The sequence below is a fragment of the Bradyrhizobium sp. WSM4874 genome (genome assembly GCF_055811835.1).
Window position 1 is genome coordinate 1 of the sequence record NZ_JBVVPR010000011.1, and the last position, 112,451, is coordinate 112,451.

General features: G+C 63.9%; 108 protein-coding genes and 3 pseudogenes (1 of these 111 running past the window's edge). 87 read left to right on the plus strand and 24 right to left on the minus strand.

The genetic code is table 11. The features are described from left to right. The first annotated feature begins 410 nt into the window (after positions 1-410). Both treZ and AC0L3P_RS13760 read left to right on the plus strand, forming a co-directional pair. Positions 411-2,222 carry a malto-oligosyltrehalose trehalohydrolase gene (gene treZ / locus AC0L3P_RS13755; RefSeq protein ID WP_473302312.1) on the plus strand — a complete coding sequence of 604 codons (1,812 nt, stop codon included), beginning with the start codon at positions 411-413 and terminating at the stop codon, positions 2,220-2,222. Positions 2,223-2,285: 63 nt separating this feature from the next. Beyond that, positions 2,286-3,143 carry an SDR family oxidoreductase gene (locus AC0L3P_RS13760; protein ID WP_354204949.1) on the plus strand — a complete coding sequence of 286 codons (858 nt, stop codon included), beginning with the start codon at positions 2,286-2,288 and terminating at the stop codon, positions 3,141-3,143. A gap of 88 nt (positions 3,144-3,231) precedes the next feature. Here AC0L3P_RS13760 and AC0L3P_RS13765 read toward each other — a convergent pair whose 3' ends face one another. Then, on the minus strand, positions 3,232-3,747 hold the full coding sequence (locus AC0L3P_RS13765) for a YciE/YciF ferroxidase family protein (RefSeq protein WP_354204951.1): 516 nt from the start codon (positions 3,745-3,747) through the stop codon (positions 3,232-3,234). A gap of 85 nt (positions 3,748-3,832) precedes the next feature. On the opposite strand from AC0L3P_RS13765, the gene AC0L3P_RS13770 reads away from it, so the two are divergent. From AC0L3P_RS13770 to AC0L3P_RS13785, 4 genes are all read left to right on the plus strand, one after another. Then, a complete protein-coding gene (locus tag AC0L3P_RS13770; RefSeq protein WP_275169405.1) occupies positions 3,833-4,027 on the plus strand; it encodes a hypothetical protein in 195 nt (64 codons plus the stop codon). Positions 4,028-4,067: 40 nt separating this feature from the next. Then, positions 4,068-4,331, plus strand: coding sequence for a hypothetical protein (locus tag AC0L3P_RS13775; RefSeq protein WP_473302241.1), 264 nt, complete (start codon positions 4,068-4,070; stop codon positions 4,329-4,331). Beyond that, the gene (locus AC0L3P_RS13780) at positions 4,331-4,519 is read left to right on the plus strand and encodes a hypothetical protein (RefSeq protein WP_473302242.1); all 189 of its coding nucleotides are present in this window, start codon (positions 4,331-4,333) and stop codon (positions 4,517-4,519) included. The genes AC0L3P_RS13775 and AC0L3P_RS13780 overlap by 1 nt, the downstream gene beginning before the upstream one ends. Positions 4,520-4,666: 147 nt before the next feature. Continuing rightward, positions 4,667-4,852, plus strand: a complete 186-nt coding sequence (locus tag AC0L3P_RS13785; protein WP_275169403.1) for a hypothetical protein — start codon at positions 4,667-4,669, stop codon at positions 4,850-4,852. Positions 4,853-4,899: 47 nt separating this feature from the next. Here AC0L3P_RS13785 and AC0L3P_RS13790 read toward each other — a convergent pair whose 3' ends face one another. Continuing rightward, positions 4,900-6,687: a peptide ABC transporter substrate-binding protein gene (locus AC0L3P_RS13790; RefSeq protein WP_354204956.1), complete on the minus strand. Its 1,788-nt coding sequence runs from the start codon at positions 6,685-6,687 to the stop codon at positions 4,900-4,902. Between the two features lie 391 nt (positions 6,688-7,078). Between AC0L3P_RS13790 and AC0L3P_RS13795 the strand changes: the two genes are divergently transcribed. The 9 genes from AC0L3P_RS13795 to AC0L3P_RS13835 all read left to right on the plus strand — a co-directional run bounded on the left by AC0L3P_RS13795 (position 7,079) and on the right by AC0L3P_RS13835 (position 16,183). Next, on the plus strand, positions 7,079-7,873 hold the full coding sequence (locus tag AC0L3P_RS13795; protein WP_473302243.1) for a MetQ/NlpA family ABC transporter substrate-binding protein: 795 nt from the start codon (positions 7,079-7,081) through the stop codon (positions 7,871-7,873). Positions 7,874-8,009: 136 nt separating this feature from the next. Continuing rightward, the gene (locus tag AC0L3P_RS13800; RefSeq protein ID WP_473302244.1) at positions 8,010-9,044 is read left to right on the plus strand and encodes a putative FMN-dependent luciferase-like monooxygenase; all 1,035 of its coding nucleotides are present in this window, start codon (positions 8,010-8,012) and stop codon (positions 9,042-9,044) included. 47 nt (positions 9,045-9,091) lie between these two features. After that, entirely contained in the window at positions 9,092-9,718 is a 627-nt protein-coding gene (locus AC0L3P_RS13805) for a CMD domain protein (RefSeq protein WP_473302245.1), read from the plus strand. Positions 9,719-9,730: 12 nt separating this feature from the next. Next, positions 9,731-10,315 (plus strand): alkylhydroperoxidase domain protein, encoded by a 585-nt coding sequence (locus AC0L3P_RS13810; protein ID WP_473302246.1) that lies wholly within the window; start codon positions 9,731-9,733, stop codon positions 10,313-10,315. Positions 10,316-10,375: 60 nt separating this feature from the next. Continuing rightward, entirely contained in the window at positions 10,376-11,533 is a 1,158-nt protein-coding gene (locus AC0L3P_RS13815; RefSeq protein WP_275169398.1) for an ABC transporter substrate-binding protein, read from the plus strand. Positions 11,534-11,546: 13 nt separating this feature from the next. Beyond that, complete coding sequence (locus AC0L3P_RS13820; RefSeq protein WP_473302247.1) at positions 11,547-13,370, plus strand: ABC transporter permease; 1,824 nt, start codon at positions 11,547-11,549, stop codon at positions 13,368-13,370. After that, the gene (locus AC0L3P_RS13825; RefSeq protein ID WP_473302248.1) at positions 13,370-14,203 is read left to right on the plus strand and encodes an ABC transporter ATP-binding protein; all 834 of its coding nucleotides are present in this window, start codon (positions 13,370-13,372) and stop codon (positions 14,201-14,203) included. Before AC0L3P_RS13820 ends, AC0L3P_RS13825 begins: the two co-directional genes overlap by 1 nt. Next, the gene (locus tag AC0L3P_RS13830; RefSeq protein WP_473302249.1) at positions 14,200-14,940 is read left to right on the plus strand and encodes an ABC transporter ATP-binding protein; all 741 of its coding nucleotides are present in this window, start codon (positions 14,200-14,202) and stop codon (positions 14,938-14,940) included. Before AC0L3P_RS13825 ends, AC0L3P_RS13830 begins: the two co-directional genes overlap by 4 nt. Before the next feature lie 166 nt (positions 14,941-15,106). Beyond that, positions 15,107-16,183, plus strand: coding sequence for a HoxN/HupN/NixA family nickel/cobalt transporter (locus AC0L3P_RS13835; RefSeq protein WP_473302250.1), 1,077 nt, complete (start codon positions 15,107-15,109; stop codon positions 16,181-16,183). A gap of 16 nt (positions 16,184-16,199) precedes the next feature. On the opposite strand, the gene AC0L3P_RS13840 is transcribed toward AC0L3P_RS13835, so the two are convergent. From AC0L3P_RS13840 to AC0L3P_RS13850, 3 genes are all read right to left on the minus strand, one after another. After that, positions 16,200-17,711, minus strand: a complete 1,512-nt coding sequence (locus AC0L3P_RS13840) for a helicase HerA domain-containing protein (protein WP_473302251.1) — start codon at positions 17,709-17,711, stop codon at positions 16,200-16,202. A 102-nt stretch (positions 17,712-17,813) separates the two neighbouring features. After that, positions 17,814-18,632, minus strand: a complete 819-nt coding sequence (locus AC0L3P_RS13845; protein WP_473302313.1) for a CxxCxxCC domain-containing protein — start codon at positions 18,630-18,632, stop codon at positions 17,814-17,816. Positions 18,633-19,152: 520 nt separating this feature from the next. After that, a complete protein-coding gene (locus AC0L3P_RS13850; RefSeq protein ID WP_473302252.1) occupies positions 19,153-20,217 on the minus strand; it encodes a ketopantoate reductase family protein in 1,065 nt (354 codons plus the stop codon). Positions 20,218-21,208: 991 nt separating this feature from the next. On the opposite strand from AC0L3P_RS13850, the gene AC0L3P_RS13855 reads away from it, so the two are divergent. Next, entirely contained in the window at positions 21,209-22,291 is a 1,083-nt protein-coding gene (locus tag AC0L3P_RS13855; RefSeq protein WP_473302253.1) for an alpha/beta hydrolase family protein, read from the plus strand. A gap of 38 nt (positions 22,292-22,329) precedes the next feature. Here AC0L3P_RS13855 and AC0L3P_RS13860 read toward each other — a convergent pair whose 3' ends face one another. Continuing rightward, positions 22,330-22,809 (minus strand): MarR family winged helix-turn-helix transcriptional regulator, encoded by a 480-nt coding sequence (locus AC0L3P_RS13860; protein ID WP_275169389.1) that lies wholly within the window; start codon positions 22,807-22,809, stop codon positions 22,330-22,332. Between the two features lie 492 nt (positions 22,810-23,301). Between AC0L3P_RS13860 and AC0L3P_RS13865 the strand changes: the two are divergent. Beyond that, a pseudogene (locus tag AC0L3P_RS13865) lies at positions 23,302-24,893 on the plus strand (porin). 1,206 nt (positions 24,894-26,099) lie between these two features. Here the strand turns inward: AC0L3P_RS13865 and AC0L3P_RS13870 are convergent. The 4 genes from AC0L3P_RS13870 to AC0L3P_RS13885 all read right to left on the minus strand — a co-directional run bounded on the left by AC0L3P_RS13870 (position 26,100) and on the right by AC0L3P_RS13885 (position 30,469). Then, positions 26,100-26,735: a MarR family winged helix-turn-helix transcriptional regulator gene (locus tag AC0L3P_RS13870; protein ID WP_275169387.1), complete on the minus strand. Its 636-nt coding sequence runs from the start codon at positions 26,733-26,735 to the stop codon at positions 26,100-26,102. 851 nt (positions 26,736-27,586) lie between these two features. After that, a complete protein-coding gene (gene fliI, locus AC0L3P_RS13875) occupies positions 27,587-28,912 on the minus strand; it encodes a flagellar protein export ATPase FliI (RefSeq protein ID WP_473302254.1) in 1,326 nt (441 codons plus the stop codon). 36 nt (positions 28,913-28,948) lie between these two features. Beyond that, the gene (flgF, locus tag AC0L3P_RS13880; protein ID WP_007595915.1) at positions 28,949-29,677 is read right to left on the minus strand and encodes a flagellar basal-body rod protein FlgF; all 729 of its coding nucleotides are present in this window, start codon (positions 29,675-29,677) and stop codon (positions 28,949-28,951) included. A 3-nt stretch (positions 29,678-29,680) separates the two neighbouring features. Further along, a complete protein-coding gene (locus AC0L3P_RS13885; protein WP_473302255.1) occupies positions 29,681-30,469 on the minus strand; it encodes a DUF1217 domain-containing protein in 789 nt (262 codons plus the stop codon). A 142-nt stretch (positions 30,470-30,611) separates the two neighbouring features. Here AC0L3P_RS13885 and motA point away from each other — a divergent pair, with 142 nt between their 5' ends. From motA to AC0L3P_RS14070, 37 genes are all read left to right on the plus strand, one after another. Continuing rightward, positions 30,612-31,511, plus strand: coding sequence for a flagellar motor stator protein MotA (gene motA, locus AC0L3P_RS13890; RefSeq protein WP_007613972.1), 900 nt, complete (start codon positions 30,612-30,614; stop codon positions 31,509-31,511). Then, the gene (locus tag AC0L3P_RS13895) at positions 31,508-32,446 is read left to right on the plus strand and encodes a flagellar motor switch protein FliM (RefSeq protein ID WP_245446762.1); all 939 of its coding nucleotides are present in this window, start codon (positions 31,508-31,510) and stop codon (positions 32,444-32,446) included. The genes motA and AC0L3P_RS13895 overlap by 4 nt, the downstream gene beginning before the upstream one ends. Beyond that, on the plus strand, positions 32,427-32,741 hold the full coding sequence (locus AC0L3P_RS13900; protein WP_018453958.1) for a hypothetical protein: 315 nt from the start codon (positions 32,427-32,429) through the stop codon (positions 32,739-32,741). The genes AC0L3P_RS13895 and AC0L3P_RS13900 overlap by 20 nt, the downstream gene beginning before the upstream one ends. 76 nt (positions 32,742-32,817) lie before the next feature. After that, positions 32,818-33,198, plus strand: a complete 381-nt coding sequence (fliN, locus tag AC0L3P_RS13905; RefSeq protein WP_007595899.1) for a flagellar motor switch protein FliN — start codon at positions 32,818-32,820, stop codon at positions 33,196-33,198. Positions 33,199-33,200: 2 nt separating this feature from the next. Next, on the plus strand, positions 33,201-34,241 hold the full coding sequence (locus AC0L3P_RS13910) for a flagellar motor switch protein FliG (protein WP_007595897.1): 1,041 nt from the start codon (positions 33,201-33,203) through the stop codon (positions 34,239-34,241). A 13-nt stretch (positions 34,242-34,254) separates the two neighbouring features. Continuing rightward, the gene (gene flhB / locus AC0L3P_RS13915) at positions 34,255-35,340 is read left to right on the plus strand and encodes a flagellar biosynthesis protein FlhB (protein ID WP_473302256.1); all 1,086 of its coding nucleotides are present in this window, start codon (positions 34,255-34,257) and stop codon (positions 35,338-35,340) included. 85 nt (positions 35,341-35,425) lie between these two features. After that, complete coding sequence (gene flgB, locus AC0L3P_RS13920; RefSeq protein WP_354060123.1) at positions 35,426-35,806, plus strand: flagellar basal body rod protein FlgB; 381 nt, start codon at positions 35,426-35,428, stop codon at positions 35,804-35,806. Positions 35,807-35,817: 11 nt separating this feature from the next. After that, positions 35,818-36,234, plus strand: coding sequence for a flagellar basal body rod protein FlgC (gene flgC / locus AC0L3P_RS13925; RefSeq protein WP_211399645.1), 417 nt, complete (start codon positions 35,818-35,820; stop codon positions 36,232-36,234). 2 nt (positions 36,235-36,236) lie between these two features. After that, positions 36,237-36,566, plus strand: coding sequence for a flagellar hook-basal body complex protein FliE (gene fliE / locus AC0L3P_RS13930; RefSeq protein WP_473302257.1), 330 nt, complete (start codon positions 36,237-36,239; stop codon positions 36,564-36,566). Between the two features lie 15 nt (positions 36,567-36,581). Further along, the gene (gene flgG / locus AC0L3P_RS13935; protein WP_473302258.1) at positions 36,582-37,370 is read left to right on the plus strand and encodes a flagellar basal-body rod protein FlgG; all 789 of its coding nucleotides are present in this window, start codon (positions 36,582-36,584) and stop codon (positions 37,368-37,370) included. A gap of 13 nt (positions 37,371-37,383) precedes the next feature. Continuing rightward, entirely contained in the window at positions 37,384-37,860 is a 477-nt protein-coding gene (flgA, locus tag AC0L3P_RS13940; RefSeq protein ID WP_354060128.1) for a flagellar basal body P-ring formation chaperone FlgA, read from the plus strand. Beyond that, complete coding sequence (flgI, locus tag AC0L3P_RS13945) at positions 37,857-38,987, plus strand: flagellar basal body P-ring protein FlgI (RefSeq protein WP_473302259.1); 1,131 nt, start codon at positions 37,857-37,859, stop codon at positions 38,985-38,987. The genes flgA and flgI overlap by 4 nt, the downstream gene beginning before the upstream one ends. A gap of 64 nt (positions 38,988-39,051) precedes the next feature. Then, entirely contained in the window at positions 39,052-39,810 is a 759-nt protein-coding gene (locus tag AC0L3P_RS13950; protein WP_473302260.1) for a MotE family protein, read from the plus strand. Continuing rightward, complete coding sequence (gene flgH, locus AC0L3P_RS13955) at positions 39,811-40,506, plus strand: flagellar basal body L-ring protein FlgH (protein ID WP_275169377.1); 696 nt, start codon at positions 39,811-39,813, stop codon at positions 40,504-40,506. Positions 40,507-40,548: 42 nt separating this feature from the next. Next, positions 40,549-40,992 (plus strand): flagellar basal body-associated FliL family protein, encoded by a 444-nt coding sequence (locus AC0L3P_RS13960; RefSeq protein WP_473302261.1) that lies wholly within the window; start codon positions 40,549-40,551, stop codon positions 40,990-40,992. Continuing rightward, a complete protein-coding gene (fliP, locus tag AC0L3P_RS13965; RefSeq protein WP_473302262.1) occupies positions 40,989-41,729 on the plus strand; it encodes a flagellar type III secretion system pore protein FliP in 741 nt (246 codons plus the stop codon). Before AC0L3P_RS13960 ends, fliP begins: the two co-directional genes overlap by 4 nt. 264 nt (positions 41,730-41,993) lie before the next feature. Continuing rightward, the gene (locus AC0L3P_RS13970) at positions 41,994-42,902 is read left to right on the plus strand and encodes a flagellin N-terminal helical domain-containing protein (RefSeq protein WP_275169375.1); all 909 of its coding nucleotides are present in this window, start codon (positions 41,994-41,996) and stop codon (positions 42,900-42,902) included. A 269-nt stretch (positions 42,903-43,171) separates the two neighbouring features. Then, positions 43,172-44,083 (plus strand): flagellin N-terminal helical domain-containing protein, encoded by a 912-nt coding sequence (locus AC0L3P_RS13975; protein ID WP_275169374.1) that lies wholly within the window; start codon positions 43,172-43,174, stop codon positions 44,081-44,083. 304 nt (positions 44,084-44,387) lie between these two features. After that, complete coding sequence (fliF, locus tag AC0L3P_RS13980) at positions 44,388-46,019, plus strand: flagellar basal-body MS-ring/collar protein FliF (protein ID WP_354060138.1); 1,632 nt, start codon at positions 44,388-44,390, stop codon at positions 46,017-46,019. Continuing rightward, positions 46,016-46,735, plus strand: a complete 720-nt coding sequence (locus tag AC0L3P_RS13985) for a hypothetical protein (RefSeq protein WP_473302263.1) — start codon at positions 46,016-46,018, stop codon at positions 46,733-46,735. Before fliF ends, AC0L3P_RS13985 begins: the two co-directional genes overlap by 4 nt. A 6-nt stretch (positions 46,736-46,741) precedes the next feature. After that, positions 46,742-48,079 (plus strand): MotB family protein, encoded by a 1,338-nt coding sequence (locus tag AC0L3P_RS13990; RefSeq protein ID WP_473302264.1) that lies wholly within the window; start codon positions 46,742-46,744, stop codon positions 48,077-48,079. Then, entirely contained in the window at positions 48,076-49,257 is a 1,182-nt protein-coding gene (locus tag AC0L3P_RS13995; protein WP_473302265.1) for a chemotaxis protein, read from the plus strand. Before AC0L3P_RS13990 ends, AC0L3P_RS13995 begins: the two co-directional genes overlap by 4 nt. Further along, positions 49,254-50,597, plus strand: coding sequence for a flagellar hook-length control protein FliK (gene fliK / locus AC0L3P_RS14000; protein ID WP_473302266.1), 1,344 nt, complete (start codon positions 49,254-49,256; stop codon positions 50,595-50,597). The genes AC0L3P_RS13995 and fliK overlap by 4 nt, the downstream gene beginning before the upstream one ends. Beyond that, a complete protein-coding gene (locus AC0L3P_RS14005) occupies positions 50,548-51,129 on the plus strand; it encodes a transglycosylase SLT domain-containing protein (RefSeq protein ID WP_473302267.1) in 582 nt (193 codons plus the stop codon). Before fliK ends, AC0L3P_RS14005 begins: the two co-directional genes overlap by 50 nt. 95 nt (positions 51,130-51,224) lie before the next feature. Continuing rightward, complete coding sequence (locus tag AC0L3P_RS14010) at positions 51,225-52,451, plus strand: flagellar hook protein FlgE (RefSeq protein ID WP_473302268.1); 1,227 nt, start codon at positions 51,225-51,227, stop codon at positions 52,449-52,451. 34 nt (positions 52,452-52,485) lie between these two features. Beyond that, entirely contained in the window at positions 52,486-53,961 is a 1,476-nt protein-coding gene (flgK, locus tag AC0L3P_RS14015) for a flagellar hook-associated protein FlgK (RefSeq protein WP_275169366.1), read from the plus strand. A gap of 3 nt (positions 53,962-53,964) precedes the next feature. After that, on the plus strand, positions 53,965-55,011 hold the full coding sequence (locus AC0L3P_RS14020) for a flagellar hook-associated family protein (RefSeq protein ID WP_473302269.1): 1,047 nt from the start codon (positions 53,965-53,967) through the stop codon (positions 55,009-55,011). Between the two features lie 67 nt (positions 55,012-55,078). After that, positions 55,079-55,423, plus strand: a complete 345-nt coding sequence (gene flaF / locus AC0L3P_RS14025; protein ID WP_473302270.1) for a flagellar biosynthesis regulator FlaF — start codon at positions 55,079-55,081, stop codon at positions 55,421-55,423. After that, positions 55,423-55,833 carry a flagellar biosynthesis repressor FlbT gene (flbT, locus tag AC0L3P_RS14030; RefSeq protein WP_275169363.1) on the plus strand — a complete coding sequence of 137 codons (411 nt, stop codon included), beginning with the start codon at positions 55,423-55,425 and terminating at the stop codon, positions 55,831-55,833. The genes flaF and flbT overlap by 1 nt, the downstream gene beginning before the upstream one ends. A gap of 14 nt (positions 55,834-55,847) precedes the next feature. After that, positions 55,848-56,270, plus strand: a complete 423-nt coding sequence (gene flgD, locus AC0L3P_RS14035; RefSeq protein WP_473302271.1) for a flagellar hook assembly protein FlgD — start codon at positions 55,848-55,850, stop codon at positions 56,268-56,270. After that, positions 56,267-56,533 carry a flagellar biosynthesis protein FliQ gene (fliQ, locus tag AC0L3P_RS14040; protein ID WP_018453982.1) on the plus strand — a complete coding sequence of 89 codons (267 nt, stop codon included), beginning with the start codon at positions 56,267-56,269 and terminating at the stop codon, positions 56,531-56,533. Before flgD ends, fliQ begins: the two co-directional genes overlap by 4 nt. Positions 56,534-56,625: 92 nt before the next feature. Next, positions 56,626-58,707, plus strand: coding sequence for a flagellar biosynthesis protein FlhA (gene flhA / locus AC0L3P_RS14045; protein ID WP_275169361.1), 2,082 nt, complete (start codon positions 56,626-56,628; stop codon positions 58,705-58,707). Continuing rightward, a complete protein-coding gene (gene fliR / locus AC0L3P_RS14050; protein WP_275169360.1) occupies positions 58,704-59,456 on the plus strand; it encodes a flagellar biosynthesis protein FliR in 753 nt (250 codons plus the stop codon). Before flhA ends, fliR begins: the two co-directional genes overlap by 4 nt. A gap of 6 nt (positions 59,457-59,462) precedes the next feature. Continuing rightward, complete coding sequence (locus AC0L3P_RS14055; protein ID WP_275169359.1) at positions 59,463-59,882, plus strand: hypothetical protein; 420 nt, start codon at positions 59,463-59,465, stop codon at positions 59,880-59,882. Continuing rightward, entirely contained in the window at positions 59,879-60,364 is a 486-nt protein-coding gene (locus AC0L3P_RS14060; RefSeq protein WP_275169358.1) for a rod-binding protein, read from the plus strand. The genes AC0L3P_RS14055 and AC0L3P_RS14060 overlap by 4 nt, the downstream gene beginning before the upstream one ends. A gap of 42 nt (positions 60,365-60,406) precedes the next feature. Next, on the plus strand, positions 60,407-60,919 hold the full coding sequence (locus tag AC0L3P_RS14065; protein WP_473302272.1) for a flagellar biosynthesis protein FlgN: 513 nt from the start codon (positions 60,407-60,409) through the stop codon (positions 60,917-60,919). Further along, positions 60,916-61,374: a hypothetical protein gene (locus AC0L3P_RS14070; RefSeq protein ID WP_007613914.1), complete on the plus strand. Its 459-nt coding sequence runs from the start codon at positions 60,916-60,918 to the stop codon at positions 61,372-61,374. Before AC0L3P_RS14065 ends, AC0L3P_RS14070 begins: the two co-directional genes overlap by 4 nt. 175 nt (positions 61,375-61,549) lie before the next feature. On the opposite strand, the gene AC0L3P_RS14075 is transcribed toward AC0L3P_RS14070, so the two are convergent. Then, a complete protein-coding gene (locus tag AC0L3P_RS14075) occupies positions 61,550-62,320 on the minus strand; it encodes a response regulator transcription factor (RefSeq protein WP_473302273.1) in 771 nt (256 codons plus the stop codon). Positions 62,321-63,139: 819 nt separating this feature from the next. On the opposite strand from AC0L3P_RS14075, the gene AC0L3P_RS14080 reads away from it, so the two are divergent. After that, positions 63,140-64,138: a hypothetical protein gene (locus AC0L3P_RS14080; protein ID WP_275169355.1), complete on the plus strand. Its 999-nt coding sequence runs from the start codon at positions 63,140-63,142 to the stop codon at positions 64,136-64,138. Positions 64,139-64,152: 14 nt separating this feature from the next. Here AC0L3P_RS14080 and AC0L3P_RS14085 read toward each other — a convergent pair whose 3' ends face one another. Beyond that, complete coding sequence (locus tag AC0L3P_RS14085) at positions 64,153-64,731, minus strand: MarR family winged helix-turn-helix transcriptional regulator (RefSeq protein WP_275169354.1); 579 nt, start codon at positions 64,729-64,731, stop codon at positions 64,153-64,155. 424 nt (positions 64,732-65,155) lie between these two features. Here AC0L3P_RS14085 and AC0L3P_RS14090 point away from each other — a divergent pair. Together AC0L3P_RS14090 and AC0L3P_RS14095 are read left to right on the plus strand one after the other, a co-directional pair. After that, positions 65,156-65,528 (plus strand): annotated as a pseudogene (locus tag AC0L3P_RS14090) (MFS transporter); the annotation flags it as partial. A 139-nt stretch (positions 65,529-65,667) separates the two neighbouring features. Next, complete coding sequence (locus AC0L3P_RS14095) at positions 65,668-66,555, plus strand: dienelactone hydrolase family protein (RefSeq protein ID WP_275169353.1); 888 nt, start codon at positions 65,668-65,670, stop codon at positions 66,553-66,555. Between the two features lie 57 nt (positions 66,556-66,612). On the opposite strand, the gene AC0L3P_RS14100 is transcribed toward AC0L3P_RS14095, so the two are convergent. Together AC0L3P_RS14100 and AC0L3P_RS14105 are read right to left on the minus strand one after the other, a co-directional pair. Continuing rightward, positions 66,613-67,875, minus strand: a complete 1,263-nt coding sequence (locus tag AC0L3P_RS14100; protein ID WP_275169352.1) for a serine hydrolase domain-containing protein — start codon at positions 67,873-67,875, stop codon at positions 66,613-66,615. Between the two features lie 120 nt (positions 67,876-67,995). Continuing rightward, on the minus strand, positions 67,996-68,847 hold the full coding sequence (locus tag AC0L3P_RS14105) for an SDR family oxidoreductase (RefSeq protein WP_473302274.1): 852 nt from the start codon (positions 68,845-68,847) through the stop codon (positions 67,996-67,998). A 145-nt stretch (positions 68,848-68,992) separates the two neighbouring features. On the opposite strand from AC0L3P_RS14105, the gene AC0L3P_RS14110 reads away from it, so the two are divergent. After that, positions 68,993-69,709 carry an HAD family hydrolase gene (locus AC0L3P_RS14110; protein WP_275169350.1) on the plus strand — a complete coding sequence of 239 codons (717 nt, stop codon included), beginning with the start codon at positions 68,993-68,995 and terminating at the stop codon, positions 69,707-69,709. A 67-nt stretch (positions 69,710-69,776) separates the two neighbouring features. Here the strand turns inward: AC0L3P_RS14110 and AC0L3P_RS14115 are convergent, their stop codons facing one another. Next, the gene (locus AC0L3P_RS14115; protein WP_275169691.1) at positions 69,777-70,184 is read right to left on the minus strand and encodes a nuclear transport factor 2 family protein; all 408 of its coding nucleotides are present in this window, start codon (positions 70,182-70,184) and stop codon (positions 69,777-69,779) included. A gap of 100 nt (positions 70,185-70,284) precedes the next feature. Beyond that, positions 70,285-71,767: pseudogene (locus tag AC0L3P_RS14120) on the minus strand (mannitol dehydrogenase family protein). A gap of 146 nt (positions 71,768-71,913) precedes the next feature. Here AC0L3P_RS14120 and AC0L3P_RS14125 point away from each other — a divergent pair. From AC0L3P_RS14125 to uxuA, 6 genes are all read left to right on the plus strand, one after another. Beyond that, positions 71,914-72,726 carry a FadR/GntR family transcriptional regulator gene (locus AC0L3P_RS14125; protein ID WP_354060180.1) on the plus strand — a complete coding sequence of 271 codons (813 nt, stop codon included), beginning with the start codon at positions 71,914-71,916 and terminating at the stop codon, positions 72,724-72,726. Positions 72,727-72,813: 87 nt separating this feature from the next. After that, positions 72,814-73,773: a sialic acid TRAP transporter substrate-binding protein SiaP gene (locus tag AC0L3P_RS14130; protein ID WP_473302314.1), complete on the plus strand. Its 960-nt coding sequence runs from the start codon at positions 72,814-72,816 to the stop codon at positions 73,771-73,773. Positions 73,774-73,877: 104 nt separating this feature from the next. Beyond that, complete coding sequence (locus tag AC0L3P_RS14135) at positions 73,878-74,456, plus strand: TRAP transporter small permease (RefSeq protein ID WP_027570511.1); 579 nt, start codon at positions 73,878-73,880, stop codon at positions 74,454-74,456. Between the two features lie 4 nt (positions 74,457-74,460). After that, a complete protein-coding gene (locus tag AC0L3P_RS14140; RefSeq protein ID WP_473302275.1) occupies positions 74,461-75,867 on the plus strand; it encodes a TRAP transporter large permease in 1,407 nt (468 codons plus the stop codon). Beyond that, on the plus strand, positions 75,864-76,913 hold the full coding sequence (locus AC0L3P_RS14145; protein ID WP_275169346.1) for an L-idonate 5-dehydrogenase: 1,050 nt from the start codon (positions 75,864-75,866) through the stop codon (positions 76,911-76,913). The genes AC0L3P_RS14140 and AC0L3P_RS14145 overlap by 4 nt, the downstream gene beginning before the upstream one ends. Positions 76,914-76,928: 15 nt before the next feature. Then, the gene (gene uxuA, locus AC0L3P_RS14150) at positions 76,929-78,119 is read left to right on the plus strand and encodes a mannonate dehydratase (RefSeq protein ID WP_473302276.1); all 1,191 of its coding nucleotides are present in this window, start codon (positions 76,929-76,931) and stop codon (positions 78,117-78,119) included. On the opposite strand, the gene AC0L3P_RS14155 is transcribed toward uxuA, so the two are convergent. Then, positions 78,113-79,051 carry a LysR family transcriptional regulator gene (locus AC0L3P_RS14155; RefSeq protein ID WP_354205012.1) on the minus strand — a complete coding sequence of 313 codons (939 nt, stop codon included), beginning with the start codon at positions 79,049-79,051 and terminating at the stop codon, positions 78,113-78,115. The genes uxuA and AC0L3P_RS14155 overlap by 7 nt on opposite strands. 211 nt (positions 79,052-79,262) lie before the next feature. Between AC0L3P_RS14155 and AC0L3P_RS14160 the strand changes: the two genes are divergently transcribed. From AC0L3P_RS14160 to AC0L3P_RS14215, 12 genes are all read left to right on the plus strand, one after another. After that, complete coding sequence (locus AC0L3P_RS14160; RefSeq protein ID WP_275169343.1) at positions 79,263-80,345, plus strand: ABC transporter ATP-binding protein; 1,083 nt, start codon at positions 79,263-79,265, stop codon at positions 80,343-80,345. Between the two features lie 36 nt (positions 80,346-80,381). Next, a complete protein-coding gene (locus AC0L3P_RS14165; protein ID WP_018454007.1) occupies positions 80,382-81,098 on the plus strand; it encodes an HAD family hydrolase in 717 nt (238 codons plus the stop codon). 15 nt (positions 81,099-81,113) lie between these two features. Continuing rightward, positions 81,114-82,421 (plus strand): NAD(P)/FAD-dependent oxidoreductase, encoded by a 1,308-nt coding sequence (locus AC0L3P_RS14170; RefSeq protein ID WP_275169342.1) that lies wholly within the window; start codon positions 81,114-81,116, stop codon positions 82,419-82,421. 27 nt (positions 82,422-82,448) lie between these two features. After that, positions 82,449-83,504, plus strand: a complete 1,056-nt coding sequence (locus AC0L3P_RS14175) for an ABC transporter substrate-binding protein (protein ID WP_473302277.1) — start codon at positions 82,449-82,451, stop codon at positions 83,502-83,504. A 73-nt stretch (positions 83,505-83,577) separates the two neighbouring features. Beyond that, positions 83,578-84,390, plus strand: coding sequence for an ABC transporter permease (locus AC0L3P_RS14180; protein WP_275169340.1), 813 nt, complete (start codon positions 83,578-83,580; stop codon positions 84,388-84,390). Further along, on the plus strand, positions 84,387-85,172 hold the full coding sequence (locus tag AC0L3P_RS14185) for an ABC transporter permease (RefSeq protein WP_275169339.1): 786 nt from the start codon (positions 84,387-84,389) through the stop codon (positions 85,170-85,172). The genes AC0L3P_RS14180 and AC0L3P_RS14185 overlap by 4 nt, the downstream gene beginning before the upstream one ends. A 199-nt stretch (positions 85,173-85,371) precedes the next feature. Next, positions 85,372-87,033 carry a thiamine pyrophosphate-binding protein gene (locus AC0L3P_RS14190; RefSeq protein ID WP_275169338.1) on the plus strand — a complete coding sequence of 554 codons (1,662 nt, stop codon included), beginning with the start codon at positions 85,372-85,374 and terminating at the stop codon, positions 87,031-87,033. A gap of 3 nt (positions 87,034-87,036) precedes the next feature. After that, positions 87,037-88,302 carry an NAD(P)/FAD-dependent oxidoreductase gene (locus AC0L3P_RS14195; protein WP_354205019.1) on the plus strand — a complete coding sequence of 422 codons (1,266 nt, stop codon included), beginning with the start codon at positions 87,037-87,039 and terminating at the stop codon, positions 88,300-88,302. A gap of 9 nt (positions 88,303-88,311) precedes the next feature. Further along, positions 88,312-89,055, plus strand: coding sequence for an aspartate/glutamate racemase family protein (locus AC0L3P_RS14200; protein WP_275169336.1), 744 nt, complete (start codon positions 88,312-88,314; stop codon positions 89,053-89,055). Positions 89,056-89,378: 323 nt separating this feature from the next. Next, positions 89,379-89,918: a thiamine pyrophosphate-binding protein gene (locus AC0L3P_RS14205; protein ID WP_275169318.1), complete on the plus strand. Its 540-nt coding sequence runs from the start codon at positions 89,379-89,381 to the stop codon at positions 89,916-89,918. Next, positions 89,918-90,508, plus strand: coding sequence for a thiamine pyrophosphate-dependent enzyme (locus AC0L3P_RS14210; RefSeq protein ID WP_275169317.1), 591 nt, complete (start codon positions 89,918-89,920; stop codon positions 90,506-90,508). The genes AC0L3P_RS14205 and AC0L3P_RS14210 overlap by 1 nt, the downstream gene beginning before the upstream one ends. Positions 90,509-90,566: 58 nt before the next feature. After that, the gene (locus AC0L3P_RS14215; protein ID WP_275169316.1) at positions 90,567-91,349 is read left to right on the plus strand and encodes an SDR family NAD(P)-dependent oxidoreductase; all 783 of its coding nucleotides are present in this window, start codon (positions 90,567-90,569) and stop codon (positions 91,347-91,349) included. A gap of 145 nt (positions 91,350-91,494) precedes the next feature. Here the strand turns inward: AC0L3P_RS14215 and AC0L3P_RS14220 are convergent, their stop codons facing one another. From AC0L3P_RS14220 to AC0L3P_RS14230, 3 genes are read right to left on the minus strand one after another with little or no spacing between them, the layout of a single operon-like run. Next, a complete protein-coding gene (locus AC0L3P_RS14220) occupies positions 91,495-92,289 on the minus strand; it encodes an IclR family transcriptional regulator (RefSeq protein WP_275169315.1) in 795 nt (264 codons plus the stop codon). A 23-nt stretch (positions 92,290-92,312) separates the two neighbouring features. Beyond that, positions 92,313-94,046 (minus strand): FAD-dependent oxidoreductase, encoded by a 1,734-nt coding sequence (locus AC0L3P_RS14225; protein ID WP_275169314.1) that lies wholly within the window; start codon positions 94,044-94,046, stop codon positions 92,313-92,315. 7 nt (positions 94,047-94,053) lie between these two features. After that, positions 94,054-95,268: an ABC transporter substrate-binding protein gene (locus tag AC0L3P_RS14230; RefSeq protein ID WP_275169313.1), complete on the minus strand. Its 1,215-nt coding sequence runs from the start codon at positions 95,266-95,268 to the stop codon at positions 94,054-94,056. A gap of 348 nt (positions 95,269-95,616) precedes the next feature. Between AC0L3P_RS14230 and AC0L3P_RS14235 the strand changes: the two genes are divergently transcribed. Beyond that, on the plus strand, positions 95,617-96,918 hold the full coding sequence (locus tag AC0L3P_RS14235) for an MFS transporter (protein ID WP_275169312.1): 1,302 nt from the start codon (positions 95,617-95,619) through the stop codon (positions 96,916-96,918). A gap of 6 nt (positions 96,919-96,924) precedes the next feature. Here the strand turns inward: AC0L3P_RS14235 and AC0L3P_RS14240 are convergent, their stop codons facing one another. Next, positions 96,925-98,448, minus strand: coding sequence for a glycosyl hydrolase family 79 N-terminal domain-containing protein (locus AC0L3P_RS14240; protein WP_473302278.1), 1,524 nt, complete (start codon positions 98,446-98,448; stop codon positions 96,925-96,927). Between the two features lie 212 nt (positions 98,449-98,660). On the opposite strand from AC0L3P_RS14240, the gene AC0L3P_RS14245 reads away from it, so the two are divergent. Genes AC0L3P_RS14245 through AC0L3P_RS14280 form a run of 8 tightly spaced genes read left to right on the plus strand, consistent with a single transcriptional unit; the run spans position 98,661 to position 108,217 of the window. Beyond that, positions 98,661-100,010: an ABC transporter substrate-binding protein gene (locus AC0L3P_RS14245; protein ID WP_275169310.1), complete on the plus strand. Its 1,350-nt coding sequence runs from the start codon at positions 98,661-98,663 to the stop codon at positions 100,008-100,010. A 40-nt stretch (positions 100,011-100,050) separates the two neighbouring features. Next, entirely contained in the window at positions 100,051-100,983 is a 933-nt protein-coding gene (locus AC0L3P_RS14250) for an ABC transporter permease (protein WP_275169309.1), read from the plus strand. Further along, positions 100,980-101,885, plus strand: a complete 906-nt coding sequence (locus AC0L3P_RS14255) for an ABC transporter permease (protein WP_275169308.1) — start codon at positions 100,980-100,982, stop codon at positions 101,883-101,885. The genes AC0L3P_RS14250 and AC0L3P_RS14255 overlap by 4 nt, the downstream gene beginning before the upstream one ends. Before the next feature lie 8 nt (positions 101,886-101,893). Further along, positions 101,894-103,000, plus strand: coding sequence for an ABC transporter ATP-binding protein (locus AC0L3P_RS14260; RefSeq protein WP_275169307.1), 1,107 nt, complete (start codon positions 101,894-101,896; stop codon positions 102,998-103,000). 21 nt (positions 103,001-103,021) lie between these two features. Further along, positions 103,022-103,513 carry a (2Fe-2S)-binding protein gene (locus AC0L3P_RS14265; RefSeq protein WP_275169306.1) on the plus strand — a complete coding sequence of 164 codons (492 nt, stop codon included), beginning with the start codon at positions 103,022-103,024 and terminating at the stop codon, positions 103,511-103,513. 2 nt (positions 103,514-103,515) lie between these two features. Continuing rightward, a complete protein-coding gene (locus tag AC0L3P_RS14270) occupies positions 103,516-105,903 on the plus strand; it encodes a xanthine dehydrogenase family protein molybdopterin-binding subunit (RefSeq protein WP_275169305.1) in 2,388 nt (795 codons plus the stop codon). A gap of 11 nt (positions 105,904-105,914) precedes the next feature. Beyond that, entirely contained in the window at positions 105,915-106,712 is a 798-nt protein-coding gene (locus AC0L3P_RS14275; protein ID WP_275169304.1) for an FAD binding domain-containing protein, read from the plus strand. A gap of 17 nt (positions 106,713-106,729) precedes the next feature. After that, positions 106,730-108,217 carry an amidase gene (locus AC0L3P_RS14280; RefSeq protein WP_275169303.1) on the plus strand — a complete coding sequence of 496 codons (1,488 nt, stop codon included), beginning with the start codon at positions 106,730-106,732 and terminating at the stop codon, positions 108,215-108,217. 3 nt (positions 108,218-108,220) lie between these two features. Here AC0L3P_RS14280 and AC0L3P_RS14285 read toward each other — a convergent pair whose 3' ends face one another. Next, the gene (locus tag AC0L3P_RS14285; protein ID WP_027519799.1) at positions 108,221-109,120 is read right to left on the minus strand and encodes a LysR substrate-binding domain-containing protein; all 900 of its coding nucleotides are present in this window, start codon (positions 109,118-109,120) and stop codon (positions 108,221-108,223) included. A gap of 198 nt (positions 109,121-109,318) precedes the next feature. Here AC0L3P_RS14285 and AC0L3P_RS14290 point away from each other — a divergent pair, with 198 nt between their 5' ends. After that, positions 109,319-110,116, plus strand: coding sequence for a fumarylacetoacetate hydrolase family protein (locus tag AC0L3P_RS14290; RefSeq protein ID WP_275169302.1), 798 nt, complete (start codon positions 109,319-109,321; stop codon positions 110,114-110,116). A 191-nt stretch (positions 110,117-110,307) separates the two neighbouring features. Here AC0L3P_RS14290 and AC0L3P_RS14295 read toward each other — a convergent pair whose 3' ends face one another. Together AC0L3P_RS14295 and AC0L3P_RS14300 are read right to left on the minus strand one after the other, a co-directional pair. After that, positions 110,308-111,159: an HpcH/HpaI aldolase/citrate lyase family protein gene (locus AC0L3P_RS14295; protein ID WP_275169301.1), complete on the minus strand. Its 852-nt coding sequence runs from the start codon at positions 111,157-111,159 to the stop codon at positions 110,308-110,310. Further along, on the minus strand, positions 111,159-111,611 hold the full coding sequence (locus AC0L3P_RS14300; protein WP_473302279.1) for a MaoC family dehydratase: 453 nt from the start codon (positions 111,609-111,611) through the stop codon (positions 111,159-111,161). The genes AC0L3P_RS14295 and AC0L3P_RS14300 overlap by 1 nt, the downstream gene beginning before the upstream one ends. A 229-nt stretch (positions 111,612-111,840) precedes the next feature. On the opposite strand from AC0L3P_RS14300, the gene AC0L3P_RS14305 reads away from it, so the two are divergent. Next, positions 111,841-112,451, plus strand: the 5' portion of a protein-coding gene (locus AC0L3P_RS14305; RefSeq protein ID WP_473302280.1) for an acyl-CoA dehydrogenase family protein. The gene runs 556 nt beyond the window's last position; only the first 611 of its 1,167 coding nucleotides appear in the window; the start codon lies at positions 111,841-111,843; its stop codon lies off the right edge, out of view.

Below are 112,451 nucleotides of genomic sequence, written 5' to 3' on the forward strand. Positions count from 1 at the left end.
GCCGCACGCCGGGATAAAATCTCAAACGCCCATCAGCAGGCTCGGTCTGACCGTGGACAACCTCTTGAGGCTCCACAGCTAGGCCCCCCGGCCCAAGGGACAACATCGGCCTCTGCCAACCATCTTCGAAATTCCAATTGCGCTTCCCCAACGGAGCGCAAATCCTGAATTCCGCACCGCAACAAACGTTCCTAACTTTCGCCACCGATCAGACTTTTTTCGTCCTCGGTCCAAAAGTGCACATAGAGCGTGTGCGCCGGGTGCGGCGCTCGCCTGAGGAACGAATGCCCGCATCTCGGCTTCATTCGTCCTGAGCATGCTTAAGCGATCGTAAAATCGAGCCTCGCGAAGCGTGTCGTCACTTCCAGCCATGCAGGTAAAGGCGGCCAGGTTTGAGTCACAGATTGGGAATGGCCGGGCAGGCGCGACACCACGGTCCTCGATGCCTCGATCACGGGGTCTGCTTCAATCTCTGGGCGCCGACGGCGCGCTCGGTCGAATTGCTCGAAGCCGGCCAGCCGCCCCGCCCGATGACGCGAGACGACGACGGCTGGTACCAGTGGTTGAGCCCCACCGCGCGCGTCGGCACGCGCTATCAGTTCAGGATCAACGAAGATCTGGTCGTTCCCGATCCCGCCTCGTTCTTCCAGCCCGACGACGTCGGGGCGCCGAGCGAGGTGGTCGACACCGCGGCGTTCCGGGATCCGGTGCTCTATCCCGGCCGCCCCTGGGCGGAGGCCGTGATCTACGAGCTGCATGTCGGCACCTTCAGCGAGGAAGGCAGCTATGCCGGCATCGAGAAGAAGCTGCCCTATCTGCGCCATCTCGGCATCACCGCGATCGAGCTGATGCCACTCAATGACGTCCCCGGCCGGCACAATTGGGGCTATGACGGCGTGCTGCTGAATGCGCCAAATGCACGCTACGGCAGGCCGGAAGACCTCAAGCGGCTGTTACGCGCGGCGCATGCCCTCGACATCATGGTCTATCTCGATGTCGTCTATAACCATTTCGGGCCGCAGCTGAACTATCTGCACCTCTATGCAGAGAGCTTCTTCACCGCGCGCCACAGCACCGGCTGGGGGCCTGCGGTCAACCTCGAGGGACACGACGGCGCGTTCGTGCGCGAGTTCCTGATCGAGAACGCGTTGATGTGGCTGCGCGACTATGGCTTCGACGGCTTGCGGCTCGACGCGGTCCATGCCCTGAAGGACGATTCCGAACGCCATTTCCTGGTCGAGCTTGCCGAGACGGTTCGCCGTCAGCTGCCGGGCCGGCGCGTGCATCTGATGCTGGAGAACGAGGCCAATCAGGCCCGCCTGCTCGACCGAGCGCAAGGACCAACCCGGCTCTATGATGCGCAATGGGGCGATGATTTTCACAACGCGCTCCACGTCCTGTTGACGGGCGAGGACGAAGGCTATTATCGCGCCTTCGCCGACAGGCCGCTCGAACATCTCGCGCGAGCGCTCATTGAGGGCTTTGCCTATCAGGGCGAAGTCTTTCCGCTGCATGACGCACCGCGCGGCGAGCCGAGCGCGCATCTGCCGCCCGAGGCCACCATCTTCTTCGCCCAGAACCACGACCAGATCGGCAACCGCGCGTTGGGGGAGCGGCTTTCAAGACTGGTCGGTGCGGAGAAACTGGATCAGGCCATGGCGCTGGTTCTCTTGAATCCGCATATTCCGATGTTGTTCATGGGTGAGGAAGCCGCGGCCGAGACGCCGTTCCTGTTCTTCGCGGATTGGTCGGGCGAAGCGGCCGAGCTGACGCGGGAAGGGCGGCGCAAGGAGTTTTCTCACTTCAAGGCATTCTCGACGCCTGACATGCGCGCCAGGATTCCGGATCCGTGCGATGAAAAGACCTTCGAGGCATCGAAGCTCGACTGGACCGGCATCGATCGCTCTCCCGCCAGCGCCAGGTTTCGCGGCCTGACAGCCCAATTGCTGAAGATACGGCGCGAGAAGATCGTGCCGCTGATCAAACGGGGTTTCGTGTCGGCTGATTGCAAGTTGCTGGGGGAGGACCAGCGCAAGGGCGGCCTGGATGCCCGTTGGCGGACGGAGAAGGGAGACATCTTGCAGATTGTTACCAATTTCGCCGACCGCGAACTGCCCATGCCGGCACTGGTTGCGGGCGAGAGCCTATGGCGATTGGGTGCCGGCGACGCGCCAGCCCTATTGCCGAACGACATCATCGTGCGGCTTGGCCAGGAGGCGTGATGGAACGGCGAGGAACGCTTCCGAAAGCTTTCCGTTAGCGGAGCAAATCTCTGGAGCCGCTTCATGACCGAATATCCAAAGCCGCCTTATCCTCCGCAACAGCAACCGATGCCCGGTTCGACGCGCGCGATGAATCCGCGACCGGATCACGGCGAGGAGAGTTATAAAGGCGCCGGGCGCCTGGCCGGAAAGAAAGCGATTATCACCGGAGGCGACAGCGGCATCGGCCGCGCGGTCGCGATCGCCTATGCCCGGGAAGGCGCGGACATCGTCGTCGCCTATTTGAACGAGGACGAGGATGCCGCCGAGGTCAAGGCGCTGGTGGAGCGCGAGGGACGCAAGGTCGTCCTGATCCCCGGTGACATCCGCAATCCCGATCATTGCCGCGCGATCGTCGCCCGCACCGTCCAGGCGTTCGGCGCAATAGACATCCTCGTCAATAACGCGGCCCATCAGGACACGTTCAAGGAGATCGCTGATATCAGCGACGAGGAATGGCAGCGGACGTTCGAGACCAACATCCACGCCATGTTCTATCTCACCAAGGCTGCGGTGCCCCACATGCGCCCGGGAGCGGCGATCATCAACACCGCGTCGGTGAACTCCGACATGCCGAATCCGACCCTGCTCGCCTATGCGACGACCAAGGGCGCCATTCAGAATTTCACCGGCGGGCTCGCCCAGATGCTGGCGGCGAAGGGCATTCGGGTCAATGCGGTCGCCCCGGGGCCGATCTGGACGCCGCTGATTCCGTCGACCATGCCGGAGGACAAGGTCAAGAATTTTGGCAAGCAGGTGCCGATGCAGCGGGCCGGCCAGCCGGCCGAGCTCGCGACCGCCTATGTCATGCTCGCCGATCCGCTCTCGAGCTACACATCGGGAGCAACCCTGGCGGTCACCGGCGGGAAGCCGTTCATCTGACCGAACGTGCAACGAGAACGTGGCAGCTCCGCGAGCGGGGCCGCCACGTCCAGTACTTCACCAGCACGTCTTAACTGGCACGTCTCGATCAAGCGGCGCTGGACGCCTTGGCATTGACGCCCTTGCGAAGCGCTACGGTATTCAGCTTGGTGTTGGCGGCCTTCTCTTCGTTCAGGTTCGTCGTGAGGAAGCGCACGATGTCGTCGTGCCCGAGTTCCTCCGCCCATGCGATCAGCGTGCCGTAGCGGCACATTTCATAATGCTCGACGGCCTGTGCGTTGGCCACGATCGCGGCGTCGAGCACGGCCTTGTCCTCGATCTCGCCGGCGGTCTCGTCGGCCTCCTTGATGATGCCGTCGATGGCGGGACAGTGCGTTCCGCTGGGCTCCTTGCCGAGCTTCGCGAACACCTTGCCGAGCCTGTCGACCTGCTTGTTGGTCTCTTCCAGATGAGCTTTCAGCCCGGCGACGAGGTCTTTGTTCGTCGCCTTGTCGATCATCTTCGGCAGCGCCTTGAGGATCTGCTGTTCCGCGTAATAGATATCCTGCAGGCCGTGCAGCAGCAGGTCTTCCATCGATTTGATATCCTTGGTGAAGAATCCCATAAATGATGTCTCCTTTCACAATGATGGAACTGGAACGCCGCAAAGCCACGGCTGTTCCATCCCCGGACCAGATCAGGAGAGCCCAATGAGCGATGGAGTGGATCATCTTGCGGGCCTGCTCGGACGAGCGGCGATGGACGTGTGGGGCGACATGCCGCGCGACATCCAGGAAGCGCTGTTCGAGACTGCCATGAAGGGACGTGCCGCGGAACGGGAAGAGCTTGCGCGGCTGCTGCACGAGAGGCATCCCCGTACGCTTCATCCGGCGCGGCCGGGCTGAGTCGCGGCAGGAACGATCGGGCAAGAAGCCGATTTGTAAAATGTGGATGCGCGGCCAACGGGATTCGACGAAGTCCGCGAGCCGTAGCTCCGCCCAGGATCAAATCGGTGAGTCGATCGGCGTGACTGAAATGATGATCGGAAAATGGTACGACCCGATCTCCCAGAGATGGATCGTGCCGCGCGAGGCGCGCCCGGTGGCGGGCTATTCGCAGTCGAACCCGGAGAAAGGGCCAGAACCCCGCGCATCGGGCGATGCGGAGCGGATCTGGGACCTGTTGGTCGATTGCTGCGCGCGCGGGTGATGTCCGAGCCGCACATCACCACTTCCTCTGTCGGCAATTCAAAGAGTGATGACATAGACCGCGAAGGCAATGATGAGTGCCAGGCTCACGACGGCGGTGCCGATCAACATCTTGCCCATGGCGCGTCCGTGCTGTCTCGCCGCGTCAATGCAACAGTCGTCATTTTCGTTCCTGAACGGCTCTGCTGAAGCAGCTCGAACTGTTCACATGTGAACAAAGTGCGTCGGTACCAAATGGCTTGAACTATATCATTTGATATAGATATGGCTGCGCTCGCTCTTATCATTGGCCATCCAGAAAGGCACCGCATCGTGCCATGACATGGAGATCCGATCGTGCTCAGGCGGCATCGCGTTCAGCAAACCACCACGCTTCAAGAGCGGCTTGCGGAGTTCACCAGGACCATCCGTGAGAAGGCCGAGTCGTTGCCCGACGGCAAGGAGAGGGATGAGCTGATGAAACGGCTGAGAAGCGCCGACACGGCGTCAAACCTCGACCGCCAATTCGCGGGCAGGGATTGAGCTGGTGGTCTGCCGAGACGGAGATCGAGCGTTCAGCCTCTCCGGCGTCAGCTGCGGTACCAACCCGCCAGATTCCAGGTCGTAACGTCCCATCCCGACATGTCCACCATGAGGTCGTTGACCCCTGCGTTGACGATGTTGCGGGATAGAAGCGGCAGGAACACGTTAGCCTCGCAAAAGGTTTCGTCGACCTTGATCAGCAGCGCGGCGCGCTTGACCGGATCAAGCTCGTTCTGCGCGGCCTTGTAGGCCTTGTCGGCCTCGGGATCGGACCAGCGCGAGACGTTGCGGCCGAGCCATTTGTTGTCCTTGTTGGAGATTTCCCAGGAGACGCACTGGTTCAGGAAGCGCTCCGGGTCGGGCTGCGGCTGCGTGGTGTTGTACATCTCCATATCGGCATAGAATTTCGAGTAGGTGTCGGGGTTGCCGACGTCGGACGAGAAGAACACCGATGCCGTGACCGCCTTGATTTCGATCTCGATGCCGGCCTTCTGGCAAGCCTGCTTGATGATCGCCTGCGTCTTCTGACGCGGCGCATTGGTCGAGGTCTGGAAGACGAATTTGAGCTTCTTGCCGTCCTTCTCGCGGATGCCGTCCGCGCCCTTGGCCCAGCCGGCTTCATCGAGGACCTTGTTGGCCTTGCCGATGTCGAACTCGTATTTCAGCTTCGGCGACTTGAACTGTTTGGGTGCGTTGACGAAGCTCGCGGTGGCGACGCCGCCGCGCCCGTAGATGAACTTCTGGATCGACTCGCGGTCGATCAGCAGGTTCATCGCGCGGCGAACGGCGGGATCGGACAGCGCCGGGTGCTTGGTCTTGGGGCTGGAGCGCTCGCCGTCCACCTCGGTCCACGGGTCCGTCGTGTTGAGGATGATGAACTCGACGTTACCTGAGGGCGTGACGTCGAGCTTGCCCTTGCCGCTGGCCTCCATGCGTTTGAGGACCTCCTCCTCCACCTGCATGTTCCAGGCATAGTCATATTCGCCGGTCTGCAGCACGGCGCGCGCCGCGGACACCGCATCGCCGCCGCCCTTGATCTCCAGCGTGTCGAAATGCGGCTGGTTCTTGACGTGATAGTCGGGATTGCGTTCGGCCCGGATCAGGTCCCCGGGCTTGAACTCGACGAATTTGTAGGGACCGGTGCCGACCGGCTTCAGATTGCCAGGCGCTTCGCGCGACTTCGCACCGACATAGTCGCCGAAATGATGTTTCGGCAGGATCGGACCGACCGAACCGACGAACGGGTCGGCCCAGAACGGAGTCGGCGCCTTGAAGAGCACCTTGACGGTGTGGTCGTCGATCTTCTCGACCGTGATGTCTTTGTAGGATCCGGTGGTGTACGCCGCTGTGGCGAGATCCGAGGCGTATTGCCAGGTGAAGACGACGTCATCGGCGGTGAAGGGCTTGCCGTCGTGCCACCTCACGCCCTGCTTCAGTTTCCAGGTCACGCTCAGGCCGTCCGGCGAAAGGCCGCCGTTCTGCTTGGATGGGGCCTCGGCCGCGAGGCATGGGACGAGGTTGCCCTCCTTGTCCCAGCCGGCGAGCGGCTCGAAGAAGACGCGCGAGGCGATCTGATCCTTGGTGCCGAGCGCGAAATGCGGATTGAGCAGCGTCGGAGCCTGCCAGAGCAGGATCTTGAGCGGGCCGCCGCCCCCGGCCTTGGTCGGCTTGTAGGGCAGCGTGGCGTCCGCCATCGCCACGTCGTTCCAGACCAGGATCTGGCTCGCGACCGGCGCTGCGATCCCGATCGCAGCCATCGTCTGCATGAACGAGCGTCGCGACAGCTTGCCCTGCTTCACCTCAGCGATGGACTTGCGGATTTCGTTCTCGTTCATCGGATGATCCCCACTTCACAGACAAGTCGTCACCGGCCAGGGCCCATCATGTTTCATCATGGGCGAGGCGGCAATGCCGACAGGGTCAGAAAACCCTGCGGCGAAATGACGAACGTGTGGGGGAGGTTTGAAGCCCGGATGGAGCCGAGCGCAAACCAGGATAAGTCCTGCCGCGCAGGCGGCGTCCCGAGTCGGGCTTCGCTCCATCGGACTACGGGCAACGATCCGTGCCGTTTTGCCGTGATGCGCCTCACGCTTGCGCGGGTGCATTCGTTCCCCACATGCGATCGAACGGAGAAGTGTCGTCCGCGTCAGCCGGCCAATATGGATTTCCATTTCATTGATTTCGCCTCGCGGAGAAGCGAATACGGTTCCAATTATTGCCCGAGTCATGGAGACCAAGATGTCGTTCCGTTCCACCCTGATCCTCGCGACCGTGCTCGCCGCCTGGTCGGCCGCCGCTTCAGGCGAGAGCATCAAGATCGGCGTGACGCCGGGGCCGCACGCCCAGATCTTCGAGGCCGTGAAGCCGATCGCGGCCAAGCAGGGTCTCGACATCAAGCTCATCGAATTCTCCGACTACGTCGTGCCGAACGCCGCGCTCGATGCGGGCGAGATCCAGGCCAATTCGTTCCAGAACCAGCCTTATCTCGACAACCAGAAGGCGGACCGTGGCTACAAGATCGAAGCCGTCGGCCTGACCGTGAATTTCCCGATCGGTGTCTATTCGAAGAAGCACAAGGCCTTCGCCGACATCCCGGAGGGCGGCAAGGTCTCGATCCCGAACGATCCGACCAATGGCGGCCGCGTGCTGCTGCTCCTGCGCGACAAGGGCGTGATCAAGCTGAAGGACGGCACCGGCTTCAAGCCGACGGTGCTTGATATCACCGAGAATCCCAAGAAGCTGAAGTTTATCGAGGTCGACGCGGCGCAGGCGCCGCGCGCGCTCGAGGATGTCGACGCTGCCGCGATCAACACCAATTATGCAACCCAGGCGGGCCTCGATCCCGTCAAGGATCCGATCCTGCGCGAGGACCCGAAGGGTCCCTACGTCAATCTCATCGCCATTCGCACGGTCGACAAGGACAAGCCCTGGGTCAAGATCCTCGTGGACAGCTACCACACGGCGGAGGTCAAGGAGTTCGTCCTGACCAAGTTCAAGGGCGCGGTGCTGCCGAGCTGGTAGGCAGTCTGCCTAGTCAAAGTCCAGCTCAGGGCGATCCCGGCGGGCAGCCTTGCGTACTAGCCCTGCACAATGCCCGCTTGTCTGGAGCTGCGGCAACCGACATCATCGGGGCCCATCCTCGTCCGACAGGGGTCGTATGAAACGCTTAGCAAACCTGAAACGCCTGGGGTTTTTCACGCGGCTTCTCGACGAGGCCCCGCCCGCCGACCGATATCGCTTCGCGGCCGAGCAGATCGTGCGCGCCGAGAAGGCGGGCCTCGATTCCGCGTGGATCGCGCAGCACCATTTCCACGAGCGCGAGGGCGGCCTGCCGTCGCCCTTCACCTTCCTCGGTTACGTCGCAGCCCAAACCTCGCGCATCCGGCTCGGCACCGGCATCGTCACCTTGCCGCTTGAGAATGCGGTGCGCGTGGCCGAGGACGCCGCGGTGCTCGATCTGCTCTGCAACGGTCGCTTCGAGCTCGGTGTCGGCACCGGCGGCAATCCCTCGGCGTTTGCCGCGTTCGGCCTCGACAGCGCCCAGCGCAACGAGATCTTTGCGCGCAATCTGGAGGTCGTCCGCACGGCGCTGGTGGGCAGGCCGCTCGACGGTGGCGACACGCTCTATCCGCAGCGGCCGCAACTGGACGACAGGATCTGGCAGGCGACGTTCTCTGTGGCGGGCGGCGCGCGTGCCGGCAAGGCGGGCGATGGCCTGTTGCTGTCGCGCACCCAGCCCCGGACTAAGGAAGCGCCGAAGGCAACGCTGGCCGAGATTCAGAACCCGGTGATCGATGCCTATCTCGAAGCACTGCCGCCGGGACGCGAGCCCCGCATCATGGCTTCGCGCACCATCTTCGTCGCCGACGACCGCACTGAGGCGTTGCGCCTTGCCGATATCGGGCTGCGGCGCGCGCTGCCCCAATTCCTCAAGGGCGGCCACGCCAAGCCGGGCGAAACGCTGGAGGAGATGATCGCGGCGTTCGACACCCATGTCGGCGCGGCCGACGACGTCATCGCTTCGCTCCGCGCCGACGCCACGCTGGAGCGGGTGACCGATCTCGTCTTCCAGGCGCATTCGGTCGATGCCCCGCATCCCCATATCCTGCGCTCGATCGAGCTGGTCGCGGAGAAGGTCGCGCCGGCGCTGGGCTGGGCGCGGACGGCGCCCGGCGTGGCGCTGGCGGGATAGTCGGAATGAACGGAATCGCGTTGCACCAGGCTGCAAGAGGCTCAATGATGGCTACGAAGCATATCATCGACACCCTCGCGGGGATCGAACCGGGTTCGGCGCTCGATACTATTCGCGCGCGACGCCTGCAGGCGCGCGACAACGCGCAGCAGAGCTATCTCTCTCTGTTCGAGCCGATCGACGCCAGTGACTTCTCGCTCGTCGAGCGCGCCGCAGTCGCGCTCTTCGTGCTCGGCCTTCACCGCGAGCCGACTGTAGCTGCCTTCTATCGCGCGAAGTTAGCTGCGATCGCCGACGGCGCGCGCTTGGTCGAGGCGATCGAGTTTGAAATCGTGCGGGGCGAGACCTCTGGCCCCTACGGTGCCTTTCCGGCCGGCCCGCTGTCGGTCGAGAACAAGGCGGGCCTGATCTACCGCGTCAGCGCGGAGCGCAAGGCCGATCTCGGGGGCCGGCTCGTTGCGGCGTTCGAGCATGCGCATCTGCTGGTGTTCCGCCCGCGCGATGCGGCTGCGGCCGACATGAAGGCGCTGCTAGCCGCCGGCTGGTCGAACACCGGCATCGTCACGTTCTCTCAGCTTGTTGCGTTCCTGTCGTTCCAGGTGCGCGTCGTCACCGGACTGCGCGTGCTCGGTGCCTCGCTCGGGCGCACCGCGAACGCCGCGGTCGGCGCGTAAGGAGGCTGCATCATGAGCGCTGCAAGCAATGTCAATTCGCCCGTGGTCTTCACCCAGGATGAACTGGGCTGGGTGTCGTGGATCGATCCGCTGCCCGAAGCCGAGCTGACCGAGCGGCATTTCGCCGGCCTCGTCGATCGCTCCCGTTCCAAGTCCGAATATTTCCGCCTGCTGGTGCGCGATCCCGAGGTGCTGGAGGCCCGCACCAAGACCGACAAGGACATCTTCTACAATGTTGCCGACGGCCTGCCGCGCGCCGAGCGCGAGCTCGCGGCAGCTGCGACCTCGCGCCACAACGGCTGCATCTACTGCGCCTCCGTGCACGCGCGTTTCGCCAGCACCTATTCCAAGCGCCGCGATGATGTGCAGCGCCTGCTCAACGAAGGCGTTGGCGCCGATCTCGGCGAGCGCTGGAATGCGGTCGTCAAGGCCTCCGTGGCGCTGGCTGCGACGCCGATCGCGTTTGGCCCGGACAATGTCGATGAGCTGCGCCGTGCCGGTCTCGACGATGCGGAGATCGTCGACGTCATCAACGGCGCGTCGTTCTTCAACTGGGCGAACCGGCTGATGCTGTCGCTCGGCGAGCCCTCGAAATAGGCAATCTCACCGGCATAGAAATTGCTGGTTGTTTCAACACCTGACAGGATGGAGCCGTCCATGAGCAACATCGATCGTCGTACCCTGGTCAAGGGCTCGCTTGCCGCCATGATGGCGGGAGCAGCCTTCTCGCGCGCCGCCTTCGCGCAATCGTCCGAACCGATCTTGCTGGGCGTCAGCGGTCCGTTGACCGGGCCGAACGCACAATATGGCACGCAATGGAAGCAGGGCTTCGATCTCGCGCTCGACGAGATCCAGGCCGCGGGCGGCATCAACGGCCGCAAGCTCGCCTATAGTTTCGAGGACAGCCAGAGCGACCCGCGCCAGTCGGTGGCGATCGCCCAGAAATTCGTCTCCGATCCCAGGATCGTCATGGAGCTCGGCGACTTCTCCAGCCCCGCCTCGATGGCGGCCTCGCCGATCTATCAGCGCGGCGGCCTGGTGCAGTTTGGATTTACCAATTCGCATCCCGATTTCACCAAGGGCGGCGACTTCATGTGGAGCACCTCGGTTAGCCAGGCCGACGAGCAGCCGCTGCTGGCGGCCTATGCCGTGAAACGTCTCGGCCTGAAGAAGCTCGCCGTGCTGCACCTCAACACCGATTGGGGCCGCACCAGCCGCGACTATTTCGTCAAGGCCGCGAAGGAGCACGGCGCCGAAATCGCGGTCACCGAAGGCTACATCGCGGAGGAGCGCGACTTCCGCTCCACGCTGGTGCGTGTCCGCGACGCCAATCCGGACGGGCTGATCCTGATCTCCTATTATTCTGACGGTGCGCTGATCGCGCGTCAGGCACGCCAGGTCGGGCTGAAGCAGGTGATTTGCGCCGCAAGCTCGGTCTACTCGCCGAAATTCCTGGAGCTCGGCGGGGAGGCCGTCGAGGACGTCCATGTCGGCACGCGCTACTTCCCCGAAGACCCGCGCCCCGAAGTGCAGACGTTCATCGCGGGCTTCAAGAAGAAATACAACGGGGTGGAGCCCGACGCGTTCAACGCCTACGCCTATGACGCGATGAACATGGCGGCCGCCGTCGTCAAGATCGGCGGCACCGACCGGCGCGCGATCCGCGACGCTTTTACGAAAGTGAAGGATGTCTCGAGCGTGATCTTCGGCAAGGCGACGTTCGACGTCGAGAGCCGGCGCGTCAAGGGCGCCATGAACGCCGAGCTCGTCGTGCGCAAGGGCCAGTTCGCGCTCTGGGACGGCAAGCCGACCTGAGGGGATCTCCTGCGTGTCTTCCTGGCTCGACTACACGATCAACGGGCTGATCGTCGGTAACGTCTACGCCCTCGTTGCGGTCGGGCTCGCGCTGATCTTCGGCGTCAGCCGGCTGATCAACTTTGCGCAAGGCTCGATCTACCTCGTCGGCGCCTATATCGGCTGGGTCGCGGTGGTGCAGCTGCATACGCCGCTGCCGCTCACCATCATCGTGGTCGCGGTGGCGGCGGCGCTGGTTGGCCTGATCATCGAACGGTTCGGCCTGCGTCCGCTGCAGAACTCGGTGCGTATCGCCCCGCTGTTGGCGACCATCGGCATCAGCTTCGTGCTCGATCAGCTCGTGATGCTGACGTTCTCCCCCAATCCGCGCGCTCTGCCGAGCCAGCTGCCAGACGTCCGCTTCCAGATCGGCGGCGGCACGATCGGACCGCTCGATCTGCTCATCGCTGGCGTCGGCATCACCAGCGCACTGCTGCTGTTCGGGTTCCTGCGCTACAGCAAGCTTGGCTGGGCCATCCGCGCCACGGCCCAGGATCGCGACGCCGCGATGCAGATGGGTGTCGACGTCAACCGCGTCAATCAAGCCGTGTTTGGCATTGCGGCTGCGCTCGGCGGCGTTTCCGGCCTGCTGGTCGGCATGTACTACAACCAGATCGACACCGCGATGAGCCTGCAGGCGACGCTCAAGGGCGTCGTCGCCGAAGTCGTCGGCGGCGCCGGCAACGTGCCGGGTGCGGTGATCGGCAGCCTGCTGCTGGGATTGGTGGAGAGCTACGGCGTCGCCGTGTTCGGCACCAGCTACCGCAATCTGTTCGCGTTCCTGCTGCTGGTCGTGGTGCTTGTGCTGCGCCCGAACGGCCTGTTCGCCAGCGCGCGGCAGGCGCCGCCCGAGCCGCTCACCGGCACTTTCATCGCGCCGAGCCGCCCGGTGCGCATTCCGCGCTGGGCTCTGCTGATCGCTACCGCCGTCTTCGCGATCCTGCCGTTGTTGCCGGTGTCGTTCTACGTGCTCCAGACCCTGATCAACGCCTGGCTGCTCGGCATGCTCGCGCTGAGCCTCACGCTAGTGGCGGGCACGATCGGCCAGGTCTCACTGGGACACGCCGCGCTGCTCGCGATCGGCGCCTACACCTCCGCGCTGCTGTCGCTCACCTTCTCCGTTCCCGTCGGCCTCGCCATCATCGGCGGCGGCCTGATGAGCGCGGCGCTCGGCACGGCGCTGATCTCGCCGTCGTTTCGCCTGCGCGGGCATTACGTGTCGATCGCGACGCTCGCGATCGGCGAGATCGTCTCGCTGGTGATCCTGAATTGGGAGAGCGTCACGCGCGGCCCGATCGGCATCTCCGGCATCCCGCCGCTGTCGCTGTTTGGCTATGAGCTGGTCAGCCCGATTTCGATCTACTGGTTCAGCTTCATCGCGATGGTCGTGCTGGCGCTGCTGCAGGGACGCCTGCTCGGCTCGCATCTCGGCCGCAGTTTTCGCGCCATCCGCGATGACGACATCGCCGCGCGCGCCTATGGGCTCAGCCTAAATCGCTACAAATCGCTGGCCTTCATCTTCGGCGGGTTCGCGGCCGGCGTCAGTGGCGGCATCGCCGCGCATCTCTATTCTTACATCAACCACGAGACCTTCAATACGCAGCAATCCATCCTGGCGCTAACGGTGGTGATCCTCGGCGGACTCGGCAATGTCGTCGGGGCCATCGTCGGAGCGGTCGCGCTGGTCGGCCTGCCGGAAGTGTTCCGGATCGCGGCGGAGTATCGCATCCTGATCTACGGCATCGTGCTGCTGCTGCTGGTGCGGTTCAGGCCGCAGGGCCTGCTGGGGACGATGTGATGGGCACGACCATGCTGTCCCTGCGCGGGCTGACGCGGCGCTTCGGCGGCCTCACCGCGGTCGACGCCATCGATCTCGATCTCGCCAAAGGCGAGCTGATCAGCATCATCGGCCCGAACGGGGCCGGCAAGACGACGCTGTTCAATCTCGTGACCGGGCTTGATCGGCCGGACGCCGGGACGGTTCGCTTCGAAGATCAGGACATCACGGGTTTCTCGCCGGAACGGCTCGCCGCCGAAGGCATCGCGCGCACGTTCCAGCTCGGCCGCGTCTTCGGCAATCTCAGCGTCATGGACAACGTGTTGATCGGTGCCCACACGCGGCTACGTGCGGTCAGGCCGGCGGTGCCGGTGATCGGCCCGCTGCTGGAATTGGGGTTGGCGCTGCTGCGCCCTGCTAGCGTCAAGGCCGAGGAGGAGCGGCTGCGCGAGGATGTGAAGGTCATTCTCGCGCGCTTCGGCGAACGGCTGCTGCCGCGCATCGACCAGCCGGCCTACAGCCTCTCTTACGCCAACCGCCGTCGCGTCGAGATCGCGCGCGCGCTCGCGCTGAAGCCGCGCCTGCTGCTGCTCGACGAGCCGACCGCCGGCATGAACCCGACCGAAACCACTGAGATGCAGGGCCTCGTCGCCGAGCTGAAGGCCGAAGGACTGACGATCTTGCTGATCGAGCACAAGCTCGAAATGGTGATGCGCCTCTCCGATCGCGTCATCGTCATGGACGAAGGCAAGAAAATCGCGGAAGGTCCGGGCGAAGCGGTGCGCGGCGATCCCAAGGTGATCGAGGCCTATCTCGGCCACGGCCTGACAACGAAGCAGGAGAGCGCGGCATGACGAACACGCCGCCCGATGCGCTGCTGGCGCTTACCGACGTCAACACCTTCTACGGTCAGGCCCAGGTGCATTTCGATCTGTCGATATCAGTTCCGCGCGGCCACATCGTCTGCCTGCTCGGCGGCAACGCCAGCGGCAAATCGACGACGATGAAGATCATTTTGGGCCTGGTGAAGCCGCGCTCGGGCGATGTGACTTTCGACGGTGCCTCGCTGCTCGGGCTGACCACGCCGCAGATCGTCCGCCGCGGCATCGCCTCGGTGCCGGAGGCACGGCGCCTGTTCGCGGATATGAGCGTGCGCGAGAACATCCTGATGGGCGCCTTCGTCCGCGATGACCGCGAGGCGATCACGCAGGATCTCGACAAGATGCTCACGCTGTTCCCGAAGCTCGGCCAGCGGCTATCGCAGCGCGCCGGTTCGCTCTCCGGCGGCGAGCAGCAGATGGTCGCGATGGCGCGCGCGCTGATGAGCCGTCCCAGGATGATCGTGATGGACGAGCCGACCATGGGGCTGTCGCCGCTTTATGTCGACCGCGTGCTGGAGCTGATTCGCACCATCAACCAGGAGGGCGTCTCGGTCTTCATGGTCGAGCAGAACGCCAGTCTCGCGCTCGAGATCGCGCACGAGGCCTATGTGCTCCAAACCGGCAAGATCGTTCTCTCCGGCTCCGCCCGCGCGCTGAAAGACGATCCCCGCATCCGCGACGCCTATCTCGGCGGCTCCGAGGCGGCGTGATGCAGTGCGCCGACGTCTCCTCATCGTCATGGCCGGGACAAGCCCGGGCATGACGACCTCCCGCAAATCCGCATATGCGATCATCAGGCGGCCGCCGGGTCTGGTCAGTATGACCATCCTGTGAAAAGATCATACCGCTCGTGCGTTGGTGCGTGCAGCGGACGGAATGATGGTCGTGACGAAATTATCTCTGCGGGCGGTCGAGCCCGGAACGGTGCTGCTGTTCGGCGGACTGATCGCGGCCAACATCGGGACGTGGACCTGGGCCTTCGCGGCATTCGGTGACAGGCCGACGGTGATGGCGACCGCGCTGCTCGCCTGGGTGTTCGGCCTGCGCCACGCCGTCGATGCCGACCACATCGCTGCCATCGACAATGTCGTGCGCAAGCAGATGCAGGCAGGCGGCGCGCCGCGCAGCGTCGGACTCTATTTCGCGCTCGGCCATTCCACAATCGTCGTGATCGCGACCATGCTGCTCGCGCTCGGCGTCGTGAGCCTCGGTGGCGACAGCCTGCTCAAGGAGATCGGCGGCTTCATCGGCACGTCGGTGTCGGCGCTGTTCCTGCTGGTGATCGCGGCCATCAATCTCGTCATCTTCGTCGGCCTGTGGCGGACGTTTCGCGCGGCACGGGAGCGGGGGATTCACGACGCGGAGGGCCTCGATGCCCTGCTTGCCAATCGCGGCCTCTTGGCGCGGCTGCTCGGCCCGATGTTCCGCCTGGTGACAAAGCCCTGGCACATGTACCCGCTCGGCTTTTTGTTTGGGCTCGGCTTCGACACCGCAACCGAAATCGGCCTGCTCAGCATCTCCGCCGGCGAAGCCGCGCGCGGCGCTTCGTTTGCCGATGTTCTCGTTTTCCCCGCGCTGTTCGCGTCGGGTATGGCGCTGGTCGATACCGCCGACTCGGCACTGATGGTGAGCGCCTATCGCTGGGCCTTCGTCGATCCGCTGCGCAAGCTCTGGTACAACCTCACGATAACAGGGGCTTCCGTGGCGGTGGCGCTGTTGATCGGCGGAATCGAGGCGCTCGGGCTGATCGCGGACCAGCTCAGCCTGTCCGGCGGCGTGTGGGCACTGGTCGACGCACTCAACGACTCGCTCGCCAATGTCGGTTTCGCCGTGGTCGCGCTGTTCGCGATTGCATGGCTCGTCTCGGTCGTGCTCTATCGGCGCATGTTTGGGGTTGAGCGGCGGCGCGCGGCGGATGCGCTTGTCGGCGCCGATGCTACCGAAGCGGCCTGAACGACAATCCGCTGGCTCAAGCCGACGCCGCGCTCGCGACCTGCTCTGCCGGCAGATCGTCGGCATTGGGATCGCCCGGCGCGGTGGCCCAGGCGAGCTCCACCAGCGTCACGATCCGGCGGCCGGCGCCGTCGAGCTGACAGACGATCAGGCCCTGCTCCTCCATGTAGCCGAGCAGGCGTTGTGCCCGGCGCAGCGAATGCGAGCCGTAGGCGCGGGCGATCGCGGCGTCGCCGGGGCAGGGCCAGCCTTCCTTCGCGGCACGCGCGATCATCATGAACACGCCCTGCATGTCGTCGGGCAGGATCGAGGCGCGGAGCGATACGTCCTGCCAGGCGTCGTCCTCGGCGTGCTCGGCGCCGAGCCCGGCGCGTGCGCGTGTCAGCATGCGCCGAAATTCGGTGAGGTCGGGCACCGCCGAGCCGAGGCCCTCGATGCGGCAGCGGACCACGAACTCCTGGTAGAGCACGCCGACCGCGCGGAAACCGGCATCGGGCGCGGCGAGGACGGCACGAAGGGTCCGATCCACGCGCTCGCGCCGCTCTGCGAGTTCCGCGGCACTGACCGGGACCTCGATCATTTCGGGGCCGATCTCCGGTGCCGCAGCCTTTGCGGCGCGGAGCTGCTCGAGCAGATCGGGCGCGGGCCGGCGCTGCGGCCGGCTGGCATCGGGCGGCGGCGCTGCCAGGATCACGGCGCGCATATTTTCGAGCGTGGCCTCGGGCATCGGCATCAGCCGCGGCGTGGAATTGCGCGGCTGGGTTTCGGTCGCGCCGATATTCAAACGCAGGGGGCGTCGCGACAGCGCGGGGCCGAGCGCCATGAATTGTCCGCGTTCGAGATCGCGAAAGGATTCGGCCTGCCGCCGCTCCATGCCGAGCAGGTCGGCGGCGCGCGCCATGTCGATGTCGAGAAAGGTGCGGCCCATCAGGAAGTTGGACGCTTCGGCCGCGACGTTCTTGGCGAGCTTTGCCAGCCGCTGGGTCGCGATGATCCCGGCAAGCCCGCGCTTGCGGCCGCGGCACATCAGATTGGTCATCGCGCCGAGCGACAATTTTCGCGCTTCATCCGAGACTTCGCCCGCGACCGCAGGCGCAAACAGCTGCGCCTCGTCGACGACCACCAGCATCGGATACCAATGGTCGCGGTCCACGTCGAAGAGCCCGCCGAGGAAGGCCGCGGCGCGGCGCATCTGGTTCTCGGCGTCGAGCCCTTCGAGGTTGAGCACGGTGGAGACGCGATGCAGCCGGGCGCGCTCGCCGACAACCTGAAGGCCGCGTTCGGTGTGATCCTCGGCCTCGATCACGAGATGGCCGAAATGCTCCGCCAGCGAGACGAAATCGCCTTCGGGATCGATGATGGCCTGTTGCACCCAGGGCGCGCTCTGCTCCAGCAGCCGCCGCAGCAGATGTGATTTGCCGGAGCCCGAATTGCCCTGCACCAGGAGGCGGGTCGCCAGCAGTTCCTCGAGGTCCATGGCCGCCGCGGCGCCCGCCGTGGTCTGCCCCATCTCGATCGCAACCGTCATGCCCGACTCAAGTCCCATCATTCGCGGAGAGGGGCTTATCAACCCGGCCGCGGCGCGTCGAGCGCCACGGCGAGAATCATGCGTCGTTGCCCACGGCGGAGTTCAGGCGTGATTCGATTGCCGTAGAAGTGCGGGCCGATAGGGGGCTTGCGGATCGTCGTCCTCGTTCTCCGGGATGGCGCAGGAGCCGAACTCCTGCCTGATCCGCTCGATCTCGGCGATGCGCTCGTGCAGCCGCTGCAAATGCTCCGGGGATTTCGCCCGCCAGAATCGAAATGTCTCGGCCGTGAGCGGCAGGAACGCGGTGCCGAACAGCGTCGGCTCGGGAACGACGGTGCGCCCGAGCAGCAGGAACCGGTCGGCGCCGGAGACGACGAGGGTCGCGTAGCCGCGGTTTCCGATTCGGCTGATCCCGTTCAGCGACCATTCGGCGAGCTTGCTCAAATAGGGCTCCTCGCGCCAGCGATCGCGGCAATGATCATCGACGGTCACGTTCACGGCGTCCTGGCTGAAATGCACGATGATGCCCGACTTCGCCGGAAACCAGTCGTCGTCGAGATGGCCTTGCAGCCAGGCGCAGACGAATGAACGGCACATCTGGGGACGGCGCTCGTAGATGGTGCAACCCGTGTCGGCCTGCCAATGCCCGCACAGCTGGTTCACCGGCTTGTCAACGGCGGCCACTTCGAGGATGTCGCAGCAGGCATTGCACGAGCCGCATTCCCGGGCAGGCTGGGTTGTCCTCGTCGGGCCGGTTCCGCGAAAACCCTGGCCGTCGCGGACCAGCAGCTTCTGCTTCTCCATCGCGTTCAACGCACGTTCGATTTTGAGACGAGACAGTCCGGTGGCGTCGATCACGCCCTTCATCGTCGTCGCGCCTGCCTCTACTGCGCGGACGACGCTCAGCATCGCCTGGTCCATGACTTCTTTTTCTGCAATTGTTCTGGTCTGGACTCCGATCGCAGGGGAGACTGCAAACCCTGTCTGAAAAACCCTTGAAAGACAGCTTACTTCCAAAGCTATCTTGCTCAGCACTGGCCGCGAGACAAGACAACGAGCCTGCCGCGCGCGCATGCGGCGTTTGCGCAAATGAAGGATCTCGCCCGAAGCGCGCGACCTCGGTTGAGCGCGCGGCGGACAAGAATTTGTGCGCTTTGGTTCAGTTCGAGCGGAAATGCCGCATTTTCACGCTGCGCCACGTCGAGACATGACCGGCAACATGGCTCTCTGTCATTCAGACGTGATATTTGCGGGTGAAAGCAGGAGGGAACTGAAAGCGACACGATCGCGTGATCGACGAGTTGCGATCACGCCTGTTGAGTTTGAATCACACCGGGAACAGTGCCGCGCGAGATGATTTGCGGGTAGGGCATGGTGACGCTCAGCCCCGGTGTCCTGGGAGCGCAAGCGCCGACGCGTCCGATGGCGATGGAAGCGCCCGTTACAGCGCGCCCGATCCGCCCTGCACGATCTTCTCGTTGAGCTTCAGGTCCACGGTCTCGACCGTGCGGTCGATCTCTGCATTGGGCGCGCCGAGCTGATGCGAGATCAGCTTCACCAAGAGGTCGACGCGCTCGATGAAGGGCGCGCCGCCCGCCACCGCGCGTGCGGCCGACGACGGCTTCAGCAGGCTCTCGGCAGCCTTGGCGTATTTCGCGAACGGCACCTGGTCCTGCGGATCGGCGCCGAGACGCCGGGCGATGGCGTCGACATGCTCGTAGATCGTCTGGGAGCGCGCGAGATCACTGTGCACGGCGTCGCGGATCGACTGCGGCTCGTGCGGGGTGATGCAGCGGTAGTTGCCGGTCAGCAGCATCGACCATTTTGCCAGCGGCACGAACAGAGAATCGAACACCTTCAGCTTCACCGGCACGTCGTGGCCGTCGAGCGTCACCGCGTCGATGTCGGCTTCGAGCTCGCGCAGCACCTTGTTGTGCGTCTCGTCGGCGAACACGGATGCCTTGAAATTCGTGGGCAGGCCGACGTGAAGCACGTTCGCAGCCTCTTCCGGCGGACGGAACGCCTGCGGGTCGGGCGAGCACAGGGTCACCAGCCCGGGCTCGAAGCGCTCCCACACCTGCGCATTGGTATAGGCCTCCTCGAGATCCATGTCGGCGAGCGAGGGGATCCGCTTCAGATAGGGCAGCGGCGGCATGTTCATGATCGACAGGCACGGCAGCTTCGCCGCGGCGATCCTGACCATGAGAACGCGCACCGTGTGGTTGGTGTATTGCGGCTCCTGCATCGCAAGGCCGACCATGTCGTAACGGGACAAGTCCACATTGGCCGGCGTCACGGCGTCGAGCTTGCCGGGCAGGTCGCGCGAGAAGATGGCGCGGTGAACCGCCTCGTCACGCAACTTGATGCGCACCTCGGTCCCCTCGCGGTTGATCAGCTCTGCGGTCTTGGTGCGGCAGACCAGGGTCACGTTGTGCCCCGCCATCAGCAGCTTGGTGCCCAGCAGGGAGCCGTAGGAAGCCCCGAGAATCAGGATGTTACGCGCCATGTCTCGTCCCTTTGACAAATTGTGCGATTTTTGAGCCCCGGCCGTCATCCGCGGCGAGTTTGGCGGGCATGTAAGGCAAAGTGCGCGGGAATGGCAACTGGGATAATGGATACAACGCGCACAAGGCGCGGCAAGCGGCGCGGCGTGGTGCTTGACGCCAAAAGCGAGCCGACGCCTGACCGGCGACGGGTCCTGCCGGTGCTTGAGTTGCTCAAATAACTGGCTTACCGAAGTAGAGAATGTTGTACGTTGTCGATCGCCGGGGCTCGCCCAGAACGCGATTATACCTCGTCACGTCTCGCGCGCCGGGCGCGGATGAGCGCCTTCGAGGATTTGTCGCGCCGGTTTTCCTGCGGCACTAACAGCCGGAAAGTCCCTTTGGCGAAGGCCGTCGGCATCGATCAGGTGGCAACCCGCCGCATATTTTATCGCTATCGTGATGGGTGGCACGCCGGATCGGCGTCATCAGGAATTCATGATGGAAGCCGACACAGGCGATGGGTTTTCCGTTACCGAATGAGCTCCAATTTTAGTCGTCCACAGCAACAAAAAACGACAAACGCGGGACAGCAAAAAATGGCAGAGTGGTGCGGGGCCTAAACTGTGTATCAGCAACGGAGCTGAGGTATGACGATTGAGGGGAGCCCGCGTGGACTTTGTATCGAGACCGGCTCGTTTGAACCAAACATCGTTTCGGCCGGTTTTCGTGCGGAGCCAACACCGAATGATCGTCAGCCTCGGGGCGCCGCCGCGCAGACTGAACCGGACACTGGCTATTGTGACCTTTCGCTGCGCGCCCAAAGGGCCGGGAAAGAGATCAAAGCACGTTGCACCATCGGCGGACACAAGCATGACGATCGCGATCATGCCCGCCCACGATCGTACCTTGTGCATGGCGCTGCGCTGAAAGCGAAGCCGGCAAATCCTTGCAATTCAAGTCTCTGGCAGTCCCTGTCCGGGCAAGCGTTCACGGCGCCGTTAGGGGACTGACATGGATGGTGCTCATTCGTCTCGCTGCTCGCGCGACGGCGCGGGTAGCAATCTGGCACGCTTGCGCAGTCGCGCGTCGGAATTTTTCGAGAACCTGTCCGTCACGGAACTTGCGCGTGAGGCGCACAGGCATCTCTGGGTTTCAGAGTGGTCGAGGATTGCTGACGACTACCGGATATTCGCCGAATCCGCGCGGGACGCTGGCTCCGTCTGGATTTCACGCGAGGCGTGGCTGTGCTCGCTGACAGCCCTCGAAATCGCACGAAGTCTGTCTTGTCTGGAAGATTCCACGCGCCTCGACCTCGCAGACAAGGCCGGGATCGGCCTGAGAGGCTTCGAGGATGATGCCGGTCAGGTGATCGAGCGCGTGAAGATCGATGGCTTCGATCAAGAAGCGTTGACGGGCCTCTTTTTGCCCGCTTGTCGTCGTGAGCGTGGGGCACCCGCACTCATCTGCGTCGGTGACGATGAGGGCTCCTTGGCCTCGATGATGAGCCGATTGTGGCCGGCCGCACTCTGCCGGAATGTGTCACTCCTGCTTGTCCATGCCCGCACTTCAGCTGCTCGTCGCTCCTTCAAGCCGGAGCACGTCCTGCAGTGCTGGCTGGACTATCTGGAGGCTCGGCCGGATGTCGATGGACAGCGGATTTCGGTCTACGGCGAAGGGATGTGCGCCAGTGATGTATCCCGCCTCGCCTTATATGATCGCAGGATAGCTGCCGCGGTGTGCGATGGCGGCCTTTTGGCGTCGGTCAAGCGTCGTGCGTCGGTTCACTGGATGACCGGCGCCGAGCAGACGGTCCGTGACGGGGCCTCGACAGGCTCGCTGCTGCCGTCGCGTCAAATCGCTTGCCCGCTGCTCATGGTCGTCGGGAGCCGCTCGATGGTCCGGGAAGCGGAGGCTCTCGAGCTGCAGGCCGGTTATCGGCACGCCGGAGCCGATTGCTCGGTCGTCGTGCCAAACCGGATCCCGTACCCGTTGGGCGAGATCGAGAATTTCATCTCCGTGGACGATTTCATCTTCCAGTGGCTGGACAGCAAACTCGGAACGGCCGGTCGGATCGATCCCGTAACCTACCTCTAGGCGTGACAGACGCACATTCCACTCAGGACATCGGAAGATCAGGACACATCGATCGCCAGCAATCGTGCAGCCAGCCGGGCATTCTTGGCAATCGTCGTGAGCGCATCATTCAGGTCTGTCAGGGTCTTCTCGTCGAGCTCGTTGAACATGGTCGAGTTCAAGGCAAGCTTTCTCTTGGAGAGCTTTTCGATCTCCGTGGTCGCCTTTGCGGTGAGCGACATCAGGACGAAGCGCGCGTCGTCCTCTGCAGGCCGCCGCGACAGGAAGCCGCCCTTTTCGAGGCTCTTGGTCTGGTTGGTCACGAAGGCCGGGTGGACGCGCAGCTTGTTCGCGATGTCGATTCCGGCGACACCTCGCCCTTCGTCCAATTCGGTGATGGCCATCAGGATCAGCCACTGCGGCTCGGTAATGCCCAGCAGTCCAGCCCAGCTGGTGTGGATGTCCTCCAGCTGGGAATGAATTTCGACGACGTTCCAGATGAAGTCCGTAATCGCCCTGTCGAGTTTCTTCTCGATCATGTGGCTCCCTCCCCGTTTATCCCTTGCCTATCTTTAATGGGATATCTTGGAAGCGTCTCGAAAATCGCGCGCCGGCCAAACGGAGGTACCGCGCGGAAGAAATCGTAGGCAAAATTATTACTTGCAAAGAACAATTAATTTTATTATCGACTATCGTGCTCTATTTCGCTTTCTTGACCCACTCGATGGACAGCGATGCGAGACCTCCAAGAAGCCCTCGGGATGCCCCCTGAGGGCTTTTCTTGTTTCACGCAACGGCTCTTCTGGCCGCTGTTGCTCTTAGGACACATCGCGGCTCGAACTGTCGATTCATCAAATCAATAAATTGAGGCAGTTGTTTTTATAAACTATATGTGAAGCCACGACGGAGGGGGGGCACCTCACTGTCGTTTCAGTCCGGACCTTCGTGCGGATCTGAATTGAGCGAAATTGAGAGGGTAAAGCGGCTTCCTCCGGGAGCCGAGCCCCCTGAACCGACCTGGAGGTTTACTAATGAAGTTGACGAAGACACTCTTTCTCGGCTCGGCTGCCGGCCTGATGGCCGCATCCGGAGCGTTCGCTGCCGATCTCCCCGTGAAGGCCAAAGCGGTCGAATACGTAAAGATCTGCTCGCTGTACGGCGCCGGCTTCTATTACATCCCGGGCACCGACACCTGCATCAAGCTCGGCGGTTACATGCGCGCTGACGCCGTGCTGGGCTCCAACTCGGACTTCAATCCGAACCAGGGCGGTACTGCCGGTGCTCGCAACCGCATGATGAACTACTACACCTTCCGTTCTCGTGAAGACCTCAACATCGACACCCGCACTGCGACCGAGTACGGCGTGGTCCGCACCTTCTTCGACGGCGTCTTCACCTGGACAGCGGCAATTACACCCCGACCGGTTCGGCAACGGGTGGCACCCAGTACAGCGGCGCGCTCGGTCTCAACGCCGCGGGCACCGCCCTCGTCGGTTCGAATGGTAGCGGCAGCGTCAACGGCACCGACGGCAACACCTCGGCCGGTGCGCTCGGCGTGTACTATGCCTTCATCCAGTTCGCCGGCTTCACGATGGGTAAGGCCGTGTCGCAGTTCGACGCGCCCTGGACCAACTATCCCGGCAACATCACCGACAACCTCGTCGGCGGCAGCGGCACGGTCACTGGTGTCAACCAGTTCACCTACACCGCCGACTTCGGTCAGGGCATCACGGCAGCGTTCTCGGCTGAAGACGTCTCGGCCTACTATCAGGCCGGCAACCTCAACATGAGCGGCGCGACCGCGGGCGGCATGATCGGCGGTTCGTACGGCACCAACGCCATCGGCGGCACCCGTTCGCCGAATCTCGTTGCTATGGTGCGTGTCGACCAGGCTTGGGGTCTCTTCCAGGCGTCGGTGGCTGCGCATGACAACCACGTTGGTTACTACGGCGCGACCGAGCCGACTGGCCACCCCGACGACAAATGGGGTTGGGCGGTTCAGCTCGCTCTGTCGATCAAGAACATCCCGACCGGCGCGGGTGACACGATCAACATCCAGGGCGTCTACACCGACGGTGCGACCCGCTACAACTTCCAGAATCTGTCGGGCAGCTCCTATGCGCTGTACGGCAACTCGGGCATTGCTGGCTCTTACGGCAGCATCGGCTTCGCCAATGCTCCCGACACGGTGTTTGTTGGTGGCGCGACGCCGAGCCAGCAGGAAACTGTGAAGACCTGGGGCTTCCGCGGCGCCTACACCCACAACTGGGATCCCAACTGGAACTCCGCGCTCTACGGTGCCTACGCTCAGGCCCAGTTCGGCACGCTGGCCAAGACCACCCTGTGCGGTGCTGGCGGCGGCGGCGGTGTGTTCGGCGGCCTGGCGGGTGTGACGGGTTGCAACCCGGACTTCGCGATCGGCCAGCTGGGTGTCGTCACCCGATGGACCCCGGTCAAGAACCTGACCTTCTCGGCTGATGTCTCCTGGACCCATCTCGACCAGAAGTACTCTGGCACGGTTGGCATCTCCCCGTCGGCCACGACCGCCAAGCCGGCCGCGGTCTACGAGCTGAAGGATCAGGACTCGATCGCCATGATCCTCCGCGCTCAGCGCAACTGGTAAGATCTGTCGAAACACATCAACGAACACCCGGCGGGAACCGCCGGGTGTTTTTTGTTGGGCACGGCCGATGATGTAAAGCGGCGAAGCCGGAAGCTGGTGCCCGAGCGCAAGCGTGATCCGCGGCCACTCTTCCGGCGCGAGACCTTGCTCGAATTGCGGCGCGCTCGCTTCGGGCGACGGCCGCTCATCACCCGTCGGGCAAAACACCTGAAAGGCTGTCAATCGGCCGCCGCAAAAATATTCCACTTTACCGAAATTCGGAAACGGCGTATGTGTCGCCCATCCCGGCTCATCCTTGAGGGGCGATCTTGTGGTCGTCACGTTCGCGAGCCGGGCTTGCGGTGGACGCGGCAGCGTTCGGGTGCGAGAGGCGTGGGCAGGGCGGATTGCTCTCCGTGACCCCAAGGCTTCGTTCCGACGAGCGGCGCTGCTAGACTTCGTCTCGTCTGTAAGTTTCCGGCGCCGTCGACAGGGCTGGGAAAACTGCGGCGAAATGGCGAGCCGTGCGTACGGCAAAACCGTGTGGTCCTGGCCGTCGTTGCTACGGTCAAGCCCTGGCGGATGCGGCATCTGCGTCAACCGGCGCGGTGCCGGTGAATTTCGCGAGGACGAGGGAGGCCAGCAGGAACTCGGCTCCCGGGAGAGCACGGCATAAGCCGTCCAACCATCGCGCAGGGAAGGCCGAGTGATTGGCTACACCTGTATGCTGCTGTGCGGTTTTTCTGCGTGTGCTTTTCGCGCAGCGGACCGCGGGTGCCAGCCGGCACCCGGCCTTCCCTGCGCCCTCTTGGATAAGAGGGTGGAATGACGAAGCAAAGCTCGGGCGAAATCAGCCGCGAGGATGCGAAGGTGTGTCCGCAATTCAAAATGCGAGGAACAGTGGCGCTATCGCCTCATACTCCGTCATTGCGAGCGCAGCGAAGCAATCCAGTCTGCCGCCGCGGAGGGATTCTGGATTGCTTCGCTGCGCTCGCAATGACGATGTGGAGTGAATGTGTGCCACACTCCGCTCCCGTGCCCCGGACGCAGCGCAGCGCTCTTGCGGTACGCTGGAGAGCCGGGGCCCATGTCGCGACATGGGACCGTGTCGCCATCTGGATCCCGGCTCTGCGCTGCAAGGCTTCGCGCTGCAGCTTGTCCGGGACATGAGAGACGAAATTGTCCGCAAGTTCAGCGCAAGCTCCGCGCGCGGAAATCACGCGTGCCTCACCCCTGGTTCGCTACGCGCGCGCGGTCGAGATGCTCCTCGATCTTGGGACGGTCGCGGGTGCGCTCGAAACTGGTGCAGAGCAGTTCGGTCTCATCCAGCGAAACCGGGGCGCGATACAGGCGGCACATGAATTCGGCCGTTGCGCGTCCCTTGCCGGTACCCGGCCCGCGTTCGGCGAGAAACATGCAGTCCCGGCAGATGCTGGCATCGAGCCGCTGATGTGCCGCGTCGAGGTGATTGAGGATCTCGCGCAGCGAATCGCGAAGCCTGACGCACTCGTCGGGTCCGAGCGCCGTGACCGCGTTCAGCACGTGATTGATCGGATCGTGCTGGCTCAGGCACTTTTCGCCCTGCGCAGTGACGTGCAGCACGACAGAACGCTTGTCTTCGTGCGACGGCTTTCGCACCAGGAAGGACTTGCCCTCCAGCGTCTTCACGATCTGCGATGCGGTCGCCCTGGTGGCGCCGATGAAGCCGGCAAGCGCGGACGGCGTACGCGAAAACCTGTTGGCGCGGCCGAGAAAGCGCAGCGCCATCCATTCCCGGTCGCGCAACCCATGCTGATTGCCTTCGAAATACCAAGCCCTCGCCGCCTGAACCAGCAGCTCGACGGCTTCTCTTGCCAATGGCATGAATTCCTACCTTGCCCCGGGAGTCACGTTTGCGGCGCCCCGGAGCCGCCTTCCGTCGTTGCGCACGAGCCGTTTGCGAGAAGTCGTACCGACCGCGATATCCGACACATGCACCGTGCTCTTCTCTCGCGTGAAGGCACGGCCTGCCTGGCGCCCGACATGGACGGATGGGCACTGCAGGTTATGACGCGGGAAGCGGTGTTGCTGTTGGTATGCCATTCGCGGCGTCGTCGCACGGGAGCCCGAATAGCCGTCGCCAGCAGACGATGGATCGGAGTAGTTCAACCGAAGCCCCTAAGGTTCAAGTCACACGCAGACGTTTCTTATCTTCGACGAAACGATGAATGAGCTTCTCAACAAAATCAAGTAGAGACCCTCTCTGAGACAGGATGTCGTCGCAGGCGAATGTAACGTTCAAGACAATCTCGCACTTCGGGGACACATGATGGTGAACGCAATACCCTGTCCCACGAGCAACATGCACGCGACTATGCGACGGTTTTATTGCACGGCACGTTGTTGGCTGTCGTTGATGCAAGTTGGTCGAAGCTTGTGCATGACGACGATGTGCGTCGGCATGTCATCCACAACTTGTGCGTTCTGCCAAGGATTGTCCGAGGGAACTCACAGGAATTACACGCGGCGGTTGTCCGGACCGAATCACGGAATCGCCGTTCAGTCGCATTCGGCGCGGCTGCGCGATTCCCTCACCCGAACGGTGGAGGCGTTCACGGCGGAGACCGCAGACAGCCGTGCATGCGCGGGAAGCGTGGCGGCATTCGCAATCACCCGTCGAAGACCACGAGCAAGGGGCGATCGCGGGGCGCCTCGCCGATTCAAGCTGAGACTTGCTAGTCGCCCTTGAGCATGTCCCGCAGCTCGCGGAACGGATCGGCGCTTGGCGGAGCCGAAGCGTCCTGCCGCATCGCGCCGTAGATTCTTGGGACCATGTCGACCGCCTGGTCGAGCCCCGAATCACGTCCCGCCTGGTATCCGCCCATCAGGCGAAGGTCGCGGGTGTCCTCGTATTTGGCGATCATGGCCCGCAGCTTGCTCACCAATTCACGCTCTTCGGGGTCCCAGACGTTATGGGCGAGGCGGGAGACCGAACCCAGAACGTCCACGGCCGGGTAACGCGCCTGGTCGGCGATGTGCCTGGAGAGCACGATGTGCCCATCGAGCGTGCTGCGGATGGTATCGGCGATCGGCTCGTTGTGATCGTCTCCGTCCACCAGCACCGAGAAAATCCCGGTGATCGTCCCGGATCCCTCCTCGCCGGGTCCGGCGCGCTCCAGAAGGCGCGGCAGATCGGTGAAGACGGTGGGTGCGTAACCGCGCGCGACCGCGGGCTCACCCGCGGCGAGCGCGACTTCACGGGCTGCGTGGGCGAAGCGGGTGATCGAATCGACCATGAGCAGGACGGATTCGCCCCGGTCTCGGAAATATTCGGCGACCGCCATGGCCGTCTTCGGCGCCAGTCGCCGCATCATCGGGCTCTCGTCTCCCGTCGACACGATCGTGACGGCGCGGTGACGGTCGGCGCCCAGCACGTCCTCGATAAATTCGCGCACCTCGCGGCCGCGCTCGCCGACCAGGGCCAGCACGACGGTGTCAAAACCCTGACTGCGGGCGAGCATCGCAAGCAGCGTCGATTTGCCGACGCCGGAGCCGGCAAAGATGCCGACGCGCTGGCCGGCGCAGATCGGGGCGAACAGGTCGATGACGCGTACGCCGGTGCGCAGCGGCTTGTGGACCCGCGCGCGCTTCATGGCCGAAGGCGCCTCCGCCTCGGCCGAGACCGGACGCGACCCGGGGGTGAGAGCGCCCTGTCCGTCCAGCGGCGCCCCGAGCGCGTTGATGACGCGGCCCTTCCAGCTCGGATCCGGCGCAAAGGACAGGGGGGGCATCCGGTAGGCGACCGAGCCGAGGCCGCCGGCGAACTGCCGATCGAACGGCTTGGCGACGATGCCCTCGCTGTCGATCCGCACCACCTCGCCGATCTGGGGCTTGCCGCCGGAGTTGACGCCGATCAGTTCGCCGAGCCTGACGAAGCGCGACAGGCCGGAGACACGGAAATGCGTCGACGCGATCTCGGAGATCGCGCCGCTGACGCTTGCCAGGGGAGTGCTCTGCTGAAGCTCCAGCAGCGCCCACTCAAGTTGCCGAAGAGCGTTCAAGGAAACCGTCCAAGCTCATTGCGCGCGGGGCGCAGTCTATTTGCCGGGTTCGCCCAGCGTCCGGATTGCGTTCTGGAGCGAGCTCTCGGTGCCCTCGATCATCGAATTGGTGCCGTCGAAGGCGCGCGAGGCCGCGATCAGCTTCGTCAATTCCATCATCGGATTGGCTCCCGAGCCCTCGACATAGCCCTGCTTGAAGCCGTCGCGGGAGAAGTCGGCGATGGCGGTCGCAGGCCGGTTGGGCGTGACGCCCGAATTGCCGTAGCGGTCGAGATTGGCGTCCGCGGGAATGTTGAACAGGCCGATAGTGCCGATCTCGTTGTTGTCCTGGGTGATCGCGCCGCTCCGCGCAATCGAGACCGGTCCGCCGTTCGGATCGAGGGTGATCTGCGCGCCGCCGGAATCGATGACGGGGAAGCCGGACACGGTCTGAAGGTCGCCGTTGGCGGCGATCTGGAGGCGACCGTCGCGCGTATAGACCGTGCCGTTCGGACCGGCGAAGGCGATCCAGCCCTGTCCGACCACGGCGACGTCGAGCGGGTTGCCGCTCTCGGTGATGCTGCCCATCTCGCGCGAGATGATGTTGTCGCCGGGCGACGAGAAGGCGACCGGGTTCGCGCCCGCCTTGGATAGCACCGTCTCGAACTTCACCACATCGGTGCGGAATGCCGCCGTGTTTACGTTTGCGACGTTGTTGGCGATCGTCTGGAGGCGTTTTTCGAGGGCGACCTGCGCCGACAATCCTACATAGAGGGCCGATTGCATGACTTACCTGTTGAACTTGATGTTCTGAAGTGTCGTGAGCACGTTGGTATCCATGCCGATCGACGTTGTGGCGCCGCCGATCAGGACCAGCGCCGGGTTGGTCGAGTTGTCGCTCTGGGCCTGGGTCGCATCCCACAGCGCCGCGAAGCGCTGCACGAATTTGGTGACCTTGGCCGGGTCCTGGAAATCGGTCAGCTTGATCTTGCTCGTGATCATCTTGGCCTGGGCATCGATATCAGCCGAGCTGATCGTCGACGGCAGGCCGAGCGCCGTCTGGACCACTTGCGTCATCGCCTTGTCAGCGAGGATCTGGTAGGAATTGGTGATCGTGGAGGCCTTGCGCGTGAAATAGAGCGCCAGCCGCAGGCCCTCGTTCTGGTCGCCGGCCTTCTCCTCCATCGTCTGCGTGACGAACTGGGTCGCCGTGCCGGTCGTGGCCGCGGCGGTTTGGGTCGCCCTGTCGCCGAGAGCGGCGAAATTGAAGGCGGCGGCGAATTGCCGGTAGCGGGTGTCGGTCAGTTTGTTGGCGAAGGTCTTGTTGTCGGCGATACCCTCGGTCAGCACCTTGCGCATGAACGCCTTGGCGTAGGTCATGTCGCTGAGGCCATATGCCTTCATCGCGTAGGAATAGAGGCGATAGTCCTTCAGGAAGTCGTCGATGGTCTTCACGTTGCCGATGTGGCCGAGGAAATAATCGGTGTCGCGGCTGACGTCCGGCTGGGTGGCGACCTGTGTCAGCGACTTGCCCATGTCCTTGGTCAGTCTGGTGTAGTCCGCGATGGTGGATAGCATGACACGCGCCCCTCTGGCCGCTCTCGCGACGTCGTCCCAAGCTGCCGTGAATCGCTTGCGCGAGGCTGGCGAGGGGGAAGCCAGCCTCGCGCAAGGCTCGCCGACTAGATATTCCCGATGGGATCGGTGATGGAGCGGCGCGTTGGGCAGTTTCGTGGGGATCGTCATCACGGTAGCGGCACTGCTGGGCGGATTTGCCGCCATGGGCGGGCATCTGGGCGTGCTGATGCAGCCGTGGGAGTTCGTGATCATCATGGGCACCGCGGCCGGCACCTTCATCATGGCCAATCCCTGGAAGACGGTCGCGGATACCGGGCTTGCCTGTGTGCAGGCCGTGACGGGGGCTGTGCCCGGTCAGCGCTACTATCTCGATCTGCTCGGCGCGCTGCACGCGCTGATGCGGGAATTGCGGGGCAAGGGCCGCAACGAGGTCGAGGCGCATATCGACGATCCCGCGTCCTCCGAGATCTTCAAGGCGTTCCCGAGCGTGCTCGGAGATCCGTCGCTGCTCCAGTTCATCTGCGATTACGTCCGCCTCATCATCATGGGTAACGCGCGAACGCACGAGATCGAAGCGCTGATGGACGAGGAGATCCACACCATCGTGAAGAGCAAGCTGGCGCCCTACCACGCGCTGGTGGTGGTCTCGGAAGCGCTGCCTGCGCTCGGCATCGTCGCCGCGGTGCTCGGCGTCATCAAGGCCATGGGCGCGCTCGACCAGTCGCCGAAGCTGCTGGGCGGCTTCATCGGCGCCGCCCTCGTCGGCACCTTTGCCGGCATTTTCCTGTCCTACGGCATCATTTCGCCCTTCGCAATGAAGGTGAAGATGACGCGCGAGAAGCGCTGCCGGCCCTACATCATCGTCAAGCAGACGCTGCTGGCGTTCATGAACGGCGCCATGCCGCAGATCGCCGTCGAGCACGGCCGCAAGATGATCGCGAGCCCCGAGCGGCCCTCGATTGACGTCGTCGAGAACGAGACGATCGCGGGTCCCAAGGCTGTTGTGACCGAGGTTGAACCGAAGGCTGCGCGCGCATCATGATGGAAGCCCTCGACGTCGATCAGCGCAAGCCGCTGCCGAACTATCTGCTGGACGCCGCCGGCATCTCGATCGAGCGCATGCCGATGCTCAATGTGATCTTCGATCGCATGGCGGCATCGTGCACGGACAGCCTGCAGCCGATAGCGGGAACGCCATGCTATTTTTCGGTCAACGGCATCACGAACGACCGTGTCGGCGACATCATCAAGGACTACGAGGCCAACGCGGTTGCGGCTGTGCTCTATGCCGAGCAGTGGGACTCCCGCATCATCATCATGCTCGACCGCGACTTCGTGTTCACCATGGTCGAGGCGATGTTCGGCTCCGACGGCGCCGAACCGCCGCTCGACGTCGAGCGCAGCTTCTCGAACATCGAGATCCGCCTGGTCCAGGCGCTGTTCGAGCGGTTCGCCAAGGCGCTGCAATCCGCTTTCGCCGGCACCTCCAACGTCACCTTCCGCGTGGAGCGGGTCGAGACCGCGATGGCGTCGCTGGCGATCGGGCGGAGCGGCAACATGTCGATCTGCGCGAACATCATGCTGCAGGCACTCTACCGCGGCGGCCAGATGTTCCTCATCATTCCCCATTCCGCGCTCAACCCGCTCAGGCAGAAGCTCGCGACCGTCGTCGTCAGCGACGGCCGCGCGGCCGATCCGCGCTGGCGCGAGCAGATGGAGACCGAGGTTCACCGCACCGAGGTGACGCTGAGCGCGGTGCTGGACGAGAAGATGATTTCGCTCGGCGACGTCGTGAAGTTCCAGGTCGGGCAGGTGCTCGAACTCGAAGCCACGCCGCGCACGCTGGCTCGGCTCGAGAGCAACAACCAGGTGCTGTTCTGGTGTCAGATCGGCCAGCTTGATGGCTATTACGCCATGCAGGTGGCAGATCCCGTCGATCAGAAACGGGAGTTCGTCGATGATATCCTATCTCGTTGATGCCGTGCTGCTGATTGCGCTCGCCTTCACCAGCATGCGGGTGACCAGGATGCATCGCGAACTGGCGCGCTTGCGCAGCTACCAGGGCGAGTTCTCGACCATCGTCCAGGAGACGGCGGGCGCCTTCGACACGGTCATCACCGCGGCGCATGATTCCACCGCAAATCTCGGACGGCTCGCCAACGTGCTGAGCACGAAGATCGATCAGGCCCACGAGGCGATCGCGGCGCTCGATGCGAGGAGCGGGCTCGCATCCGCGGCGACCGCGGGCGGCGCCGACGTGAACAAGCATTGAAGCCGAAGCCGGCGGAATAGATACGATCGGAACGTCGCGGCGCTCCGGGAGCGGAAATACCAAGAGGCGATACCAGATGGCGCAATCCTTCGATTATGAGTCAGCATCGGCGTCCGACGAGGGACATACCGAGACATCTCCGCTGGAGCGGTTGGCGGAGATCGCCGCGCGCACCGCGGAAGAGACCGGTAAGTTCGCCAATGTCGATGCCATCCTGCGCATTCCCGTGACGATGCAGGTGGTGCTGGGATCGGCCACCATTCCGGTGGCCAACCTGATGAAGCTCGGCCGCGGCGCGGTGGTTCCGCTCGACCATCGGGTCGGCGAACCCGTCGACGTCGTCGTCAACGGCCGCGTCGTCGCCCGCGGCGAAGTGGTCGTGGTTGAAGAAGACAATTCCCGCTTCGGCGTCTCCCTCACCGAGATTGTCGGGCCGTTGGGGCAGGGTGATACCTGACCATGGCGGCACAGGTCGGCATGGCTCCCATCAAGCAGCGAGGCGTTGCCACGCTGGGCGGGACAGAGAAGGTCGCGGCACTCCTGCTCGCCATGGGCCGGCAGGCGGCCGCGAGCGTGCTCGCGCAGTTCGAGCCGCAGGATATCCGCACTGTCACAAAGGCCGCGGCCGAGCTGCGGCCGATCACGGCGCAGGAACTCGAAGCGATCGTCGAAGAGTTCGCCCAGCAATTCTCGATGGGTGCCAATATTCTGGGCACCCTCGGTGGCCTGGAAGCCGTGCTCGGCGACGTGCTTCCGGCCGACCAGGTCTCGGCCATCATGTCGGACCTGCTCGGCAATTCGAGCCGGTCCGTGTGGGACCGCGTCTCGTCGGTGTCGGAAAACTCGCTGGCAAGCTACCTGTCCAAGGAGCATCCGCAGACCGCGGCGCTGATCCTGTCCAAGGTCAAGCCGTCCTGCGCCGCCAAGGTCATGAGCCAGCTGCCGTCGAGCCTGCGCAACGAGCTGATGCGGCGCGTGCTCAGCCTCAAGCCGATCGTCGACGACGCCCTGAGGGTCCTCGAGAAGACGCTGCATGAGGATTTGACGCTGAACTTCGCCCGCAACCTCGGCGCGGACACCTATGCCCGCGTCGCCGACATCATCAACAAGATGGAACGCGGACACATCGAGGACATGCTCAAGAGCCTATCGGAGAAGCGGCCAAAGTCGGCCGAAGTGCTGAAGGAGCTGCTGTTCACCTTCGACGACGTGACCAACCTGACGCCGAAGGCGCGCACCATGATCTTCGACCAGGTTCCGACCGATCGCATCGTCATCGCGCTGAAGGGCACCGACAAACACTTCCGCGAGATGATCCTGTCCTCGGTCGCCTCGCGCGTCCGCCGGGTCGTCGAGCACGAACTCGCCATTGGTGAACCGTCGAACCAGCGCGACGTGCTGGAGGCGCGGCGCGTGATCACCGACCTCGCGCTCGACCTCGCGGAAAAGGGCGAAATCGAGCTCAACCCCGAGCAGGAGGATGAGCTGGTCTTCCGCTGACCGCTGAACGGGCATGGCAGAAACAACCGATCAGGAGAGCAAGACAGAAGAGCCGACCGAGAAGAAAGTCCGCGATGCGCTCGAACAGGGCAAAATCCCGGTCTCTCGGGAGGCTTCCATCTTCGCGTCGATGGCGGCTCTGATGGTGATCCAGATGTTTCTGATCGGCCAGAGCGTGCAGCAATTGACGCCGATGCTGACGGGCTTTCTCGACGATCCCGACGGCTTCCCTCTCAGCACCGGGGCCGACGCACTCAATCTCCTCACCGTAGTGGGCTTTCAGGCACTGCGGTTCCTGACGCCGCTGGTCGTCACCCTGGCGGCGTTCGGGCTCGCAGCCTCGCTGTTGCAAAATGCTCCCAGCCTGGTGCTCCAGCGCATTACGCCGGACCTGTCGCGAATCTCTCCGCTCAGCGGCTGGAGCCGGCTGTTTGGATCGCAGGGTCTCGTCGAGTTCGCGAAGTCGCTGTTCAAGCTCGCTGCGGTGACTATCGTCGTCGTGTTCGTGCTGCGCTCGTCGGAAGCGAAGGCGTTCGAGGCGATGTACACCGATCCGGTCGCGCTGCCGGAGATGATTCTCAACATCGCCATGCGAATCGTTTCGGCGATCTGCATCGCGACCATCGTCCTGGTCGCGGTCGATCTCGCTTGGGCGCGCTTCCACTGGCGGCGCGAGCTGCGCATGACGCGGCAGGAGATCAAGGACGAGCACAAGCAGGCCGAAGGCGATCCGCTGATCAAGGCGCGCCTGCGCTCGCTGGCGCGCGACCGATCGCGCCAGCGCATGATCGCTTCCGCATCGCGCGCGACGCTGGTGATCGCGAACCCGACGCACTTCGCGATCGCGCTGCGCTACAATCGCGAGGAAAATCCGGCGCCGATCGTCGTGGCCAAGGGTATGGACGTAATTGCGCTGAAGATCCGCGAAGTCGCGGAGCAGAACCGGATTCCGGTGATCGAGAACAAGGCGCTGGCGCGCGCGCTCTACGAGGCGGTTCAGGTCGACCAGGTGATTCCGGCGGAGTTCTTCCGACCGGTCGCCGAGATCATCTACTTCCTGCAGTCCAAGCAGACGCCGCGGTCCGAGAAGGTTCAGTAGAATTCCGAGGACGGCGTCCCTTCCATCAGCCTGACGAAAGCTTGCGACCCTAAGGTTACACCGTCTGAACCAGAATGGTGCTGCCGTGGGACCGCTCTATCTCTTCGAACTCGCATCCTCGCAGGCGCGATACCTCGAGCTCCGCCAATCGACGATCGCCACCAACGTGGCCAACGCCAACACGCCGGGCTTCAAGGCGCGCGACGTCGAGCCCTTCAACAAGGTGCTCGATGGCACGCCGGTGAGGCTCGCGACGACGGCGCCATCGCACATGCAGCTCTCCGCTGCCGAGAGCGACACGCGGGCGACCGCGAAGAAGGACAGCTGGGAGGTGGTTCACTCCGGCAACTCCGTCAGTCTCGAGCAGGAAATGATCAAGGGCAGCGACGTCAGTCGCGACTACTCGATGAACTCGGCGGTCGTGCGGTCGTTTCACCGCATGCTGCTGTCGAGCGCGAAGACCTGAGGTGAACTGACATGCTGGACTCACTGCAATCCTCGTTGACGGTCGCGAGCTCCGGGCTCGAAGCGCAGTCGACGCGCATGCGCATCGTCTCGGAGAACCTCGCCAACGCGACGTCGACAGGGCGCGCGGCCGGTGCCGATCCTTATCAACGCAAGACAATCACCTTCGATGCCGCGATGGATCGCGCCTCGGGCGCGCAGCTGGCGAAGGTCAAGGAAATAGGGGTCGACACCACGCCGTACCGCGTGGAGTACGACCCGGGGCATCCCGCCGCCGACAAGGCCGGCTACGTCAAGCTGCCGAACGTCAACATGATGATCGAGATGGCCGACATGCGGGAAGTCAACCGGTCCTATGAAGCCAATCTCCAGGTCGTGAAACAGGTGAGGTCGATGCTGGGCATGACCATCGACCTGCTGAGGAGCTGACAATGCTTGAGGCAATATCATCCACCGCGATCTCAACTGCGCAGGCGGCGAGCCGCGCGACCGAGACGCAGGCCATCTCGCCGGCGGCGACGCCAGCGATCCAGTCCGGCGGCGACGCCGGATTCGAATCGGTGATGAAGCAGGTGACGACGGACGCGATCGGGACGCTGAAGGCGGGCGAGGCGGCCTCGATCTCGGCGATGCAGGGCAAGGAATCGACGCGGCGCGTGGTGGAGGCGCTGATGTCGGCCGAGCAGGCCTTGCAGACGGCGGTCGCAGTTCGCGACAAGGTCGTGCAGGCCTACCAGGAAGTCGTTCGGATGTCGATCTGATCAAGGAGTGACGCTGTGAAATCGCTTGCCGTCGCGGCCACGGGCATGAACGCCCAGCAGACCAACATCGAAGTCATCGCGAACAACATCGCCAACATCAACTCGACGTCGTACAAGCGGGCGCGTGCCGAGTTCACCGATCTGTTCTACCAGATGGACCGCATGCAAGGCGTTGCGAACACCAGCGGCTCCTCGCCGATCCCGGAAGGTGCCAATCTCGGCCTCGGCGTCAAGTCGGCGGCAATCCGCAAGCTGCACATCCAGGGCGCGCTCACGCAGACCGGCAATCCCTACGACATGGCGATCAACGGCCGCGGCTGGTTTCAGGTGCTGGGCCCGAACAACGAGGTGCAATACACCCGCGCGGGTTCGTTCAATACCAATGCCAACGGCCAGCTCGTCACGATCGACGGCTACCTGCTGGATCCGGCCATCACTGTACCGCAGGGGACGGTTCAGGTCACGGTCAACCAGACTGGACAGATGTTCGCCAAGCTGGACACCGAAGTGAACCCGCGGCAGATCGGCCAGCTCAACCTCGCCAATTTCGCCAACGAGGCCGGCCTCGAACCGCTGGGCAGCAATCTCTATCGCGAGACCACGGCGTCCGGCACGCCGGTCGTCGGGCTGCCCGGCGATTCCGGCTACGGCAAGATCAACCAGCAATATCTCGAAGCCTCGAACGTCGACCCGGTCAAGGAAATCACCGAGTTGATCTCTGCCCAGCGCGCCTACGAAATGAATGCCAAGGTCATCCAGGCCTCGGATGAAATGGCCCAGACGGTCTCGAAGGGCATGCGCTAGTTCCGGTGTATCCATGTTGAACAGGATGGGCTCGATCATGCGCGGGTTGGCCGCCGTGCTGCTGGTTCTCGTCTCGGCGCGTCTCGCCGCGGCCGAGGAGAAGCGGCTCCCCGTGCCGGCCGTCTCGATCCGCGCCGGCGAGCTGATCCGGGACGACATGATCACCGAGCGTGCCTTTGCGCCGAACGTGCTCGGCGTCGCCATGTTCATCGAAGGACGCCAGGTCCTGGTCGGCCGCATGGCGCGCCGCGCGCTGCTCCCCGGCCAGCCGATCCCGACCAACTCGGTGGAGGATCCCTGGACGGTCGCCCGCGGCGCCATGGTCAAGGTCGTGGTCGAAGACAGCGGCCTGTCGATCGTGACCTACGGCGCAGCGATGCAGTCTGGCGCGCCCGGCGCGCTCATCCCGATAAGAAACACCGATACGGGCGTGATCATCAGGGGCGTCGTCCAGCCGGACGGCACCGTCAAGGTCGTGGACGGGTCATGACCAGAGTCCTGCTTGCGCTCGTCCTGCTCGTTTCCACCGTCAACGCCCAGGCCGCCGTCCGCATCAAGGACATCGCGGACATCAAGGGATTGCGCGAAAACCAGATCGTCGGCTACGGCCTCGTCATCGGCCTGAACGGCACCGGCGACACGCTCCGCAATGCACCGTTCACGGAGCAGTCCCTGCAATCGATGCTCGAGAACATGGGCATCAATGTCAGGAACGAGACCACCAGCACCAACAATCCCCCGCGTCCGACGACGCTCCGCACGCGCAACGTCGCGGCCGTGATGGTGACCGCGGACCTGCAGCCCTCGATCGGTGCGGGCGAGCGCATGGACGTGACCGTGTCGTCGCTTGGCGATGCGACCTCGCTGCTCGGCGGCACCCTGGTGATGACGTCGCTGCGTGCGGCGGACGGTGCGGTCTATGCAGTGGCGCAAGGCGCGGTCACGGTCGCCGGTTACAGCGTCGGGGGCCAGGCCCAGAACGTCAGCCAGGGCACGCCAACCGCGGGCCGCATCCCGAACGGCGCGCTGGTTGAGCGCGAGGTGCAGGGTAGTCTCCATGAAATGGAGTACCTCGTGCTGGAGCTCAAGAACCCGGACTTCGTCACCGCAACGCGAATCCTCGACGCCATCAATCGCTACGCGGGCGGACGCTACCGCGCTCAGATCGCCTTCGAGCGCGACTACCGCACCATCGTGCTGTCGAAGCCGCGCCACATCGGACCGGTCCGCTTCCTCGCCGAAATCGGCGAGCTGACCGTCGAGCCTGACACGCCGGCGCGGGTGGTGATCAACGAGCGTACCGGCACGGTGGTGATCGGACGCGACGTCCGGATATCGACCGTTGCCGTAACGCATGGCAATCTGACGGTCCGCGTCACCGAGCTTCCCGTGGTATCGCAGCCGGCGCCGTTCTCGCGGGGGCAAACGGTGGTGGTGCCCCAGACAGTGGTCGAGGCCAATGAAGCCGGATCGCAGGTGGCGATCCTGAGCGGCGTCGATCTCCAGCGGCTGGTGCGCGGGCTGAACCAGATCGGCCTGAAACCATCCGGCATCATCGCGATCCTCCAGGCGATCAAGACGGCCGGCGCCCTCCAGGCGGATGTCATCGTGCAATGACGCGTAAGCGCCCTGCAAGCTTGGTCGCTCAATGCTCTCTCGACCGAGAATCGCACGCGGGCCGATGTTGAAGCTGGATCATAAAGCCAAACTCCTCCTCCTGGTCGCGGCCTCTGCGCTCGCGAGCACTTCGCCCGTTCTGGCGCTGGATGAGGCCAAGCCGTCGAAGCCGCTCAACCTGCTGTCCTTCGCGCGCGCCCGCGCACCTGGCCCGCAGAAGCCGATCTCATCGATACCGAGCGACAATGCGTCGATGCGAGCGACCGCGTGGGCAGCCGAAGATTCGGGACCGGCGATCACGGGTGCCGTGCCGGCCTCCGAGAAGCCCGCGCCGGCAGCCACGGCCGCGCCGCGACTGGCCAAGCCCGGCAGCGTCACGGCGCCGCCGAAGCCGGTGCCGCCCCAGGCCGCTGCAACCGCGGACAATGAAGTCGCTCTGTTCTGCAGCAATGTCGCCGACCCCGCCGTCGATGCAAGGATGGCCTGGCAGCTCAAGGAGCTGGAGAAGGCCGAGAACCTGCTGCGCGAACGGATCGCCGAGGTCGAGGCCAAGCGCGCCGAATACGAGAAGTGGATGGCATTGCGCGACGACTTCCTGAAGAAGGCCGAAGCGAGCGTCGTCGAGATCTACTCGCGCATGAAGCCGGATGCTGCCGCAACCCAGATCGCCGGGATGGCGGACGAGACGGCTGCGGCCGTGCTCGCAAAGCTCAGCCCGAGGAGCTCAAGCGCTATCTTCAACGAGATGGAGACCGGGCGCGCGGCGCACCTTGCCGATCTGCTCGGCGGAATGCGTCGCGTGGATGACGGAAAGACCAAATAGATGAAGAATCTGATCCTCATCCTGTCGCTGTTATCGCTTGCCGGATGCGTCACTGATCCAGCCGAGGTCCTGACTGGCCCGCGATTGTCGCCGGTCGGGAGCGGCCTGAGGACGCAGGCCGATCCGATTCCCGTGACGCCCCGCATGCGCTCGCCCGTCAGCTATCGCTCGACCTGGGACGACGGCACCGACCTCTACCGCGATCCCCGTGCCCGGCGGACCGGCGACGTCGTGACAGTCATCATCTCGATGCAGGACAAGGCCAAGCTCGACAACAAGACCGACCGCTCGCGCGATTCGCAGATCAAGTTCGGGCTCGACTGGCTGATGGACGTTGCGGGATGGCAGGACAAGGGCTCGACGAGCGCCAACCTCAACACCAACACCCAGATCAAGGGCAACGGCCAGATCGACCGCACAGAGGATATCAAGCTGTCGATCGCGGCCATCGTCACCGACGTGTTGCCGAACGGCAATATGATGATCAGCGGCTCGCAGGAATTCAAGGTCAACACGGAGATGCGCGTGCTCAACGTCGGCGGCATCGTGCGTCCACGCGATATCTCGCGAACCAACACGATCTCATACGACAAGATCGCCGAGGCGCGCGTGGCCTATGGCGGTCGCGGAAATCTCTCTGACGTGCAGCAGCCTGGATGGGGGCATCGGATCTATGACGCCGTGGCACCGTTCTGAGATGCGCGACCGTCGGGCCGCGTCGCGGGGGCAGGGGACGGCATGCGCCTGATTGCAACCATCCTGGTGCTGACCCTGATCGCGATCGGCGCGGGCGCGCTTGCCGGCCTGCATCTGTTTGCGGCCGCCGAGCGCGTCGCCGATGCGAAGAAAACCGCCACGCCGCCGCCTCTCGCCTCGAGCTACGCCGGCAGCGCGCGGCTCAGGAAGCTGTCCCCGATCGTGACCAATCTCGGCGCGCCGGCCAACAACTGGGCCCGCATCGAAGCCTCCATGGTGACCGACAGCATGAGCGACGAGGATGCCGGCATCCTGGCGGCCCATATCAGCGAGGACATCGTCACCTATCTGCGCTCGGCGACGGTTGCGCAGTTCGAGGGATCTCGCGGGCTTCAGCATCTGCGCGACGACCTGACCGAACGCGCCAATATCCGCTCCTCGGGCAAGATCCGCGAATTGATCATTGAGACGTTGGTGATTCAGTGAAACTGAGAGTCCTGCTGCTTGCGTTGCTCCTGGTCGTGCTGCCCGAAGTGGCGCTGGCCCAGATTCCGGACCTCAATTCGCTGCTGCCGCCGGGCAACGGCTCGACCAGCGGGCGCATCATCCAGCTGATGGCGGTGATCACGGTGCTGTCGGTGGCGCCGGGACTGCTCATCATGGTGACGAGCTTCACGCGATTTGCGGTGGCGCTGTCGTTCCTGCGCGCCGGTCTCGGCCTCCAGACCACGCCGGCCAACCTGGTGCTGATCAGCCTCGCGCTGTTCATGACCTTCTACGTGATGGCGCCGACCTTCGACCGTGCCTGGGAAACGGGCATCCAGCCGCTGATGAAGAACGAGATCTCGGAGGAAGAGGCCTATCTCAAGATCACCGATCCGTTCCGCGAATTCATGCTGGCTCATGTTCGCGACAAGGATCTGCAGACCTTCGAAACTCTCGCCGCGGAGAGCTTCCGCAGGAAGTTCGACGACAAGCGCGTCGACATGCGCGTCATCATTCCGGCCTTCATGATTTCCGAGCTCAGGCGCTCGTTCGAGATCGGATTTCTCATCATCCTGCCGTTCCTCGTCATCGACATGATCGTGGCGACGCTGACCATGTCGATGGGCATGATGATGATGCCGCCGACGATCCTCGCACTGCCGTTCAAGATGCTGTTCTTCGTGCTGATCGACGGCTGGAACCTGCTCGCCTCCGGACTGGTGCGGTCGTTCTCTTGACGGCAACGAGCGCCGGCCGGATGGCTATGGTTAGCGAGAAGTACCGGCCTATGGTTAGCAATAGGTAACGTTAACCATCTGATTTTACAGCACAATTCAAGCCGATCTTAATCTGCGCGCAAGATTCGGCATGTTAGCAATGCGGCACGGCGGGTTGGACCCCACTCACATCAGTCCAAAGGCATGATGCCGCCCCTCCGTACCGGTGAAAGCCCGGTATGTCCCCTCGTGAAAATGTAACGCGTACATAAAGGGACATTCGCAATGTCAAGCCTGCTTACGAACTCGACTGCCATGACCGCTCTCCAGACCCTGCGGTCTGTGAGCTCGCAGCTCTCCACCACGCAGACCCGCATCTCCACCGGCCAGCGCGTCTCGACCGCTTCGGACAACGCTGCCTACTGGTCGATCGCTACCTCGATGCGCGCCGACAACGCCGCGCTCTCCGCCGTCTCCGACTCGCTCGGTCTGTCGGCTGCGACCGTCGACACCGAATATACCGCTCTGACCACGGTTATCGGTGACAAGGACTCCGGCCTGACCAAGCTCCAGTCCCTGCTGGTCGAAGCCAAGACCGCCGGTATCGACCGCAGCAAGATCCAGGCCGACGTCACCCAGATCCAGCAGCAGATGAAGGCAACAGCCACTGCGGCGACCTTCAACGGCATCAATTGGCTGAGCACGACCGCTACCACGCCGACGACCTTCAGCCTCGTGTCATCGTACTCGCGTGTCGGCGGCACGCCCACCATCGGCTCCATCACCGTGACCACCGCGAACTATTCGCTCTACACCTCGACGCAGACCGGCATTCTGGATACGGCCGGTTCGACCGCTCCGTCGATCAACACGATGAGCATCTCCGCGTTGACCGACTCGGCAGCTGACCAGACCACGCTCGATGGCTACATCGCGCAGGTCACCGCTGGCATCAATTCGGTGGCCTCGGCCGCCGCCAATCTCGGTGCCGTCAAGAACCGCCTCTCCACCAACACGGACTTCGTGAAGTCGCTGATGGACTCCGTGGACCGCGGTATCGGTCAGCTCGTCGACGCCGACATGAATCAGGAGTCCACCCGCCTGTCGGCCCTCCAGGTCCAGCAGCAGCTCGGCGTGCAGGCGCTCTCGATCGCCAACAACAGCAGCCAGAGCATCCTGTCGCTGTTCCGCTAAGCCTCAAACGATTTTGGGGAGGGCCGCGCTTCTCACGAGGCGCGGCCCTTTCATTTTGGCGTGACGTCGCGCGCCGCAATTTCGGCCGCCTTGTTGCGGCAAAGACACAGAGCCACAAGCCCCGCACAAGCTTCGCGGGCTATCGTCGCCGTTACGACAGGTTGGGCCTTGACGCTTTTGCGCAGCCCAAAGGCATGACGCCGCCCTGCCGTACCGGTGCAAGCCCGGTATGTCCCCAAATCTAATTCAATCTCCAAAGGGACATCAAAATGGGTTCTAGCCTCCTCACCAACTCGTCTGCAATGACCGCGCTGCAGACCCTTCGCAACGTTAGCTCGCAGCTCGCGACCACGCAGAACCGCATCTCGACCGGTATGCGCGTCTCCACCGCTTCGGACAACGCTGCCTACTGGTCGATCGCAACGTCGATGCGCTCCGACAATGCCGCGCTCTCCGCCGTCTCCGACTCGCTCGGTCTGTCGGCTGCGACCGTCGACACCGAATATACCGCTCTGACCTCGGTTATCGGTGACAAGGACTCCGGCCTGACCAAGCTCCAGGCGCTGCTGGTCGAAGCCAAGACCGCCGGTATCGACCGCACCAAGATCCAGGCTGACATCACCCAGATCCAGCAGGATATGAAGCTCAAGGCCAACTCGGCGACCTTCAACGGCATCAACTGGCTGAGCACGACCGCCACCACGCCGACCACCTTCAACCTGGTGTCGTCGTACTCGCGTGTCGGCGGTACGCCCACCATCGGCTCCATCACCGTGACCACCGCCAACTACTCGCTCTACACCTCGACGCAGACCGGCATTCTGGACACGGCCGGTTCGACCTCTCCGTCGATCAACACGATGAGCATCTCCGCGTTGACCGACTCGGCAGCTGACCAGACCACGCTCGACGGCTACATCGCGCAGGTCACCGCCGGCATCAACTCGGTGGCCTCGGCCGCCGCCAATCTCGGTGCCGTCAAGAACCGACTCGCGACCAACACGGAGTTCGTCAAGACCCTGATGGACTCGGTGGACCGCGGTATCGGCCAGCTCGTCGACGCTGACATGAACGCGGAATCGACCCGCCTTCAGGCGCTTCAGACTCAGCAGCAGCTCGGCGTTCAGGCGCTCTCGATTGCCAACCAGAACAGCCAGAGCATCCTGTCGCTGTTCCGCTAAGCCGCGGCTTCGAAAACGACCGTGCTCCTCAGGGAGCACGGTCTCCGCCATGAACGGCGGATCTGACGGCACACGACGTGCCCACATCGATCTCCTGACGCCACCTTCCAGGCAACACGCCGTCGCCGATCGCACCGCGATGCGACCGGCCGTCCGCTTGTTGCCGACGCGCGCGATCGCGTCACTCAGTCTCTTGTAAAATTGCAACGCCTCGCCGGCGAACCGACACATTCGTGATCTCGCGCAACCTTCAGACAAGGTTGGCAGCAGAGTGTCCTCTATGTTCGCATTGGTACGAGGTCACATGCTGCTCAGTCGTGCGCAGGTACAGCAACTGCTCAACAATCTGCTGGAGCTTGGGCCGCGACGCCTGATGGCCTTGGGATTGATCGGTTTCGCCGTTCTCGTCACCGTCGTGGGCGGCGCCTATTATCTGAGCCGGCCTGAATTCGAAACGCTCTATACCGGCCTTTCCCGCGAAGACGTGACGCGTATGGGTGCCGCGCTGCGCGAGCAGAACATCACCTTCGACGTCAACACAGCCGGCGACGCGGTCTCGGTGCGTCCGAGCCAGACGATGCAAGCGCGGATGCTGCTCGCCGAGAAGGGGCTGCCGACCAGCGCCAATTCCGGCTACGAGCTCTTCGACAAGATCGGCTCGCTCGGTTTGACCTCGTTCATGCAGGAGGTCACCAAGCTCCGGGCGCTGGAAGGCGAAATCGCCCGCACGGTGCAGTTGATGAAGGGCGTGAAGGCGGCGCGGGTGCATATCGTGATGCCGGTGCGGGGGTCGTTCCGCGCGACGCAGCAGCCGCCTTCGGCATCGGTCGTGCTGCGCACCGACGGCGCAATCGAGGCACGCACGGCGCAGTCGATCCGTCATCTCGTCGCGGCGGCCATTCCGGGCATGAGTCGCGACAAGGTCACGGTGCTGGACGCCGACGGTTCGATGCTGCTTGCCGAAGAGGATGAGGCGACGGCTGCTCCGACCAAGATGGCGAGCCTGCAGAAGACGGTCGGCGGGATGGTGCAAGAGAACATCCGCAAGGCGCTGACGCCGTATCTGGGCCTCGACAATTTCGAAGTGAGCGTTGCATCGCAGCTCTCCACCGACAAGCGGCAGATCAACGAGACCGTCTACGATCCGGAGAGCCGCGCAGAACGTTCGGTGAGGAACGTCCGCGAGAACGAGAAGTCGCAGAATGCGGACCGTTCGCAGCCGACCACGGTGCAGCAGAACCTTCCCGACCAGCAGGTGAACGCCGGCGGCACCAAGAATTCCAGCGAGGACAAGACCCGCCGCGAGGACGTCACCAATTTCGAGGTCTCGTCCAAGACCACGACGACGGTGAGCGACGGCTATTCGGTGAAGAAGCTGTTCATTGCCGTGCTGGTCAACCGCGGGCGGCTCATTGCCGACCTCGGGGACAAGAGCAACCAGGCCATCGTCGACAGCAAGCTCGCCGAGATCAGCCAACTCGCAGCCACGGCCGGCGGGCTGGACAAGGCGCGCGGCGACCAGATCCAGGTGACGGCCGTCGATTTCATCGAAGGCTCTCGCGAACTGGCGCCGGTGCCGCCGATCAGCTTCGTCGAGATGATCAACAAGCAGCTCGGCAGCGTCATCAACGCAGTGACGATCCTGGCCGTCGCTTCGATGCTGGTGTGGTTCGGACTTCGTCCTGCGGTCAACGGCATTTTGACCCATCGTGCAGCGCAGGAGCAGACCGAGGCGGCGGAAGCTGCCGAGCTCGAGTCGGCCGCTGGCGCCCTTGCATTGGCGGACAGCGAGGAGGCCGAGCTCAACCTGGTCGAAGACCTCGAAGGCAAGATGCAGCGAACGCCGCAGAAGCGGTTGGAGCAGATCGTCCGTCTCGATCAGATGCAGGCGGCAGCGATCCTTAAAGACTGGATGCGACGCGAGGAGGCGGCATGAACGCGGCAATCGGAAAGCTCCTGACGCAGTTCGACGCGAACGGGCGGGTCAAATCGCCTCCACCTCCACCGCCACCCAAAATCCAGGACGTGCTGACGAGGCCGAAGGAAGCCTGGCGCGAGCCTCAGCCTCAGCCTCGGCCGCAGCCCCAGACCCATTCGCAACCGCAGTCGCACCCGCAGCTTCAGTCGCCGCCTCCGGCGCCGAAGGCGGAAGCCCCGGCGGTCAATCTCCTGGACGATGCCTTTCGGCGCGGCCATGCGGCCGGCGTCGCGGAGGGCGAGTCCAGGATCGCCGAGGAAAGAGTGCGCAGCGCAATCCGGCTCGGCGAAGAGCGGGCCAAGTGGTCCGACCAGCAGGCGGTGGCGGTCGTCACCGGTTTCGAGACGGCGTGTCGCGAAATCGAGACCAACATCGCGAGCTCCGTTGCGCGGATATTGCTGCCGTTCCTCGCCGATGCCGTCCGCGACAAGGCGATCGGGTCGCTGGTCGAGCAGATTGCGGCGCTGACCGGCAATTCGCCGGTGCCGGTGTTCAAGGTGACCGGCCCGAGCGAACTGCTCGACCTGGTGAAGACGCAGCTCGGGACGGCGCGGCGAACGGGCTTCGAGTATGAGGCCGCAGATACTTTCGAGGTTCGCGTCGTGGCCGACCAGACCGTGATCGAGACGCAGATCACGGCCTGGAGCGAGCGCCTGAAAGAGGCGCGCCGGTAGTCCGTCATGAATGAGGTCAAGTCAGAACTCGTCATCATCCGCCGGCGGAGCGCCTTCGACGACGAGAAGCCGCACGGCGGCGTCTGGAAGATCGCCTATGCGGACTTCATGACCGCGATGATGGCGTTCTTCCTGGTGATGTGGCTGATCAATGCACTCAACCAGGATCAGAAGCAGGTGGTCGCGAGCTATTTCAATCCGATCAAGCTCGCGGAGAACGCACCTGCCCCGAAGGGGCTCAAGGATCTCTCCAAGAAGGAGCCGTCGTCGTTCGACGGACAGGACGGCAGGCGCCAGCCGGGAGGACCGAGCGAGGAACGTCGCGGTGACTCTCCGACGGCCGAGAGGCCGCCCTTCTACGAGGAGAAGGTCCTGTTCCGCGATCCCTATACGACGCTCGCCGAGATCGCCAGCAGCGCGAACCAGGCCTCGGGCCAGCGCCGCGCCGGCGCTCTGACGTCCGCCGAAGAGGACGGCCTCAAGGGAGGCGACGCCTACCGCGATCCGTTCGATCCCGGCTATTGGAAGCTTGCGCCGCAGGCAGCCAAGGATGCCGACCGCATCGTCGAGAGCGAACCCAAGCCCGAGTCCAAGCCGAATGCGTCCGCGCGCGACTCTGCGTCCGGCTCAGGCCAGGGCGAGACGCAGGCACGCCGAGCCAGGCAGGACGATGCCGGCGGAAGCGTGGCTTCGAACGCCGATGCGTCGTCCGCAAGCCTGTCGCCCCTGCTGCCGCCGGGGCCCGCGCCGTCGCAGTCTTCACGCGAAGGGAGCGCACAGCCGGGGGCCCAGGCCGGGAATCAAGCCAATGCCGCCGCGCAGCCGCGCCCCAACGACACGACGAAGGAATCCGAGTCGCGCGACGCGATTCAGGCCCAGCAGCTAGCGGTCAAACAGCTTCAGTCGGCGATCGCGGATGCGCTGTCGGATGTCAAGGCCGGCGCGGGACCCGTGGCCGAAGTGCGTCAGGTCGAGGAAGGCCTGCTGATCAGCCTGACCGACGATGCGAACTTCGGCATGTTCGCGGTCGGCTCGGCTGAGCCGCGGCCCGAACTCATCCGTGTGATCGACAAGATCGGCCCGCTGCTGACGAAGCGTCCCGGCGTGATCATCGTCCGCGGCCACACCGACAATCGGCCATACCGTTCGGAGACCTACGACAACTGGCGGCTGTCGACGGCGCGTGCGCAGATGGCCTATTACATGCTGGTCCGCTCCGGCGTCGATGCGCAGCGCATCGAGCATGTCGAGGGCTATGCCGATCGGCGGCCGAAACTTCAAAACGATCCGGCGGCCGCGCAGAACAGACGGATCGAGATCATGGTTCGGGAGAAGCGTCCTTGATCAGGCCTCTTCTCCGCGCTGCGCTGCTGATGCTGCTGCCGTTCACGGCGGCAGGCGCATTCGCCGAGGCGGCACCGACATCGAGCGAGCCGTATGAGCTCGTTCGGGCGTTGCAGGCCGTGCAAGACGGCATCGCCAACGGCGATAATGCGGCGCACGGCAACCACAGCGCATTGATCCGGCAGATCGGCGAAAAATTTCTCGCGGCCGATCCAGGCGTGTGGAGTAATCCGCAGAACGGCCAGGCCGCGGTCATCTATCTGCTCAGCGGCGGCGCGCCGCAAATCATCCGCAAGCTGCCGCGCGACAAGCTGAACGTCGATGGACGGCTGTTCGATGGCGCGCTCGCCTATGTCGAGGGTCGTCAGGACGAAGCGCGCGAACTGCTCAAGGATGTCAAGCCGCGGACGATTCCGTCGGGTCTGGGCGGACAGCTCGCGCTAGTCCAGGGCGCCCTGTTCGCACGCGCCGAAGCATCGTTTGCAATCGAGCGTCTGGATGACGCGCGCCTGCTCCTGCCGGGCACATTGGTGGAGGAGGCCGCTCTGCGGCGCGAGATCCTGCTGGTCGGGCAAGCAGAGGATTTCGACAAGTTCGAGTTCCTGGCGCTGGCCTACATCCGGCACTATCACAAGTCAGTCTATGCGGGGGACTTCTGGCAGCGTTTTTCCACGGGTCTGACGCAATCGAGCCTCGCGCTCGACGAGCGTCGGTTTGCGCGGATCTCCACCCTGCTGGAGCAGATCGACCGCGCGAGCCGCCTCAAGCTCTATCTCGTGATCGCGCGCACCGCGATGGTGCGCGGAGGGCTGGTCGTGACCCGGCTCGCCGGCGAACGCGCGCTGACTCTCAGTGCCGATGCCTCGGCGGAGCGCGAGCGGGCGCATTTGTTCCGCGGCGTGGCGCGGGCGCTCACCGACGAATATGACGGCGGTCTCGCCGAGTTGAAGGCGCTCGACCGGTCGAAGCTGCCGGAGCGCGACATTCCCGTTCTCAATGCAACGATGCAGCTCGCACTCGACGTTCGCAAGCCGTTCGCCGGCGGATCCGCCGCCATAGCCGACAAGCCCCCGGTCACGCCGGCGCGTGTCGATCTCGCGTCGTCGACTGCAACGCTTGCGCGTGCACAGAAGCAGCTCGGCGAGCTCGCACTCCTCACCAGGGATCGCCGTCCATGACGAAGCTCAGTGGAACCTCCGGACAGGCCTTTTCGGGTCTCGCCGAAAGCCTCAACATGCGGGGTACATCGCGCTCTGGGAAGGGCGCCGGGACGAAAGCGCAGGCGGACTCGTCCTTCAACGATCTGCTGCACACCGTCTCGAACCTCGCGAAGCGCGCGCTCAACGACGAGGGCAGCGACACGGCCGTGAAAGCCGGAACGCTGCGGACGCGCCTGGCGCATCAGAGCGGGAAGGACAAGGCGACGGACGAGACGGTGCACGAGCGGACCGCGGCGGTCGAAGAGCCCGGATTCAGCGAGAAGCCCACCGAGAAAAAGACCGTCAAGTCATCCGTGAAACAGGGATCCCTCGAGCAGGCCGACGTTCAGAGCCGAACGAGCATTGCCGGGATCATCGGACAGGAGATCGTTGCCGGGCCGCCGGTCGTGATGCCGCAGATGCAAGCACCGGCCGACGACAAGAAGGATGCGTCCGGACGTGACGAGCGGCCTTCCACGACGAAGCGCGACGTTCAGGCCATGGGCACGGCGAAGGCGACGACAGCTGACTCCCCATCTCACGCGGCTCCAACCGCTGCGCATTCGCAGGCCGCGGCTTCGCACGCGACGGCTACCGACCAGGCGACATCGGCGGACGGCAGTGAGCCATCGCCTAAGGCAACGGCACCCGGCTTCGAGGCCATCGCGGCCAATGTCGAGCGTGCCGCGAAGGCCTCAGCGCGGGATGCATTGCCCGAGACGACCAAGGTCACCGTGGTCCAGCAGGAGACCCATCTGCCCCCGGCGCAGTTCAACGCGCCGCAGCAGGTTGCCAACGCTGTCGTCGCCGAGCTGAAGGAATCTCCGGCACCGACCGCGTCCGCAGCTCCAGATCTTGCAGCGTCTCAAGTCAATGCGCCGGATCAGCCGCTCAAGATCCTGACCATCAATCTCGAGCCGCCCGCGCTCGGCAATGTCACCGTGCGCCTTCGTCTCGTCGGCAACGAGGTGTCCGTCCACCTCGCCGCCGAGCGAAAGGACACGAGCCAGATGCTGGACCAGCAGCGCGATTCGATCCGCGATTTGATGCAGTCGGCGGGCTACGTCGCCGAAATTGCGCCCGTCCAGCACGGCTCGCTGGATGGATTCCAGAGCGGCTCCGGCCAGTCGCAGCCGCAGCTCTCGGGCCAGCAACAGTCCTCGTCGCAGTCGCAGGGCACGTTCGACGGCACCAGCAATTCGTCGGGACAGTCGGACGGCGGCGCGAAGCAGGCTCGACAGGAGCGCCAGTCCAACCAGGAGACGCGTCATGATCAGGACGTGGCGCCGCAGAGTCGTCGCGGCCCTGTTTATCTGTAACGCCGGCACCGCGGCTGCGGCGACCGACAATTCGCGCCCCTGTGAGCGCGAGATGGCGCGTGCGTCCCAGCAGCACGGAATTCCGCTCGGCATTCTCTACGCTGTCGGCCTGACCGAGACCGGGCGGCGCGGCGCGCTTCATCCTTATGCGCTCGGCGCCGAAGGACAGACCGTGTTCGCCAAGGACATGAACGACGCGATCGCCAACTTCGAAGCCATGCGAGCCAAGGGGATCAAGCTGATCGACCTCGGCTGCATGCAGATCAACCACTACTATCACGGCGACAAATTCGCCTCGGTCCGGGCGATGTTCGATCCCGCCGGGAATGTCGACTACGCCGCGCGCTTCCTGAAGGAGCTGAAGCAGCGCGAGGGCAGCTGGACCATGGCAGTCGCCCGCTACAATGCAGGCCCCAACAACCAGCCGGCGCAGAAACGCTACGTCTGTCACATCGTCGCGCATCTTGTCTCCAGCGGCTTCGGCGCGTGGACCGACAAGGCGCGCTCGTTCTGTCAGCCCAAAACGAGCTGAAGGGCCGACATCAAGTTGTGCATCGGTCCCCATCATCAGCCTCGCGCAAGCAACAGCCTCCATTGTAACTGCAACCTACCAAAGGAGCCCAATTCATGAGCCTGTATGGTGTTATGCGCACCGGCGTTTCCGGGATGAACGCGCAGTCCAACAAGCTGTCGACAGTTTCGGACAACATCGCGAACGTCAACACCACCGGCTACAAGCGGGCTTCGACCGAGTTCTCCTCGCTGATCCTGAAGAGCGGTTCGGGCAATTACGATTCCGGCGCGGTCGAGACCACGGTCCGCTACGCCATCAGCGATGCGGGCAATTACCAGTTCACGACCTCGGCGACGGACCTCGCGGTCCAGGGCAACGGCTTCTTCGTCGTGCAGGATCCGAACGGCAACAATTTCCTGACGCGCGCCGGCGCGTTCGTGCCCGACAGCACGGGCAATCTCGTCAACTCCGCCGGCTTCCAGCTGATGGGCTACAATATCGCGAACGGCGCCACGCCCACCGTCGCCGCCAATGGCTTCGGTGGTCTTCAGGTCATCAACGTCAACCAATTGGCGCTGCAGGCCGCGCCATCGACCAAGGCAAGTGTCGCCGCCAATCTGGATCCGAGCGCTGCGATCATCGCGGGCCCGCCCGGTCCCGGTGCCTATACCTCGAAGACTTCGGTCGTCACCTACGACAACATCGGCAACGCCGTGACCGTCGACGTCTATGCCGCGAAGACCGCCGCGAATACCTGGCAGATCCAGCTCTACGATTCCTTGACAGGTACCGCGCTCGCGGGTGGTCTCAACACCTTCACCTTCGACGTCACCGCAGTGGGTAAGGGCAAGCTCGCCGCCGCAAGCCCGACATCGCTGACCGTGACCATCCCCGGCGGCTCGTCCTTCAACATGGACCTGTCGGCCATGACCCAGGTCGCCTCCAGCTTCGACTTCAAGGCGACGGTCGATGGCAACGCTCCATCGGCGGTCGAGAAGGTGAACATCGACGACAAGGGCGTGGTCACGGCCGTCCTGAAGAATGGCACCGAGCTGCCGAGCTTTCAGATCGCGCTCGCGACCGTTCCGAGCCCCGACCATTTGACGCCCGAAGTCGGCAACGTCTACTCGCCGAACCTGGATTCCGGAAACGTGCAGGTCGGCCTCGCCGGCCAGGGCGGGCTCGGTACGATCCAGTCGGGTGCGCTAGAAGATTCCAACGTCGACCTCGCGGACGAGTTGACCTCGATGATCGAGGCGCAGCGAGGTTTCACCGCGAACTCGAAATCATTCCAGACCGGCGCCGATCTGCTGGACGTGGTCGTCAACCTGAAGCGCTGAGTCTCTCAGCGCTCGTTCCCGGCAAGAGCAGATCATGAACCTTACCGCCGCTCTCGAATCCGCCCGCTCCTCGCTGATGGCGTCGGGCATCCAGTCGTCGGTCATCTCGCGCAACATCGCCGGTGCCAGCTCCACCGGCTATTCGCGCAAGATTGCCGTGCTGGACAACCTCCCGGGAACCGGTGTCTACGTGGCGGCGATCCAGCGCGCCGCCAGCTCGGGTCTCTACACCAACGTGCTGACCGCGACCTCGTCGTCGGCCAAGCAGAGCGCGATCCTTGACGGTCTCCAGAAGATCGCAGCTGCCACGGTGGACGATCCGGAGCTCGACCAGTCGCCGACGGCGCAACTCAATGCGCTGAAGAAGGCGCTCCAGCAATATGCCAACGCCCCGGACAACACCACGCTGGCGCAGGCGGCGGTGGCGTCGGCCAAGGACATGGCGACCACGCTCAACCAGGCAACTCAGACCGTGCAGTCTGTCCGGGAGGGCGCGGATGCCGACATGAATACGTCGGTTCAAAACATCAATCGGTTGCTCTCCCAATTCCAGACCGTGAACACCGCGATCGTGAAGGGGACGATCTCCGGCGACGACATCACCGACTACCTCGACCAGCGCGACAGCATCGTCTCGCAGCTGTCGCAGGAGCTCGGCGTCACAATGTCGACCCGTCCCAACGGAGACGCGGCGCTCTATACCGACAGCGGCGCCGTCCTGTTCGACAAGTTGGCGCGCACGGTGAGTTTCGCGCCGACCAACGCTTATACGGCCGGTACCACCGGCAATGCGGTCTATGTCGACGGCGTGCCGGTGACCGGCGCCAATTCTGTGATGCCGCTGAAATCAGGCAAGCTCGCAGGCCTCGCTCAGCTGCGTGATCAGGACACAGTCACCTATCAGAGTCAGCTCGACGAAATCGCGCGCGGCCTGATCGATACCTTCAAGGAGAGTGATCAGTCCGGCGCGGCGCTGCCCGACGTTCCCGGTCTCTTCACTTATCCCGGTTCGCCGGCGATGCCGGCGAGCGCCACCGTCTCGGTGGGACTCGCTGGCACGATTTCGGTTGCTGCATCGGTCGATCCGGCCCAGGGTGGCAATCCTAACCTGCTGCGCGACGGTGCGATCAGCGGCAACGTCGCATACCAATACAATACCGCCGGCAACGGCGGGTACTCGGCCCGGCTGCAGCAGCTCATCGGCGGCATGGATGCGTCGCAGCCGTTCGATGCAACCGCGCAAGGAAAGCCGAACGGCAGCTTGATCGATTTCGCGTCGTCCTCGACGAGCTGGATCGAAAACCAGCGCAAGACCGCCGACTCCAACGTCACCTACCAAAAAACGCTGCTCGACCGCAGCACCGCGGCGCTGTCGAACGTCAGCGGCGTCAACATGGACGACGAGATGTCGTTGATGCTTCAGGTCGAACGCACCTATTCGGCTTCGTCGAAGATCATCTCGACCGTCGACGAAATGCTGCAGAGCCTGCTGGCCGCCGTGGGAAATTAAGTGATGATGAGCGCGAACTACATCTCGACCTTGATGCTGTCTTCGTCGTTGAGGTCCTCGATCACGAACAATCAGGCCGCGCTGGCCAAGGCCTCGAAGGAAGCCACCACCGGCCGCTTCGCCGATGTCGGCCTCGAGCTTGGCGCCACGACGGGAAGCGACGTCAGCCTGCGGGCGGACCTGAGCTTCGCCGATCAACTCGTCGATACCAACGGGCTGGTCTCGGGACGCCTGGACATAACGCAGAGCCGGATCACCCAGCTTGGTTCGACCGCAACGGACTTCCTCAAGGACCTTATCGCGGCTCGCAGTACCGACGGCGGCGGGCGGATCATCCTGCCGCCTGCGTCCTCCAACCTCCAGGATTTGATTGGCGCGCTGAACGTATCCTATAACGGCTCGTCTCTGTTCTCGGGCATCAACACGCAGAACACGCCGATCACGGCCTACACCGCTGGCTCCGCGAGCAAGAACCAGGTCGATGCCGACTTTCTTGCGACCTTCGGCTTCTCGCAATCCTCGGCCAGCGTGAGCAGCATCACTCCGGCCCAGATGCAGACATTCCTCGACACCACCTTCGACGCCGAGTTCGCGAGCCCGACCTGGAACACCAATTGGTCGTCGGCTACCGACCAGGTCATGCAAAGCCGTATCTCCACGACCGAGATCGCCGATACCTCCGTCAGCGCCAATCAGCCAGGCTTCCGCAAGCTCGCCGAGGCCTACACCATGATGGCGGATCTCGGAAACGCCAACCTGGATCAAGCGACGTTCCAGGTCGTCGTGGACAAGGCCATCGGCCTTGTCGGAAACGCCATCAGTGACCTTGCGACCCTCGGCGGCAACATCGGTACGGTCCAGCAGCGGATCACCTCCGCAACCGACAAGCTCAAGACGCAGCAGGACATCCTTAACAATCAGATCGTCGGTATAGAGAAGGTCGATCCGACGGAAGCATCGGTCAGGGTCAACACCTTGCAGACGCAGATCCAGACGGCGCTTGCGCTCACCTCGCAGCTCCAGAAGATCAGCCTCATCAACTATCTCTGAGTCCAGCTCCTTCGTAAGGTTGGTAACCCTTGTCTTGTTGTTCGGTCTCCTGCGCAGAGTTGTCCTGATGACGTTTGAAGCCTATGAAGCGGTCGTCGACGAGAGCGGCTATGAGGCGCGGGGCCGCGAGCGGCAGGCGCTGAGCCTCGGCATCGACCGGCTCGAGCGGATCCAGAAGGACCGCTTCAGCCTCGAGGATCTGGTCGAGAGCCTGCTCTATGTGCGGCGGCTGTGGACGATCTTCATCGAGGATCTCGCGCATCCGGAAAACGGGCTTCCGGAAAAGCTGCGCGCGGACATCATCTCGATCGGCCTGTGGGTCGTCAAGGAATCCGACCGCCTTCGCGAAGAAAGGTCGAATGACGTGATGCAGCTCATCGAAATCAACCGCCTGATCCGAGACGCTCTTTGATGAAGATATCCTTGCGCGCGGGCGAACGGGTCTACATCAACGGCGCGGTGCTGCGCGTGGACCGCAAGGTCTCCGTCGAGCTCGTCAACGACGTGATGTTCCTGCTCGAAGGGCAGATCATGCAGGCCTCCGACGCCACCACGGCGCTGCGGCAGCTCTATTTCATCGTCCAGCTCATGCTGATGAATCCGACCGACGTCCGGGACGCTGCAGCTCTTTACGGGCAGCATCACGCGGCCCTGCTCGCGGTGTGCGAGAGCCAGGAGATGCTGGTCGGGCTTGGCGCGGTCGACGACCTGGTCGGGGCCAGCCGTTACTTCGAGGCGCTCAAGCGGATTCGGGCACTGTTTCCGGTGGAGCAGGCCATCCTGGCCGGCGCCAAGATCGATTCCCCATTCGAGGCTGCCTGACAGCGGAGAGATACATGAACGTCACCAGCGCGACCGATAGCAAGAGTAAGTCGTCCAATTCGACCAGCTCGACGACGTCGACGTCGAGCACCGGCGTCGACTACAACACGTTTCTTCGGCTCCTCATTGCGGAGATGAAGAATCAGGATCCTACCAATCCGATGGATACCTCGCAATATATGAGCCAGTTTGCGCAGCTCTCGTCGGTCGAGCAGGCGATGCAGACCAATAACAAGCTCGACGCTCTGCTGTCTTCGCAGTCGCTGTCGCAGGCCAATGGGCTGATCGGAAAGACCGTGAGCTTCACGGACTCGACCGGCGCGAACTTCAGCGGCAAGGTCGCTTCGGTTTCCATCAACAGCGACGGCTCCGTCGCGACACTCGAGAACGGTACGAAAGTCGCGATCGGTCCCGGTCTCACGATCAGCCAGTCATGAACGAACGGGATGCTCTCGATATCGTCCAGGCGGCGATCTGGACCATCATCGTCGCCTCCGGGCCCGCCGTCGGTGCCGCGATGCTGGTCGGCACTATCATCGCGCTGATCCAGGCGCTGACCCAGATCCAGGAGGTGACGCTGACCTTCGTTCCGAAGATCATCGTCATTCTCGTGGTCGTCGCCGTCTCCGGCTCCTTCATCGGAGCCCATCTCTCCACCTTCACCGAGATGGTCTATTCGCACATCGAGCGCGGCTTCTGATCCGGACTGTCCTGGTCACTCTGCCACCCTGCCACCACCCCCGCGTAAGCTTTGCACGGCAGATTACGGGCCGGATCCTCTGCCGGTGACCCATGGCCGATACGTTAGCTGCTAGCCTGCCGACCCCGCGACGATTGGGCGCCGACGCCTTTTTCGCAGGCGGCATCGTGGCCATGCTCACGATCCTGTTCCTGCCGATACCGCCGATCTTGATCGATCTCGGCCTCGCATTCTCGATCGCGCTGTCGGCGCTGATCCTGATGGTCGCGCTGTGGATCCAGCGGCCGCTCGATTTCTCGGCCTTCCCGACCGTGCTCCTGATCGCGACGATCCTGCGGCTTGCGCTCAACGTCGCGACGACTCGCCTCATCCTGTCGCGCGGCGGGGAGGGAGAAAACGCCGCGGGCCATGTCGTTGCCGGTTTCTCGAAGTTCGTCATGGGTGGTGATTTCGTCATCGGCCTGATCATCTTCGCCATTCTGGTCACGGTGAACTTCGTCGTGATCACCAAGGGCGCGACGCGTATCGCCGAAGTCGGCGCCCGTTTCACTCTGGATGCCATCCCCGGCAAGCAGATGGCGATCGACGCGGATCTGTCCGCGGGCCTGATCGACGACAAGGAAGCCCAGCGCCGGCGCCGCGAGCTGGAAGAGGAGAGCGCGTTTTTCGGCGCCATGGACGGTGCCTCGAAATTCGTCCGCGGCGACGCCGTCGCCGGTTTGATCATCACCGCGATCAACATTTTCGGCGGTATCATCATCGGCGTGACGCATCACGGGTTGACCCTGGCACGGGCCGCCGACGTCTACACCAAGCTCTCCGTGGGCGACGGTCTGGTAACGCAGATGCCGGCGCTGATCGTGTCGCTGTCGGCGGGCCTGCTCGTCTCGAAGGGCGGCACCAGGGGTTCGGCCGAGCAGGCGGTGTTGCGGCAGCTCGGCGGCTATCCGCGCGCGGTGTCGGCCGCCGCGCTGATGATGTTCGTGCTCGCCTTGATGCCGGGGCTGCCGACGGCGCCCTTCCTGCTGCTCGGCGGCGTCATGGCTTTCGTCGGATACTCGCTGCCGAGGCGGCAGGCAGCCCTGAAGCAGAAGGAAGATGCGCGCAAGGCCGACGAACGCGCCCAGGTCGATGCCAAGGAATCCGTCAAGGAATCGCTCAAGACGGCGGAGATCGAGCTGGCGCTCGGCGGCCACCTCTCGGTCCACCTGCTGGGCTCGCGCCACGAGCTGGCGCACCGCGTGGCGAAGATCCGCAAGAAGTTCGCCAAGCAGTACGGCTTCGTGGTTCCCGAGATCAAGCTCACCGACAATTTGTCGATCGATCCCAAAGGATACCAGATCCGGATCCACGACACCCGCGTCGCGCAGGGCGAGCTCCGGCTCGGCGAAGTGCTGGTGCTGGTCGACAAGGACGGCAAGCCCGACGTGCCAGGCGAAGAGGTGATCGAGCCGGCCTTCGGCATGAAGGCGCTGTGGGTGACGGACGCGTTCACCGACGAGGTCAAGCGTCAGGGCTGCAAGCCGGTCGACAATCTGTCGGTGCTGCTCACGCATCTGAGCGAAGTGATCAGGGCCAACCTCGCCCAGCTGCTGTCCTACAAGGACATGCGCGGCCTGCTCGACCAGCTCGATCCCGAATACAAGCGTCTGGTCGAGGACCTCTGCCCGTCGCAGATATCGTATTCGGGGCTGCTGGCGATCCTGAAGATCCTGCTGGCCGAGCGCGTGTCGATCCGTAACCTCCATCTGATCCTCGAAGCCATCGCCGAGATCGCGCCCCATGTGCGGCGCTCCGAGCAGGTGGCAGAACATGTGCGTACACGTCTTGCCCAGCAGATTTGCGGCGATCTCTCCGACAATGGCGTGCTCAACGTCGTCCGTCTCGGCAACCGTTGGGATCTCGCGTTCCACCAGAGCCTGAAGCGCGACGCCAAGGGCGACGTCGTCGAATTCGACGCCGATCCGCGCCTCATCGAGCAGTTTGCGACCGAAGCCAGCGCCGCGATCCGCAAGTTCACCGAGAACGGCACCAGCGTGGTGCTGGCGGTGACCCCGGAAGCGCGTCCCTACGTCCGGATGATCCTGGAGCGGGTCTTTCCGACACTGCCGATCCTGTCGCATGTCGAAGTCGCGCGCAGCACCGAGATCAGGGCGCTTGGAGCCATATCGTGATCAGCGGCCTCACCGACAGCGTGCTGGTGACGTTCATCGTGTTCTGCCGCATCGGTGCCTGCCTGATGCTGGTGCCCGGCTATTCCAGCGTCAACGTTCCGGCCCAGGTCCGATTGTTCGTCGCGCTCGTCACGACGTTTGCGCTGACGCCGATCCTGATTGCTGTCCTGAAGCCTCTCACGGACAACGCGGCGCCGCTGACGCTCGTGCTGCTGATCTGCTCCGAGCTCGTGGTCGGCAGCGTCATCGGGCTCGGCGGTCGCGTGTTCTTCCTCGCACTCCAGACCATGGCCACCATGATGGCCAGTGCGATCGGGCTGAGCAACATCCCGGGGACGCCGGTGGGCGACACCGATCCGGCGCCGGCCCTGGTGCCGCTGATCATGACGGCCGTCACCACGCTGTTCTTCATGACCGACCAGCACTGGCAGGTCCTGCGCGGGCTGATGAACTCCTACGACGTCTGGCATCCCGGCGACCGGCTCGGCGGCAGCATGCCGCTCGACCAGCTCGTGGGCCGGTTGTCGGAGGCATTCGTGCTGACGCTGCGGATCGCCAGTCCTTTCATCGTCTATTCGGTCGTCGTCAACCTGGCGGTCGGGCTGATCAACAAACTGACGCCGGCGATTCCTGTCTATTTCATCTCGGTGCCCTTCGTGCTGTTCGGCGGATTCCTGCTGCTCTACCTCACCAGCGACGAGCTCTTGACGCAATTCATGCTTGGCGTCTCGTCCTGGCTGGCGGAGTGATCGGTCATGACGTCGCGCGCGGACAAGCTCGGCCGGATGGTTTCGCTCGTGAAGCTCCAGCTCCGGCTGTCAGAATGGCAGCTCGCGCATCTGCGGCAGCAGGAGCGCAGCTTGCAGGACGAGCAGGAATGGCTGGTCGGAACTCTCAACGAGGGGAAGCCGCCGGCGGGATCATCGAGCGAATCGATCGCGCGGCGCCTGACCAGAACCAGCCTCGGCGCGCGCGCGATTCAGGCGCAGGCCTCGCAGCAGCTCGACCAGGTTCGCGCGGAGAGCCGCCGTGTGAAGCAGTTCGAGCAGGTCGCGAAGGCGGCGCTCGCGGACAAGCTTCGCGACGCCGAGAAGCGATCGCTCGAGGAGATGACGGGAACAAGCCTCACCGTGCGCGAGTGGACGCCACGGCTAGCCAACCGGAACAAGACATGATCGTGACAGCGACGCCCGACCTCGTTCTCGACGTCCTCGACGCAGCCGATCCCGTGACGCAGCGCGCGGCCGCCGCGAAGCTCGATGCGCTGAAATCATCGGACACGGATTTCGCCGCCACGATGGACACGGAGGTCGGCAAGGCGAAGGCCAAGGCGGCTGCTGCCGATCAATCCGCGACGAAGATTTCGGAACCGCAGTCGGGTGCGGTGAACGGGGCGCCGGTGCAGGTGATCAAAGCGCCGGCATCCGGCGAGGTGTACCGCAAGTTCGAAGCCTTCATCCTCCAGACCTTCGTCGAGACGATGCTGCCGAAGGAGTCGGAGGAGGTCTTTGGCAAGGGCACGGCCGGCGGTGTCTGGAAGTCGATGCTGGCGGAGCAACTTGGTGCTCAGCTGGCAAAGGGCAAGGGCATTGGCATTGCCAAGCAGCTCGCTGCCGCGCATCCGGCGGGACCGGACGCTACGGGCAAGGCCGGATGACGATCCGGCAATGGATGACAGAAGTTGAAGGATGAATTTCCTATGCAGGCACAAGAAGGCGCGGCGGCCATGGTAATGGAACAGCCGGCCGTGGACACCGAGGCGATGACGACGGCAGCCGTGTCGGTCGATGCGCTGCTGCCCGTGCTGCTGTCGAATGTCGGCGGCGAGGTCGCGAACGACGGCGCGGACGCGGCGAGATCGGACGAGGTGCGCGGCCTGCTGGCTGCGATTCGCCGGCTCGCAAGCATCGTCGAAGAGGAGACGGCCGCGCTCGCGACGGGCAAGAAGATCGACTTCGACGAGTTCAGCGCCCGGAAGAGCCGGAGCATGCTGGAATTCGTCCGCCTGATGCGGGCACGAATGCATCTCGGCGGCGAGGTCGAGATCACCGAGGAGATCCAGCGGCTGCGCGAGAAGCTCGAGCGTAACCGTTCCATCCTCGAAATGCATTACGATGCGGTGCGCGAGGTCGCGACCATCATTGTCAAGGCTATCAAGGACGCCGAGTCGGACGGCACCTATACCGGCCGCGCAGCGCAGGACGGAAAATGATCAGACTCGTGCTGGCCGGGCTCTGGGTATGCATCCTCACCGCGGGAACGAGCTATGCCGTGGCCTATTGGAAGGAAAATGGCAGCCTGCTGCCTGCAAAGGACGAATATCTCGAGGGGCTGCAGTACCAGAAGACGCGGGCGCTGAGCGTGCCGATGGTCGAGAGTGGCAACGTGCAGGGCTACATCGTCGCGCGCTTCGTCTACACCGTGGAGGCGCGGACCATGCACCAGCTCAACGTGCCGCCCGAGCCGTTCGTCGTCGATGAAGCCTTCCGCAGGATCTATGCGGACGATCGCCTCGATTTCAGAAAACTCGCCCGTTACGACCTCTCCATCCTCACGACGGCCATCAAGCAGCGTGTCAACGAGCGAATGCAGGCCGAAGTCGTCCAGGACGTCCTTGTCGAGGACTTCAATTACGTGTCGAAGGAAGAATTCCAGCAGAAGCCCTAGGGCATTATCGGTTCTGATCGAATCAGAAGCGAAGCTCTAGAACCTAGTTTGGACGCGTGCCGCAGCGTCGGTACTGCCGCGCCTCTGTTCGCCATTGACGTCGCTGAAACTACAACGGCCTCTGCGAAGGAAGTTCGCAGGGGCCGTTGTCGGTTTCGTGGCCGCGCCCTGCCGATCAGTTTCCGGCCGGATACGCCGCCGGAGCGGCATGCGTCCTGTTCAGCAGGATGCCGACCTCATCGAGCTCCTGCATCGGCACGTCGATGGTTTCGCCGGCCGGGATGTCGAGCCGGTATCCGACGTAGCGCCGGGCCACGATCGCATCGAAGCCGAGGCGATCGCGGAGTTTCTTGCGCAGCTTGCTGACGTGGCTCTCGATTACGCTCTCGTCGAATGTCGCTTCGAAGATGCCGTAGACCGCGTTGAATATCTGCGTCTTGGTGACCCACTTGCCGTGGTTGCTGACCATATATTCGAGAATGCGCAGTTCGCGGCGGGGCAGGGTGAGGGCGTGGCCGGCGACCTCGGGGTCACGTCCGTTGAAGAAGACCTGGATCCTGGTCTCGCAGGGCCTCGGCAGTTCCCCGACCCGGCGGCGCGCAATTGCGGCCGTTCGGGCGAGGATCTCCCGGAGGTGAATCGGCACGTAGACGACGTCATCGACGCCCGATTCGAACAGCTCCAGCGTGTTCTTGAGCATCTTCTGGCCGCTCATGGCGATGATCGGCGCCGAGGAGCGCTTGCGCATCGCCCGCGGCAGGCTTCCGCGGGTGTCGCAATCCCCGAGGAGGAAGGCGTCCACCGCGGCCAAATCCGGTTCACTCGCAGATTGCAGCCAGTCCCAGAATTCTCCGGAGGAGAAGCCGATCGACGATACACCTTCGCGAACGAGCCCTCCGACATAGCTGTTCGTGACGCTCTCGCGATTATCAACGATAATATACATCAGTTTGTCGCCCCTGTTTCGCACTTGTTACGGCCGGTTGGTTGTTGTGATGCCCGGCTCGGCAACTGTGCTGTTTGACGATATTCCTTCCCGCGAACCGTTATTATGGTTTCGATATTCGCGGGCAGCCCTACGCATTCAGTGCCTGCGTCTCGCAGGCCTGCTACTTCGACTCGATACTGAACGCTTACTGCGTGAGGCTCGGCGGGTGTCTTGCGGATCACCTCGCGGAGCGGATTGAGAAAGCGACCTAGAACAGTTGCGCCAAGTTGCTCATTGCATCCGAACGCTACTGCACTGTGTCGATCTCCTCGCCAACTGGCGAGAATCACTTGAGTAGGACCGTAACAATTGCCGATTTCCGATCAAGCGTGCGCAACTAAGCGTTTGCTACACGTGCTTGATGCTGTTGATTCGGTTCGAGTTGTTTCTTTGTATATTCAATCGCATCAGTTGATTTGGAATTCGAACTAGTTTTGCACCCTGGCGGTTCTAAAGTTCCGCATCCCCGTATGATTACAGCTATTTTGGGTAATGCTGCGCATCATGCATATTGAGGGATTTTCAACCCCGGATTGACTCTCGTCATCGTGTTTCCACGTGCGACAATTCAACTCATGTATGGCGAGGCGACTCCAGCTTGGCGAAATCTTGGCAAGGGTGTGTCTTTCGAGTCGCACTCTCGCCACGTGCATGACGCTTTTGACTCATGTGACGTCGCATCGCGCGTGATGAAAAGTTTTCGATCCGCACGTTTCAGGCAAGCTTCGGCAAATAACGTCACCGTTCGACAGATCGAACCGAACGGAGCATTCTCGCATGTTGTCCGATGGACAAGCTCGTCCCAACGCAACCGCCGATGCTTCCGTAACGGCGAAGCCGGCTACAGATGCGCGCGATCCCAGGGACAATGCGGCGCCGACCGCCAAGCCTTTTGCAAATACCCAGCCTTTTGCAAATACCAAGCCTTTTGCAAATACTAAGCCTACTGCAAATACCAAGCCTGCTGCGAATACCAAGCCTGCGTCGGCAGCAGCTAGCGATGAAACTCTGGCGAAAGAGGCGCTCGAGGGCCTGAAGCGTATTCGCGCCAAGGCGCGCCTCGACAAGATGGCAATCCCCAAGCCTACGCCCACCGTGATCAAGCCGGCCGTGATCGTGGCCAAGCCGCCGCCGCCGCGTCCGACATGGGTCGTGCCGCTCGCGACATTGGCGGTCGCTGCGGTCCTGGTCGTCTGCGCCTGCACCGGCGTGATCGCCTATCTCACCACGCAGCCCGCCCAGAGCAACGTCGCCGCCAATACTGAGATCAGGAATCTGCGCGAGACGGTGGCGCAACTGCGCAGGCAGGTGTCGGGCGTGTCCGATAATCTCGACGGTCTGCGCACCGCGGTCGATCAATCGAGCAAGGCGACCAATGACCGTTTTGGCCGTTTTGGCGAAAATCTGGATCGCATCGAACGGGTGAGCTCGTCCTCTACGGTGAAGCTCGACAAGCTTGCCCAGGCGCAGGCCCAGGCTCCGGCGCCCGTGGCTTCACAGCCAATGATGGCCTCGGCCGCTACGCCCGAGATCACGGGATCGGTAGCTCCGGCCGAGCGCATTTCGGCGCCGCGCAAGACGGTCAAGGGCTGGTCGGTCCGCCAGGCCTACGAAGGGATTGCGATCCTGCAAGGCCCGAACGGCGTCATCGAGGCGGTGCTGGGACAGCAGGTGCCCGGCCTTGGCCGCATCGAGGAGATCAGAAACGAGAACGGACGTCTGGTGGTCGAGTCCAGCGGGGGCGTCATCTATTCGTCACGCAAGGCAACGCCCTGATCGAGGGCCGCCTTCTATTTGCGGTGATGCTCGAAGCTGGTACATAGCAGATCGACCTCCGCCTCCGCGATCGGCGCCCGAAACAGGCGGCAGCTGAACTCGGCCGTCGTCCTGCTGTCCGTGGTGGTGCGATCTTCGCGGAGGAAGATGCATCGCTTGCAGACGTCGGTATGGTGCCGCTGTTCGGCTGCGTCCGACTGATCCAGCACGTGGCGGAGCGCGTCGCGGAAGCTGACTTTCGCCTCGTCCTCGAGCACGGCGATGGACTCGACGAGGACATTGACGGGGTCGCGCACCAGGAACTTCCTGCCCTGTTGTGTCACGCTCAGCATCACCGACCGCTTGTCCTGGGCCGAGCGCTTTCGCTCGAGATATCCGAGCCGCTCCAGCTCCCCGATGATGAACGAGGCGGTGCCACGCGTGGTGCCGATGTAACTCGCGAGCGCCGACGGCGTCCGGGAAAACCGGTTGGCGCGAAAAAGGAAACGCAGCGCCATCCACTCGCGATCGCGCAAGCCGTGCTTGGCGCCTTCGAACCACAGGATACGGGCGACCTGTTCCAGCAGTTCAATCGATTCGCGAGCCAAGTTCATTTCGATTCCAGGTCGGTAAATCTTAATTCAATTGAGCTTTGGTAGCGCAATCCGGGCGGCTGATAATGAAGCTCCCTGAGAGAGGCGGAACCTTCGGCCGTGGAACTAGAGCGTCACGAAGAAAGTTCGAGTAAATCGCCCGGCTCAACTCTTCTGAAAATTTCAGTCAAATGGACGCGGTGTACGCGCAAATTCCGCTAGCGCGGGATGTGCGTGCAACATAATGTGTCGCTGCGACCATCGCGGAGCCCATTTGTTGCGTGAACCGCTTTGGATTGCGCGAGCAGGCCGATGGGGCCGCAACTCGTGGCAGCGCAAATGGGGACGAGCGAACCGCTATTTTCGGTTAATGGATGTTGCGCCGCAATGCGGCCAAGCGGTTAAATCGAAATAGGATCGAGCCGGAAATGCCAGTGTGTCGTCCGTGATCGAGCAAGTGAAGCCGTTCAGCGTCAAGCGCGCAGCATTGGCCGCCACCGTCGGCAACATGCTCGAATTCTACGACTTCACCACCTACAGCATCTTCGCCATCCAGATCGGCCATACCTCTTCCCGACGGGAAGCGAGTACGGCAGCCCGATGCCGTCGCTGGCGACCTTCGGCGCCGGCTTCGTGACGCGGCCGATCGGCGGAATCGTGCTCGGGATCTATTCCGACCGGATTGGCCTGCCATGCTGCTGAGCTTCGCACTCATGGGGCTATCGATCCTGACCATCGCGCTCACACCGTCCTATCAATCGATCGGCCTTGCAGCGCCCGTCATCGTGATCGCGGCGCGTATGGCGCAAGGCTTCGCCAGTGAAACAGCATCAGATCAAGACCTGAAAACAAGGCCTGAAAGCGGTGCGCTCGCAGGCTGGTGATTTGCGTTTCGCCGGCAATTATTGGCGAATGCGCCGCCTGAAGGATCAGGCGCGCATCAGGAAGGACGAACCGATGAGTATCGAAACCACCATGACATCCGACGTCGTCGGGCTGACCAAGGTCGCCCCGGTCTCGCGCCGCGGATTCATGAGCGCGACCGCGGCGGTCGCGGCCGGCTACACGCTTGCGGCAGGGCCCGTGCGCGCCGAGGCGATCACCACTGATACCGGCGGCCTCCAGATCAGCGACGTCAAGATCAAAGTCGGCTCCGAGGAGATGCCTGCATATTTCGCCCGCCCCGCCGGCAACACCAAGGCGCCGGTGATCATCGTGGCGATGGAGATTTTCGGCCTGCACGAATACATCAAGGACGTGACGCGGCGCCTCGCCAAGCTCGGCGCCTTCGCGATCGCGCCGGACTATTACTTTCGCAAGGGCGTCGATTTGACCAAGATCTCCGAGATCAAGGACCTGCTGCCGATCGTCAATGCCAAGCCGGACGCGGAGCTGCTGTCCGATCTCGATGCGACGGTGGCGTGGGCGGGATCGCAAGGCGGCGACACCGCGAAGCTCGGCATCGTCGGCTTCTGCCGCGGCGGACGCACCGTCTGGGAGTATGCCGCTCAAAGCGGCGGCCTCAAGGCTGGTGTTGCATTCTACGGCACCGTCGTCGATCCCGCCAATCCGCTGTGGCCGAAGAGCCCGATGCAGCTCGCGCCCGAGATGAAGGCACCGGTGCTCGGCCTCTATGGCGGCGCCGATACCGGCATTCCCGTCACTCAGGTCGAGCAGATGAAAGCCGCGCTCGAGCAAAACAAGAAGCCGGCCGGGTTCAAGATCTATCCGGAAGCGCCGCACGGCTTCCATGCCGACTACCGCGGCAGCTACCGCAAGGACGCCGCAGAAGATGCCTGGAAGCAGGCCCAGGCCTGGTTCAAGAAGTATGGCGTGTTGAGCTGACGCTGATTTTAAAAGGGCGGCCCGAGTGGCCGCCCTTTCTATTTCAAGGCGTCGACCTCACTTCACCATCGCGCCATAGACGATGTCCTGGACCTGTTCGCGATAATATTTGCGTAGCTCGCCCGGCGCCGCCGTTCCGACCACAACGACAAGACGCTCCTTGGGATCGCAGAAGAACTGCGTCCCGTAGGCGCCGTTCCAGGTGAACTCGCCGGGATTGCCGGGGACCGACGACAATCCTTCGCTGGTGCGGACCGCGACTGCGAGGCCAAAGCCGAAGCCGGCGCGATGCGGCTCGATGTTCGCCACGTTGTTCTTGATCTCGGGGCCGAGATGATTGGTCGTCATGTGATGCACGGTCTTGGGACCGAGGATGCGCTGGCCATCGAGCTCGCCGCCGTTGAGCAGCATCTGTCCGAAGCGGATGTAGTCGCCGACGGTGGCGAACGAGCAGGCGCCGCCACAGTCGAATTTTGTCGGCGTGTCCAAAAGCTTGATGGCTTGCGGCTTTCCGGTCAGCGGATCGTTCGCGAACGGGCGGGCGAGGCGAGGGCGCTGTGCGTCGGTCGGATGGAAGGTCGCGTCCTTCATGCCGAGTGGCTGCCAGACATTGGCGGCGAGATAGTCGCCGAGCTTCTGCTCGCTCACCTTCTCGACGACGGCGCCGAGCACGTCGATCGAGAAGCCGTATTCGAACTCCGTCGAGGGCTGATGCGCCAGCGGCAGCTTTGTCATCCGATCGATGAAGGCCTGGGTGTCGCCCTCGATCGCCGGTGCGACACCGTCGGGATATTGCCGCGCCACCGGGCTCGATGAGTCCGGGCGGCCGCCATACATCAATCCGGACGTATGGCGGTACAGGTCGTGAATGAAGATCGGTGACGCCTGCGGTTCGAGTTTCAATGAACCGTCGCCCTGCTGAACGCCGACTTTCATGTCGGAAAAGCCGGGATAGTAGTCGGACAGCTTGGCCTGAAGCGGTAGCTTGCCCTGTTCCAACAACGTCAGGCCCGCGACCGCCGCCATCGGCTTGGTCATCGAGGCCAATGCGAAGATCGCGTCAACAGGCATCGGCGCGCCCTTGTCCGGATCGAGCATGCCATAGGCCTTGTAGTGCACGAGCTTGCCGTCCCGCGCCACCGCCACGACGACGCCGGGCACGCGCTTGGCGGCGATCTCACGCGCGAAGAAATTGTCGAGCCGTGCAAGGCCTTGTTTCGAGAAGCCGGCGTCGTCTGGACTGGCTTCGGGCAGCGGCGCGGCGCGCGCTGCGCCGAGCGTGATGACGGCAGCCGCCGCGACCATGGCGATCGTCTTCATTGGATCCTCCCAAGCGCGGGCTCGTTTTGCAGTGGCCCGCTCGGTGGTTAGATCACGACCGTACCGGAGCGAAGTCAAGCGCGAGCAGGGCATGTCTGGGACGCCGGGAATGCCGGAACGCTATCGTCCCTCTCCCGCGTGCCACAACGTATCCAGGGCGTGGCGGTAGGTCGGATACGCAAGCGTGACGCCGAGCTCGCGCTTCATTTTCGCGTTGGAAACACGAGCGCTGCTGGCATAGAAGCTGCGGGCCATCGCCGACATCTCGGCGGTCTCGAACGCCTCTTCGGGCGGCGGTGCAACATTCATCAGCTTCGCCGCGTACGCAATCACATCCTGCGGTGGTGCGGGCTCGTCGTCGCAGACGTTCCAGATGCCGCCGCTCGGGTGACGAACCGCGGCTATGATCGCGTTCGCGATGTCGTCGACGTGGATGCGGTTGAACACCTGTCCCGGCTTGATGATGCGCCGGGCCGTTCCAGCGCGCAGCGTCACCAGCGCGTTACGGCCGGGGCCATAGATACCCGCAAGCCGCAGGATCGCGGCATCGCCACCGGTCGTGTCCGTCCATGCCTGTTCCGCCGCGAGCCGCATGCGCGTGCGGTCGAGGTCGGCCTTCGGCGGCGTGCTCTCGTCGACCCAGCCGCCGGCATGGTCACCGTATACGCCGATGGTGGAGAGATAGATGATCCTGCGGTGGCGGTCCGCTGCCAGCACGTCCGAGAAGGTCGCGATGGCAGGATCGCCGGCGCTGCCGGGCGGGATCGAGATGAGAAGGACGTCGGCGTCGCTGATACGTTCGACCGTCTCGCGTGCCGGACTGCCGCCGGAGAAGGCGTGCACCTCGATGCCGGCGAGATCGCCCCGCTGCACGGGATCGCGCACCGTGCCGGCGATATGCGAGAAGCGGCCACCGAATAGGCGGACGAAGTGCCGGGCACTGTAGCCGAGGCCAAGGATAAAGAGCCGCATACGTCTTCCTTGCAGGTCGAAGTTCCCGTTCGCGCCGCAGCGCTCCTCCGCTCATAAGAGATTTTTGGGTCCGGCAAAAGATATTGCGATTTGTCCTTCCCGCCTGTGCAGGCGATGGTCGCTCCATCGGAGGGACGCATCGATCATGCAGGCAGAAGCGCCCGCCATCATGCTGTCTGACGCGGTTGAGCTGGTCCGCCGCGCCGCCGCGCTAATCTTCGATGTCGACGGCACCTTGGCCGAGACAGAAGAGCTGCATCGGCAGGCTTTCAACCATGCCTTCGCCCGCCACGGTCTCGACTGGCAGTGGGACCGGGCCGTCTACAAGGACCTGCTGCGGGTCACCGGCGGCAAGGAACGGATCCGCGCCCACCACGAAAGGCTGCCGATCGCGGCGCCATTGTCGGACGTGGACATCGCGGAACTCCATCGCATTAAGACTGCGCGTTATGCCGAACTGGTCGAGACCGGCTGCTGCCCCTTACGGCCCGGGGTGACGGATCTGCTTGCTGCTGCCAAGGCGCGCGGCCAGCGGCTCGCGATCGCGACGACCACGTCGCACGGCAATATCGATGCACTGCTGTCGCAAGCCTTCGGAAAGCGCTGGGCCGCGGATTTTGATGCGATCGTCGCGGGGGATGACGTGCGGCATAAAAAGCCTGCGCCGGACGTCTATTTCGAAATCCTGGCGCGGCTGAAGCTCAACGCGTCCGACTGCGTCGCGATCGAGGATTCCGCCAACGGCCTGATCGCAGCCTCAAGGGCGAACATTCCCGTGCTCATCACCAGAAGCATGTTCTTCCGGGACGACGATTTTAGCCAGGCGCGGGTCGTGCTGGATGATCTGTCCGGGCTCGGGTGAGGCGCCAGAACAAAAAACTGAAAAACAACCCCATGCACAGTAGAATGTGCTTGCGGGCCGGGCGCCCTCAATGGACGCGGTGGCTCGCTCTATCGTCCTCAGCTTGCTCGACAATTTGCGCGATCGGACTCGACTGGTGGTGCACCAGGCGCCAGTCGTCCCCGACGCGCCGAAAATGGTTGGCAGCGGCCAATGCCGTGCCGTCGACGATCTCGATGCAGAGCACGCGCGCGCTGTCGCCATCGACAATGGCCTGCGGTTCCGCGCAGACGATCTGCGGGCGTTCCGGACTCTGCAGGATGTCGCGCCAGCTTCCGATCACCGTGGCCCGGCCGATGATGGCCGGCCAGCCGGGATGAATGCAGGAAATGGTGTCATCGTCCGCCCACATCCGCTCCATTTCGTCGAAATCGCCGGTCGAAAAGGCGGCGTAGAACGCTGCGTTCGCGGCGATCACCTTGTTGTCCTTTGCCATGCCTCTCGGGTGGGGCAATGACAGGGAAAAATCAAGCGCGACTTCCGTCGACTTTCCGTTCGATCTGGACCGCAATGCAGCATTGCTGCCCGTTTTGTGGTCACGCTGAGACAAGCGTCTCCACCGCACGCCGCGCGCCATCCTTATAGAGTCGGCCGAGCGCCACGGTCACGGCCTCGCGCAGGCGCGGCTCCGCGCCCAGCGGCCCGAACACTTTTCCGACGCCGAGCAGCGCGGGCGCCAATCGTTCGGCGACGGGACCTGCCTCGCGCGCCAAGCCAGCGAACTCGGCGGCGAGCGGATCACGCACGTCGATGGTGCGGTCCTTCTCGTCGCGGCCGGTGACGTAGCGCATCCAGCCGGCCACCGCGAGCGCATGCGTCGCGATCGGCAGGTTCCTGGCGAGACGATCCTGGATCGCGCCGAGCAGGCGCTGCGGTAGCTTTTGCGAGCCATCCATCGCGATCTGCCAGGTGCGGTGACGCAGTGCCGGATTGGCGAAGCGCTTGAGCAGCGAGGCGCGATAGGCGGCGAGATCGGTGCCCCCGGGCATCGTCAGCGTCACCGCGGCCTCTTCCATCACCTGCGCGGCGAGGCGTGCGAAATGCGGATCCTGCATGGTGTCGGCGATAGTCTCGTAGCCGGCGAGATAGCCGAGATAGGCCAGCGCCGAATGGCTGGCGTTGAGCAGCCGCAGCTTCATCAGCTCGAACGGCTTGACGTCGTTGACGAGCTCGACGCCGGCAGCGGCAAGATCGGGCCGGCCTGCCGTGAAACGGTCCTCGACCACCCATTGCGTGAACGGCTCGGTCATGACGGGCCATGCGTCGCGCAAACCGAGCGCCGATGAAACCGCATCGCGGTCACCATCCGTCGTCTCCGGCACGATGCGGTCGACCATGGTCGAGGGGAAGGCCGCGGTATCCGCGATCCACTTGCCGAGATCCTTCGAGCGCAGCGCGGCGAATTGCGTCACGATCCGCTGCACGGTGTGGCCATTGGCGGCGAGGTTGTCGCAGCTCAGCACAGTGAAGGGCGGGGCGCCCAGGGCCCGCCGGCGCGCCAGCGCTGCAACGATGAAGCCGGGTGCCGAGCGCGGTGCGTCGAAATTGTTGAGGTCGTGCACGACATCAGGATGCCGCTCGTCGAGATCGCCGGTCTGCGGCGTGGCAATAGCCTTTCTCGGTGACGGTGAGGGAGACGATGCGAATGGCGGGATCGGCCATTCGCTCGACCAATCGTGCCGGGCTCTCGCGCGCGACCACGCTGTCGAGCAGCGAACCGATGATGCGGTGCTCGGTGCCTTCGGCGGCACGGACGGCGACCGTATAGAGATGATCCTGCGGGGCGAGGGCGTCGCGTGTGTCAGGGCTGCGCAGGCTGGCGCCGACGATGCCCCACGAGGTGGCGCCGGCCGCAAGGCAATCGTCGATGACGACGGCCTGGTGGGCGCGATGAAACGCGCCAAGGCCGAGATGCACGATGCCGGGCGTGACGCGCGAACGATCGTAGGCCGGGCGGCGGATACGTGGTGGCAGCCGGTCGAGATTGGCGCGGCCAAGGCGCGTTGGATCAAGGCGCATGGTCGTCTCTCCCCTTGTTTGGCCGCTGCTTGACATGGCGCCCGTCCTCGGTCAATGCTGCGGTCAATTGGTAAGACCAATTTTCCAAAATTGGCGGGCTGCCTGCAGCGAGAGCTGCCGGCGTGACCCTTTTCGGGAGGACCAGCGTGCCGCTGGAAGCTGTGGAGGCGAGACGGCTTTATCGCCAGGTCGCCGATCAATTGCGAAACCTGATCGACAGCGGCGAGTACGCGGTCGGCAGCCGCTTGCCGACCGAACGCGAGCTCGCCGAGCAACTCAAGATTTCCAGGCCGACGGTGCGTGAAGCCCTGATCGCGCTTGAAGTCGAGGGCCGCCTCCGTATCCGCGTCGGCTCCGGCATTTATGTGATCGAGCCCGCGGCCGTTGCCGCGATCGCGCCTGCTTCCGTCATCGAGGGCCCGTTCGAGCTGCTGCGCGCCCGCGAGTTCCTGGAAAGCGCCATTGCCGAAGAAGCCGCGCGCGTGGCGACGAAGGACGACGTTGCCCGCATCGATGCGTCCCTTGTCGCGATGGAGAATGTAGAACACCCCGGCGAAGCCTCGATGGTCCATGACCGCGCCTTCCACGTCGCGATCGCCGGAAGCCTCGGCAATGCCGTTCTGGTGCGCGTGGTCGGCGAGTTGTTCGACCAGCGCCTCAATCCCTATTTCGCGCAGCTTGCGCATTATTTCGAGAGCCCGGGCACGTGGCGCACTGCGCTCGACGAGCATCGCGCGGTGCGCGACGCGATCACGGCGCATGATCCCGAGGCCGCGCGCGATGCGATGCGCGATCATCTCGCACGATCCCAGGAGCGCTTTGCGCAGAATTTTGGCGCCGAGACCGCGGCAGGATCGTCTTCGGCACGCGGCCGATCGGCAGGCTCGCCGGTAACGCCGGCAAAACCGGAGCGAGCGCTGAAGAAGCGGGCCAAAAGCGGCAGCGCGCGGCGGCGATGAGATTGGGCGGCCCGCGTCCACTTCAGGCGGGCGAACAAGAAGTAGATTTGAAAAATGGAGGAAAAGTCAGTGTTGAAAAAGATGACAATGGTGGTGGCGGTCTCGGCCGCGGCGATGATTGCTACGACTGGCGCCGGCATGGCGCAGACCAAGCTGAAATGGGCCCATGTCTACGAGACCTCGGAGCCCTTCCACACCGCGTCGGTCTGGGCCGCGCAGGAGATCGGCAAGCGCACCAACGGGCGCTATGCGATCGACGTCTATCCGGCGTCGCAGCTCGGCAAGGAAGCCGACATTAACCAGGGCCTCTCGCTCGGCTCGGTCGACATCATCATCTCCGGCTCAAGCTTCGCCGCGAAGAGCTTTCCGCCGATCGGCGTTACCTATTATCCCTACACCTTCCGCGATGCCGATCATCTGCTCGCCTACACCAAGAGCGACATCTTCAAGGAGCTTACCAAGGGTTATGAGGACAAGAGCGGCCACCACATCGTCGCGGTGACCTATTACGGGGTGCGCCAGACTTCGTCGAACAAGCCGATCAAGACCTGTGCCGACCTCAAGGGCCTGAAGATGCGCGTGCCCGACGTTCCCGCCTATCTGGCGATGCCGCGCGCCTGCGGCGCCAACACCGCGCCGATCGCGTTCGCCGAAGTCTATCTCGCGCTCCAGAACGGCACCGTCGAGGCTCAGGAGAACCCGCTGACCACGATCGAGGCCAAGAAGTTCTACGAGGTGCAGAAGCACATCGTGCTGACCGGCCACATCGTCGACCATCTCAACACGGTAGTGGCCGGCGCGCTCTGGAAGAAGCTCAGCGACGAGGACAAGAAGATCTTCACCGACGTGGCGCAGGAAGCCGCCGCCAAGGCGACCGCGGAGATCAAGCAGAACGAGGCCAAGCTGGTCGCCTTCTTCAAGGATAAGGGCCTGACCGTCACCGAGGTCGACAAGAACGAGTTCCGCGACACCGTGCTGAAGAACGTCGCGTTCGAGACGTTTGGCTATCGCAAGGCCGACTGGGAACGCATTCAGGCGGTGAAGTAACGACGTATCGTCATCCCGGGGCGGTCCGCAGGACCGAACCCGGGATCCGAGGTTCCGGGTCTGGTGCTAGCGCACCATCCCGGAATCAGTTGAGGAGCACACCCATGTCCACCGCCGAAACGCACCGGCAGATCACCGCGGACGAGATCGCCCACACCTTCGAGGAGGAGGCGGCACCCAAGGTCGATCTCGGCATCTACGCTTTCGAGGACTGGGTCGCGCTGGCGATCTTCTGGGTAATGGCGCTCGCCGTCTTCCTCCAGTTCTTTACCCGCTACGTGCTCAACGACAGCTACGCCTGGACCGAGGAGATCGCGACCTACTGCCTGATCGGCGTGGTCTTCATCGGCTCCTCGATGTGCGTGCGGCTGTCGCGGCACATTCAGGTCGACCTGCTCTATCGCTATCTGCCGCACCTCGTGGCGCGGGCGTTGTCGACGGTGATCGACCTGATCCGGATCGCCTTCTTCGGCTACGCCATCAAGCTGGTCTGGGTCTACATCCAGATCATCGGCGACGAATCCATGACCACGATCAATCTTCCCAAGGACTACGTCTACTACGCGGTGCTGCTCGGCTTCGTGCTGATGTTCGTGCGCTCTCTGCAGGTGGCCGTGCAACATTTGCGACAGGGCTATTCGATCCTCGAACGTCCCGGCGCCTACGACGGTTTTGAAGGGTAATCCCATGTTGCTGTTGCTTGGAGGCTTTCTCGTCCTGATGCTGCTCGGCGTACCCGTGGCGATTGCCATGGCGGCGTCGTCGCTGCTCTACATCCTGGTCAGCGGCGTGACTCCCGACGTCACGCTGGCACAGCGCATGATCGCCGGCGTCGAGAGCTTTCCGCTGCTCGCCGTGCCGTTCTTCATCCTGGCCGGCAATCTCATGAACATCGCCGGCGTCACCGGGCGCATCTACAAGTTCGCCGTCGCGCTGGTCGGCTGGATGCGGGGCGGCCTTGGCCATGTCAACATCATCGGCTCGGTGATCTTCTCCGGCATGTCCGGCACCGCTATCGCGGATGCCGCCGGTCTCGGCACCATCGAGATTAAGGCGATGAAGGACCACGGCTACTCGACGGAATTCTCCGTCGGTGTCACCGCGGCGTCGGCGACGCTCGGGCCGATCATCCCGCCGTCGCTGCCTTTCGTGATCTACGGCATGATGGCCAATGTCTCGATCGGCGCGCTGTTTCTGGGGGGTGTCATTCCAGGCGTCGTGCTGACGCTGCTCATGATGGCTACCGTCACCTATTTCGCGCACAAGAACAAATGGGGCAACGATACGCCGTTCTCCTGGCCGCAATTGGGGTCGGCGGGGCTCGAGATCCTCGTCGTACTGAGCTTCCCGATGGCTGTCTGGCTTCTGACGGTCGCCGGTCTCTCCACCAATTGGGCAGTTGGGATTGGTCTGGTCGTGCTGCTCGCGATGGACTGGTACTTCGACTTCTCCGCGGTGATGGCGCTGATGGCGCCGGTCATCCTGATCGGCGGCATGACGCTCGGCTGGTTCACGCCGACGGAAGCGGCGGTCGCCGCCGTGATCTGGTCGCTCTTTCTCGGCCTCGTGCGCTACCGCACCATGACAATGAAGACGGTGGCGAAGGCGACCTTCGACACCATCGAGACCACGGCGTCGGTTCTGTTCATCGTCACGGCCGCCTCGATCTTCGCCTGGCTGCTCACGGTGTCGCAGGCAGCCCAGATGCTGTCGGACTGGATGCTCAGCATCACCCACAACAAATGGGTGTTCCTGGCGCTCGCCAACGTCCTGATCCTGTTCGTCGGCTGCTTCATCGACACCACGGCGGCGATCACCATTCTGGTGCCGATCCTGTTGCCGATCGTGCTCAAGCTCGGCATCGACCCGATCCATTTCGGTCTGATCATGACGCTGAACTTGATGATCGGCCTGTTGCATCCGCCGCTCGGCATGGTGCTGTTCGTGCTCGCGCGCGTCGCAAAGCTCTCGGTCGAGCGCACGACGGTGGCGATCCTGCCCTGGCTGGTGCCGCTGATGCTCGCACTGATCGCAATCACCTACATCCCCGAATTGACCCTCTGGCTGCCGAAATACATGGGACTTTCCAAATGACCTCAACTGCTCTCGCCGCAACCCTGTTTGGCCCCGAAGATCTGCGCATGGTCGAGCATCCGCTCGACAAGCTCGCGGAAGGCATGGTGCGCATCCGCTTCGGCGCCGGCGGCATCTGCGGCTCGGACATGCATTATTTCCGTCATGCCCGGACCGGCGATTTCGTGGTGAAGTCGCCGCTGGTGCTCGGCCACGAGATCTCCGGCGAGGTCGTGGAGATCGCGGGCTCCGCAGCGAACCTGAAGGTCGGCGACCGTGTCGCCGTCAACCCGTCGCGCTGGTGCGGCCACTGCGTCGCCTGCCGCCAAGGCCGGCAAAACCTCTGCGAAAATATCTACTTCATGGGCTCGGCCTCGAAGACGCCGCACATGCAGGGAGGCTTTGCCAATTACTTCGACGCAATCCCGGCGCAGTGCGTGAAGATCCCCGATCATGTGTCCTATCAGGCCGCGGCGCTGGCCGAGCCGCTCGCGGTCTGCCTGCATGCGGTCGCGCGTGCAGGCACCATCGAAGGCAAGCGCGGTATCATTTTCGGCGCCGGTCCGATCGGGCTTCTGACCATGCTCGCCGCGCGCCGCGCCGGCATGACCGACATCACGGTGGCCGACATCGCGCCGGCGCCGCTGGCCTTTGCGACCCGGCTCGGCGCCTCACACGTCGAGAATGTTGCAGCCGGCGAGGAAGGCCTGAAGGCGCAGGCCGCGTCGCGCCCCTACGATGTCGCGTTCGAAGTCTCGGGCACGGCTGCAGGCCTTGCCAGTGCGATCGGCATCGTCAGGCGCGGCGGCGTGGTGGTGCAGATCGGCAATTTGCCGGGTGGCCAGATTCCGGTACCGGCCAATGCGGTGATGGCGAAGGAGATCGACCTGCGCGGCTCGTTCCGTTTCGGGCTCGAGTTCATGACGGCGGTGGAGCTGATTGCGGACGGCAGCGTCGACGTGCTGTCGCTGGTCACCGCCGAGCGGCCGCTGTCCACCGCGCCGGACGCGCTGCGGCTGGCGCTCGACCGCTCGCAGAGCGTCAAGGTCGTGCTGACCGCGAACTGATCCGGGAGAATTTCGATGATGCTGGAGGGATGGCGCTGGTACGGGCCGGATGATCCGGTCTCGCTCGACGATGTCAGGCAGGCCGGGGCGAGCGACATCGTCTCGGCGCTGCATCAGGTGCCGATCGGCGAAGCCTGGACACGCAAGGCGGTCGAGGAGCGCAAGAATTTCATCGAGAACGGCCAACCCGGCCGTTCGCAGCTGACCTGGTCGGTGGTGGAATCAATTCCGATCCCCGACGATGTCAAGCGTCTCGGGGCTAAAGCGACGCGCTCGATCGAGACGTGGATCGCCAGCATGGAGGCGGTGGCCGCTTCCGGCATCAAGATCATCTGCTACAACTTCATGCCCGTCGTGGATTGGTGCCGCACCGATCTCGAATGGGAGTTGCCGAACGGCGCTCGTGCCATGCGCTTCGACCAGGACCGCTTTGCTGCGTTCGAGCTGCAGATCCTGAAGCGGCCGGCCGCCGCCGCCGAGTATTCGCCGGAGCAGCAGGTTCGTGCGAAAAAGCTGTTCGACCAGATGAGTCAAGCCGATATCGATTACCTCGTCATGGTGATCGCCAGCGCGCTGCCGGGCTCGACCACCGAGCCGATGACCATCCCGCAATTCCGCGACCGGCTCGAAACATATCGCGACGTCACGCCAAAAATCCTGCGGCAGCATCTGGCCGAGTTTTTGGGCCGCGTCACACCCGTCGCTGAGCGGCTCGGGGTCTCATTGACACTGCATCCGGACGACCCGCCGCGCCCGTTGTTCGGCCTGCCGCGCGTCGCGTCCAGCGCCGATGACTATCAGGCGTTGTTCGATGCCGTGCCGTCAAAGGCGAATGGTATCTGCCTGTGCACGGGGTCGCTCGGCGTGCGCGCCGCGAACGATCTTCCCGCGATGGCCGAACGCTTCGGTCCGCGTATTGCCTTTGCGCATCTGCGCGCGACCAAGCGCGAGGGGGATGGCCTATCCTTCTACGAGTCCGATCATCTCGACGGTGACGTCGACATGGTCGCGGTGCTGAAGGCGCTGCTGAAGGAGAACGCGCGACGTTCGCCCGACAAGCAAATCGTCTTTCGTCCCGACCACGGCCACCGCATGCTGGACGATCTCGCCGCCACCAAGCGCACCAATCCCGGCTACACCGCGATTGGCCGCCTCCGCGGTCTCGCCGAGCTGCGCGGCGCAATCCGCGCGATCGAGCATCAGTAGCACGCGGCCATCGCGCCGAGCTTCGGATAGAGCCGGTCGATCGCGGCAATCTCGCCTTGCATCTGCGCGATGATCCAGTCGCGGATCTCGGCGGCGATGGGGCGCATCGGCCGGTTGCGCGGTGGCAGGAATTCGCAGATGCGGCGTGTGGTGGTGAGCGTGTCGGAGGCCGGCACCAGCGCGCCGGTCAACAGCCAGTGCGAGGCGACCGTCAGCCAACCGAGCGCGATGCCCTGGCCGAGCAGGGCGGCCTGCATCACGACGGCATAGTCCGTGAAGCTCAGCGCCTTGGCCGCGCCGCGGCGCCCGGTGAGAAGCGATGCGTAATCCGCGGCCCAGTCGCCCGGCGTCTCGGCGAGCCGAATTATGGTGTTGCCCTCGGCGGGATCGGTTTCGCCGAGATAGGCTGGGCTGCACATCGGCAGCATGACCTCCTTCATTACCAGCGTGCCGCCGGATGACGGCTCCTCGCGATCGCGGAAGCGCATGCCGAGATCGACATTTTCCACCGGTCCGCGCAGCGCGCCGGAGATCAGTTGAAAGCGCAAATCGACCTGCGGGAATTGCCGCTGCAGCTTGTCGATCCGCGGCATCAGCCAATGCGTGGTGAAGGCGGAGGAGACCGACAGCGTCACCGTCTCGGTGCCCTTGCGGCGTCGCTCGATCTCGACCAACCCGCTCTCAATGCTGCGAAAGCCTTCGAGCACGCGGCGATACAAGAGTTCGCCTTCCTCGGTGAGCACCGCGCGTCCCGCCTTGCGGTCGAACAGGCGCACGCCGAGATGGTCCTCGAACTGGCCCAGCATCCGGCTCACCGCAGGCTGGGTGACGTTCAGTTCTGCGGCAGCCGCCGTGAAGCTGCCATTGCGCGCCGCTGCGTCGAAGACGAACAGGGCGTTACTTGAGGGCAGCATCCGGCGCAGCTCGGGCATAACACCATGTTATGAGCCAGGTGAGAATTTGGCAATTGCCGAGTTTTGCCAAGTCTGGTGTCATCGCCATCACAGCCTAAAGACAGGGCTTGCGAGCGAAGAGGTGGTGCGGTGCACGCTTCCACCGTAAGTACTCAAATTTCCTGTCTATAAAGCAGGATTATGGCGCGCAGTGAGGCACGCCATTGTAGGGACATGGCGAGGTCGATCGTTGGACAAACGAGCGGAAAGCGTCGAGATCAGATCCGCGAGCAAGGCCTATGGCGCCGTTCGCGCTCTCGACGACGTGTCCCTCAATGTCGCCGCCGGCGAATTCGTCTCGCTGCTCGGCCCCTCCGGCTCCGGCAAGACCACGTTGCTCGGCATCCTCGGCGGCTTCATCCTGCCATCGAGCGGAACGATCCTGTTCGGCGGTCGTGACGTCACCTGGATGCCGCCGCACAAGCGCGACATCGGCGTCGTGTTCCAGAACTACGCGCTGTTCCCGCATATGAGCGTCGGGGAGAACGTCGCCTTTCCCTTGCGCGCGCGACGGCTGCCGAAGGCGGCCTGGCCGGACAAGGTACGCGCGGCACTTTCGATGGTCGGCCTTGCCGGCTATGAAGAGCGCGGCATCGCGCAACTCTCCGGCGGCCAGCGCCAGCGCGTGGCGCTCGCACGCGCCATGATCTTCGAGCCGCGGCTGATCCTGATGGACGAACCGCTGTCCGCGCTCGACAAGCAGCTGCGCGAATCCATGCAGATCGAGCTACGCACGCTGCACAGGCGCATCGGCGCCACCATCATCTACGTCACCCACGATCAGCGCGAAGCGCTGACCATGAGCGACCGCGTCGCCGTGATGAAGGACGGCAGGCTGGTCCAGATCGACGCGCCCGAGCGGCTGCACGATCATCCCGCCGATTCCTTCGTCGCGAGTTTCATTGGCGAAGCTACGATGCTGCCGGTGCGGCGCATCGATGCCTCCGGCGTTGCACTCGGCAATGTCCTTCTGCGCAGCGCCCGCGCCATTCCTGACGGAGACTCGCTGATGCTCGCCGTGCACAGCGAAAAGCTGCTGATCGACGACGGCGCGCAGGACACCGCCTGCAATCGGCTCACTGGAACGGTCACCGATATCGTCTATCAGGGCGAGAGCCTGCGCATCTTCCTCGCGCTCGCCGATGGCATCGTGCTCAGCCTGCGCCAGGCGAGCCACCACGAAGCCTACAGCCGCATCCCGCCGCTCGGCGGCAGTCTCACCGTGACCCTTCATCCCGAGGACACCATCGTCGTGCCCAGGGTGAGGGACTGAACCTAAGTCTTGTCCAACCGAGAGAAGAAGCCAAAAATGTCGTCAGCAGCCTCGTTCAGCAATTTCAAGGTTCTCACCTTCGACGTCGTCGGCACCTTGATCGATTTCGAGACCGGCGTGCTCTCCGCGGTGCGCAGGATCTCGGGCAAGTCGCCGGCCGAGCTCAGCGACGACAAGATCTTCGAATCCTATAAGCGTGGCCGCGACAAGCACCATGAGCGTTCGAGCGAGGTGATGTTTCATGTCTATCGCTATCTCGCCAAGGAGCTCGGGCTGCAGGCCGATGACGCCTCCTGCGACGTTTTCCAACTCGCGGTGCTGCGCTGGGGACCGTTCCCGGACTCGGTCGAGGCCTTGAAGCGCCTGCGCACCAAATTTCGGCTGGTCGCCATGACCAACGCCGACCGCGTCGCGCTCTCCTGTTACGCGCATGCGCTCGGCAATCCCTTCGACGATACCGTGTGCGCCGACGAGACTGGCGTTGCGAAACCAGATCCGGAGTTCTTCGCCTACAACAAGGGCCGCCAGTCCGCTTTCGGCTACAAGCAGTCCGATATCCTGCACGTCGCGCAGAGCCAGTATCACGACATCGGGATCGCGCGGAAACTCGGCTACAAGGTGTGCTGGATCGAGCGCCGTCAGGGCATGGCCGGCTTTGGCGGTACACCGGCCGTGGAGACGCTGACCAAGCCAGATTTCCATTTCCCGACATTGAAAGCGCTCGCCGATGCGGCCATCGGACCGGCGGCGTAGGGCATGAGCGGCGGCATGACACGGGACTGGACCGCGCTGCCATCGGCCAATTCGCTGTGGGCCGCCACGGCGGAGCCGGCGCGCGAGTTTCCGGTCCTGTCGGGCGAGCAGCAGGCGGATGTGGTGATCATCGGGGCGGGCTATACCGGCCTGTCGGCGGCACACCACATCGCCAAGAGCGGTTTGTCGCCGATCGTGCTCGAGGCCAACCGCCCGGGCTGGGGCGCGAGTGGCCGCACTGGCGGCGTGATCACCGCAAAATTCCGCCTCTCGTTCCGCGACATCGACGCTGTGCACGGCCGCGCCGTGGCGCAGCGCATGTACGAGATCGCGCATGAATCGACCGACATCGTCGAGGAGCTCGTCGCCGAATATGACATCACCAGCGCAAATCTGACGCGCTCCGGCCAGGTCAAGGCCGCGCACAACGAGACGACGCTCCGGGCCGCGATAGACGAAGCCAACTGGATGACGCGCGAGATGGGGAGTGCCGAGGTCCGCATCCTCGACAAGGGGCAGGTGCGCGACGAGACCGGCTCCGACATTTTCGTCGGCGGCGTGCTCAATCCCGGCTCCGGCGGCATCCATCCGCTGAACTATCTGCGCGGCCTCGCCGGAGGCGTGGCGCGCCGCGGCGTGCCGATTTACCAGGAATCGCCGGTAGTAAGCCTCCGGCACGAAAACGGCGGCATCGTCGCCGAAACGCCGCAAGGCGCGGTGCGGGCAAAGCAGGCGATCATCGCCACCAACAGCTACTCCGACCTCACCGGCGCGACCGCGAACATGCAGCGCACGCTGATCCCGTTCCGCAGCGCCATGATCGCGACCGAAAAGCTGCCGCGCAATCTGGCGGGCAAGCTGATGCCGACGGGCCGCACCTACACCGAGACCAAGCGCATGATGCGCTGGTTCCGGATGGTCGACAATCGCGTGATCTTCGGTGGCCGCGGTGCCTTCGGCAAGCAGGACTCCGCACCCGCGTTCGATGCGCTGCGCAAGGCGATGGTGGGTATCTTCCCCGACCTTGCCGATATCCCGCTTGCCTACAAATGGTCGGGCCTGGTCGCGATGACGCTGGACTCGGTGCCGCATATCGGCCGCATCGACGACCGCACGCTGTTCTCGATGGGCTACAACGGCGCGGGCGTGGCGATGTCGAGCCTGATGGGCCGCTACCTCGCCGCCTTCGTGCGCGGCGAGACGCCAGAGGTCGGACTGCTCGACGCGCGGCGATTGAAAGCTATCCCGTTCTATCCGTTGCGCGAGCCCGCCGTGCGCATGGTCGCCGGCTGGTACCAGTTTCTCGATGCGATCGGTCAGTGAATTTAATTGGTCACAGAGGAGGCGAGGATGACGACGAAACGAGATTTTCGATTTGGCTACGCTTTGTTGGGCGGATCGCTCGGATTGTTTGCAACAACCGGCATCGCCGCCGCCGAACAGATCACCTTCGTCTCGCAGGGCGGCGCCTACCAGCAGGCGCAGACGGTGGCGATCCTCGATCCCTCCGCCAAGAAGCTCGGCATCACCGTCAACCAGGACTCCATTCCCGACGCCTGGCCCGCGATCAAGACGCAAGTCGGCAGCGGCAAGCCGATCTGGGATGTCGTGGATACTCCGACCGGCAACTGCCTGCGTGGCGGCGAGCAGGGGCTGATCGAGAAGCTCGACTTCTCGAAGATTCCGAACGGCGCGGCGATGCCGGAGGGCTATCGTAGTCCGTACTCGGTGTCCTACGAGTTCTATTCCAGCGTTCTGTCCTACAGCCAGAAGACATTCCCGAAAGAGGCGCCGAACAGCTGGGCCGACTTCTGGGACGTGAAGAAATTTCCCGGCCGTCGCGCACTGCGCAACCACCCCTTCGCGACGCTCGAGGCGGCGCTGATGGCCGACGGCGTCGCGCCCGATAAGCTCTATCCGCTCGACGTCGACCGCGCCTTCAAGAAGCTGGAAGAGATCAAGCCGCATATCACGGTGTGGTGGACCTCCGGCGCGCAGTCGGCGCAGCTTCTCAATGACGGCGAGGTCGACATGGAGATGGCCTGGAACGGCCGCGTCAGCGCGGTCGCCAAGGAGGGCGCCAAGGTCGCCTTCACCTACAACCAGGGCGTTTTGCAAAGCACCTCGCTCTGCATCCTCAAGGGCGCGCCGAATCTCGAGACGGCCGTCAAGTTTCTCAACGAGGCCGTCGATCCCGTGCACCAGGCCAATCTGCCGCTGCATATCGACTACGGCCCGGGCAACCCGAAGGCGTTCGAAACCAATGTGATCAAGCCCGAGCGCGCGGCGCAATTGCCGAGCGAGCCCGCGAACGCGGCGAAGCAGGCGCTGATGTCCTACGCCTGGTGGTCGTCGCCAGCCGGCGAAGCCGCCGAGAAGCGTTGGGCGTCGTTCATGCAGAAGTAAGCGAAGCGAGGCTGCGTTGACGATATCCGTGCCAGATCCATCGCAAAAGCATCAGCGCCGCGAGCATGCGCTGATGCTGGCATTGGTATCGCCGGCGCTGCTGGTGATCTTGGCTCTGATCGTGCTGCCGGTCGGCTGGCTGGGCTGGCAGTCAATCTACCATGACGGCTTCACGCTGGAGAATTATCGCCGCGTCTTCACCGAAGACATCTACTGGCGCAGTTTTGCGCTGACCTTCGAGATCAGCCTCGTGGTCACGGGAATCGCGCTGCTGCTTGGCTATCCCGTGGCATATCTCGCCAATTCGATGCCGAAAGGGTGGAGCATCCTCATCCTGTCGCTGGTCGTGCTGCCATTCTGGACGAGCGTGCTGGTGCGGGCCTATGCCTGGCTGGCGCTGCTCCAGCGCACCGGCGTGATCAACCAGTTGCTGCGTTATCTCGACGTGACAGGCGAACCGCTTGCTCTGGTGCACAACACCTTCGGCACGGTGGTTGCGACGGTACACATCCTGCTGCCGTTCATGGTGCTGCCGCTCTACGCCACCATGCAGAAGATCCCGAGCGATCTCATGCAGGCCGGCGCCAGCCTGGGGGCGAGCCCGTCGCTGACCTTCGCCCGCGTCTTCCTGCCGCTGTCGTTGCCGGGCGTGCTCGCGGGCTGCACCATGGTGTTCGTGCTCTGTCTCGGCTTCTACATCACGCCGGAACTGCTCGGCGGCGGCCGCACGGTGATGGTGTCGATGCTGGTGAGCCGCAATGTCGAGCTCTACAACCAGTTCGGCGCTGCGAGCGCGGTCGCCGTCGTGCTGCTCGTCAGCGTGCTCGCGATCTTCGCCGTCGCCAGCCGCTTCATTTCGCTCGACCGCATCTTGGGGCAGAAATGACGCGATTGTCCCCCGCCCGGATTGCCCTTTATGCGGTCAGCGCGCTGGTGCTGGTCTACCTGATCCTGCCGGTGCTGATCATCGCGCCGATCTCCTTCTCCAGCGCCCGCTTTCTGACCTTTCCGCCGCCGTCGTTCTCGCTGCGCTGGTATCAGCAGTATTTCTCCAACTCGGCCTGGATGCAGGCGACGCGGGTGACGCTGACGGTCGCGCTGCTGACGGTGGTTATCGCAACGCCGCTCGGCGTCGCCGCCGCCTACGCCATCAACCAGTCGAAGCTGCGCATCATGCGGCTGATCCACATGATGCTGCTGTTGCCGCTGGTCGTGCCGATCATCATCACCGCGGTGGGCATCTTCTTCCTCTATGCGAAAGTCGGCTTGGTCGCGACGCTGCCGGGCCTGGTACTGGCAAACGTCATGTTGGGTCTGCCATACGTCATCATCTCGGTGCTGGCGGGCCTGCAAAGCTTCGATCCAGCGCAGGAGATGGTCGCACGCAGCCTCGGCATGAACCGCCTGCGCAGCTTCTTCGCGGTGACCTTGCCGCAGATCAAGTCCAGCGTGGTCGCAGGCGGCATCTTCGCCTTCATCTCGGCGATGGACGAGACCATCGTCGCGCTGTTCATCTCCGGCGGCCAGTATCAGCCGCTGACCAAGCGCATGTTCACCGCGCTCCGCGACGAGATCGACCCGACCATCGCCGCGATCTCGACACTGATGACGGCGGCCTCGTTCATGCTGGTGCTGCTGGCGAGCGCGCGGCAGCGCAAAGGGGCATGATGGCAAGGGGGCCTGCTCCCCGGTCGACGTCCGAGAGAGGCATGGCTGCCGCCGCTATTTGCCGGAGAGGCATGACGAGGCCGTAATGCCGGGCAGCGGTTTCGGCCTTGCACCTTGTTTCCGGCTGTCCTACGCCAGCCCGGAACAAAATTTTTCGCGAAGCTGCGAAACGCATCGCCAAAGCCTTGAGGGAGCCGTCATGACCATTCGCAACACCCGCACCGGGGGCCAGATCCTGATCGATCAGCTCGTCGCGCAAGGCGTCGAGCGTGTCACCTGCGTGCCGGGCGAGAGCTACCTTGCGGCGCTCGACGCGCTGCACGACAGCCCGATCGACGTCATGATCTGCCGCGCCGAAGGGGGGGCCGCAATGATGGCGGAGGCGTATGGCAAGCTCACCGGCCGCCCCGGAATCTGCTTCGTCACCCGCGGCCCCGGCGCCACCAATGCCAGCCATGGCGTCCACATCGCGATGCAGGATTCCACGCCGATGATCCTGTTCGTCGGTCAGGTCGACACCGGCATGCGCGAGCGCGAGGCGTTCCAGGAGCTCGACTACAAGGCGGTGTTCGGCACCATGGCGAAATGGGCGGTCGAGATTGATCGTCCCGACCGGATTCCGGAACTGGTCGCGCGCGCCTTCCGCGTCGCCATGCAGGGCCGTCCCGGTCCCGTCGTGATCTCGTTGCCCGAGAACATGCTGACCGAGACTGCTGCCGTTGCGGACGCCATGCGGATCGAGCCGGCGGTGAGCTGGCCGGCGCCTGCCGATATCGAGCGCGTTGGCGCCATGCTTGCCAGCGCCAAGGCGCCGCTCGTCATTCTCGGCGGCTCGCGCTGGACCGATGAGGCGACCAGGAGCATCGCGCGCTTTGCCGAGCGGTTCGACCTGCCGGTCGCGACCTCGTTCCGCCGCGCGTCGCTGATCGACGCCGATCACTCGCACTATGCCGGCGATCTCGGCATCGGCCCGAGCCCGGGCCTGAAGGCGCGCATCGACGGCGCCGACGTCATTCTGTTGATCGGCGGCCGTATGTCGGAGATGCCGTCCTCGTCCTACACGCTATTCGATATTCCGACTCCGCAGCAGAAGCTGATCCACGTGCATCCGGGTTCGGAAGAGCTCGGCCGCGTCTATCAGCCGGCACTCGCGATACAAGCCACGCCCGCCGCGTTCGCGGCCGCGGTCGAGACGCTGAAGTCCGCCGGCGCAGTCGCCTGGAAGGGCGAGGCCGCCAAGGCGCATTCCGATTATCTCGCCTGGACCGACAAGGCGCGCGAGCTGCCGGGCACGTTCCAGTATGGCCAAGTCATGACCTGGCTGCGCGATCGCCTGCCCAAGGACGCCATCGTCTGCAACGGTGCCGGCAACTACGCCGGCTGGATTCATCGCCATCATCGCTTCCACAGCTTTGCCTCGCAGCTCGCGCCGACCTCGGGCTCGATGGGCTATGGCGTGCCGGCGGCGGTGCTCGCGAAACGGCAATATCCGGATCGCACCGTTATCGCGTTCGCCGGCGACGGCTGCTTCCTGATGAACGGGCAGGAATTCGCGACCGCCGTGCAGTACGATGCAGCCCTCGTCGTTATCGTCGTCGACAATGCGCAATACGGTACCATTCGCATGCACCAGGAGCGCGACTATCCCGGTCGCGTGGTCGGCACCCAGCTCAAGAACCCGGATTTCGCGATGTACGCGAAAGCGTTCGGCGGCCACGGCGAGCGCGTCGAGCGCACGGAAGAGTTCGCGCCGGCGTTCGAGCGTGCGCTCGCCTCGGGCAAGCCGTCGATCCTCCACTGCATCATCGATCCGCGGGCGATGTCGGTCGGCAAGGACTTTGCCCCTGCGGTGAAGGCCTAAGCGATGTCGGAGGGCCGCCACGTCGCCATCATCGGTGCTGGCGCGGTCGGCGTGATCAGCGCCATCGAAGCGCTACGCGAGGGCCATCGCGTCACGCTAATCGATCCGGGCGAGCCCGGTGGCGAACAGGCGGCGAGCTACGGTAATGCCGGCTGGCTCTCCTCGCATTCGGTGATCCCGCCGGCCGAGCCCGGCGTCTGGAAGAAGGTGCCCTTCTATCTGATGGATCCGCTTGGACCGCTCGCGATCCGCTGGTCTTATCTGCCGAAGGTGCTGCCCTGGTTGATCAAATATCTGCTCTCGGGCTGGACCGAGGCGCGGGTCGAGACGACGGCATTTGCGCTACGCGACCTTCTGAAGGACGCGCCACTGCTGCACAAGAAGCTCGCGGAGGAGGCGGGCGTTCCTGAATTGATCGAGCGTAACGGCGTGATGCATGTCTTCCCGTCGCGCGGCAATTTCGACAATGATCTCGGCTGGCGCGTGCGCAAACGCGTTGGTGTCGAATGGCTGGAGCTTTCGGCCGACGAGATGCGTCAGCGCGAGCCCGATTTGCATCCGCGCTACACTTTCGGCGTGGTGGTGGAAGAGGCCGGGCGCTGCCGCGACCCCGGAGCCTATGTCGCGGCCCTCGCGCAACATGCGCTGGCAAGCGGCGCCAAGCTTGTGCGGAACAAGGCGACAGGCCTCAGACTCAACGACGGCAAGTTAGTCGCCGTCGTCACGGAGACCGGCGAGATTGCGTGCGATGCCGCGGTGATTGCCGCCGGTGCGCATTCAAAGCGGCTCACGGCGTCCGTCGGCGATCCGCTGCCGCTGGAGACCGAGCGCGGTTATCACGTCATGATCGAGAATCCGGAAACGGGCCCGCGCAGCTCGATGATGGCCTCGGATGCGAAGATGGTGGTGAATTGGACCGACAAGGGTTTGCGCGCCGCTGGCACGGTCGAGATCGCAGGCCTCGAGGCCGAGCCGAACTGGAAGCGCGCCGAGATTTTGCGCAACAACCTCTTCAGCATGTTCCCAAAACTGCCGACGGACATTCCGGCTTCGCGTATCAAGACCTGGTTCGGCCATCGGCCGAGCATGCCGGACGGACGTCCCTGCATCGGTTACGCGCGGGCCTCGCGCGACATCGTCTATGCCTTCGGCCACGGCCATATCGGCCTGGTCGGCTCGGCGCGCACTGGTCGTCTCGTCGCCCAGCTTCTGAGCGGCAAGTCGCCGGAAATTCCGCTCGCGCCGTTTTCGCCCGATCGTTTTCTCTGAGACCGCATCATGACCGCTCCAGCCAACTCGTCCTCCCGAATCGCCCGCGGCGGCAAGGCCATCTATGGAGCGCCGCTCGGCATCCTGATGCTGGAGGCGCGCTTTCCCCGCATTCCCGGCGACATGGGCAACGGCACCACCTGGCCATTTCCCGTGCTCTACCGCGTGGTGAGCGGTGCCTCGCCGGAGAAGGTGGTGTTGAAGGGCGCCGCCGGTCTGCTCCCGGATTTCATCGATGCGGCAAAGGATCTGGTGCGGCTCGGGGCCGAAGCCATCACCACCAATTGCGGCTTCCTCTCGCTGTTCCAGAAAGAGATCGCAGCCGCGGTCGGCGTTCCCGTCGCGACCTCGTCACTGATGCAGGTGCCGTGGGTGCAGGCGACCTTGCCGCCGGGCAAGCGCGTCGGCCTCGTCACGGTATCCGGTTCGACCTTGACGCCGGCCCATCTCGCAGGTGCCGGCGTGCCGCTCGATACGCCGCTGGTCGGCACCGAGCGCGGCAAGGAATTCTTCCGCGTCCTGATCAAAGCCGAGAAGGACGACATGGACATCGCGCAAGCCGAACGTGACGTGGTCGAGGCCGGCAAGGAGCTGGTCGCCAGGAACCCGGATGTCGGCGCGATCGTGCTGGAATGCACCAACATGCCGCCCTATGCGGCAGCTTTGCAGGCCGAAGTTGGACTGCCCGTCTATGACATCTATTCCATGATCACCTGGTTTCATGCCGGACTGCGGCCGCGTCGGTTTGGCTAGAGCTCGAGAAGCTGCCGATGGCTCCTCTTCCTTCTCCCCTTGCGGGAGAAGGTGGCGCGAAGCGCCGGATGAGGGGTATCTCTCCGCGCATATAGATGCGGATGAGTGCACGGAGAGATACCCCTCACCCAAATGAGTTTGTATCTATCAGCGGTGATGCCCTCTCCCGCAAGGGAGAGGGCGCAGCCATGCGCATCGTGCGCTGTCCCACCGGCAGTGGAAGAGGCAGCTATACAATCCCTCGATACCTGATCGCGCCAGACGGTCAGAGCTTTCGGGCCTGAACATCGCTAGAGTGCCGCTCGAAATCACGGAGACAAGCGGTGCACAGCCTTCAATCCAATCCCGACACGCGCGCAGACGATTGGCCGTCCGAGCTCTACCGCATCCTGAAAGCCGCCGACGTGCGGCAGATGTCCTACGTCCCCGATGCCGGCCACAGCCAGCTCATCAGCCTGTTCTCGGCCGACCGCGACGTCACCACCAACGTGCTGACGACGGAAGAGGAGGGCGTTGCCATCGCCGCAGGCGCCTGGCTCGGTGGACAGCGCAGCGTGCTCTTGATGCAGTCGAGCGGGGTCGGCAATTGCATCAACATGCTGTCGCTGTCGGCAATCGGACGATTTCCACTGCTGATGCTGGTGACGATGCGCGGCGAATGGGCCGAGTTCAATCCCTGGCAGGTGCCGATGAGCCGGGCTACCCAGCCCTCGCTGGAGGCGATCGGCCTGAAGGTGATGCGCGCGGAGACAGGAGAGGATCTGATCGAGACGGTCGAATCGGCCGCGCCGCTTGCCTACGAATCCGATCAGCAGATTGCCGTTTTGATCGGGCAGCGCCTGATCGGCAAGAAGAAGTGGTGATGCCAATGCAAGCTCAACTCGATCGCCGCGCCGCGGTCGCCGCGCTCCTGAAGAATCGCAAGGACACGCTGGTCGTCTCCGGCCTCGGCTCGCCGACCTATGACCTTCATTCGGTCGGCGACCACGACGGCAATTTCTATCTCTGGGGCGCCATGGGCGGCGCCGCGCTGATCGGGCTTGGCCTCGCGCAGGCCCAGCCGGGAAAGCGCGTCCTCGCCTTGACCGGGGATGGCGAGCAATTGATGGGCCTCGGCGGCATGGCGACCATCGGCGTCGCACGCCCGCGCAATCTCGACATCGTCGTGATCGACAATCAGCATTTTGGCGAGACCGGGATGCAGGCCAGCCACACCGGGCGCGGCGTCGATCTCACCGCGATTGCTGTGGCCTGCGGCTTTGCCGCGACCGGAACCGTGCGGACGCTCGAGGAGGTGGCACGTCTGGCGACGCAGCTCGACGAGACGGCCGATGGCCCGCGGCTTTTTGTCATCAAGGTACTGGCCGAAAATCCGCCGCGCTCGCTGCCCTCGCGCGATGCTGTCTTTATCAAGAACCGGTTCCGTGCTCATCTCGGCTTCGCGGCGGCCTGAGCCGGGTTTCTCGCCCGGCGACAGTCTGCTGTCGAAGCAGATACTCTGGAGTGAGACCATGAAACTATCCGGCAAGGTCGCCGCCATCACCGGCGCGGCGCGCGGTATCGGCAAGGCTTGCGCGAAACGATTCCTGGACGACGGCGTCAAAGTCGTCATCTCGGACGTCGATGCCGATGGCTTGGCCGCGACGGCTGCCGAGCTCGGACGGCCGGAGGCCTTGCGCACTGTCGTCGGCAATGTCGCAAAGCGCGCCGATGTCGACCAGCTGGTCGCAACTGCCGCAAAGGAGTTCGGCCGGCTCGACATCATGGTCAACAATGCCGGCGTCGCCCGCAACCGGGACCTCCTGGAGATTTCCGAAGAAGAATTTGACGAGATCATCGGCATCAATCTGAAGGGCGCGTTCTTCGGCGTGCAGGCGGCGGCGAAGCAGATGATTGCGCAAGGTAGCGGCGGCGGAGTCATCATCAACATGTCTTCGGTGAACGCGCTGCTGGCGATCCCGGCGCTTGCCACCTACGCCATGTCCAAGGGCGGCATGAAGCAGCTCACATCAGTGGCCGCCGTCGCGCTGGCTCCGCACAATATTCGCGTCGTCGCTGTCGGGCCGGGCACGATTTTGACCGACATGGTGGCATCGTCCATCTACACCTCGGAGGATGCCCGCAAAACCGTAATGTCACGCACGCCGGCCGGCCGCGGCGGCGAGCCGGGCGAGGTGGCCTCCGTCGTGGCGTTCCTGGCAAGCGACGATGCGTCGTATATCACGGGACAGACGATCTATCCGGATGGTGGGCGGTTGATCCTGAATTACACGGTGCCGGTGAGGGACAAGTAGGGCGGACCCATTCTCTGTCATCGCCCGGCTTGACCGGGCGATCCAGTACGCCAAGACGCCCGCGGTGAACCGAGGTGCCGCGGCGTACTGGATGCCCCGCCTTCGCGTGGCATGACAGCGGAGGTCGGATGAGGCAGCGAGCCCCTCACTCCGCCGCAGCCGTTATCCCGTGACCCAGCCGCTTCGAGATCCCGCCGGCGCAGTCGCTTAGCGCGTGGGCGATGGGGCTGTCCCAGCGGGCATCGAACGTGCCTTCCGGCCCCATCGCGGTGATCACCAGCGCGACATGGCCGGAATGGTCGAACACGGGCGCTGAGAATGCGTTGACGCCGGGCAGGGGGTCGCCGAGCGCGCGGGCGAGGCCGTGCTTGCGGACCTCGGTGAGCATGTCGGCGAGCTTCGCGCCTTTCACGGTGCGTTTCGGATTGTAGCCGACGCCGTGACGATCGAGGCCGCTTTCGAGTGCGGCGTTGATGGTTTTCTCCGGCAGGAAGGCGGCAAAAGCCCGGCCCGTGGCTGTCTCCAGCAGCGCCATCACCGAACCGGCCCGCATCACGATATGCACCGGCTGGCCGGGTTCTTCCAGCTGCACCACGGTCGGGCCGTGCGTCCCCCAGACCGCGAGCGAGACCGCATGCCCGATCTGACTTGCGAGCGCCGCTATCTTCGGTCCTGCGATGCGTACGCCGGACAGGCGGCGCAGGCTGATCAGGCCGAGCTCCAGCGCCAGCGCGCCGATCTCGTAACGGCCGGTGGTCTCGTCCTGCTCGATCAGGCCGATGCGGGAGAAGCTGGCGAGATAGGGATGCGCCTTGGCCGGCGTCATGCCGGCCTCGCGCGCGAGATCGCGCAGCATCATCGGCTCGCCGCATCTCGCAAGCGCGCGGAGCAATTCTCCGCCGACCTCGATCGACTGGATGCCGCGGCTTTCTCTTTTCATGCGCCTCCTGGCGTGCGGCTCGCTTACGCCGCGTTGCGCTTGGCGGCGCTGTCGGCGAGATGACGGCCGGCAATGTAGCCGAAGGTCAGCGCCGGCCCAAGCGTGATGCCGGCGCCGGGATAATTGCCACCCATGATGCTCGCCATGTCGTTGCCGGCGGCATACAGCCCGGGAATCACCCGTCCTTCAGCATCGAGCGCCCGCGCATTCTCGTCGGTGACGATGCCGGCATAGGTGCCGAGATCGCCGACTACCATCTTGATAGCGTAGAACGGGCCGTTCTCGATTGGGGCGACGCAGGGGTTCGGGCCGTGCAGCGCATCGCCCTGGTAGCGGTTATAGGCCTTCGAGCCCTTGCCGAAGGCCGCATCATGTCCCTGTGGTGCGGTCGCATTGAACTGCTTGACGGTCCCGACGAACGCCGTGCTGTCGATGCCCGCCTTTGCCGCGAGCGCCTCCAGCGTCTCGCCGCGCATGAGATAGCCGGTCTTGAGGTGATGACCCAGCGGCATCGGGAATGGCGGTACGCAGCCGAGGCCGTATTTGCGCAGGGTCTGGTGATCGCAGACCAGGTAGGCCGCGATCTCCTCGCCGGGCTTCGCCGCCTTGACCATGGCCTGGACGAAGTCGTGATAGGAATTGCCCTCGTTGGCAAAGCGCTTGCCGTCACGCATCACCGCGATCACGCCGGGTTTGGCGCGGTCGATGAAATGCGGCATCACGCCGTTTGAGCCGTCCTTGCGCTTGGTGACCGAGACCGGGACCCAGGCTGCCGCGTTCGGCAGGCGGTCCTCGATGTGTCCGCCGGCGTTCTCGGCAAGCCGGAGGCCGTCGCCGGTGTTGCCGGTCGGTCCCGGCGAAAAGTGCTCGTTGCCGGTCGGCGCGTGTGGGAACATCTTCTTGCGCCGTTCGACATCATGCGGGAAACCGCCGCAGGCGAGCACGACGCCTTGTCTTGCACGAATGCGGACGTCGCGTCCCTCGCGGGCGACAATGGCGCCGGTGACAGTGCCGTTCTCGACCGTCAGCTCGCGTACCGGCGCGGACAGCCACATCGGAATCTTCATGTCCTGCGCGGATTTCGCGAGGCGCCCGGCGAGCGCATTGCCGTTGGTCAGCGTCATGCCGCGGCCGTAGCGCAGCACGTCCATCAGATGCCGCGACAGGCGCTTTGCGACATAGACCGCTGAGGTCAGCGACTTCGTCGCGCGCATGAAATGGACGATGTCCTTGCCGGATCCGAGCATCATGCCGAATACGGTCAGCTCGGGCAGGGGCATGCCGAGGGTCTTGATCTGGCCGCCGAGCTCGCGGCCGTCGAACGGGCGTGCCACCATCGAACGACCGCCCTGGGTGCCGCCGGGCGCCTCGGCGTGGTAGTCCGGGAACACCAGCGGCATGTCGAAACGGAGCGCCGTCTTGCTGGTGAAAAAATCGACCGCCTCGGGCCCGGCGCTCAGGAACGCATCGACCCGCGCGGCGTCAAAGTTGTTGCCGGCTTCGTGCCGCAGGTAAGTCCGCGCCTGCTCCGGCGTGTCCTCGATGCCGTAAGCCTTTGCCAGCGACGTGCCGGGAATCCACAACCAGCCGCCGGACCGCGCGGTCGTGCCGCCGAATCGCGGCTCCTTGTCGACGATCAGGACGTCGAGGCCGCGATAGCGTGCGGTGATAGCGGCCGACATGCCGGAGCAGCCCGATCCGGCCACGAGCACATCGCACTCATAGGTTTCGCCTGCGTTGCGCTCGTTGCCGGTCATGCGGGCCTCACTTCTTCAGCAGCGGACATTTGGACTCGGAGACCGGGCGGAAGGCGTCCTCTCCCTTCACCGTCTTGATGATCTCCAGATAATCCCAGGGTTCTTTGGACTGCTCGGGTGTTTTCACCTTGGCGAGATACATGTCGCGAATGACGCGGCCATCCTCGCGCAAGCGTCCGCCATGGACGAATGTATCCTCGATCGGCAGCTCGCGCATCTTGGCCATCGCCTTGGCGGGATCATCGGTGCCGGCGGCCTTGATGGCCTTGAGATAATGCAGCACCGAGCCGTAAACGCCGGTCTGGATCATGGTCGGCATCACCTTGGTGCGCTCGTAGAATTTCCGTGACCATGCGCGGGTCGCCTCGTCCATGTTCCAATACGACGCGGTGGTCATGTAGGTGCCCTGCGCGGATTTGAGGCCGATCGCATGCACGTCGGTGTCGAACATCAAGAGGCCGACCAGTTTCTGTCCGCCTTGGACCAGGCCGAACTCGCCCGACTGCTTGATCGCATTGTCGGTGTCCTGGCCGGCATTGGCGAAGGCGACGACGTCCGATTTCGAGCTTTGCGCCTGGAGTGCAAAGGAGGAGAAATCGGCCGTATTGGTCGGGTGCTTCACGCCACCCAAAACCTTGCCGCCCATCTCGTTGATGAAGCGCGTGGCGTCCTTCTCGAGCTGCTGGCCGAAGGCGTAGTCGGCGGTGATGAAGTACCAGGATTTTCCGCCTTCCTTGATCACGGCGGAGGCCGTCACCTTTGACAGCGCGTAGGTATCGTAGGTGAAATGCACGGTGTTGGGGCTGCAAAGCTCGTCGGTCAGCGAACTCGCGCCGGGGCCGGAGAGCAGCGCAACCTTGTTGCGCTCGCGCACCATGTTGTGCACGGCGATCGCGATGCCGGAATTTGGGATGTCGACGACGGTATCGACCTTGCCGTTGTCGAACCAGCCGCGCACGATCTGTACGCCGACGTCGGTCTTCATCTGGTGGTCGGCGCTGATGATCTCGATCGGCTTGCCGAGCACGGTGGGCCCGAACTCCTCCACCGCCATTTTCGCGGCCTCCACGGAGCCCGGCCCACTGTTGTCGCGGCCCCAGCTCGACAGATCCGTCAGCACGCCGATCCGCACCGCGTCGTCGGAGATTTGCGCGTTCGCAACGGTGGTCATGGCAACCGAAGTCATGGCCGCGAGCATGGCGCAGGCCAAAAGCCCTCTCATCGTCGTTCCCTCTCTTTTTGGGCCGCTTGGCGCGGCTGGTTGTTCTGGCAGATAAATTAGATAATGGCGAATGAGTTTGTCAATGGCGAATAAGGACTACGTCGTCCCGGCGAAGGCCGGGACCCATACCGCGTGATCTATCGCTGCCGGGCGGTCGCAGTACCGGAGCACCGGTCCTCGCCAAGCTCCTCCCTGTGGTTATGGGTCCCGGCCTTCGCCGGGACGACGGTGAGGAGGCAGTGGCGCGAAAATCTCGCATCGTGATTTGGGGAGACCTGACACTCCCACAAGTTGCAACCGCCACAACGTTTAGCCATGATGCCACCTGGAATTTTGGGGCGGATGGTAATGACGGCAGCATCGGGGATCTCCACGGCGAGGGAGAAATCGACGACGGCGCATGTGGTGTGGGCGAGTGCGCTCGGCACCGCGATCGAGTGGTACGACTTCCTGATCTACGGCACGGCGGCGGCGCTGGTGCTGAACAAGCTGTTCTTCCCGAGCTTCGATCCCTTCGTCGGCACGCTGGCGGCGTTCTCGACCTATGCGGTCGGCTTCGTCGCGCGGCCGATCGGCGGCGCGATCATCGGGCATTATGGCGACCGGCTCGGCCGCAAGAAGATGCTGGTCGCGACCATGATGGCGATGGGACTGGGCACGTTCCTGATCGGCTGCCTGCCGACCTACAGCCAGATCGGCGTCTGGGCGCCGATCTTCCTCGTCATTTTGCGCTTCGTCCAGGGCATCGGGCTCGGTGGCGAGTGGAGCGGCGCCGTGGTCATGGTGGCCGAGCACGCCGGCAACCGCCGCGGCTTCTACGGCAGCCTGGTGCAGATCGGCTTCCCCGTCGGCGTCGCCGCCTCCACCGGCATTTTTGGTCTGATGACGCAGCTGCCCGAAGCGGACTTCCTGAGCTGGGGCTGGCGCGTGCCGTTTCTGATCAGCATCCTGCTCGTCGGCGTCGGGTTCATCGTGCGGCTGAAACTCGCGGAGACGCCGCACTTCAAGGAGGTGCTCGAGCGCAAGGAGGTGCTGGCGCAGCCGGCGCTGGAAGTCCTGCGCCGCGATTGGCGCAGCTTCCTGCTGGCGGTCGGTATCACCGTGTCCGAAGTCGGGCTCGCTTATCTCCTCACTGTCTTCACCGTGGTCTATGCAACGACGCAGCTCGGCCTGCCGCGGCAGGTGATCCTAAATGCGGTGGTCTATGCCGCACTCGTCGAGCTCGCGACGCTGCCTCTCGCCGGCTGGCTGTCCGACATCTTCGGCCGCAAAGCGCTGTATCTCGCCGGCGGCGTGTTCTCGGTGGCGTTGGCGTTTCCGTTGTTCTGGTTCCTCGACACCAGGGAGCCGGCCCTGATCACGCTCGCGCTCGTCGTCACGATGACACTGACGCATGCGCTGCTGTTCGGGCCGAAGGCTGCCTTCATGCCGGAGCTGTTCCGCACTCAGGTGCGCTACAGCGGCGCATCGCTGGGAGCCAACGTTGCCGCCGCGCTCAGTGGCGGCTTCTCGCCGCTGATCGCAACCGCGTTGCTCGCGTGGGCCGGTTCCTATTGGGCGGTGTCGGTCTACATCATCGCGCTCTCGATCATCACGATCGTCGCAACCCTGATGGCGCCGGAGACGGCGCGGGACTCGCTCAGATCCTGAACGCGGTCATCGGCACGCCGGGTTCGCAGCGCCCGGGACGACGAGGAAGGTGATGGTCTCAGGCGCGAGGCGCACTGCGCTGGCCGCAGTCTTGCGCGCGGCGAGGTGCGGCAGCCCATCTTCGTCGGTCAGCGCGAGCGTCTTGCCGTTCAGTTGCACGGTTGCACCATTCAGTCCTGCTGCCTGCAAAGTGTAGCGTTTGGCGGACAGCGGTAACATGATCGTGCGCGTTGCGCTGCGCGAGATATTGATCGCGAGCACGGTCACGGCGCCGCGCATCGACGGGTGACAGTGCGCGTAGACATGGAGGCCGGGCGCCATCGCTGCGCCTGCGCCGAGCACCGTCGTGCCCATCAACCGATGCCAGAGCAGCGCGCCCCAATAATTGGGTCTCGGGCGGAACGTCTTCTCGTCCAGCAATCCGTAATCGCTCGCGGCCAGCGTGTTGTGCATCACCACTTGAACGCCAGCCTTGGCCAGGCCTCCGAGCTGGTCGAGATAGCGGAACGTATCGGGGAAAGTCTTATCCCAGCGGTTGCCGCCGCAAGCGGCATCGGCGGTTTCCGTCAGCCAGATCGGTTTGCTCGGCGCGAATTCATCGCGCAGGCCACGGTAGATCGACAGCGTCGCATCGGTTCGGGCGAGCCATTCTTCGGACAACGCGCGTGCCGGCTCATCGCGGCCGCCGCAGCGTGGTGAGATCGTGTTGTAGTGATGGTACGAGAAGCGATCGACGTCGGCTCCGGAATTGGCAAGCAGATCGCGGGTGCGAATACTTGACGCGGAAGAGGACGTGGAATCGCCGACCGAGCCCGGGCCGACGATCAGTGTTTCCGGCGCCGCGCGCCGTATCCAGTCGCGAAAGACGTCGAAATCGCGAACATAGGCTTTCGCGTCATATCCTCGCGGCGCTCCGCTCATCGCCGCGAGCGTCGGCTCGTTCATGAATTCGGCGGCGGCGATGTGGCCGCTCAGCGAACGCGTATAGTCGATTAGGGGTTGCGCCTGATCCCGCCTCCAAAGGCCATCCGCATCGCGGCTGCCCGGGCTGATGGCAAAGGAGGTGACGATCTCCGCACCAGTCGCGCGCGCAAAGTCGACGACGCCGCGCCACTGCGCGCGGCTTAGCACTGCGTCGAATCCCGGGGGCGGTGCAGCCGGCGCATTCGCGGTGTCGGCGAAGAACGTCGCATTGGCCCAGGTGCCACTCACGCGCAGATACGCCGGCGACAACGCCACCGCGAGCTTGCGCAGACGCGTGTTGCCGAGATCGATTGGAGGTCTGTAACTGTAGCGATCCTTGTCAACCCGCGTGCGCATCGTTTGCGGATAAGGCTTCCAGAACCGCCCGCCGGTCAGCTCCACCATCTCGATGTTGTAGGACTGGAAGCGGGGATCGACGGTGCCGATCGCTTGCAGCCCCGCAGGTGCGATCGGCACGGCGCCGGCGTGCGCCGCGCACGATGTTCCGGCCGCGAGCAGCGCAAGCCTTGTCGCACGTGCTGCGTGAAAAAGTCCGCCGCGCCGCATTCGCCGTCTTGTATGCACGTCCTGACGCCTTCTTATGCGTGCTGCCAAAAGCAAATGCAGCCGTCCGAACCATTAGCCTCCCTTATAGCGCGAATTTTTACTTCCAATTTTACTTCGCAAAGTTCCGCCCATAGCCTCCTGTGCAATCGATCATATCGCAGCCGGTCAATGGCGATCGGTGCGAGCGTTCATCGTAACCAACGAGGGTTGCCATGCTTGACAGGGACAAGGGGACATCCACTGCCAATCCGGCGGGGACGAGCGACAAGCCTGCGAAAAAGCTGAGCAGGCGCACGCTGTTGAAGGGCGCCGCGGCGGTGGCCGGCGCGGCCGCAGGATCGGACGCGATCCGCGGATTCCCGACCATCTGGGCGCAGGAGATCAAGGATATCGAGCTGCGCCATGTCGGCGTGTCCTATTCGGTGGTGAAGGCGATCGGTGACCAGGCGGCCAAGGATCTCGGCTTCAAGGTAACGATGCAGAACCTCGACACCTCCGCCGCCATCAACCGCTTCATAAGCCAGCCTAATACGGTCGATATCGCCGATCTCGAGGGCTGGCAGGCCAAGCTCGCCGCCAAGCGCGGCGTGATCCAGGGCATCGAGGTCAAGAAGGTCAAGGAGTTCGACAACATCCTGCCGATCTTCACCAAGGGCGAGATCGACGGCCACAAGATCCCGCGCCAGGGCATCTCGCCCTACGAGGCCATGTATATCGCCAAGCCCGATTCGACCGACCTCAACGACGGCGTCACGGAATGGGCGACGTTCCTGCCACAGGTCTACAACGCCGACTCCATCGGCTACCGCCCCGACCTCGTCGGCCATGAAGTCACGGAATGGAAGGATCTGATCGACCCGAAATTCAAAGGCAAGGCCGCGATCCTCGACGTGCCCGCGATCGGCATCATGGACGCCGCGCTCTGCTTCGAAAGCGCCGGCCTGATCAACTACGGCAACAAGGGCAACATGACCAAGGAGGAGATCGACTTCACCTGCAACAAGCTGATCGAGCTCAAGAAGCAGGGCCAGTTCCGCGCGACCTGGACCACCTTCGACCAGTCGGTGCAGTTGATGGCGGCGGGTGAAGTGGTGATCCAGTCGATGTGGTCGCCGGCGGTTGCCGCGGTGCGCGTGAAAGAAATCCCCTGCGTCTACGCGCCGGTCAACATCAAGAACGGCAAGGAAGGCTATCGCGGCTGGTGCAACGGCATGGGCCTGATGAAGCATCTCTCCGGCAAGAAGCTGGACGCGGCCTACGAATATCTCAACTGGTATCTGTCGGGTTGGCAGGGCGGCTTCGTCGCCCGCTACGGCTATTACAGCCCGGTGCCTTCGACTGCGAAGAAATTCCTCACGCCGGCCGAATGGGCATTCTGGTACGAGGGCCAGCCGGCGCCCGAGGTGGTCAACGACCCCTATGGCGTGCCGATGGAGAAGAGCGGCACCAAACGCGACGGCGGCTCGTTCCTCGACCGCGTCAAGAACATTTCCTGTTGGAACACGCTAATGGACGAAGCCGCCTACATGAACAAGCGCTGGAACGACTTCAAGGTGGCCTGAAACCTGCTTTCCCTGACGTGAACGAAGCGCCGGCGCGGCGATGCGCCGGTGCCAAAAGATCGACTTCGAGGCGTTTGCCGACATGCAGCCAAGTCTTAGTCCAGCTCAAACCTCACCACGCGCAAATCTCGCCGGCTGGCTCTACGTGTCGCCGCTCGTGCTGGTGCTGGTGCCGTTCTTCGTGGCGCCGATCCTGGTCGTGCTGGCGGCGAGCTTTTTCGCCACTGACGGCTTTGGCGGGCTGACGCCGGGTTTCACGCTCGCAAGCTATGTCGAGGTGCTGCATTCGGCACTGACGCTGAAACTGTATCTGGCGACGATCAAGTTCACGGTTCTGACCTGGATCTTCACGCTGATCATTGGCTTCTTCGTCGCATACTTCCTGGTTTTCCACGTCCGCAACCAATTACTGGCGATTGGTCTGTTCCTGCTCTGCACGGTACCGTTCTGGACCTCGAACATCATCCGGATGATTTCCTGGATTCCGCTCCTCGGCAAGGAAGGCCTGATCAACCAGGTGCTGCTGGGGCTCGGTGTGATCCGCCAGCCGCTCGAAGTGTTGCTGTTCTCCGACCTCGCGGTGGTCATCGCTTATGTCCATCAGCTCACCATTTTCATGATCGTGCCGATCTTCAATTCCATGGCACGGATCGACAAGAAGCTGATCGAGGCCGCGATCGATGCAGGCGCCAGCCGTTTCGACATCATGCGTCTGATCGTGGTCCCGATGTCCAAGAGCGGCATCGCGCTCGGCACCATCTTCGTCGTCTCGATCGTGATGGGCGATTTCTTCGTGGTCAAGGTGATGTCCGGCGGCGGCTCGGCCTCGGTGGTGAGCGCATTCTACGAGGACGTCGGTGTATTGCAATATCCGACCGCAGCCGCGAGCGCGGTGCTGCTGACGCTGGTTCTGGTCGCGATCGTCTCGCTGATCCTGCGCACCGTCGACATCAGGCAGGAGATCACGCGATGAGCGCGGTTCTCGCCGACATGCCCAAAACCGACATGTCAAAGATGGTCGCGCCCGCGACGACCAAGGCGATAGCACCGAGCAAGGGCGGCCGGCCGTGGACGTTCTATCTTCTGGCGACGCTATTCGGGTTCTATGTGATCGCGCTGTACGGCCCGATGTTCTGCATCTACGTCCTGTCGTTCCAGGACATCCGCGGCGGCCTCGTCTTCCCGATGAAGGGACAGTCGCTACACTGGTTCGTCGATCTCTTCACCCAGGTGCGGACCGGCGACGTCAAGGGCTCGTTCGATCGTTCGATCAAGCTCGCCGTCATTGTCACCGTCATCACGGTGGTTGTCTCGTTCCTCGCCGGTCTCGGTTTTCGCAAGCGCTTTCGCGGCGACACCGTCGTGTTCTACATGATGATCGGCAGCCTGGTCGCGCCCGGTCTCGTGCTCGGCCTCGGCACCGGTCTGTTATTCCAGGCCCTCGGGCTCAATGCGAGCTGGTACACCTCGGCGCTCGGCGCGCAACTGTCCTGGACGCTGCCGTTCGGCGTGCTCGTAATGTTTGCGGTGATGTCGCGCTTCAACCACGTCTGGGAGGAGGCGGCCTACGACCTCGGCGCCAGCCGCTGGCAATCGATCCGGCTGGTGATGATCCCGGTACTGGCGCCCGGCCTGGTCGCGGTCGCGCTGTTCGGCTTCACGCTCTCCTACGACGAGTTTGCGCGTAGCCTTCAGACCGCGGGCTCACTGAACACACTGCCGCTGGAGATCTGGAGCATGACCCTGAACGTCACGTCGCCCTCGCTTTACGCGCTCGGCACGGTGACGACGATCGTCTCCTTCATCGTCATCGGCGCGAGCCTGGGCAGCATCGTGCTGATCCAAAAGAAGCGTGGCAGCAGCACAAAGGGTTGAGCTCGGAAATGAAGAGCGATCGCGGCGATATCGAACTGGCGGGCATCTGCAAGAGCTTTGACGGCGTCACCAATGTGGTGGACGGCGTCAATCTCAAGATCGCCGACGGCGCCTATTGCTGCTTCATCGGCCCGTCCGGCTGCGGCAAGACCACGATTCTGCGCATGATCGCGGGGCATGAAGACCCGAGTGCGGGTGAGATCGTGATCGGCGGCCAGAACGTCGTCGGTCTCGCGCCGGTGCAGCGGCGCACCGCGATGATGTTTCAGTCCTACGCGCTGTTCCCGCACCTAACCGTGCGCGACAACATCGCGTTCGCCTTGCGCGTGCGCGGCATGTCGAAGGCCGATCGTCTGCGCGCTGCGGATGCCATGATCGAGAAGGTGCGTCTGACGCAATTCGCCGACCGCCTGCCGGCCCAGCTCTCCGGCGGCCAGCAGCAGCGTGTGGCGCTGGCGCGCGCGGCGATCACCGAGCCGAGGGTACTTTTGCTCGACGAACCGCTCTCCGCGCTCGACGAGCAGCTCCGCGTGCAGATGCGTCAGGAGCTCAGGCGGATGCAGCAGGAGCTCGGCATCACCTTCATCCATGTCACCCACACCCAGCTTGAGGCGATCGCACTCGCCGATCTGGTCGTGGTGATGGAGCAGGGCAAGATCAAGCAGGCGGGAGCGGCGCGCGACGTCTATGCCCATCCGCACGATCGTTACGTCGCCGAATTTATGGGCGGGCAGAACGTCCTGTCGGGGCGGGTCGAGAAGGTCAACGGTTCGACCTTTACGCTCGCGCAGGCCGCGCCTGACGGCATCGAGGTCCCGCTTCAGGCGCGGTCCACGGTCAGCGTCGGTGACAGGATCGATATCGCCGTGCGTCGCGACGATGTCGCGCTGGTCCGGCCGGGCAGGGAGCTGCCGCCGGGCTGCTCCACCTCACTGCCAAGCCGCGTGCTCGCGATCGAGTACCAGGGCTATTTCGTCAAGGTCATGCTGGACACCGTGCCGGACGATGCGTTCGTCGCCTATGTGCCGGAAAAGACTTTTTTCGCGGATCCCTTCACCGTCGGCGACGTCGTGATGGCCACATGGGCCACCGGCAGCGCGCTTCCACTCGCCTAAAGACCCGTCGCGCACAGGAGTATGACCGTGCAGATATCCTTCACACTCAATGGCCGGCCCACGATCGTGGACGTCGAACCGGCGACGCTCGTCGCCGAGCTGCTGCGCGAGCAGCTCAATCTCACCGGCACTCATATCGGCTGCGACACCAGCCAGTGCGGCGCCTGCGTGGTGCATCTCGACGGCCTGCCGGTGAAGAGCTGCACGCTGCTGGCGCCCGCGCTCGACGGTGCGACGCTGCTCACCATCGAGGGGCTTCAAGGTGCGCCCGGTTCGAACCGGCTGCATCCGATGCAGGAAGCGTTTCGCGAGCATCACGGTCTGCAATGCGGTTTTTGCACGCCCGGCATGCTGATGACGGCGGTGGCGCTCGCGACCGAGAGGCCGGACCTGACGGAAGCCGACGTCCGCCACGGCCTTGAAGGCAATATCTGCCGTTGCACCGGCTATCAGAACATCGTCGTCTCGGTCATGGCTGGCGCCGCCGCCATGAACGCCGCCAGGGGAGAGTGACCATGGGCAACGTGATCGGGATCGGCGCTTCACCCAAACGGAAAGAGGACCAGCGCTTCCTCACCGGCCGCGGCAATTACGTCTCCGACATCAAGCGTCCGGGCATGACGGCGGGCGTGTTCGTGCGCTCGCCGCACGGACACGCGATCCTGCGCAGTATCGACAAGAGTGCCGCACTCGCATCGCCCGGCGTCATCGCGGTCCTGACCGGCGAGGATGCCGCCGCGGACAAGTTAGGCTCGCTGCCCTGCGGCTGGGGTATCACGGACGCCAAGGGCGTGCCGATGAAGGAGCCGCCGTTCCCGATGCTGGCGCAGGGCAAGGTGCGCTTCGTCGGCGACATGGTCGCCTTCGTCGTCGCGGAGACGCCGGCACAGGCCAGCGCTGCAGCCGAGCTGCTGACGGTCGATTACGAGGTGCTGCCCTCGGTGGTCGGCGTGCTCGAAGCCGTGCGACCCGGCGCGCCGCAACTGTTCGACGATGTTCCGAACAACATCTGTTGCGATTGGGAGCTGGGCGACAAGGCGGCGGTCGAGACCGCGTTCCGGAAAGCGGCGCATGTCGCAAAGCTTAGTCTCGTCAACAACAGGCTGATCGGCAACCCGATGGAGCCGCGCGCTGCGATCGCCGAATACGAGCCCGGCACGGATCGCTTCACGTTGTGGACCACCAGCCAGTTCCCGCACGTCGTGCGCTTTCTGATGGGCGCGCTGGTGCTGAACATTCCGCAGCACAAGCTGCGCGTGGTCGCACCCGATGTCGGCGGCGGCTTCGGCGTCAAGCAGTTCCACTATGGCGAGGAGGCCGTGATCACCTGGGCCGCCAAGCGCGTGATGCGGCCGATCAAATGGGTTGCGAGCCGGTCGGAGGGCTACGTCTCTGATCGCCACGGCCGCGATCACGTCACAGAGGCCGAACTCGCACTCGACGAGACCGGGAAGTTTCTGGCCTTCCGTGTCAACACGCTCGCCAATATGGGCGGCTATCTCTCGACCTTCGGGCCGAACATCCCGACCAATCTCTACGGACCGCTGCTCGGCGGCGTCTACACCACGCCGGCAATCTACTGCAACGTGAAGGTGGTCTTCACCAACACCGTTCCGGTCGACGCCTATCGCGGCGCCGGCCGTCCCGAGGCGACCTTCGTGCTGGAGCGCATCGTCGACGTCGCAGCCAGCGAGATGGGCATCGACCGGGTCGAGATCCGCCGACGCAATATGATCCCGAAGGAGGCCTATCCCTACCAGACGCCGGTACTGGTGCAGTACGATTCCGGCGATCCGATGGGGTGTCTCGACGGCGCCCTTGTCGCGGCCGACGTCAAGAACTTCGGTATCCGCAAGGCGGAGTCGGCGCGCAGGGGCAAATTCCGCGGGCTCGGCTACTCGACCTATGTCGAGGCCTGCGGCCTCGCGCCGTCGCGCTTCGCCGGACGATTGGGCGCGCGCGGCGGGCTCTATGAGAGCGCCACGGTGCGGGTGCATCCGACCGGCCAGGTCACGGTCATGATCGGCACGCACAATCACGGCCAGGGCCACGAGACGACGTTCGCGCAGATCGTCTCGGAAAAGCTCGGCGTCGCGTTTGACAACGTCGACATCGTGTTCGGCGATACCGACCGCGTGCAGTTCGGCATGGGCACCTACGGCTCGCGCTCGCTGGTGGTCGGCGGCGCGGCGCTGTCGAAGGCGACGGACAAGGTGGTCGCGAAAGGCAAGAAGATCGCGGCGCATCTGCTTGAAGCGGCCGAAGTGGATATCCAGTTCGAGGCCGGAAAATTCTCGGTCGCAGGCACCGACCGCATGAAGACGTTCGAGGAGATCGCGGGCGCCGCCTACGTCCCGCACGACTATCCGCTCGAAGTGCTGGAGCCGGGACTGGAAGAGCAGGCTTATTACGATCCCGTCAACTTCACCTATCCCGGCGGCTGCCACATCGCCGAGGTCGAGATCGACCCCGAAACCGGCACGGTGACGCTGGTCAATTACACCGCGGTGGACGACGTCGGCACCGTCATCAACCCGATGATCGTCGAGGGCCAGTTGCACGGCGGCATCGTGCAGGGCGTCGGTCAGGCGCTCTATGAGAACGCGGTCTATGACGAGGGCTCGGGCCAGCTGCTGTCGGGCTCGCTGATGGACTACTGCATGCCGCGCGCCGACCACATGCCGATGATGAAAATCGCGACCCATTCGACTCTGTGCACGCACACGCCGATGGGTGTAAAGGGCTGCGGCGAGGTCGGCACCATCGGTTCGCCGGCGGCGGTCATCAACGCGGTGGTCGATGCGCTGTCGCATCTCGGCGTCACCCATGTCGACATGCCGGCGACGCCGAACCGGATCTGGCGCCTGCTGCAAAACGCGTCGCTGCCGGTCGCTGCTGAATAGGGAGGATGACAATGAAGCCGTTTGCCTATCACCAGCCGGACCGGATTCCCGACGCTGCCAAACTGCTGACCTCGATCGAGGACAGCAAGCTCCTCGCCGGCGGCATGACGCTGATCCCGACGCTGAAGCAGCGGCTCGCCAGTCCGCCTGCCTTAGTCGACCTGTCGAGGCTCGGACATCTGAAGGGCATCACCGACGATGGCGCCACCATCACCATCGGTGCGATGACGCCGCATGCGGTGGTGGCCGCCTCGAAGCTGGTGAAGGCGAAGATTCCAGGTCTTGCCGCGCTGGCCTCGATGATCGGCGATCCCGCCGTGCGCATCCGCGGCACGATCGGCGGCTCCGTCGCGAACAACGATCCGGCGGCCGATTATCCGGCAGGTGTGCTCGGACTGGGCGCGACCGTCGTCACCAGCACGCGCGAGATCGCGGCCGACGGGTTCTTCCGCGGCTTGTTCGAGACCGCGCTTGAACCTGGCGAGATCATCACGGCGCTCCGCTTTCCGATGCCACTCAAGGCGGGCTACGCCAAGTTCAAGGCACCGGCGTCGCGCTATGCGCTGGTCGGCGTGTTCGTCGCGAAATTCGCCGATGGCGTTCGCGTTGCCGTGACCGGAGCAGGCTCCGGCGTATTCCGCGTTCCCCCGATGGAGGAAGCGCTGTCGCGAAGTTTCGATCCGTCCGCGATCGCGGCGATCAGGATCGATACCGACGGTCTCACCTCCGACATCCATGCCGAAGCCGACTACCGCGCGCATCTCGTCACGGTCATGGCCAAGCGCGCCGTCGACGCGGCGGTCAGCTAGCACTTTTAGGGTTGATGATGACTGATGGTTCCGGCCGAACGGCCTTCCCGCCGGCGCCGACTGGCCTTGGCTCGCTTTCCGCAACCGAGATCCTGGCCGGCTACCGGCGCAAGGCGTTCACTCCGCGCGATGTCGTCGACGACACCATTGCCGCGCTGGAGGTGACGAACGAGGCCTGCAACGCGGTGGTGACGCCGATGTACGAGCAGGCGAGGGCGGAGGCCGATCGTCTCACCAGGGAGATGCGTGCCGGCGAGGCCAAGGGGCCGCTCGCCGGTATACCCGTCACGATCAAGGATTTGGTCTTTGTCGCGGGCGTGCCGGCCTATGGCGGCTCGCCGATGAACAAGGCCTTCGTGCCCGATGTCGATGCGGCGGTTGTCTCAGCGCTGAAGGGGGCGGGTGCCATCATCACCTGCAAGACCACGACCTGCGAGTCCGGCTATAAGTTGACGGCGGACAGCCCGGTCACCGGTACCACGCGCAATCCCTGGAACCCTGGTCGCACCAGCGGCGGATCGAGCGGCGGCGCGGCGGCGGGCGTTGCCGCCGGCTGCGGTCCGATCGCGATCGGAACCGATGGCGTCGGCTCGATCCGCGTGCCCTCGTCCTTTTGCGGGGTGTTCGGTCTGAAGCCGACCTTTGGCCTGGTGCCGCGTTCGCCCGGCTTCTCGCCACCATCCTGGGGCTCGCTCGCACATACCGGGCCGATCACGCGCACGGTCGCGGATGCCGCGCTGACGCTGCAGGTCATCGCCGGCTACGATCTGCGCGATCCCGCGAGCCTGCCGGTAGCGGCGCGGCGATTCGATGCGAAGGCCGAGCCGTTGAACGGCATTCGTATCGGCGCCAGCGTCGATCTCGGCTACGCCGCCGTCAGCCCCGATGTGCGCGCGGCGTTCGGCAAGGCGCTGGCCATTCTCGATGCCTGCGGCGCGCAGGTCACCATGGATGGTCCTGGCCTTGATCCCGGCATCCTCGAGCACACGCTGAAGCCGATCGCCTTTACCGAACAGGCGGCCGCGGTCGCGAGCAAGAGCACGGCCGATCTCGCCAGCTCCGAAGCAGATTATCTTGACCTAGTCAGTGCCGGCCGGCGCTACAGCGGGACGGACTATATCGAAGCGGGGTATCGCCGCGGCCAGGCTCGCAGCGGTTTCCTGAAGCTTTTCGAGCGCGTCGATGCGCTGGTGACGCCGACCGTCGCGGTGACCGCGTTCGAGGCCGGCCGCCTCGGCGTCGACACGATCGACGGCGGCAAGGTCGATCCGCATCTCGGCTGGTCGCCCTTCACCTGGCCGATCAACCTCGCCGGCCTTCCGGCGGCGACGCTGCCCTGCGGCTTCGATCGCGATGGAATGCCGATCGGCCTTCAGATCGTTGCGCGCTGGCTCGACGAGCCGACGATCTTCCGCATCGCCGCCGCGTTCGAAGCGGCGCAGCCCTGGGCAAACTTCTGGCCGTCACTGGCGCTCCGCGAAAGTGCCGCGCGCGCGAAGGTATGAAGCTCAGGACAGCTCGATCGGGTCGCCGCGGCCGCTGAGCTCCTCGTCGAGGCGGAGATAGTGCGCGAGGTAGTCGTGCAAGGCGGTCGCCGCCTTCGAGGTCGCGCCGCTCGACTTGTAGAGCAGCAGCTCGATCTTCGGCAATGGCGGCAGGCCCTCGTTCGGGCCGATCTCGCGCATCGCCGGCACCAGCGCGCTGCGGCCGAGGACGGTCACGGCCATGCCGGCGAAGGCCGCCGCCTGAAGGCCGCCGACGCTTTCGCTGACGCAGGCGATGCGCCAGCGCAAATTTGCGCGTTCCAGCGTGTCGATCGCGTAGTCGCGATAGATGTTGCCGGGCGGCAGCAACGCCAGCGGAATGGGCCGTTCCTGGTGCGCGGCGGACTGCTCGCCGGTCATCCAGACCAGTTGCTCGCGCCGTACTACCTGGCCGCCCGTAAAATCGTTCATGCGGGTGACGAGCGCGATGTCGACATCGCCGCGTTTGACCAGGCCCACCAGCGGCGTCGAGAGTGCGCAATTGAGCTCGACCTGGACGCGGGGGAAGGATTTTCGGAACACGCTGAGGATCTGCGGCAGCATGAAGGCGGCATAGAGGTCGGGCGTGCCGAGCACGACCTGACCCTCGATCTCCTGTGACGCCAGTTGCGAAATCAATTCGTCATGCAACCGCAGGATGGATTTGGCGTAGGTGAGAACCGTGGTGCCGTCCTCACTCAGCGTCAGCCGGCGGCCGGCATGCTCGAACAATTGCTTCCCGGTCAACTCCTCCAGCCGCTGCAATTGCAGCGTGATGGCCGGCTGGGTGCGGCCCAGCCGCCGCGCGGTCTCGGTGATGCTGCCGGTCTCGACCACGGAGATCAGCGACCGGAGCATGCGGATATCGAGGCTGATGAGGTTCATGCGGCGTCCATGTCGCCCAGAATTTATGCAAGTTCCATGCTAGGGCGAAAGGGAGCCGGGGTGGGAAGGCTCGGTCGCAAACGGCGTGTTCTCAATTGGACGACGTGCCGGTCCAGCATTGCTGGCATACTGAATATTGATTATCAGGCGGCTCGGCGCGCATGATGCGCCCAACGAACATAAAAAGGGAGCGCAAACATGAAAGAGATCTCAGCAACGCGACGGGAGCTGCTCGCAATTGCCGCGGCCGCGAGTGCTGCCTCAATCGCGGAAGTTGCGCCGGCTGCGGCGCAGGCCGGCCCGAAACCGCTCTTTCCGGTGCCGATGGTCACCATTCCGATCATCGGCGAAACCCAGGTGTTCCAGGTCCGCCGCATCTACTGCATCGGGCGTAACTATGCGGCGCACGCGATCGAGCGGGGCTCGGACCCGAACCGCGAGCCGCCGTTCTTTTTTCAGAAGCCGACCGACGCAATCCAGAACGTCGCTGTAGGCGAGGTCGCCGATCATCCCTACCCGTCGCTGACCAAGAACTATCACCACGAGGTCGAACTGGTCGCCGCGCTGAAGTCCGCCGGCAGCAACATCCCGGCCGAGAAGGCGCTCGACCATGTCTATGGCTACGCGCTCGGCCTCGACATGACCCGGCGCGATCTCCAGAACGGGATGGCCGCGGAGAAGAAGCCCTGGGAGATCGGCAAGAGCTTCGACCACGCCGCGGTGATCGGCCCGATCCACCCGGCCAGCAAGACCGGTCATTTCGACAAGGGCGCCATTTCGCTGGCGATCAATGGCACCGTCAAGCAGAGCTCGGATCTCAGCAAGATGATCTGGAACGTGGCCGAGCAGATCGCAAAACTGTCGGAAGCGTTCGAGCTGAAGGCCGGCGACATCATCTATTCCGGCACGCCGGAGAATGTCGGCCCGGTCGTGAAGGGCGACGTGCTCTTGTGCAAGCTCGACGGCTTGCCGGACATGTCGATCAAGATCGTCTGATTGTCTTCGCCTCTCCCCGTTTGCGGAAAAGTGAGGGGCGGGACGTTTTCGCTTCGTCATGCCCGGGCTTGTCCCGGGCATCCACGTTTTTGGGTGCCGGTTGCGTGGAAGCCCGTGGATGGCCGGGACAAGCCCGGCCACGACGACGCTGAGAGCGGCTTCGATCCCATGTCGCAGCGCGGCGTCCTGATCTAGCTTTGGCCGAGGATCTTCATCGCGGCGCGAAGATGCGGCTTGTCGATCATCTGGCCGTCGAGGCGCAGGGTGCCGGAGTTCGGATTGCTCGCGAACGCCGCGATCACCTTCTCGGCCCAATTGCGCTCGGCCTCGGTCGGTTCGAACGCCGCGTTGACCACGTCGACGTGCTTGGGATGGATCAGCGCTTTCGCCGAAAAGCCGTCGCGCCGCGCCGCGCGCGTTTCCTGTTCGAGCCCCGCCAGATTGTCGATATCGGTATAGACGGTGTCGATCGGCGCGACCTCGGCCGCGGCGGCTGCCATCAGGCAGAGATCGCGCGCCAGGCGATAAGGACTGTGGAACACGCCGCCTGACGCCTTTTCAGTAGCGCCGAGCGAGGCCGAGAGATCCTCCGCGCCCCACATCAGGCCGGCGAGGCGAGGGGAGCAGCCCTTATAGCTGCCGAGCCCGAAGATCGATCCTGCGGTTTCGGTCGCGACGCAGACGATGCGTGTTGAGCCGATCGCGATACCAGCCGCAGCTTCCAAAGCTTCCAGCCAGGTCGCGACCTGCCGCACGTCGTCGCCGCCCTGCGATTTCGGCAGCACGATGCCGTCGGGCTTGCCTGGAATCACCGCGGCAAGGTCGGCGAGCGTCATGCCGGTGTCGAGCGCGTTGACGCGGACATAGAGCTGATGGGGCTTGTTGCGGCCCTTCAGCATCGCCAGCGTCAACCCGCGCGCCTCCGGCTTCTTGTCGGTGACGACGGAATCTTCGAGATCGATGATCAGCGCGTCGGCCTTGCCTTCGCTCGCCTTCTCGAATTTGCGCGGGGAGTCGCCCGGCACGAACAGCATCGAACGCATCAGACCGGCCTCTTGTGCATCATCGCCATGCGGCGGCATTTTCCGACGATCTCGTCGTTCTGGTTGAGAGCGTGGTGCTCGAACTCGACGATGCCCGCCTTGGGGCGCGATTTGGATTCCCGTAACGAAAGCACCTTCGTCGTCGCCCGCAGCGTGTCGCCATGGAAGACCGGCTTCGGAAAAGTGACGTCGGTCATGCCGAGATTGGCAACGGTGGTTCCCATGGTCGTATCATAGACCGTCATGCCGATCATGATGCCGAGGGTGTAAAGGCTGTTGAAAATGCGCTGGCCGAACTCGGTCTGGGCCGCAAAATGTGCGTCGATGTGCAGCGGCCGCGGATTGAGCGTCAGCAGGCTGAACATGGTGTTGTCCATCTCCGTGACGGTCCGCGTCAGGGGATGCCTGAACTCCTGGCCTACCGAAAACTCCTCGAAATAAAGTCCGGCCATCGCGGTCTTCCTCCCTGCGAAATAACGGCGCGCTCACACCGTCGCGCCGCATGATCCCATGCATGGTACACACAGTTGGCAGGCAAATTCACGTATCTGTACCCGGTTTTTCGAGCTAAAGAACGCAAGCGAGGGCACGTCCGGGTACAGTCATCGGCCACGGCCCTCGCATGGGAAACGCGAAGAGGCGGGAGATTGCGCGGGCGCGGCTCCCAACAAGGAGACCATCATGGATTTCGCGCTCACCGATCAGCAGGAGGCCATTCGCGACGCTATCGCGAAGATCTGCGAAGGCTTTCCCGATGCCTATTGGCTGAAGAAGGACCATGACGGCGGTTTTCCGCACGACTTCCACAAGGCGCTGGCCGACGCCGGCTGGCTCGGCATCTGCGTGCCGGAGGCCTACGGCGGCTCCGGGCTCGGCATCACCGAAGCCGCGATCATGATGCGCGCCATCGCCGAATCCGGCGCCGGCATGTCCGGCGCATCAGCGGTGCACATCAACGTGTTCGGTCTCAATCCCGTGGTCGTGTTCGGCACCGAGGAACAGCGCAAGCGCATGCTGCCGCCGATGGTCGAGGGCCGCGAGAAGGCGTGCTTTGCCGTGACCGAGCCCAACACCGGCCTCAACACCACCCAGCTCAAGACCCGCGCGGTGGCCAAGAACGACCGCTACATCGTCAACGGCCAGAAGGTGTGGATCTCGACCGCACAGGTCGCGCACAAGATCCTGCTGCTGGCGCGCACCACACCGTTGGAGGACGTGCGCTCGCCGAAGCATGGGCTGAGCCTGTTCTATACGGACTTCGATCGCAACAGGATCAAGGTCCACGAGATCGA

Excerpts from the sequence above, each read along its gene's own strand:
- treZ (WP_473302312.1), top strand. The coding sequence starts at position 411 with ATGGCCGGGCAGGCGCGACACCACGGTCCTCGATGCCTCGATCACGGG.
- AC0L3P_RS13760 (WP_354204949.1), top strand. The coding sequence starts at position 2,286 with ATGACCGAATATCCAAAGCCGCCTTATCCTCCGCAACAGCAACCGATG.
- AC0L3P_RS13765 (WP_354204951.1), bottom strand. The coding sequence starts at position 3,747 with ATGGGATTCTTCACCAAGGATATCAAATCGATGGAAGACCTGCTGCTG.
- AC0L3P_RS13770 (WP_275169405.1), top strand. The coding sequence starts at position 3,833 with ATGAGCGATGGAGTGGATCATCTTGCGGGCCTGCTCGGACGAGCGGCG.
- AC0L3P_RS13775 (WP_473302241.1), top strand. The coding sequence starts at position 4,068 with ATGTGGATGCGCGGCCAACGGGATTCGACGAAGTCCGCGAGCCGTAGC.
- AC0L3P_RS13780 (WP_473302242.1), top strand. The coding sequence starts at position 4,331 with ATGTCCGAGCCGCACATCACCACTTCCTCTGTCGGCAATTCAAAGAGT.
- AC0L3P_RS13790 (WP_354204956.1), bottom strand. The coding sequence starts at position 6,687 with ATGAACGAGAACGAAATCCGCAAGTCCATCGCTGAGGTGAAGCAGGGC.
- AC0L3P_RS13795 (WP_473302243.1), top strand. The coding sequence starts at position 7,079 with ATGGAGACCAAGATGTCGTTCCGTTCCACCCTGATCCTCGCGACCGTG.
- AC0L3P_RS13800 (WP_473302244.1), top strand. The coding sequence starts at position 8,010 with ATGAAACGCTTAGCAAACCTGAAACGCCTGGGGTTTTTCACGCGGCTT.
- AC0L3P_RS13805 (WP_473302245.1), top strand. The coding sequence starts at position 9,092 with ATGGCTACGAAGCATATCATCGACACCCTCGCGGGGATCGAACCGGGT.
- AC0L3P_RS13810 (WP_473302246.1), top strand. The coding sequence starts at position 9,731 with ATGAGCGCTGCAAGCAATGTCAATTCGCCCGTGGTCTTCACCCAGGAT.
- AC0L3P_RS13815 (WP_275169398.1), top strand. The coding sequence starts at position 10,376 with ATGAGCAACATCGATCGTCGTACCCTGGTCAAGGGCTCGCTTGCCGCC.
- AC0L3P_RS13825 (WP_473302248.1), top strand. The coding sequence starts at position 13,370 with ATGGGCACGACCATGCTGTCCCTGCGCGGGCTGACGCGGCGCTTCGGC.
- AC0L3P_RS13830 (WP_473302249.1), top strand. The coding sequence starts at position 14,200 with ATGACGAACACGCCGCCCGATGCGCTGCTGGCGCTTACCGACGTCAAC.
- AC0L3P_RS13835 (WP_473302250.1), top strand. The coding sequence starts at position 15,107 with ATGATGGTCGTGACGAAATTATCTCTGCGGGCGGTCGAGCCCGGAACG.
- AC0L3P_RS13840 (WP_473302251.1), bottom strand. The coding sequence starts at position 17,711 with ATGACGGTTGCGATCGAGATGGGGCAGACCACGGCGGGCGCCGCGGCG.
- AC0L3P_RS13845 (WP_473302313.1), bottom strand. The coding sequence starts at position 18,632 with ATGGACCAGGCGATGCTGAGCGTCGTCCGCGCAGTAGAGGCAGGCGCG.
- AC0L3P_RS13850 (WP_473302252.1), bottom strand. The coding sequence starts at position 20,217 with ATGGCGCGTAACATCCTGATTCTCGGGGCTTCCTACGGCTCCCTGCTG.
- AC0L3P_RS13855 (WP_473302253.1), top strand. The coding sequence starts at position 21,209 with ATGGATGGTGCTCATTCGTCTCGCTGCTCGCGCGACGGCGCGGGTAGC.
- AC0L3P_RS13860 (WP_275169389.1), bottom strand. The coding sequence starts at position 22,809 with ATGATCGAGAAGAAACTCGACAGGGCGATTACGGACTTCATCTGGAAC.
- AC0L3P_RS13870 (WP_275169387.1), bottom strand. The coding sequence starts at position 26,735 with ATGCCATTGGCAAGAGAAGCCGTCGAGCTGCTGGTTCAGGCGGCGAGG.
- flgF (WP_007595915.1), bottom strand. The coding sequence starts at position 29,677 with ATGCAATCGGCCCTCTATGTAGGATTGTCGGCGCAGGTCGCCCTCGAA.
- AC0L3P_RS13885 (WP_473302255.1), bottom strand. The coding sequence starts at position 30,469 with ATGCTATCCACCATCGCGGACTACACCAGACTGACCAAGGACATGGGC.
- AC0L3P_RS13895 (WP_245446762.1), top strand. The coding sequence starts at position 31,508 with ATGATGGAAGCCCTCGACGTCGATCAGCGCAAGCCGCTGCCGAACTAT.
- AC0L3P_RS13900 (WP_018453958.1), top strand. The coding sequence starts at position 32,427 with ATGATATCCTATCTCGTTGATGCCGTGCTGCTGATTGCGCTCGCCTTC.
- fliN (WP_007595899.1), top strand. The coding sequence starts at position 32,818 with ATGGCGCAATCCTTCGATTATGAGTCAGCATCGGCGTCCGACGAGGGA.
- AC0L3P_RS13910 (WP_007595897.1), top strand. The coding sequence starts at position 33,201 with ATGGCGGCACAGGTCGGCATGGCTCCCATCAAGCAGCGAGGCGTTGCC.
- flhB (WP_473302256.1), top strand. The coding sequence starts at position 34,255 with ATGGCAGAAACAACCGATCAGGAGAGCAAGACAGAAGAGCCGACCGAG.
- flgC (WP_211399645.1), top strand. The coding sequence starts at position 35,818 with ATGCTGGACTCACTGCAATCCTCGTTGACGGTCGCGAGCTCCGGGCTC.
- fliE (WP_473302257.1), top strand. The coding sequence starts at position 36,237 with ATGCTTGAGGCAATATCATCCACCGCGATCTCAACTGCGCAGGCGGCG.
- flgA (WP_354060128.1), top strand. The coding sequence starts at position 37,384 with ATGTTGAACAGGATGGGCTCGATCATGCGCGGGTTGGCCGCCGTGCTG.
- flgI (WP_473302259.1), top strand. The coding sequence starts at position 37,857 with ATGACCAGAGTCCTGCTTGCGCTCGTCCTGCTCGTTTCCACCGTCAAC.
- AC0L3P_RS13950 (WP_473302260.1), top strand. The coding sequence starts at position 39,052 with ATGTTGAAGCTGGATCATAAAGCCAAACTCCTCCTCCTGGTCGCGGCC.
- flgH (WP_275169377.1), top strand. The coding sequence starts at position 39,811 with ATGAAGAATCTGATCCTCATCCTGTCGCTGTTATCGCTTGCCGGATGC.
- AC0L3P_RS13960 (WP_473302261.1), top strand. The coding sequence starts at position 40,549 with ATGCGCCTGATTGCAACCATCCTGGTGCTGACCCTGATCGCGATCGGC.
- AC0L3P_RS13970 (WP_275169375.1), top strand. The coding sequence starts at position 41,994 with ATGTCAAGCCTGCTTACGAACTCGACTGCCATGACCGCTCTCCAGACC.
- AC0L3P_RS13975 (WP_275169374.1), top strand. The coding sequence starts at position 43,172 with ATGGGTTCTAGCCTCCTCACCAACTCGTCTGCAATGACCGCGCTGCAG.
- fliF (WP_354060138.1), top strand. The coding sequence starts at position 44,388 with ATGCTGCTCAGTCGTGCGCAGGTACAGCAACTGCTCAACAATCTGCTG.
- AC0L3P_RS13985 (WP_473302263.1), top strand. The coding sequence starts at position 46,016 with ATGAACGCGGCAATCGGAAAGCTCCTGACGCAGTTCGACGCGAACGGG.
- AC0L3P_RS13990 (WP_473302264.1), top strand. The coding sequence starts at position 46,742 with ATGAATGAGGTCAAGTCAGAACTCGTCATCATCCGCCGGCGGAGCGCC.
- fliK (WP_473302266.1), top strand. The coding sequence starts at position 49,254 with ATGACGAAGCTCAGTGGAACCTCCGGACAGGCCTTTTCGGGTCTCGCC.
- AC0L3P_RS14005 (WP_473302267.1), top strand. The coding sequence starts at position 50,548 with ATGATCAGGACGTGGCGCCGCAGAGTCGTCGCGGCCCTGTTTATCTGT.
- AC0L3P_RS14010 (WP_473302268.1), top strand. The coding sequence starts at position 51,225 with ATGAGCCTGTATGGTGTTATGCGCACCGGCGTTTCCGGGATGAACGCG.
- flgK (WP_275169366.1), top strand. The coding sequence starts at position 52,486 with ATGAACCTTACCGCCGCTCTCGAATCCGCCCGCTCCTCGCTGATGGCG.
- AC0L3P_RS14020 (WP_473302269.1), top strand. The coding sequence starts at position 53,965 with ATGATGAGCGCGAACTACATCTCGACCTTGATGCTGTCTTCGTCGTTG.
- flaF (WP_473302270.1), top strand. The coding sequence starts at position 55,079 with ATGACGTTTGAAGCCTATGAAGCGGTCGTCGACGAGAGCGGCTATGAG.
- flbT (WP_275169363.1), top strand. The coding sequence starts at position 55,423 with ATGAAGATATCCTTGCGCGCGGGCGAACGGGTCTACATCAACGGCGCG.
- flgD (WP_473302271.1), top strand. The coding sequence starts at position 55,848 with ATGAACGTCACCAGCGCGACCGATAGCAAGAGTAAGTCGTCCAATTCG.
- fliQ (WP_018453982.1), top strand. The coding sequence starts at position 56,267 with ATGAACGAACGGGATGCTCTCGATATCGTCCAGGCGGCGATCTGGACC.
- flhA (WP_275169361.1), top strand. The coding sequence starts at position 56,626 with ATGGCCGATACGTTAGCTGCTAGCCTGCCGACCCCGCGACGATTGGGC.
- AC0L3P_RS14055 (WP_275169359.1), top strand. The coding sequence starts at position 59,463 with ATGACGTCGCGCGCGGACAAGCTCGGCCGGATGGTTTCGCTCGTGAAG.
- AC0L3P_RS14060 (WP_275169358.1), top strand. The coding sequence starts at position 59,879 with ATGATCGTGACAGCGACGCCCGACCTCGTTCTCGACGTCCTCGACGCA.
- AC0L3P_RS14065 (WP_473302272.1), top strand. The coding sequence starts at position 60,407 with ATGCAGGCACAAGAAGGCGCGGCGGCCATGGTAATGGAACAGCCGGCC.
- AC0L3P_RS14070 (WP_007613914.1), top strand. The coding sequence starts at position 60,916 with ATGATCAGACTCGTGCTGGCCGGGCTCTGGGTATGCATCCTCACCGCG.
- AC0L3P_RS14075 (WP_473302273.1), bottom strand. The coding sequence starts at position 62,320 with ATGTATATTATCGTTGATAATCGCGAGAGCGTCACGAACAGCTATGTC.
- AC0L3P_RS14080 (WP_275169355.1), top strand. The coding sequence starts at position 63,140 with ATGTTGTCCGATGGACAAGCTCGTCCCAACGCAACCGCCGATGCTTCC.
- AC0L3P_RS14085 (WP_275169354.1), bottom strand. The coding sequence starts at position 64,731 with ATGAACTTGGCTCGCGAATCGATTGAACTGCTGGAACAGGTCGCCCGT.
- AC0L3P_RS14095 (WP_275169353.1), top strand. The coding sequence starts at position 65,668 with ATGAGTATCGAAACCACCATGACATCCGACGTCGTCGGGCTGACCAAG.
- AC0L3P_RS14100 (WP_275169352.1), bottom strand. The coding sequence starts at position 67,875 with ATGAAGACGATCGCCATGGTCGCGGCGGCTGCCGTCATCACGCTCGGC.
- AC0L3P_RS14105 (WP_473302274.1), bottom strand. The coding sequence starts at position 68,847 with ATGCGGCTCTTTATCCTTGGCCTCGGCTACAGTGCCCGGCACTTCGTC.
- AC0L3P_RS14110 (WP_275169350.1), top strand. The coding sequence starts at position 68,993 with ATGCAGGCAGAAGCGCCCGCCATCATGCTGTCTGACGCGGTTGAGCTG.
- AC0L3P_RS14115 (WP_275169691.1), bottom strand. The coding sequence starts at position 70,184 with ATGGCAAAGGACAACAAGGTGATCGCCGCGAACGCAGCGTTCTACGCC.
- AC0L3P_RS14130 (WP_473302314.1), top strand. The coding sequence starts at position 72,814 with ATGGTGGTGGCGGTCTCGGCCGCGGCGATGATTGCTACGACTGGCGCC.
- AC0L3P_RS14135 (WP_027570511.1), top strand. The coding sequence starts at position 73,878 with ATGTCCACCGCCGAAACGCACCGGCAGATCACCGCGGACGAGATCGCC.
- AC0L3P_RS14140 (WP_473302275.1), top strand. The coding sequence starts at position 74,461 with ATGTTGCTGTTGCTTGGAGGCTTTCTCGTCCTGATGCTGCTCGGCGTA.
- AC0L3P_RS14145 (WP_275169346.1), top strand. The coding sequence starts at position 75,864 with ATGACCTCAACTGCTCTCGCCGCAACCCTGTTTGGCCCCGAAGATCTG.
- uxuA (WP_473302276.1), top strand. The coding sequence starts at position 76,929 with ATGATGCTGGAGGGATGGCGCTGGTACGGGCCGGATGATCCGGTCTCG.
- AC0L3P_RS14155 (WP_354205012.1), bottom strand. The coding sequence starts at position 79,051 with ATGCCCGAGCTGCGCCGGATGCTGCCCTCAAGTAACGCCCTGTTCGTC.
- AC0L3P_RS14165 (WP_018454007.1), top strand. The coding sequence starts at position 80,382 with ATGTCGTCAGCAGCCTCGTTCAGCAATTTCAAGGTTCTCACCTTCGAC.
- AC0L3P_RS14170 (WP_275169342.1), top strand. The coding sequence starts at position 81,114 with ATGACACGGGACTGGACCGCGCTGCCATCGGCCAATTCGCTGTGGGCC.
- AC0L3P_RS14175 (WP_473302277.1), top strand. The coding sequence starts at position 82,449 with ATGACGACGAAACGAGATTTTCGATTTGGCTACGCTTTGTTGGGCGGA.
- AC0L3P_RS14180 (WP_275169340.1), top strand. The coding sequence starts at position 83,578 with ATGCTGGCATTGGTATCGCCGGCGCTGCTGGTGATCTTGGCTCTGATC.
- AC0L3P_RS14185 (WP_275169339.1), top strand. The coding sequence starts at position 84,387 with ATGACGCGATTGTCCCCCGCCCGGATTGCCCTTTATGCGGTCAGCGCG.
- AC0L3P_RS14190 (WP_275169338.1), top strand. The coding sequence starts at position 85,372 with ATGACCATTCGCAACACCCGCACCGGGGGCCAGATCCTGATCGATCAG.
- AC0L3P_RS14195 (WP_354205019.1), top strand. The coding sequence starts at position 87,037 with ATGTCGGAGGGCCGCCACGTCGCCATCATCGGTGCTGGCGCGGTCGGC.
- AC0L3P_RS14200 (WP_275169336.1), top strand. The coding sequence starts at position 88,312 with ATGACCGCTCCAGCCAACTCGTCCTCCCGAATCGCCCGCGGCGGCAAG.
- AC0L3P_RS14210 (WP_275169317.1), top strand. The coding sequence starts at position 89,918 with ATGCCAATGCAAGCTCAACTCGATCGCCGCGCCGCGGTCGCCGCGCTC.
- AC0L3P_RS14215 (WP_275169316.1), top strand. The coding sequence starts at position 90,567 with ATGAAACTATCCGGCAAGGTCGCCGCCATCACCGGCGCGGCGCGCGGT.
- AC0L3P_RS14220 (WP_275169315.1), bottom strand. The coding sequence starts at position 92,289 with ATGAAAAGAGAAAGCCGCGGCATCCAGTCGATCGAGGTCGGCGGAGAA.
- AC0L3P_RS14225 (WP_275169314.1), bottom strand. The coding sequence starts at position 94,046 with ATGACCGGCAACGAGCGCAACGCAGGCGAAACCTATGAGTGCGATGTG.
- AC0L3P_RS14230 (WP_275169313.1), bottom strand. The coding sequence starts at position 95,268 with ATGAGAGGGCTTTTGGCCTGCGCCATGCTCGCGGCCATGACTTCGGTT.
- AC0L3P_RS14235 (WP_275169312.1), top strand. The coding sequence starts at position 95,617 with ATGACGGCAGCATCGGGGATCTCCACGGCGAGGGAGAAATCGACGACG.
- AC0L3P_RS14240 (WP_473302278.1), bottom strand. The coding sequence starts at position 98,448 with ATGCGGCGCGGCGGACTTTTTCACGCAGCACGTGCGACAAGGCTTGCG.
- AC0L3P_RS14245 (WP_275169310.1), top strand. The coding sequence starts at position 98,661 with ATGCTTGACAGGGACAAGGGGACATCCACTGCCAATCCGGCGGGGACG.
- AC0L3P_RS14250 (WP_275169309.1), top strand. The coding sequence starts at position 100,051 with ATGCGCCGGTGCCAAAAGATCGACTTCGAGGCGTTTGCCGACATGCAG.
- AC0L3P_RS14255 (WP_275169308.1), top strand. The coding sequence starts at position 100,980 with ATGAGCGCGGTTCTCGCCGACATGCCCAAAACCGACATGTCAAAGATG.
- AC0L3P_RS14260 (WP_275169307.1), top strand. The coding sequence starts at position 101,894 with ATGAAGAGCGATCGCGGCGATATCGAACTGGCGGGCATCTGCAAGAGC.
- AC0L3P_RS14265 (WP_275169306.1), top strand. The coding sequence starts at position 103,022 with ATGACCGTGCAGATATCCTTCACACTCAATGGCCGGCCCACGATCGTG.
- AC0L3P_RS14270 (WP_275169305.1), top strand. The coding sequence starts at position 103,516 with ATGGGCAACGTGATCGGGATCGGCGCTTCACCCAAACGGAAAGAGGAC.
- AC0L3P_RS14275 (WP_275169304.1), top strand. The coding sequence starts at position 105,915 with ATGAAGCCGTTTGCCTATCACCAGCCGGACCGGATTCCCGACGCTGCC.
- AC0L3P_RS14280 (WP_275169303.1), top strand. The coding sequence starts at position 106,730 with ATGACTGATGGTTCCGGCCGAACGGCCTTCCCGCCGGCGCCGACTGGC.
- AC0L3P_RS14285 (WP_027519799.1), bottom strand. The coding sequence starts at position 109,120 with ATGAACCTCATCAGCCTCGATATCCGCATGCTCCGGTCGCTGATCTCC.
- AC0L3P_RS14290 (WP_275169302.1), top strand. The coding sequence starts at position 109,319 with ATGAAAGAGATCTCAGCAACGCGACGGGAGCTGCTCGCAATTGCCGCG.
- AC0L3P_RS14295 (WP_275169301.1), bottom strand. The coding sequence starts at position 111,159 with ATGCGTTCGATGCTGTTCGTGCCGGGCGACTCCCCGCGCAAATTCGAG.
- AC0L3P_RS14300 (WP_473302279.1), bottom strand. The coding sequence starts at position 111,611 with ATGGCCGGACTTTATTTCGAGGAGTTTTCGGTAGGCCAGGAGTTCAGG.